A 112,694-nucleotide genomic window follows, 5' to 3' on the forward strand; every position below is an offset into this window, starting at 1 on the left:
TCATCGTCTCGACGCTGCTCTTCCTCGTCGTGCTGACGGTCCAGCCGCTCCTCAACCTGCTCGCCATATCGTTCTCCGATCCGGGCAAGGTCGCGGGCATGAGCGGCCTGACGGTTGTCCCCAACGGGTTCTCGACCGAGGTCTGGAACCTGCTGGTCAACAATTCCGCCGTTCAGCGTGGCCTTTTCAACTCGATCTTCATCACGCTCGTCAGCACCGCTCTTGGCGTAGTTCTCACGGCGCTGATGGCCTGGGCGCTTTCGCGTCCGGGTCTGCCCGGGCGACGCATCATCTTCGTCTTCGTGCTGGTCACCATCGTCTTCGAACCCGGCATCATCCCGGACTACTTCATCAACAAGCGTCTCGGCCTGCTCGACAGCTACTGGTCGCTGATCCTCTTCAAGGTCGTCAACGCCTGGTACCTGATCATTCTCGTGCGCTTCTTCGAGGAAGTGCCGAAGGAACTGATCGAAGCCTCCGAACTCGATGGGGCCAATCCTTTCCAGATCTTCTGGTACGTGGCGCTGCCGCTCGCCAAATCGGCGCTCGCAACCATCGCGCTCTTCTATTTCGTCTTCCATTGGAACGAGTTTTTCCGGGCGATGATCTACCTCAACGATCAGTCGAAATGGCCGCTGCAGGTCGTGCTGCGCCAGTTCGTGGTCGAGGGCGACAAGCTCGCCATGGTCGGGGTGGTCGATAGCAACAACTACACGGGCGCGAGCCAGATCAATATTCGCGCGCTGAAGGCCGGCATGATCCTGCTCACCATCGCGCCGATCCTCGCGATCTATCCACTGATCCTGAAGTTCTTCACCAAGGGCACCATGAGCGGTGCGCTGAAGGGCTGACGATGCAGAACCGAAACATGAATGCCAAAGCATATTGGGAGGAACAAACATGCTTGGAAAACTGATCCTTGGCGCAACGACCGCCGTGGCGCTGATGGCGAGCGTGGCGATGCCCGCTTTCGCCGACCCGGTGACGATCCGTGTCGTCTCGAAAGACCTGGTGACCAGCAATCCTGACGATGTGAAGCTGATGAAGGCCTACGAGGAGGCGCTGAAGGCCAAGGGAACCGACATCCACATTCAGATCGTCGACCTGCCGTCTTCGGGCTATGCCGACAAGCTCAGCGCCATGCTGCTGTCCGGCGACATTCCGGATCTCATCTATTTCCAGGGCGGCGACGCCAAGATGGCGGAACAGGGCGTGTTGGAAGACTGGAACAACTGGCTGCCGAAGACGACCTATCTCAAGGAAGCGCTCTTCCCGCACAATGTCGAGCGGCTGAAGAACTATCCCTATCTGCTCTATGTCTACCCGCCGCGCATGCCGCAGCCGGTCATCCGCACAGACTGGCTCGAGAAATCGGGCGTTGCGGCGCCCAAGACGACCGACGACTACGTCGCCCTCTTCAAGGCGATCAAGGATGGCGACCTCGACGGCAACGGCAAGGCTGACAGCTACGGCGTCACCACCGCCGATAATACGCAGGAGCTCGACGCGATCTTCAACCAGGCCTTCGGCGTAACCGGCACCTGGATGAAGAACGATGCCGGCGAATGGATCCATGCGCGCGTTTCGGCAGCGGAAAAGGCGAAGATTGCCTTCTATGCCTCGCTTCGGGAGCAGGGACTCTATGATCCGGAGTTCATCACCACCAAGTGGGACGTGAAGGAAGACAAGTTCTATTCCGGCCGCGCCGGCGTGATCTTCGGCTCGTCCGCAGAGGTCATCGACATCTACGGCGGCAAGATGCGCCAGGCTCACCCTGATGTGACACTGAGCCTGCTTTCGCCGCCCAAGGGGCCGGCCGGCCAGGGCCTGATGGCTCTCGACGTCTCCAAGGAGGCCCGCGGCCTCGCGATCGCGACAACTTCGGAACACAAGGAAGAGGTGGTCAAGCTGCTTGATTTCATCGCCAGCCCCGAGGGCCAGGCGATCGAACGGCTCGGCTTCGAGGGCGAGCAGTACACCAAGGACGGCGAGACCATCAAGCCGACCGACAAGCTCGCCACCTGGTATGCCCGCTTCCTCGTCGCCGCAAACTGGCAGCCGCCGGTGCAATGGCTGAGCGAGGCCGCACAGCAATCGCTGAAGACGATCTCAGCCGACTTCAAGCCGGACAACGCCTTCGTCTGGCCTGCCGAATACGCCACCGACATCGATGCTACGGAAAACGTCTACCGGGCCTGGGTGTACAAGTTCGTTTCCGCCGAAGCCAAGATGGACCAGTGGGACCAATTCGTTTCCGAATGGAACGCTGCCGGCGGCGAGAAAATGACCGAATATGCAAGGACGGTTTTCAATGACAAATGATGCAGCTGGGCTCTCCTTCAAGGGACGGGTTCGGGCGCTTCTCTTTGGCGTCGCCTACGGCGACGCCATCGGGGCGCCGGTGGAAAAACTCTCCGCCGCGGAAATTCGCGAGCGTTATGGCCGGGTGACGTCACTCGATACCGAATGGCACCGCATGAAGCAGAGCGAAGCAGCCCGCAACGGCCGCGTGCGCGGTGGCGGTATCGTCACCGACGATACGCTGATGACACTCTGCGTCATGTCGATCTACAACGACGTCAAGCGTCACCTCGATGCCTGGGACATGGCCTCCGGCATGGTGCGCGAGATCGCGTGGACGCCGCGTTGGGTGCCGGAATTGCAGCGCGAAACGATGCTGATCGAGCGCCTGTTCTATCCGGAAAAGTGGATCTTCCAGCGCCACCAGCTTTCCGGCTGCGACCCGCGCCAGGGCGGCGTCGGTAACATGGTGAATTGCGGCGCAGCCATGTACATCGCGCCGATCGGCGTCGCCAATGCCTGCGATCCGAAGGCAGCCTATGACGAGGCGATCGCCTTTGCCTCCGGCCACCAGCAGAGTTTCGGCCTCGAGGCTGCTGGCGTGCTTGCCGCAGCCGTTGCCGCCGCCTTCGTTCCGGGGACCACGCTAGACACCGTCATCGACGAAGCGCTTGCCGTCGCCAAGGACGGTACGCGCGATGCGATCGCCGATATCGTGGGCGCCGCGCGCTCGTTGAGGGGCGAGGACCATCAGACGGTCGTCGCCGAGTTTCACCACATCATCGCCCGCTATTCGCCGATGGGCGACAACGTCCAGCACACGCCGCAGAAGGCGGGCCTTGCCACGGACGCCTACCAGCCGTCGCGCCTTCACGCGATCGAGGAGTTGCCGCTGGCGCTCGGCTTCGCCGTCGTCAATGACGGGGATTTCTACAAGACGATCGTCGACGGCATCAATTCAGGCCGCGACACGGATTCGATCGGCGTTATGGCCGGCGCGATTCTCGGCGCCATGCATGGCGAAAGCATCATCGACCGGGCGATGGCCTCCCAGCTCGACCGCGTCAACAAGCTCGATCTCTTCGGCTCTGCCGATGCCTTCACCGAAACGATGACAAAAATCCAGGCGGCGGACCGCCGGCGAGAAACGGCGCGAGCGCAGGCGCGCGCGGGGCTCTTTGCCGCCCCCCAACTCACCCAGGTTTCCAGTCTCTAGAATTCGAAAGTATCCGATGCTCAGCACCACAGAAATCTTCGAGCGTATCTATTCCGGCTTCATCGGCAAGGCGATCGGCGTCCGTCTTGGCGCGCCCGTCGAACCGACGATCTGGAGCTACGAACGCATCCGGGACACCTATGGCGAGGTGACGGAATATCTGCGCGATTTCAAGAATTTCGCGGCGGATGACGACACCAACGGTCCGGTCTATTTCATCCGGGCGCTGCGCGATTACGGTCTTGGTGCGACCGCCGAGGAGGTGGGCAAGACCTGGCTGAACTACGCGGCCGAGGAACACGGCATGTATTGGTGGGGCGGCTTCGGCAATTCGACCGAGCATACTGCCTATCAGAACCTTCGCGCCGGGATCCCGGCGCCGCAGTCCGGCTCGATCGCACAGAACGGCACCACCGTTGCCGAGCAGATCGGCGGCCAGATCTTCATCGACAGCTGGGGCTGGGTGCATCCGGCCGATCCGAAGACAGCGGCTGAAGCGTCGGCGCGCGCTGCGAGCGTGGCGCATGACGGAGAGGGGCTCAACGGAGCGCGTTTCTGCGCCGCGGCGATCGCGCAGGCCTTTGTCGCCAAGGGTATCGAGGAAGTCATCGAGGCGGGCCTGGCAACCATCCCGGCCGACTCGCTCTACGCCAAGGTTTCTCGCGCGGTGCTGCGTTTCCACGATGGAAACCGGAACGACTGGCGCGCCTGCCGCGACATGCTGACCGCGGAATGGGGTTACGACCGCTATCCGGGCGTCTGCCACATCATTCCAAATGCCGGCGTGCTCGTCATGGCGCTGATCTATGGCCAGGGCGACCTGCCACGTACGGTCGAAATCGCGACGATGGCTGGCTGGGACACGGACTGCAATGCCGGTAATGCCGGTGCGATCGTTGGCACCTTGCAGCAGGTGCAGCCGGGCTGGGATAAATACCGCAAGCCGATCAACGATTTCGTCGTTGCTTCGGGCGTTACCGGAACGATCAACATCGTCGACATTCCCTCCTTCGCCCGTGAGCTGACCGTGCTGGCGCTCCGGCTGCAAGGACGGGAAGCGCCGGCGCTCTGGGTCGAGGACTTCGAGCGCCGCGGTGTGCGCTTCGATTTCGACGCTCCCGGCGCGACCCACGGCTTCCGCACCGAGCCATTCAACCAGATCGCCGTCAAGGCGTCGGCGGAGCGTCATACTGAGAATGCCAAGGGATCGCTGGAAATTCTCCTCGACCGGCTGGAGCGTGGGCAGGGCGGCCGCATCTTCTGGAAGCCCTTCTACCGCCGCTCCGACTTCGATGACGAGCGCTACCGCCCGATGTTCACGCCGCTTGCCGATGACGGCCAGACGGTGAAATTCAAACTCTGGCTCGACCCGTGGAACGGCGACGGCAACCTGCGCGTGGCGTCCTATGTTCGCCGTGCCATGAGCGGTACGATTCAGGAAACGAGTGCCTGGCACGTACCCTCGGCGAGCGGCTGGCAAGATTACGAATTCACCATCCCCGATGGCCATGGCGAGGCGGTCGACGAGATCGGCATCCTGGTCGAATATTTCGGTCGCCTGAAGTTCCTCGGCCGACTGTTCCTTGCGGACTTCTCCGTTTCGGGCAAGGGCCGCGCCGTGATCGACCCGGCAAAGGAAGCGCATGAATGGGGCGGGATCACCCGGTTTACCTGGAACCGCGGCCACTGGAGCCTGCAGCAGGACCGCATCCATGCCCATACGGCCACCGACGCGGATGCCTGGACCGGTAACGCGTATCTGCGCGACGTCAGCGTCACTGCGGAGCTTCGACCGCTCTCCGGTGCTTCACACCTGGTGGTGGCGCGCGCCCAGGGGACCAGCCGTTTCTATGCCGCGGGCTTCGAGAATGGCGAAGCCGTGATCCTTCTGGAAAACCACGGCACCACGATCCTTGCCCGCAAGCCCTTCCGTGTCGAATACGGCCGAAGCTACGCGGTCGCCCTTACGGTCGAAGGCGGCAAACTGACGCTTTCTGTCGATGGCGAACAGGTGCTTCAGGCGGACGATACGTCGCTTGGCTACGGCATGGCAGGCCTGCGCATGGCGTCCGCCGGACGCATGTCGATCGGCCGGCTCGAGGTCGTCGAGCGTTAAACGCGCGACGCGGAAGGAAAGGGAGGAAACATGTCCGAGATAGAGCTCAGAAGCGTCGGCAAGAGCTATGGCAGCGTCGCCGTGCTCAACGATATCTCGCTGGAGATGGGTGACGGCGAATTCGTCGTGCTCGTCGGTCCTTCGGGCTGCGGCAAGTCCACATTGTTGCGCATGATCGCGGGGCTGGAGGATATTTCAGCGGGCGAAATCACCATCGGCGGCAAGGTCGTCAACGACATGCCGGCGAAGGAGCGCGACATCGCCATGGTCTTCCAGTCCTACGCGCTCTATCCGCACATGAAGGTCGCGGAGAACATGAGCTTCGCGCTGAAGCTCGCCGGCGCGCCGAAGACAGAGATCCACAAGCGCGTCGCGGAGGCAGCCGAAATCCTTGGCCTGGAAAAGTTGCTCGACCGCCTACCGCGGGAACTCTCCGGCGGCCAGCGCCAGCGTGTCGCCATGGGGCGGGCGATCGTACGCGACCCGCGCGCCTTCCTCTTCGACGAGCCGCTCTCGAACCTCGATGCCAAGCTACGCGTGAAGATGCGCAGCGAGATCAAGAAGCTGCACCAGCGGCTGCGCCGGACGATGGTCTATGTCACCCACGATCAGACCGAAGCCATGACCATGGCCGACAAGATCGTGGTGATGAACGGCGGGAAGATCGAGCAGGCGGGCGCGCCGCTCGAACTCTACAACGATCCCGCCAATCTCTTCGTTGCCGGCTTCATCGGTTCACCGGAGATCAATCTCATTGAGGCGATCGCAGACGGCGAGATGGCATTGACCCGCGGTGGCGTTTCACTGCCTCTCCGTGAGAAGGTGCAGCCCGGCACGCGTATCGTCTGCGGTATCCGCCCGCAACACATCACGCTCGGAACGACGGGCGTGCCGGGCCGCATCAGCCTGGTCGAGCCGACCGGGGAGGACCAGGAAATCGTTGTCGATATGGGCGGGCAGGATATCTCGGTGGTCGTCCATGGCGGCAAGCTGCTTTCGGCGGGCCAGGGTGTGACGCTCACGATCGATGCCGACAAGGTGCTGCTCTTCGACAAGGAAACCGGGGAGCGCATTCGATGAGCGGATTTGCCAAGCGCCAGTTCGATCCCGCTGCCAAGGGGCCGCTTGCCGGCACCCGGGTCCTGGATCTGTCACGTCTCGTCGCCGGCAACATGCTGTCGCTGCAGCTTGCCGATGCTGGTGCAGACGTCATCAAGATCGAGCCGCCGGCCGGCGATCCACTTCGGGACTGGAAGGACGACGGCCACTCGCTCTACTGGAAGACCTATAGCCGCAACAAGCGCTCCGTCGTATTAAACCTCAGGCAGGAGGCGGCCATGGCGGCGCTCTGGGCGCTGATCGACACGGCCGACATCTTCATCGAGAATTTTCGGCCGGGAACGCTGGAGCGCATGGGGCTTTCGCCGGAATCGCTGCATGCCCGCAACCCCAACCTGATCGTTGTGCGCATCTCCGGTTTCGGTCAGACTGGCCCGTACGCGCAATTTCCCGGTTTCGGCACGATCGTCGAAGGCATGAGCGGCTTTGCCTACCGAACCGGCTTTCCGGACCGCGAACCGGTGCTGCCACCGCTGGCGCTCGCCGATATGATCGCAGGTGTCTACGGCAGTTCGGCCACCGTGACGGCGCTGCTTGCGCGCGATCGCGGTTACGCGAAAGGACAGGTGATCGACCTGTCGCTGCTCGAGCCGATGTTTTCCGTGCTCGGACCGGAAGCCGCGATCTACCAGACGACCGGCAAGATCAAGGAGCGCGTAGGCAGCGCTTCGAACACGGCCGCGCCGCGCAACGTCTACAGATGTCGTGACGGCAAATACGTGGCGCTTTCCGGTTCCACGCCGCAGGTCGCAAGGCGAATTTTCGAGATTATCGGCCGCGCCGACATGAACGAGGATCCACGCTTTGCCAGCAATTCAGAGCGCGTCAAGAATCGTGACCTGGTCGACGAAGCGGTCGGCGGCTGGTTCGCCCGGCACGACCACGACGAAGCGCTGAAGATCATGCGCGACGCCGGCGCGACGGTCGGACCGATCTATAACATCGCCGATGCCATCGCCGACCCGCATTTCGCCGAACGCGAAATCATCGTCGACGTGGAGGACGCGGAGTTCGGCAGCCTGCCGATGCACAACATCGTGCCGCGGCTTTCCAAAACGCCGGGTGTCTGGCGCAGACCCGCGCCAGCGCTTGGAGAGCATACGGCCGAAGTCCTGAGCGAGGCCGGGATGGATACAGATGCCATCAATCTCATTTTGGAAGGCGAGGCGCCATGAGGTTGCGGTCTCTTCTCTACGTCCCCGCCTCGTCCGAGCGCTTCATCGCCAAGGCGCATGAGCGTGGCGCCGATGCGATCATCCTCGATCTCGAGGATTCCGTTGCCCACGGTGAAAAGCAGGCGGCGCGCGCCGGGCTTGTGCAGGCAGTCCCGATGGCGGGACGAAGTGGCGCAAAGGTCTTCGTGCGCGTCAATGCCGAGCCGGAAATGCAGCAGGCGGATGCCGAGGCTGCTTGCCGTGCCGGGGCCTTCGGCCTCTTCATCGCAAAGGCAAAGTCGACGGAGCAGTTGCATAGCCTTGGCGAACGCCTGGCAGTGACCGAGCGAGAACTCGGGCGTGAACCGCTCTGCTTCGTCGCGCTGTTGGAAGACGCCGGCGCTGTGCTGGACGCAAGGCCGATTGCGGCCTGTCAGCGCGTGTTGGGTCTCGTAGCCGGCGGGGAAGATATTGCCACCAGCATGGGAGCCGAACCGGTTCCCGAGGTGTTACGTCTGCCCAAATTGCTGGTGCATCTCGCGGCCAAGGCGGAGGGCAAACTGTCGTTCGGAACTCTGACAACCGTTGCAGACTATCAGCAGCGCGACGCCCTCGAGGCCGCTGCCCGAGAAGCAAGCCGCCATGGCTTCGATGGCGCGACCTGTGTCCATCCCTCGGTAGTGCCGATCATGAATGCTGCATTCTCGCCCAGCGAAGAAAAAATCGCTTGGGCGCGCTCCGTGCTGGACGCTGCGGCAGGTGCCGCGGCTGAAGGCAGAGGCGCCTTTCTGGTCGGCGACAGGATGGTGGATGCGCCGATCATCGAGCGTGCCCGCCACATCTTACAGAAGATCGATTAGTCGAAATCTCTGAGGCGCGCCCTCGACTATCGCCTCAAAATTCCGCCGATGCTGGGCTCCTGGCGGGCCAGGGAATGGGGCATCAAGGTGGATGCCACGAGAAAAAGGGCCGCCGGCTGGGTGCACGCTACGCGGAAAGCGGCAAGGCACCTGGCCGGCAATATTCACGAAGTCACATGGCGTCCTTGCCCTTCATGGCATTCTCCATGTGGGTCTTGCATTTCGCCGTATCTTTCGCCGCCATCGCTTCCTTGGCCATGGCCAGTTCCTTGGTCGCCGCCTCCTTCTTGGTTGCGTCAGTGATGGAGTTCACGTCCGTTTCTAGTTTTGTCATGCCGGCCTCATCGCACGTCATATCGGCCTGGGCCATCGCGCCGCCGGTGAAAGAGACGGCCATGATGGCCGCAATCAGAAGTCTATTGAACATTGCATCAGTCTCCTGGTTTCAGTGGCATTTCGCGCCCCAAACCCGCAGACGAAAACTACGTTCCCCTCCGCGCGACAATTGCCGCCGGTGCTTTTGGATTTCAGGGACCCTCACGGAACCAAACCAGCCTCCTAGCGTTATGCGCTCGCAAGGGGAGGCACAAAATGAAACACACGGATGTTCGAACAGTCGATAACTCCCAGGCCAAACATATCTGGGATGTAGCGGATTATTGCCGGCGTACCGGTATCCACAAGGCCGAGGAGCGGCGTTTGATCAAGGTGCTTGGCAGATACGCGACCAGCCACGAACTTCAGATGAATATCGTGCGCGCCCATACGCGCATCCGCTGAACACCCGACACCGAGGTATGACGGTCCACCGGAGCGGCCCGTTCGCGCGGCGGGCGGCGCATTTTGACTTCAGTCGCCCTTTTCGCGCTTCTTGGCGTCAAACAGGTTTAGTCGACGAACTCGACGATCACGCCAGGTTCAACCATCGCCGCCAGTTCCTCCGCATCCCAATTGGTCAAACGAACGCAGCCGTGTGATCCGGCCTTGTCGATCAGTGATGGTTCCGGCGTACCGTGGATTCCGTAGGTCGGCTTCGAAAGGTCTATCCAGACGCTGCCGACCGGATTGTTTGGACCAGCAGGCAAGGTCAACATCTTCCTGTTGTCGCTCTGCTGGAAGTTGATCTTGGGATTGTAGATATAGGGCGGCATTCGCGCGACCCCTTTGACTTTATGGGTTCCCAAAGGGGACGGCGTCTCCTGGCTGCCGATCGTGGCCGGGTAGGCGGCGATCAGCGTTCCGTCGGCGCCGAAGGCCATGAGTTGGCCGGTGCGTCGGTGCGCTTCGAGGCGTTTGACCATCCCCTGCCTTGGCGCGCCAGGGATCACAACGTTAACGGTCTCGCCGACGGAAAACGTCGAAATCGCATTGAGCGCCTTGAGAAGATCGATATCCATGTGGAAGCGCTCGGCCAGCCTCTCAGCGACGCTAGTGTATCCGAGCTGATCCATTTTTGCCTGTTCGGAAAAGTCTTTGGGTATCTTGGCGACCAGCCCTTTGGCGTCGTCCTCGGAGACGACATAGGGCTGCACCACCAGCGTCTGCCTTGAAAGCCGTTCGAGGAGGTCGGGGTCCAATCTGCCCTCTGCGGGAAGATCCTGCATGGTCTGGAAGGCGGCGACCGCTTTGGCGACGTTCTCGCCGCCGTAGCCGTCGATCACCCCGGGTGATGCGCCCGCCCGGTCGAGAAGAACTTGAAGGCGAACGATAGCCGGGTCCGGCCTGTGCGAGATGGCGGCTATCCGCTCCAATAAACGGGGCGTGATCGACGCGCTGTTGATCACATCTGGCTGAAGCGTCTGGGCCGTGGCCAAACCGGCGGGCAAAAGCAACAATAGCGCAGTGGACAGGGTCACGGTCTTCATGACCGCGAAATCGCCCGCGCGCTTGATTTGTTCCCACCTTGCATCGGGATGTTGAGATGGCCGCACGAAAATACCTGCAGAGAGCCGAGGCGGCTTAGATCGCCGTGACAGCCACCTCACGCACCGGCTGGTAGACAGGGCGCGGACCGCTTCGCGCTCGCCTGGAATGATCCTGCAGGCTACACGGATTTATCTACTAACAGAACTAGTTGAGCACCCGCATGGGAGAGCCGCGTCGGGGAAAGGACGTCGCCTCCGAACGCGAGCGCTCCAGCAACATGGCGTTTTCAAACAAGGTACCTTCGTCGCGAATGCCGCCGCGAAGCTGATCTGTCAGGTACCGAACCAGACGCCCTGCGCGCTGACTGTTCGGGGGGATGTTCTGCCACAGGCAGACCCGGTCGAATGTCCGCTGGAGCATTTCAAGCTCGGCTGCATTCCATTGGCCATTGAGATCATTGACTGCCCGCTGCATTGAAACCTCCCTGGCGGCCACGATTGCGGCCCTTCCTCCAGTTGACGCTCTCAGTTTCGCGCGGGGTGTCGCTGAATTGGCTTCGACCCGCGGACCTCTTTGGTTGAGACAGGCTCTAGCCGCCCGTTCTCCCATGCAGTCATTCGCGGCCGTCAGCTCTGGGTCGACGACCGGCCGGTCAATCTATACCTCTTCATGGAATTAGGCCAGTGACGATGGGTTGCCGTGTTCGGTAGAGCCTGGCGGTCCGTATCAGTCGTCATCGATTTCGCGGCGGGCGCGGTTTGCTCGATCCCGTAAAGCTCAAATTCGGCCTTCGCTGGCGATCTGGTCGAGATCGCCGGCGATGAACCTGTTCCACTGCGTCTCGACGTCGCCGACTGTTTCCTATGCCTCGACCAGGATCACGATTGATTCCGGCACCACGCCATCAAAGGCCATGGCATCGGCAGCGGCTTGGCTTTGCATTGCTTTTGACAGCGCGTCCAGATCGGGGACATCCATGAGAATTGCCACTTGGGTCTGGTCCCGGGGATCGACGAAGGTACGAATGCTCGTCACCCCCAGCGCGCCGAAAACCTCTTTACGCTTCGGCGATTTCAGCCAATGTTCCGCACTTTTCGTGATCTTGTGGTGGGCGATGATGGTCGGCATTGCATCCTCCCTGTCGTGGCACGGGCGTTGGTTTCGTCGCAACTTTCCCCGTGCATCCGCGTTGCCTTACGGAAGGCCTCGTCGGCCAGACTGTCAATTAGCCCGTCGGAAGTAGAATGCCGTCACCAGGAGGATGAGGTTCATGCCGAAATTCGTGACGATTGGATATGGAGACCGTGCAGGCTACGACCGCACGGCGGCAGCGGTCCGCGAGGCGGCGCACGCGCATGATGCGGAACTTCGCGCAAGAGGGGCATTGATGGGGATCGCCGGAGCGCCCGTCCAGGTGCGCAATGCCAATGCTGCGCATCTCGAGAAGCGAGACGGTCCGTTCATGTCGTCGTCGCTTCCTGTGGCCGGCTTTGCGGTGATCGAGGCCGCTGACCTGGCCGAAGCGGTCGAAATGGTATCGCTAACGCCCTGTGCCGTTGCACATGGCGTGGTCGAGGTCTGGCCATTGGAGACCCCTTGAGCCCGACGGCCAAGTGTCGTTCTTCAGGAAGCCTGGGCAACCAATGTTGGCTCCTGCATCTCGATAGGGCTGCTCTCGCTTTTCGCCTCCGCGGCTACAGCCTGTTGCTCTCCGTCCCTGAAGAGTTTCCATTTGGTCGGGCGGAAGGCGATGCGGCTGTGGTCGCCGGCGGCGGCGCGTTCGGGGGAGAGTTCGATCTCGACATGCGGGTGGTTGCGGCCGAGGTCGAGTTCGAGGTGGCGGGTGCCGGCGACGCGGCGGCTGGCGGTGACGAGGCCGGCGAGACAGCCGCCGCAGCCGTCGATCAGCTCGATGTCGTGCGGGCGGAAATGCAGGTTGGCCGGGCCGTCCGGCTCGGCCGGGGCGCGCAAGCCGATCGGCCGGTCCTCGAACCAGATCTCGCCGTTCGATAGCGTCACCGCGAGGCAGTTCGACTGGCCGATGAAGCCATAGACGAAGGGCGAGACCGGATGGTCGTAGATCTCGTCCGGGGTGCCGACCTGCTCGATCGCCCCCTTGCGCATCACCACCACCCGGTCGGCCAGTTCCAGCGCCTCCTCCTGGTCGTGGGTGACGAAGATCGTCGTGTGGCCGGTGCGGTCATGGATCTCCCTCAGCCACTTGCGCAGTTCCTTGCGGACCTGGGCGTCGAGCGCGCCGAACGGCTCGTCGAGCAACAGCACGTTCGGTTCGACCGCCATGGCGCGGGCGAGCGCGACGCGCTGGCGCTGGCCGCCGGAGAGCTGCGCCGGATAGCGCTTGTCGAGGCCGGAGAGCTGCACCAGGTCAAGGAGGTCGAGCGCCCGCTGGCGGATCTCGGCCGCCGGCGGCCTCCGGTTGGCGGGCCGCACCTTGAGGCCGAAGGCGACGTTGTCGAGCACCGTCATGTGGCGGAACAGGGCATAGTGCTGGAAGACGAAGCCGATGTTGCGCTGCTGCACCGTCTTTTGCGAGGCATCCTCGTCGCCGAAGAAGATCGTGCCGCCGGTCGGGCTTTCGAGCCCGGCGACGAGGCGCAACAGCGTCGTCTTGCCGGAGCCGGAGGGGCCTAAGAGCGCGATCAGCTCCCCGGAGCGGATGTCGAGCGAGACGTCGTCGAGCGCCGGGAAGCGGCCGAATTCCTTGCGGATGTTGTGAACGCGCACGTCCATGGCGATACCTTTCGAATGCGGGCTTTCCCGGTCAGTGCCTGCGGCTGGCGGCGATCTCGGCGCTGTAGCGGATCTCCAGCGCCGTCTTCAAAATCAGGGTGATCAGCGCCAGCAGCGCCAGCAACGCCGCCACCGCGAAGGCGGCGACGAAGTTGTATTCATTATAGAGGATTTCCACCTGCAACGGCATGGTGTTGGTCTCGCCGCGGATGTGGCCGGAGACGACCGAGACGGCGCCGAACTCGCCCATGGCGCGGGCGTTGCAGAGCAGCACGCCGTAGAGCAGCCCCCATTTGATGTTCGGCAGCGTCACGTGCCAGAAGGTCTGCCAGCCCGACGCGCCCAGGGACAGGGCCGCCTCCTCGTCGCTACTGCCCTGTTCCTGCATCAGCGGGATCAGTTCGCGGGCGACGAAGGGGAAGGTGACGAAGACGGTGGCGAGCACCAGGCCGGGCACGGCAAACAGGATCTGGATGCCGTGGCTCTGCAGCCACGGGCCGATCAGGCTGTGCGAGCCGAACAACAGCACGAAGACGAGGCCGGAGATCACCGGCGAGACCGAAAACGGCAGGTCGATCAGCGTCGTCAGGAAGGCCTTGCCCTTGAACTCGAACTTGGCGATCGCCCAGGCGGCGGCGACGCCGAAGACGAGGTTGAGCGGCACGGCGATGGCGGCGACGGTCAGCGTCAGGCGGATCGCCGCGAAGGTCTCGGCGTCGCCGAGCGCCATGACGAACTCGGCCGGTCCCTTGCGCAGCGCCTCGGTGAAGACGGCGGCGAGCGGCAACAGCAAAAACAGCGCGACGAAGGCAAGGGCGGTGATCGTCAGCGTCAGCCGGGCAAAGCGGCTTTCCGAGGTGGCGGCGGCAAGCGCCGGCAGCGCCGGCTGCGGGCCGGGGCTTGCCACAGCGCTGGCGGTCAGGTCATGCGACATAGACATATCTCCGCCGGCTCCAGGCCTGGATCGAGTTGATGAACAGCAGCATCGCAAACGAGATCGCCAGCATCACCGCGGCAATCGCCGTGGCGGCGGCGTAGTTGAACTCCTCGAGCCGGATGACGATCAACAGCGGCGCGATCTCGGAGACATAGGGCAGGTTGCCGGCGATGAAGATCACCGAGCCGTATTCGCCGACGCCGCGGGCAAAGGCCAGCGCAAAGCCGGTGAGGCCGGCCGGCATCAGCCCCGGTAAAAGCACCCGGCTGATCGTCTGGAAGCGGCTGGCGCCAAGCGTGGCGGCGGCCTCCTCGACCTCCTTGTCGATCTCCTCCATGATCGGCTGCACGGTGCGCACGACAAAGGGCAGGCCGACGAAGATCAGCGCGACGACGATGCCGGCGGGGGTGAAGGCGACCTTGAGGCCGAGCGGCTCGATGACCTGGCCGATCCAGCCATTGGGCGCATAGAGCGTCGTCAGGGCAATGCCGGCGACCGCGGTCGGCAGTGCGAACGGCAGGTCGACCATGGCGTCGATCACCCGCTTGCCGGGGAACCGATAGCGCACCAGCACCCAGGCGAGGATGACGCCGAAGATCAGGTTGATCACCGCGGCGAGGAATGCCGTGCCGAAGGAGATCTTCAGCGCATTGAGGGTGCGCGGATCGAGCGTCAGCGCCACGAACTCCGACCAGCCGAGCCCGCTGGCGCGAAACACCAGGCCCGACAGCGGGATCAACACGATCAGCACCAGCCAGCTCAGCGTGATCCCGAGCGACAGCCCAAACCCAGGCAAGACACTCGGCTGGCGAAACTGCCAGCGGCTCCCATTGCGTCGCTCCGTCAACTTCCGGTCACCTTTTCAGCCCTGCAACCGCAAAGGGTTGCGCCATCCCCTATCCAAACCGATCATCACATCGCCGGTTGGCCGGCTTGTCAGAGCGCCGGTGTATTTCGGCGCCAAACTAACAATTTCACGGGCTCCAACAACGCAAATTTTTGACGCTGGGACGGGTCACAAGGAAACTGATTTCGCTTTTGAGCCGCGTCGAAGGAAACACTCTACTGCGGATATTGTTCCATGCCCGATTGTCGATCGCGGGGGGCGTGATCTTCAGGTCAGAAAATAAATACTATAGAAAATATAGATATTAGGCGTTCCTTGCTTCTCCGCCGTCTGTCGCTTGCGCATAGTCGATCCAGAACTGGATCTGTTTGCAACGGATCGTTGCAGGTCCTGGATCACCTTCGCAAGAGATCGGTGTCATGGCAAAAACGCTCATCATTCCGGGATTGTTCGGGTCCGACGAGGGACACTGGCAACGCCACTGGCTGAGGGATCATCCGGATGCGGTTCTGGTCGAACAGAACGATTGGAACCGGCCAAGGCTTGAGGATTGGCGCGATGCTCTCGAACGCCAAATCCTCCGGCACGGGATCGTCGACCTGGTGGCTCACAGTCTCGGCTCGCTTCTTGTTGCCGGTCTGGCGCGGCGTCCCCTGGCAGGGCATGTGCGCAGCGCGCTGCTCGTCGCGCCCTGCGACCTTGGCCCAACCGATCGCCTGCATCCCGGTGCCATCGATTTCGGCCCGATGCCCGATCTGCCATTGCCTTTTTCCAGCCTCGTCGTCGGCAGCCTCAACGACCCCTACATGCCTTTCGATCGCCTGCGGTACGTTTCGACGCGATGGGGCAGCCGTCTCGTCGATCTCGGCTATGCCGGCCATATCAATATCGCCAGTGGCTTCGGCCGCTGGTCGCATGGCTATGACCTGTTGCGAGTTCTGAACGGCATCGCGCGGCGGGAGCCATTGCGGGCGCAACCCACCGAGCTTGAAGTCATGGAACGGTCACCGATGCCGAGCAGCCCGGCCTGAGGTCCCGTAACGGCTGGATCGACATACTCTTCCATGCAGCACTTGATGTTGGGATCGTTTCGCGCTCTAATAGATCACTAACTTTATAGAGTATGCCGTCTAGGGATGACCATGTGCCAGAGTGCCAGGCCAGCCAGAACAACGGATACGGGCTCGACCGCTGCCGCGGTGGGCGCTATGTTTCCCCGACCCCGCGACTATCCCATATATCGACACCTGGGTCGGCATTTTGTGACAATTCGGTCGGTGTCCGCGTTCCGGACCGAAACAGCCATGCATTTCAGACTTTGCCGGGCAGAACCGGCCATGGGAGAGTGTACATGACTGTCCATGGATTGTTTGCGAAGGTCGCTCCCGAGGGAGCCGCCGCCAGAGCCAAGCCGCATATCGCCATCATTGGTCGCGGATTTTCCGGCGTGATGATGGCCATTGCGCTGATGAAGTCGGTGCGAACCGCGTTTCACGTCCACCTTTTCGATCCGCAACCGACGATCAGTGGCGGACAGGTGTTGGCCGCCGCCCAAAGTGGCGAGATCCTCAACAGCCGGGTGCGCGACCTCTCGGTCGCCGCTGGCCAGCCGGAGGACTTCAACGATTGGCTCCTGGCGAATGCGGAGTTCCGCGCGGCGGTTTCCGCCGCGATACCCGGCTTTCAGCAGATCTTCGTGCCGAAGAGCATCTTCAGCGACTACGTCTATCAACGTTTTTCCGAAGCGCTGACGCGCCGGCCCGATATATCGATACAGCTCTCCTGTCAGGCGGTGTTGGGCCTGCGCAAGCAAGCCAATGGCCGCTTCCTGGTTATGCAGGAGGAAGCAACGGTGGAGTGCGATGCCGTTGTGCTGGCCACCGGCTTTGGCCTGCGCCAAGGCGAGATGGAGATTGCCGAAGAGGAGAGGCCGCTGGTGCGCGCCCGCCGTCTGGTCGTTCCGCGCCACACGGTCCTGCTCGGCAGCGGCGTCCGGATGGTCGACCGGCTGCTGCAACTGCGCGACAATGGTTTTTCCGGCGAGATCACCATTCTCTCCCGGCACGGCTTTCTGCCGCAGCCGCATACGCGCCTCGCGGCGGCGCCAACTTTTCCGGTCGGACCGATGCCGACCCGGCTCGGCGAGATCGTCCACTTCGTGCGGCAGGCCTGCGCGGACGCGGAGGCCGCCGGCCTTGGTTGGCAGGCGGCCATGAACGGGCTGCGCCGGCGCGCGCGTTCGCTTTGGCAATCGTTGCCTGAGGAGGAAAAGCACCGGTTCAACCGGCACCTGCGCTCGATCTATGACAGTCACCGCAACCGCCTGCCGGCGCCTTTGCACTTGCGACTCCGGCAGGAACTCGCCGGCGGGCAAACCACCATTCGGAAGGGCTGGGCGGGCAAGCGCCGCCCAGATGGATTGATGGTGCGCTGGGCCGGCGAAAGCGAGGAGACGCTGCTTTCGGCCGATCAGGTGATCGACTGTCGCTGTTCGGCGCCGGACCTTCGGGCGCCGCTGATGCAGAGCCTTTTTGCCGGCGGATTGGCAGAGCCGGACGAGCTCAGTCTCGGGATTGCCGTCAGCCCGGCCGGCGAAGTTCTGGCTGACGGACAGCCGACGCGCAATCTCTACGCGATCGGACCGCTCGGCGTCGGCAGTCTGCCGGACATCGACCTGGTGCCTGAGATCGTCACGCAGACCTATGCGGCGGCGCGGTTGATCGCAACGCGGCATCGCGTGACGCTGAAGACCGGGTGACGGTGACGCCCGATCTCCCAAAGCGTCACCGTCGCGTCGCCCATGGTACCAGCCATCGCTCAAGCTGCCGCGCCGTCATCTCGAAGACGAAGGCGACGGCCGCGATGACGACGATGCCGGCGATCACCACATCGGTCACCAGAAATTGAGCTGCGGACTGGATCATGAAGCCGAGGCCGCGTGTTGCCGCGACCAGTTCGGCGGCCACCAGCGTCGACCAACCCGCACCGAGCGCGATCCGGGTTCCGGTCAGGACCGAAGGCAGGGCGCTTGGCAGGATGACATGGCGTAGAACCTGCAGACGCGACGCGCCAAAGGCGCGGGCCGCGTTGATGTGATCGGTTGAGGTGGATTTGACGCCGGTCGCCGCCGACAGAATGATCGGCGGCAGCATTGCGAGCGCGATGACCGCGATCTTGGAGGCCTCGCCGATCCCCAGCCAGATGATCACCAAAGGGAGATAGGCAAGCGGGGGCAAGGGGCGCACGAACTCCACGATCGGATCGAGGATACCTTTGCCGAGCCGACTGGTGCCGATGGCAATACCGGCCGGCACGCCGAGGAGGATTGCCAATGCAAGCGCGCTGAAAATCCGCAGAAGGCTGGCGCCCACATGCTGGGCGAGTGTCGCGTCGACGAAGCCAGTAACGGCAAGGCCTTGCAGAGCCTGATAGACGGCGAGCGGCGAGGGCAGGAACAGCGGCGAAACGAGGCCGTAGCTTGAGGCAAGGCTCCAGAGAGCGAGCAACGCGGCGATCGTCGTCAAGGATATCCAGGCGAGTGGTACCGGTGATCGTGCCGTGCCCAGTTCCGGTTGCTCGACAATACCCTGGGGCTGATGCGTCGTCGACGGCGCACTTTCGATCGAGAGGCTCATGCGGCGATCCCTTCGTCTTCGGCATGGATGAGGGCGGTCAGTTCGTCATGCAGGCGCCGGAACACCGGAGAACTACGGATCTCGGAGAGCGGTACGCCGGCAAGAAGATCATGACCGAATGTGGTTGCGATCTCGCTGGCGATGCGCCCTGGATTGGGGGCGAGCACAATGATCCGGGTCGCGAGCAGAAGCGCTTCCTCGATACTATGGGTGATCAGGAGCGCGCCGACGCCGCTCTTCTGCCAGACATCAAGAAGAAATCCCTGCATGCGGCTGCGCGTGAGTGCGTCGAGCGCGCCAAGCGGTTCGTCCATCAGCAGAAACTTCGGATCGGAAGCGAGCGCTCTGGCGATGCCGACACGCTGGCGCATGCCGCCGGAAAGCTCCCAGACGTGTCGGCTCGCCGCACCAGGCAGACCGACCCGATCAAGGAGGTTCCTCGCCTTTTCCAGGCGCTCGGACCTGGAAATGCCGCGCAGGTGAAGTGGAAAGGCGACATTGTCGAGAGCGGTCAGCCACGGATAGAGCGCATCGTCCTGGAAAACCACGGCCCGATCTGCACCCGGACCCGTAACCGGTCGACCGTCGATGCAGACATGACCGCTGCTTGCCGCCACGAAGCCAGCCGCCAGATTGAGAAGACTGGTCTTGCCGGAACCGGAGCGGCCGATGACGACGACGAATTCGTCACGGGCGATCTTCAGGTTGATGGAAGCGAGAACCGGGGCGGTTCTGCTGTCGGAGGCTGCATATCGCAGCGTGACATTTTCGAGGGAAAGAACGGACATCCTGTGTTCCCAATTCGGCTGGCACGTCGGCATGCTCGCCCGGTTGTCTGTGCCGGGCGAGCATGGGAGCAGCTCTGGTCTCAGAAGGAGAGCTTCGCCGCCTCCTGCACCCAGCGGGCGGAGACGTAGGGCGTGTAGTCCGGAAGCACCGCGGGGATCTTGCCCTGATCAAGTAGGAAGGCCGAGGTCTCGGAGATTGCCTTGGCCGTAGCACCGCCGAGAAGATCGGCGCCTGCCTGTTCTTCAAGCGAAGGGAAGTAATAGCCCTTGAGCAGGTTCGGAACGTCCTCGGGCTTTGCGCCGGTCAGGCGGGCGATCTTTTCCGCCTCAGGCGAAGCGGCGTTCCAGCTCTCCGGCTTTGCGCGATAATCCGCATAGGCGTCGCCAGTCACCTTGACGAAGCCTGTCACGACATCCGGATGCGCCTCGGCAAACTTCTTGTTGACGATCCAGGCATCGAAGGTAGGACCACCCCATTTCGCCACATCACTAGAGGTCGCAAGCACTGTCGCGGTCTTCTTGATTTCGGAGAGCACCGGGTCCCAGACATAGGCGCCGTCGATATCGCCGCGCTGCCAGGCAGCCGCAATTTCCGGAGGCCGGAGGTTGAGGATTTCGACCGCCTTCGGATCGACATTCCAGTGTTTCAGGGCCGTGAGCAGGCTGTAGTGTGCTGTCGAAACGAAGGGGGTCGCGATCTTCTTGCCGGCAAGCTGCTCCGGCTTGTCGATGCCCTTGACGGCGAGGGCCTCGGCTTCGCTGATCAGTCCGACGACGAAGATCGTTTCGAGGGGCAGTTGCCGGCTGGCGGCAGCGGCGAGCGGCGACGAGCCGACATAGCCGATATCGATCGACCCGGAGGCGAGGGCGGCGATCACGTCGGCGCCGCCGTCGAACTTTTGCCAGGTGATCTTGGCGCCGGTGACTTCCTCATAGGTTCCGTCTGCCTGCGGAACGCGCGACGGCTCGACGATCGGTTGGTAACCGATGGTCAGCGTCGTTTCGGCGGCGAGAGCGGGGAACGGGGCCTGGTTGGCCAGAAGCAAGGCCGCGCCTGCGGCAAGAAAGGTGCGTCTGTGGATCGTCATTGTGTGCTCCTCAATGGTTGGGTCCTGGCCCCGCTGTGGAGCCTCATCACAATGCTGATCAAAAAGATGGATTTTATATAGATAATTTATTCCGCATTTCACTGACCCGCAGCGGGTCCATTCCAAAATTGAGGCGTTTCGGCGCAGCTTCGTGCGCCTACCGGCTTCGCGCGAGGCTAGAGATCCAGACCGCTGTAGCGGCCGTTGTGGTAGAGGATCGGCTCGCCTGAACCCGTGGCGATGGCCACGACCCGGCCGAGAATGATGGCGTGGCTGTGGCGCTCGATGATTTCCTCGACTTCGCAGTCGATCGCGGCCAATGCCCCGCTCAATGCTGACGCGCCGCTCGCCAGCCGAACCCAGTCGGCTCCCTCATAGCGGGCCGGACCCTTGGCGCCGTCCAGGCCGGAGAAGCGTTCCGCCACCCTCTGTTGCTCTCGCGAGAGGATGTTGACGCAGAAATGCCGATAGCGCTGGATGACAGGCCAGGTTGAAGAGGTCCGATTGATATTGACGATCATGGTCGGCGGATCCACCGACAGCGCCGTCGCCGAAGTGACGGTAGCCCCGGTCCGCTCGTCGCCGATGCCTGCGGTAATCACGGAGACGCCGCCTGACAGATTGCGCATGGCGGCCTTGAGAGCCGGCGCCGTGATCGGCTCATAGCCATTGCTGGTTGGAACACTTGCGTCGAATGCGGGAGATGCGGCGAGCGCGATCGTCATGGCCAGTCCCTCGAAATTTTCGCCTAATTCCCGGGCGAGAACCGCCGATACGGGAAAAATTTTTCCTCGCGCCAAAGATGGTCGCCTGATTTTTGATTGTCAATAAAATTTATAGAGTTTATGTTTTGCAATCGGCAAGACGTTCATGGCTGCCGAAGACCAGCTCGCGAGGAGGCATTTGCCGATGGACACTGCGTCCGTGAAAATTCCCGAAAAGATCAATGTTCTCTGGTTCCTGCCGACCCACGGCGACAGTCGTTATCTCGGCACCACGCGTGGTGGCCGCAACGTCGATATCAACTATCTGAAGCAGATGGCTCAGGCGGCCGACTCGCTCGGCTATTACGGCGTTCTCATTCCGACGGGCCGCAGCTGCGAAGACAGCTGGGTGGTCGCCTCGGCGCTGGCGCCGCTCACGGAGAAACTGCGCTTCCTGATCGCCGTGCGGCCTGGCCTCTTGTCGCCAACGCTGGCGGCGCGCATGACGGCGACGCTTGACAGACTTTCGAATGGACGGTTGCTGATCAACGTGGTCACCGGCGGCGACCCGATTGAAAACAAGGGTGATGGCATCCACCTCTCGCACAGCGAGCGTTACGAGGTGACCGAGGAATTCCTCAATATCTACAAGGCCGTGCTTCGTGGCGAAGAGGTCGACTTCAAGGGAAACCACTTCGATATCGAAGGTGGCAAGCTCCTGTTCCAGCCTGTGCAGAAGCCGCATCCGCCGCTCTATTTCGGCGGTTCCTCGGGAAAGGGCCAGGAGGTGGCAGCACGTACGATCGACAAATACCTGACCTGGGGAGAGCCCGTCGAAGACGTTGCCCGAAAGATTGCAGACGTTCGTGCGCTCGCCAATGCCGAGGGCAGGGAGGTAACCTTCGGCATCCGCCTCCACGTGATCGTGCGAGAAACGGCCAAGGAGGCATGGCGGGCCGCTGACGAACTGATACAATATGTCGATGACGACACGATTGCCGCTGCACAGAAGGTGTTCGAGCGTATGGATTCGGTTGGTCAGAGCCGCATGAGCCGCTTGCATGGCGGCCGACGCGACAAGCTTGAAGTCGCTCCGAACCTCTGGGCCGGGGTCGGGCTTGTGCGCGGCGGCGCGGGTACGGCGCTCGTCGGCGACCCCGAACAGGTCAAGGCGCGTATCGAGGAATACCGGCAGGCAGGTATCGATAGTTTCATCCTGTCCGGCTATCCGCACCTGGAAGAGGCTTATCGTTTCGGGGAACTGGTGCTGCCGAACCTGCCGCTTGCCCATGCCATTCCGGACCGCGAGGCGTCGATCAACACCGGGCCGTTCGGCGAGACGATTGCCGGCGATCATCGCCCGAAACTGAAGGTCTCCCAGTCGTGACAGGAACAACGCGCCGACCCGTGATCGCCATCGTCGGCGGCGGCTTCACAGGGGCGGCGGTCGCCGCAAACCTCGCGCGGAACGCGGCAAGCGACGGCGCGGCCATTATCGTCTTCGAGCCGAGGGCGCGCCTTGGCGCAGGTCTCGCCTATGATACGGATAATCCTGCGCACCGCATCAACGTGCCGGCCGCGCGCATGAGCCTGATCCCGGACGATCCCGAAGATTTCCTCAACTGGATGGCGGCAAAAGGTGAACCGCGCGGCGATCCCGACGCTCTGGCGGTCGACGGCAATCTCTATCCGCGCCGAGCGGTGTTCGGCCGCTATGTCTGCGAGTTCGTCGCTCCGCTCCTGAAAAGTGGAAAGGTCGAGCATCGGCGCGAACGCGTCGAGCATATCGAGCGCCGCGGGAATCGTTGGCGACTGATCAGCTCCGCCGGCACGGAACTGCTGGCCGATATCGTCGTTATCGCCACGACGCATCCGGCGCCCTGCGCCCCACGCGGCGTGGATCAGGCGCTTCACGGCCACCCGCGCTATGTGCCCGATTCCACCGTTGCTGGTGCCCTGGACTGCATCCGCGCCGATGACCACGTCCTCGTCGTCGGAAACGGGCTGACGGCAGCCGACGTGATTGCTTCGCTGGCGCTCGCCGATCACCGCGGCCCGGTGGTCGCATTGTCGCGCCGAGGCCTGCGATCACGCGGTCACCCGGAAGAGCCCCAGGAACCGTTCGGCGATTTCTCCAGCGACCCGGCGCGAACCGCGCTCGAATTGCTGCAGCGGGTCCGGCGCGCCCTGCGCCACGCCGCCGAATTCGGTACCAGCTGGCATGGGGTTTTTGACGCGCTCCGCGGCCAGGGTGGCCAGGTCTGGAGGGCCCTGCCAGTGGCGGAGCGCCGCCGCCTCGTGCGCCATCTGCGTCCGTTCTGGGATGTCCACCGCTTCCGCGTGGCGCCGCAGATCGATGGAGCGATCCTGCATGGGCTGGAGCAAGGGCGGTTGCGAATTCTCGGAGCTGCCATCGAGCGGGTCGAGAGACGCGGCCATGTCATCGCGGTCGATATCCGTCACCGACATGCCGGCCGCCGGGAGCGCCTGCTGTTCGATGCCTGTGTGGTGACCACCGGTCCGGCTCATACCGGCATCCTCTCGAGCCAGGGTTGGCTTGCAGGCCTCGCTTCACAGGGATGGTTGCGTTTGGATGACGTGGGCCTGGGCCTTGCCTGTGACGAGGCAAGCCGCGCGGTTGGCGCGAACGGCACAGCGGAGCGATCACTGATCGTTGCCGGGCCGCTGGCGCGTGGCACCTTCGGCGAACTCATGGGCCTGCCGCAGGTCAACGACCATGCAATTTTCGTCGCCGAAGAGATTGCCGACATGTTGGAAAGACCAGCGCGAAACGGCCAGCGCGTCGCGTCCGTCACAACAATCTAGCAACAGCCGTCACCGCGCGTGGTGCGACTGGAACGTATCCGTGTGCAGCGGTTCTGCGATAGGGCGCGATTCTGAGAGACCGCGATGCACTTTAGCCGCTGACCGGCGCGGTTTCACCATCGAGACGTCGCGACCAGTCCTCGACCCTGCGCGTCTGCAGGCGCTTCGCCGCGTAATCCCGCCAGCTCGACGGGAGAATGGCTAGGTTTGAGATCTCTTCAAGAGCCTCCCTGTTGAGGGTATCGACGTAGAGAAAATACCAGAGCCGGGCGATGGTCCATTCCGGGTGACGGCGCTCGACGAGATGCATTCGGTCGCCGGCCGAAACCGGTCCGCCCTCGATCACGCGATAATACCAGCCGGTGCGGCCGGATTGCTGAAGACGCCGGGCCATATCGGGCAGATCGAAGCGGCGGTTCAGTTTCCAGCAGGGCTGTCTTCCCTGGCTTACCTCCAGCAGAGCGCCGCCCAGGCGGAACCGGTCGCCAACCGCGACGTCGCTCTCCGTCAGCCCCAGGGTCGAAAGATTTTCGCCAAAGGCGCCCGGCTGTTGCAATAGCGGTATGGAACCGATCTCATCCATCCAGGCTCGATAATGATCCCGAGGGTAATGATGCACGGCCTTGTCGACGCCGCCATGCCTTTTGAGGTCCCCCTGGTGATCGCCGGAAAAACCGGTGGCGCTGAGCAGCACGGCGCCACCGATTGGATGTTTGACGATGCCGCTCAGGGTTCCCCGATCGTCGATCGGCGAGAGGCTGCCCAAGAGCAAGGCGTCGAGTGCAGTCGGCTGCCGGTCAATCATCGATATGCTCCACCCAGTCGCTAATCATCGCTGCTGCGGCTTGCTTCAGGCTGGGGCCGGAGCGCAGGGCATCGGCACGAAGATCCGGCACGCTCAACCCAACAGCCGCCAGCTCGCAGGCATGGCCGACCAGCCAGCGCTCGAAGGCAGCACCCGTTTCAGCCTCTGGGTGAAACTGCAAGCCGAGCACCTTCCGCCCATGCATGAAAGCCTGCCGTGCGATATCCGGCGTCGAGGCGAGCAGCTCGGCACCGCGCGGCAGATCAAACGTATCTCCATGCCAATGCAACACGGAAACGTCGGCGAGATGCCGGAGAGGTGAAGCAAGGCCGGCGGCAGAGAGGCTGAGCGGCGAAAAGCCGATCTCCCTGATACCGGATGAATAGACGCGAGCCCCGAGCGCCCGGGCGATCAGTTGCGCGCCCAGGCAAATGCCGAGCGTCGGTCGATCGGCGGCAAGTCGTGCTTGCAGCATTGCGATCTCGTCTGCGACGAAGGGATAAGCCGTATCCTCGTAGACGCCGATCGGGCCGCCGAGCACGACGAGAAGATCCGGCTCGGTCGGATCGAATAAAAGATAGTCGGCATTGCCAACGTCCCGATACTCGATGGTGAACCCCGCCGCACGCAGCGGATCCGCAAAGGTGCCAAGATCCTCGAAATGCACGTGCCGCACGGCCACGGCTCTCTTTGAAGTCATCAGCCGTCTCCTCTAGCGGCGTTCATCATGAGTATTGGGAATCGTACAGCCGTCGTCCGTGCACCCGCGCGTTTCCGGACTTTCGGCAGCAATATCCGGGATCGGCGCCGCGAGCAGCGCGGCAAGGCGGGCGCCGATAACCATGTCGTCTTCAATGCCGAAGCGGTGATATTCAACGTGACCGTCGCGGCCGATAATGATTGCGGTGGGCGTGCCGCGCATGCCGTAGCGTTCCATCGTCTTCGGTATCGGCCCGTCATCGGCTGGTTGATCGACGGCGATCGGGAAGGTCAGACGGTATTCGTGAATGAAGGCCTTGAGCGCGTCGGGCGTCATGACCGCGTGATGCTCGAACACCGAATGCAGGCCAATGACCTGGAGTTCAGTCTCGCGGAAGACGGTCTGCACGCGCTGGGTCTGGGGCAGGCCGTGCGAGACGCAGGCCGGGCAGAGCATCTGAAAGGCATGAAGGAAAACGACCCGTCCGCGAAGCCGTTCGAGGCTAAGGGGCGTCGGGGAATTGAACCAGGTTGAGACGGCGAGTTCAGGCGCCGCGGTCCGATAGCTGCTGTTCATTGTCTTCTCCGGAGAAGGCCGGACGGGTGCTGCCGTCCGGCCGCCTTGTCAGGCCGCTTCGCGAACGAGCTTCACGCCAGGGAAATCCACCGGTACGGCGAGCGCGACATTGATGTAATTGGTGAAGAGGTTGAGCGCGACATGGGCAATGATCTCGACGATGTCCTGATCGTCGTAACCGGCACCGCGCAGCGCCCGCATGTCGGTGTCGGTGACCTGACCACGCGTCTCGACGAGTTTCTGCGCGAAGGTCAACGCGACAGTCGTCTTCGGGTCGGACGACTTGCCCCGTTGCGCGCTTGCCATTTCCTCGGCGGTCGCTCCGGCCTTGCGGCCAAGTGCGGTATGGGCGGCGAGGCAATAGTGGCAATCATTACGGTCGGCGACGGCAACGGCGATCAGCTCGCCGAGCTTGGCGCAGAGGCGGCCGTTTCCGAGCGCGCCGAAAGAGCCCCACATGCTGGCAAGTGCGGCCGGAGAATTGGCGACCGCCCGGAACATGTTGGGGGCGATCCCGAAGGCCGAGCGGATCTCGCCAAGCAGTTCACCGCTGGCGCCGGTTGCCGAATTGGGGTCAACTAGATTAATTCTGCTCATGGTTTTCTCTTTCTATTTGCGTGGAGGGAGAAAATTGCCGGTCCGCCGATGGCAGTCGTCGGACCGGCGCCAACATCATCGGTGCCCGCCCGCGGTACTCGGAGCGGTGCTTGCGGGATCCGATGTTGAAGCTCTTTGCGAAAGCAAGGTGGTGTCTTCGGTCTTGCCCCGGGGCCTGGTTACCGGCGCTGGTGGATCCTTTCATTTTCATTTCAGGCCGCACCGCGGTTGAAGACGCGCCAAGCAGCGTCCCGCTCAGCGGCGTCGGCGCCTTCAAATTCACCGCAGTCAACGCGCAATTCCGCTGGCCCGAAGGCGGCATCGACGAAGGCGCAATGGTGCGGGGCCTTCGCATCGTCGTAGACATTGGGCCGGAAGTAGCGACAGTTGACGCACATGCGCTGCTCAGGGATGGCTCCGACCGTCTGCAGGCGGCGGATGATCTTGACGAGGTGCGTCAGCAGGTCCTGCTGCTCGAGCTTGGAGAGCGCCGCGATGGCATCCTCGGTCGCCGATGCGAGTTGACCGGCCCGACGGACGGCGGTTTCGCCCTGCGGCGTTGCCGCGACGGAAAGTGCGCGCGCATCGCTGGGGTCGGCCTGCTTCTCGACAAGGCCCTTGCGCAGGAGCGCGTTGACCGAATCCGTCGTCGTGGGCTGGCTGACGCCGAGATAGGCGGCGATCTGCTTTACGCGCATGCCGCTCCGGCCGCGGGCGACGAGAAAGGTGAGGATCTGCAATTGCGTCGGATTGAGGCCGATGGCCTCGGCCGCCGTCCAGGCCTCGCTGCGCATGGCCGTCGCCACGCGGGATAGCCCGTCACCAATTCGGTCGACCAAAGAGGGTGTGCTGCCAGGTTCGTTGCTCATGGCGATTATTAATATAGGACTCCTATGTAGTGTCAATGACGTTTGAAAAGCGCTGCGAATTTGACGCGCATCAAAGTAGAGGGGGCATCGCGGGCCTATTTCTCTGTTCGAACAACCCGAGCACGGGCTGGTCGCTCAAATGGAGAAGACGATGTTGAATGCAATCAAGAGCGGATTGGGTATCGCCATCGCGGCAATGTTTGTCGCAGCGCCTGCAGCCGCCGCAGACTTTGAAGTGCACATGCTGAACAAGGGCAAGGACGGCGCGATGGTGTTCGAGCCGGCGTCGCTGAAGGTTGCGCCCGGCGACACGGTTACCTTCATACCGACCGACAAGGGGCACAATGTCGAAACCATCAAGGGCATGATCCCGGATGGCGCCGAGGCCTTCAAGAGCAAGGTCAATGAAAACTACAAGGTGACCTTCACCGCTCCCGGCGTCTACGGCGTCAAGTGCACGCCGCACTACGGCATGGGCATGGTCGGCGTCGTCCAGGTCGGAGACGCCCCAGCCAATCTTGATGCCGTGAAGGCCGCGAAGAACCCGAAGAAGGCGCAGGAGCGCCTAGATGCCGCCCTGGCGGCGCTCGGAAACTAAGCGCCGACTTCGCTTCGGAGCGGGGTGGGGACAGGCCGCTCCTGGCGACCGCGCACTGGGTGAGGCGCGGCGCCAACATGCGGAACCAATGTGAAGACTTCGCGTTGGTTCCGCATGGATCAGATCGCCGCCGAATTGTTCCCGCCGTCACAGATTCCTTATCCCATCATATTTGCGCGCATCCTCGGCGCACTGTTCCTGGGTGCCGTCATCGGCTTCGAGCGCGAGACAAAGGCGCGACCGGCGGGCCTCAAGACCCATATGCTCGTCTGCCTTGCTGCCTGCACTTTCGGTGTCATTTCGCTTGAGAGCGTCCGGCTCGGTGGCTTCTTCGACGATCGCGTCCGTCTCGATCCACTGCGCGTGGTGGAAGCGGTGACCGCGGGCGTTGCCTTTCTCGCCGCCGGCACCATCGTACTTTCCAGGGGCGAGGTTCAGGGAATAACGACCGGCGCCAGCCTCTGGCTCGCAGGGGCCATCGGCCTTGCGGTGGGCTTCGGCCAATGGGGCGTCGCCGGTCTTGCGGCGGCATCCGCCTTTTCCGTCCTCTTTGTCATCGGCTCTATCGAGGCGCGGGCCATGCGGCACAAACAGCCAGACGTGGAGCCTAAGGACGAGGCGAAAGACATCCACGCCAAGCGCTAGGCTTGACTGCCGGCTAGCCGGATAGAACGGAACTGGCTTGTGCCCACGTTATCAAGTCGCATGATGCAGCGGCGCTAGTGATTTGATTTTCATTGAGATTGTGGTTGCTTGAGTAGGTTGGCCCCGCCAGCCAACCCTCGTCCGGTTCCGGCCCGGTGGAGCCGCGGCGAGGGCTCCTGTGGGTTTGGCTCTCTTCGCCTGCGTCGCAAACCGTGAGCGGGACGAGGCGGCTTGGCGAAGTGGTGCGATTGTCACGCCCTTCCGGAAGAGTGGGCACTGCTTGCCGGGCGTTCGACAACCTCGCCCACTACAGAGCATGGCCACACCAAATCTGTTCGGCAATTCCCGTGGGAACCGTTAAGGTTGACAGTCGCTGCACCAAGGAAGGTTAGATGGACTCCACCGGTTCCCTTGCCGCCAAATTGCTATCGGCGACACTGATGTTCGACCAGACGTCTTTGGCCGCACTGGAGGCTCTGGCCGCCAACTCCGATCGCCGGATTTTGCGACGCGGCGAGGTTCTCGTTCGTGAGGGAGACCGGTCGGACCGCTTCTTCGTCGTTCTGTCGGGACGTTTCACGGTGCACCGGGAGGGCGTCGGCGAGACTGTTGCGGAGATCGGCCAGGGCGAGCTTGTCGGCGAAATTGGCTTTTTCGCCGCGCTGCCGCGCATTGCCACCGTCGTTGCGGCGCGTGATTCAATCGTACTCGAAATTCGCGACGACCAGTTCGAGAGGGCCGCCAAGGCGTTGCCCAGCCTGCGCCAGTCGGTGACGACGTTTCTCGCGCGCCGGTTCGCGATGCAGTCCCCGGCGCCCAGGCAGAACAAGCAGCCCTGCAAACTCCGGACACTGGCGATCGTGCCTGCGGGCCGCAGTCGGATTTCACCCGACTTCATCTCGCAGCTCCGTGCCGCATTTTCCGCGGACAAGCGGGCCGTGTTCCTGACCCGGCGAGAACTCGAAGACCGGTTCGCCGGCCTGCCGATCGACGATCAGCCCGTGCTTGACTGGCTGAACCATCTCGAAGGCAAGGCCGATATCATCGTTTATATCGCCGATGACGACCCAAGCGAGTGGACGCGCGTCTGTATCCGTCAGGCCGACAACGTGCTGCTGTTCGCCGATGCATCCGATCCGGCCGACCTCAGCTCCTGTGAGGCGCTTGCGCTTGCGATCCATGCGCCGTCGAACCTTCGGCTTGTGCTCGTTCACCCGAAGCGCACCTCAACGGTTTCCGGAACGGCCGCTTGGCTCGACGCGCGACCCGGGGTCCGCCAGCATCACCACGTTTCGCTGGAAGACGGACTGGACGTCGAGCGCCTGGTCCGTTTCATCGCAGGTGAGGCGAGGGGATTTGTCGCAGCCGGCGGAGGCTCTCTCGGTTGCGCACATATCGGCGTCTACAGAGCTTTCGTCGAGGCGGGAGCCTCCTTCGACTATCTCGGCGGCACCAGCTCCGGCGCTGCGATGATGGCAGGCTTCGCCAGGGGACTGGACGCTGACGCAATCGACCGGGGAACGCATCTCATCTTCGTCCAGAGCCGCGCGTTTCGTCGTCTCACCTTGCCGCAATATGCGCTGCTCGATCACAAGGTGCTCGACCGCACGCTGCAGGCGGAATATGGCGACGTTCTCATCGAAGACCTCTGGCTTCCGTTCTTCGCTCTGTCGACCAATCTCAGCACTCGGCGGGCGCATGTTCACCGGCGGGGAAAGCTCTGGCAGGCCGTCAGGGCGTCAGGCTCGATCCCGGGTGTCCTGCCGCCATTCTTCACGGTCGAAGGCGACATGCTGGTCGATGGCGCCATCATGAACAATCTACCGCTGGAGCAGATGAAAGAACTCAAGACCGGGCCTAATGTCGTCGCGAGCTTGGGCTCCCACGGACCAAGGAAACATCATATCGACTATGACAGCATACCGGGGGCATCCGAACTGGCGGTGCGGATGCTCACACCGTTCGGTCGTGCCAGCCTGCCGAAGGTCCCGAGCATGATTCAGGTGATAACCGCGAGCGTGCTGGCGCACAGGCCCGAGGAAGTCATGCTCGATGAGCGGGATATTCTCGTCTCCCCGGCGATTTCGAGCGCGATCGGGTTCATGGACTGGAGCCAGCATTCTGAACTCTATGTCGAAGCCTATGAGTGGACGAAACGATGGATCATGGAGCGTCTTCGCGATAACGATTCGAGGCTCCTGCGAATACTTGGCATTCCGGCAGCGCCCGGTGTGAAGCAGGCGGCGGCAAGTGACTTGGACCGGTCCGCCCTGTGACGGGGTCGTGTTCGGTAGGGCGGGCATGCGTCGGATGAACGACGTTCGCTTCCGAGTTCTGAGCCGCTTTCATCGCTCTTGCCGAATTGTCACCGTCCTCTTGCGGTTGTAGTATTTTAGGATAGCCTTGCGGGGGATTAGCCCGCATCGGCTATTCCGCTTGAAAGTGAGAAAAATCAGCAAATAGAGAGCCCTCGGACGAGAAACGGCTCAAATACGAAAATGCTTCGTCCCCGAATTGGTATGCCGATCGGGTTCCCTTGGATGTACTTGCGGGACGTCTTTGGTGTGCGGCGCACGGCAGGCGTGTAGTCCGATGCCACAGTGGTCCCATTGCTTGAAGTGGATCGACGTGATGGCTGAGAATAAGAATGCGGGCGCACCTCCGAGTGCACAGGACCTCCGAATGCAGATCCTCCAGCGGGAAATGGAGGAGATGGACAAGGAGCGGCGATTAAAGGCGATCGAGGAACAGAAACACGCCGATTTTGCCGCAGATTTTCTTGAGAAACAGGTGACGGAAGAGGAGATCGCCATCGTCCGCCGGCTTGTGGCGAACGCCGTCAAGGCCGGCAAGTTCGAGGCGATGGTTTACAGCTTCCCCTCCGAGCTTTGCAGCGACAGCGGTCGTGCAATCAACAGTGGCGACCGCGACTGGCCGCAGACCCTGCAGGGCAAGGCGAAGGAATTTTTCGATCGCTACCAGACCTATGGCAAGCCGCAGGGCTACAAGCTGAAGGCGATGATCATCAACTTTCCGGGCGGCGTGCCCGGCGATGTCGGGTTCTTCCTGAACTGGGCTCCGGACAAGGCTTGAACGCGACTGTTCTCCGTGCCGGCGGTCGCGCCGGCACCGGTGCTTCAGCACTGCTGCTATCAAGGAACATTGAGCCTTTGGAAGCCCGCGCCCGAGGGCCCGGGCTTACCAGTCCTAGAAAACGTCAGGTACCGTCCTGCGAACGTGATCATCGTCCGCGAAGTCGTTCGGCCGCTTCTGGCGCTTGCCGAGGTCCGGCTCTGTGAACTTCACGCGTTCGTAGGGGATCGAGGCGAGAATGTGCGAGATGCAATTGATGCGCGCCCGCTTCTTGTCGTCTGACGGTACGATCCACCAGGGGGCATACTCCGTGTCCGTCATGCGGATCATCTCGTTATAGGCTCGGGTATAGTCCCACCAGCGCTGATAGGACTCGACGTCCATGGGGCTGAGCTTCCATTGGCGCAACGGGTCGGCGATGCGCTGGCGGAACCGGCGCTCCTGTTCCTTCTCGCTGACATCGAGGAAGTATTTGAGCAGGACGATGCCGCTTTCGACCATTGCCGCTTCGAAGCGCGGTGCGAGTTCGAGGAAACGTCGGGCGCTGTCTTCCGAGCAGAAACCCATGACGCGCTCCACGCCCGGGCGGTTGTACCAGGAGCGATCGAAGATCACGACCTCGCCGGCGGCCGGCAAATGCTGGATGTAGCGCTGCATGTAGATCTGAGATTTTTCCCGTTCGGTGGGCGCGGGCAGGGCCGTGACCCTGAAGACGCGGGGGCTGACGCGTTCGGTCAGCCGCCTGATCACGCCGCCCTTGCCAGCGGCATCGCGTCCCTCGAAGACGATGACGATGCGCGCGCCGGTCTTTTTCACCCAGGCCTGCAGGTGCGCGATCTCTTCCTGCAGTCGGGCAAGCTCCTTGGCGTAGCCGCCGGACGACCGCTCCTCTGGCGCTGCTGCTTCGGCAACCTTGTCGGCGTCGTTCTTGTCCTTGTTCTTTTTCTTGCCTTTATCTTTTCCCATCTTTCTCTCCCGTTTCGAAGCTTTGTGCGGTTCCCATGGCGTTGGAGTTCGCAGCGATTTCTCCTTCCGGCCCCTGGCTTTCGCCATACCGGGCCTCGTAAGCGTCGAGTGCATCCTCTATGCCCTCGAAGATCATGTTTGGCCCGATTCTTTCGATGATGCCGGCCCGGTCGAGCAAGGCGCGCGCATCCGTGTGCAGCTCCGCCAGACCGAGAGCGATGCCCCCCGCCTTCAACTCGTCAGCGAGTTCCCCGAGCATCTCGGCGGCGGTGCTGTCGATCTGGGGGATCGCGCTGGCATCGATCACGAGCCAATGGGCGGGCGGCGGTAGTTCTTCGGCAATGGCCGTGAGGCGCGCTCGCACATAGTCCGCGTTGTAGAAAAGCAGGCTGTCCTGGATCATGCAGGCACCGAAGCCCGGCACCGGCCGTGCATCCGGCGCGCGATGCAGCTTGTAGAAGCCGTCCCGACCCGGAATCCTGCCGAGCAGGGCGTCGTGCGGATACATGGTCTGCAGCAAGAGATAGATCAGTGTTGCGGCTATGGCGATGACCACGCCATTCAACACGCCGAGGCCGATCGGCCCCCACAAGGCGATCAGGGCAAAAACGAACTCGATCCGGTTGATGCGCCATATCCGTCTGAGGCCCTCGATATCGATCAGGCTGAGGGCCGTTGCCGCAAGTATCGCACCTAGAGCGGCGATCGGCAGGATGCGCAGAACGTTGCCCAGGAACAGGAGCACCGCCATGAGGGTTGCGGCCGCGACGAGGCTGGCGATTTGCGAACGACCGCCGACGGCGAAGTTCACGGCGGTGCGCGAATCCGAGGCCGTCACCGGAAACGTTCCGAACAGCCCGGCGGCGAAGTTTGCCGCGCCGAAACCCGTCAGTTCGCGGTTCGGGTCGACACGGTAGCCGCCGAGCGTTGCGAAGCTGCGGGCGGCGATGACACCGGAGCCGAAACTGACAAGAAAAATCGCCGCCCCGCCGGTAAGCAAGGCGTCGATCGGCAGGTTGCCGATGCGCGGCAGCACGAGCGATGGCAACCCCTGCGGTATGTCGCCGACGATCGCCATGCCGCGCCCTTCGAAATCGAAGAGAAAGGAAAGCAGCACGGCCACGAAAACGACGATTACGGGGCCCGGTATGGGTGAGCGATAGATGCGGGCCACTTGCAGCAGGGCAAAACAGGCCAGGGCGAAGGCCAAGGTCGGCCAATGGATCGAACCGACTTGTCGCAGGAGTTCTAGCACGGGGGATATAAGTCCTTCGGACTCGATATCGACGCCGGTAAAGCGCTTGATCTGCCCAACCAGGATCGACAGTGAGATGCCGGCGAAGAAGCCGGTCAGGATTGGGCGTGACAGAAAGGTTGCGAGCACCCCGAGCCGTACCAGGCGCGCAAGCAGACACAGGATGCCGACGACCAGCGCCAGCAGCGCGGCCGCCGTCACACGGTCGACCGTCGCGCCGGGCGTCGCGAATACTGTTGTCAGAACCGCCGCCAGCACCGTCATCGTCGCAGCATCCGGTCCAACGATGAGCTGGCGCGATGGGCCGAAGAGCGCGTAGGCGATGAGCGGCGTTATGCTGGCATAGAGACCTGTTTCGGCGGGCAGTCCGGCTATAGCGGGATAGGCGATGGCGCTTGGAAGGCCGACGGCGGCAATTGCAAGTCCGGCCGAAATATCGCTGCGTAGCCAACCCACCCGATAACCATCCAGGTTCGCGAGTAACGGCAGGCGAGGCAGGTGAAACGGCATGCTTGTGCCCCCCGGATTGTGCCTCCTCCAACCGGCAACGGATTCGTGCCCAACGGGGAGGGTCAAACGGATGGACGATAGCACTGGGAATATTAGAGATGCAAAACTTTTCGTTTTGGCTGATCCTGCGTAATCCGCGAAAGTTGCATCGGTCGCCTCATGCAGGTTCCTGCAACGTGTGCCATTCCTGAAGGCCGCGCCAGAATGCCGGACGCGAGAAGTCCCGTGGCGGCAAGCCATCACTGTGCAGCGTGTTTACTGCGGATGGCGATCCAAGCGCGTCCGTCACTGCCTCGCAGCTTGTCGCCCTGTCAGATGGCGACCTCGAAGTCGGATATCGCGACGATCCAACGGAAGGTCCCGCCTTGGTCGGCGCGCCGCGGGAGAGGCTGTTGGTCCGGAGCGAAGCGCTCCGCAACGGCGCTTGTTGCCGGATGGCGATGCGGCATCGAATCCAGTGGCGGTCCGCGCGAGCGCAGGTGAACGACGGTCTCTCGGCGTGAGACGGAGCACCGCGCTGCAGAGCCCGGTCCACTGACATGGCCGGGCGGGGCGCCTTATTACACCTTGGGCATGACACCCTTGGTGGCGAGCCAGGTCTCGAAGGTGCCCGGGCATCCTTCGCTGAGCCATCTTCCCCGATAGGAAAAACCGGGGGTGACACGCCCGGCGCCGACGAGTCCATCGTCATAGCGGCCGACGATCCCAACTGCCTTGTGCATCTTTCCGGGATGTTTTTTCTTGGTCTTTGAGAGCTTCATTGGATGCCCCTACGCACTACAACCTTAAAGCAATAGCGTCTCACAATGCACGCATCAGTCAAGGATTAGACGGGTGCGCAAAAGGGGTTAGGAGTCGAGCGAAAGGTGATGCGCCGATCGATGGGGCGCAGGCCAAAGCCTGCCGCGCGAGCAGGTTTCAACGATGTCGGCATTCCAGGAACAGACCCGGTTCTGTCGGTCGGCAGCCGCAGACTTCATCATGACGCAACCGCAAGGTTTGCCGACCGTAAGTTTCAGTCGAGAGCTATAGCGCCTGGCTGATTGCGCGGCGCCGGTGGGTGGCAAACTGAGACCACCGCCGACCCTCTATCGACACCCTCGCTCGGGCCACCCGGAGCAATACTATTATTGCAGAACGACGACGGCTTCGACCTCGAACAGCATGGGGTCGATTGCGAGCTTCGGAACGGGAATCAACGTTTGTGCCGGCAGCGCGGTCCCAAACATTTCCTTGACGTTCTCGGTCAACACCCCAAGCTTGGACATATCGTGGTCGACCACGAAGATTGTGAGCTTGGCAACCTGTTCGGGCCGGGCGCCGAGTGCGTCGAGGGCAGCGCGCAAATTCGCATAAGCCTGCTTAACCTGAACGGCGAATTCGGGCGACAAGGCTCCCGTACTGTCTTGTCCCCCCTGTCCGGAGATGTATGCCACCCGTGAACCAGGGGGCGTGACCACCGCGGTGCTGTAACCATTCGGCGTCGGATCGTAGAGGGTCTTGGGATTGACAATGGCCAACTTGAGATTGCCCTCATTCGCTGTTGCCGCACTGGGAACTCCAATGTTCATGATGACTAGCCCTCCGATAAGCACATGCTTGACTGTGCGTGACATGATTTTTCTCGTTCCGAACGCCATGAGCACGGGTCTCGCGCCGGCATAATTTGAACCTTGAACCCAATCATTGACGATTGACTCGTACAGTGTACGAGTTTCTTTGCATCGTACGCTGTACGAGTCAATGGGCAAGGGTCGACATCCACTGTGTTTCCGGCCAAATTCGCGGAAGCGAAGGAAGAGGAAGACGGAATGGCGGCCAAAAGCAGCGGCGCCCGGACGAAACGATCACAACGGGAAAGTGGGAGTCGCCAATCCGGCCAGGAACCACGCGGCGACGGTTCGCTCTCCCTCGAACGCATCGTAGCGACCGCTATCGAACTGCTGGACGCTCAAGGTGTTGACGGGTTGACGATGCGACGGCTGGCTGATCGTCTCGGCTCAGGGGTGATGAGCCTCTATTGGCACATCGACACCAAAGAAGATGTTTTTGATCTCGCGCTCGACGCGGTGCTCGAATACCGCGGCTTTTCGCAAACGGGTGAACCCGGGGAATGGCGCGCAGAAGTCGTCCATATGCTCGAAGACTGGCGCGCCTGCATGCTGCGTCATCCTTGGTCGGCTTCGCTGCTGCCGAGCCGGGCGCTCGGCGCCAACATGCTGCATCGCTTGGAACTGCTCGGCAGCACCTTGTCCCGAGCCGGTGTCGCCGACGCGGATCTCAACGTTGCGATCTGGTCGCTTTGGAATCATGTCCTGGGTGCCACCGTCACGCGGGCAAGCTTCGACCTATCGGATGAGGACAAGGAAGCAGCGCAGCAGCGCCTTGCGCAGCTGAGTGAACGCTACCCGACAATTGAACGCTCCCGTCTCTTGTTGGAAAACGACTGGGACGGCACCTTCAGGAAGGGCCTCGATTTCCTGCTGGATGGTCTGACCCCGAAACTGTGAGCAGGTTCGCGTCGAGGCAATGTTGTCCACGTGCAAGGGCGCTCCAATCTTCCTGTTTGCGGACAATACCGAGGGCTGCGCGATGAACGTAGTCGCAAAGACGCATTTGTCCCTTTGTGTCGCCTCAGGCTTGGGAAAATTCGGGCAAGCTGTCGGCTTGCCCGAATTCACGCCGACATCGGAGGCGGATTATTCAGCGGCTGAGCGCTGCGGCAGAACCCAGTTCTGGCGCGGGAAGTGGCAGGTGTAGCCGTTGGGATAGCGCTCCAGGTAATCCTGGTGCTCCGGCTCGGCCTCCCAGAAATCTCCCACGGGCTCCACTTCGGTCACGACCTTGCCCGGCCACAGGCCTGAAGCGTTGACGTCAGCAATGGTGTCCTCGGCTACCCGCTTCTGCTCGTCGTCGACGTAGTAGATTGCCGAGCGATAGGACATGCCGATGTCGTTGCCTTGCCGGTTCTTGGTGGTCGGATCGTGGATCTGGAAGAAGACCTCCAGAATCCGCCTGTAGCTGATCGTCCCCGGATCGAAAACGATCTCGATACCCTCGGCATGGGTGCCGTGGTTGCGGTAGGTGGCATTGGGCACATCGCCGCCGGTATAGCCCACCCGCGTCGCGATAACCCCGGGAAGCTTGCGGATCAAATCCTGCATCCCCCAGAAGCAGCCACCGGCCAAAACAGCTCTTTCAGCTCTATCGGTCATTCAGATATCCTCCACCTGGTTGATGAACGCGCCGTAACCCTCCGCCTCCATCTCTTCGCGGGGAATGAAGCGCAGAGCGGCGGAATTGATGCAGTAACGCAAGCCGCCTCGATCCCGAGGTCCGTCGGGAAAAACATGGCCAAGGTGGCTGTCACCATGTTTCGAGCGCACCTCGGTGCGGATCATACCATGGGAACGGTCCTGTAGTTCCTCGACATTGGCAGGCACGATCGGCTTGGTAAAGCTCGGCCAGCCACAACCGGAATCGAACTTGTCGGCCGAGGCGAACAGCGGCTCGCCGGAAACGATATCGACATAGATCCCCGGCCTCTTGTTGTCGTTGTACTCGCCCGTGAAGGGACGCTCGGTCCCGCTCTGCTGCGTTACGCGAAACTGCTCGGGCGTCAATTTTTGGATCGCTTCGTTTGTCTTTCTGTAAGTCATTCCTTGTCTCCAATCGGGGTGTGCTGCTTGGAACCAGCGGTGAAGCTGCGACGCGGGTGCTCGGCACCGCCTTGCCTTGCGGGGACAGTCCCCCTGACCAAGATTCCGGCCCTGGGCACCTTTCGCGCCTGGCGTCGTCACTGCTTGAACTGTTGGCGAGCGATACCGTCGATTTCGAAGCGGTAGATGCCGATATCGTCCAGCTGGTGGTCGCTGTATCGCCCGAGTTCCAGAGCGGTCTGGCGGTAGCGCTGATGCGCGCGGATCCTCGAGATAAGATAGTGCATGATCATGAGGCGTTCCTCTTGTTCAGCCGGCGGATCGCCGGAGATGGTGTAGTCGCAAATTGCGCTGGATGAGGGCGCACCCTTGGGGCCGCCCTTTTCGTCAATCAGGCCCGTGTCGCACGGAGCGCCGCAAACGAGTCGATGGCGATCCAGAGAGAGAGGGCGAAGAGCCCGGCGTCCTTGAGCAGAAACTGCCCGGGTGCAACCGAGATCGCCGGAAAGCCGAGCTCAGGCACAAACACCCCGGGGGTCGTTGCCATGAAGCTAAGGGTCGTTGAGAAAAGCCCGGCCGAAAGCAATCCGCCGACAAGCGAGTAGATCGGCTTTATCAGCCGGGCCACGATGAGGACGGCGATGCTGAGTTCGAGGATGCCGAGAAGGTTCGAGAAACTTTCCACGCTGAAGAGCGAATAGATCCAACTCAGCAAGGGATTGTTGCTGACCAGGCCAACCAGGCCCTCCGCTTCATAACGGGTAAACTTCATCCCGCCGAACCAGCCGTAGATCACGGCGAGGGAACCATAGAGGCCAGCGGCAGTGACGGCTTGACCGTGGCTGTCGATCAGGTCGAGCGCGAAGGCGGGGGAACGAGCGTGGACACGCTGACGCGCCGCGCCGTGGTGTGCGAGATCACGAGGCATTGTCTTCTCCTGGTTGGTGGCGTCGGGCAATTCTCCCGATTGGCCCCGGCAAACGATACAGACGTGTATCGGTTAGTGCTTAAATATACCGATCTGTATCGTTTGGCAATCCGAGCTCTGGAATTTTGTTGTCGCCGTTGTTGAATGGGAATTGGATGTGGGGCGCGAGCGCATCGCCTTTTTTTTGGGAGCACAGGTCTCGCTTGCATTTCCCGGGCAGCGCGATAAATTGATACAACTCTGTTTTGTTTTGGAGAATAACATGCGCCGTTCAGAGATCCGCGGCCATCTGCTCGATACCGCCTTGCGCCTGTTCAACCTGCACGGCTACCAAGCGACCGGCATCGATCTCCTCATCGCCGAGGCTGGGGTGGCCAAGACGACGCTGTATCGTCACTTTGAAACCAAAGAGGAGCTTATCCGCGCTGCTCTTGAGCGGCGCGATGAAGAATCCCGCGCGGAAATGCGGATCTTTGTCGAGCGGCGTGCGGACGATCCCTATGAGCGTCTTCTTGCGACCTTCGATTTTCTGGAGGCCTCGGTGCGGGACAAGCAGTTCCGCGGCTGCATTTTCATGAGCGCTGCCGGGGAACACAAGGAAGCTGTCGATCCGGTGTTCCGCGCTGCTTTGATGCACAAGCGGCTCGTTCTCGCCTATTTCGAGGAACTCGCGCATGCCGCCCGTTTCGCAGAACCGAAACGCGTCGCAGACGCGATCAACCTCCTGCACGAGGGGGCGACCGCGGTTGCGCAAATGACGCGGACGGGCGAGCCGGTCCGGCAGAGCAAGCGCATGGCGGAGAACCTGCTTGCGCAGGAGGTGCGCGCTCCTTCGGAACCGCCGGGCAGGAGCGCGGGTACGGTACCGCATGCGAAGCCTTCGAACGCGGGCACAGCATAGGATCATAATGTCGTAAGCAACGTCGGAAGCGCCGGGGGATGCGATGGACCGTCTCGAAGCAATGAAGATGCTGCTGGCAGTCGTCGACGCCGGCAGCATCTCGGCAGGGAGCAGGAAGCTGAATGCGCCACTGCCCAGCGTCAGCCGCAAGGTGGCCGAACTCGAACGGCATCTGGGCGCGAGCCTGATCGTCCGCACCAGCCGCAACCTTCAGCTCACCGATGCGGGCAGGGAATATGTCGAGGCAGCCCGAAAGATCATCACGGACCTCGAGGAGGCGGAACGTCGGGCGTCTGGCGAGTACCAGACACCTCGCGGCACCCTGACGATCACCATGCCGGTCGAGTTCGGCGCACGCTATGTGATGCCGATCGCGCTTAGCTACATGGAGAAATATCCGGAGGTGTCGCTCAATCTGCTCTCGCTCGACCGGACAGTGCATCTCGTGGAGGAGCAGGTCGATATCGCCATCCGGTTGGGCGACCTCGCCGACAGCTCTCTTTACGCGGTCAAGGCCGGGGAGTTTCGCCTGCTGACCTGCGCCAGCCCGGCATATTTGCAATGCCGGGGCGTGCCGAAGTATCCGAGCGATCTCGCAGAACACGAGGGAGTACTCTTCAACAAGAGGACGTTCTTCTGGACATTCGATGTCGATGGTCACGAGGTGGAGGCGGTTCCACGCAACCGTCTCGAGGTCAACACTGCAGCCAATTGCGTGGTTGCGGCGGTTGGCGGAGCCGGCATCGCCCGCTTGTTCGATTATCAAATCCCGGACGAGCTCGCTTCAGGCGCGCTCGTGCCAGTTTTGGAGGCTTTCGACCAGGCGCCCCGGCCGATCCACATTGTCTATTCTGGACAAGGTCAGTTGGCGCTGAAGGTGCGGTCCTTCGTCGACTGGGCGCTGCCTCGCCTTCGCACTGCCTGCAGAAGAGGCGAGGCGCCGCAGGCCTAATTGGCAAAGGCAGCGCTGACCTTTTCGACAGTGGTGGCTGGATCCTGCAGGTGCGGGAAATGGCCTATACCTTTCACTATGTCGAACTCCGAATTGGTACGCTCGGCGAACTCCTTGCCCATCTCCGGCTTGATGTAGATGTCCTTTTCGCCCCAGATCACTTTGATCCGAGTAACGAGCCTGCCGAGATTGGCTTCGAGATAGTCCTCGTCGCGGGTGAAATGGGAATAGTAAAAGGCGAAGGCGTCGGCGCTCGTTATGCCATCGCGCAGCCAGGAATTCTTCATATCCGCTTGTACCTCGGGCGGCAGTTCGTACTGGGCGTCGGGTGTAAGGCCGCGGCGATGGACGTTTGCTAAGATTTCGTCGCTGGTCTTGTTCATGTAGGCACGCGTCGGCGTCGCCGTCGGCTCTGCCTTGAGATTTTGCAGGCTCTCATACATGTATTGCGGCCGGTTGAACGGCGCGAAGTCGCCGGCGATGATCGTCCTTGCCACGGTTAGCTCGTCGAGTGCCAACAGCAGTGCGGGCAGGCCGCCGATATCCGAGGCGTAGATGACCAGATTCGATCGGTCGATGCCCGTCTTCTCAATATAGGCTTTGAGTATCTTGGCGTAGTCCCTCGGCGAGTAGGAGAACTGTAACGGCGAGGGGCGTGACGACTGGCCATATCCGGGCCAGTCGAAAGCGTGGACCTCGTAGTCCGTGCCGAGTGTCGTCGCGATCCCCTTCCAGACGGCGAGCGTTTCGGGGAAGCCGTGCAGGAAGAGAATCGTGCCCTTGGGGGAGGCCGGACGGGTAACCATGCGCCGCAGCGTAATGGTCTCGTCGATCTTGATGAAGTCGATCTTCGGCTCAATCACAGGGATGGCTGCGCCAGCCTGTGCTGACGCTGCCGATGCCACTACCACGGAAGCGGCGGCCACGAAGTTCTTCAGCGATAAGATAACCATGTCAGGCGTCCTTCTGATCAAATCCAAATCTGATGAGAAGATCCGATATCCAACGGGTCGCTGGCAGACGGTATTTTTGAGAGGAACCCTCTTGAATTGAACAAATGCCCCGCGACCGCACGCCGCCATACGAGAGGTCTCCATCAAACGCAGACGAGGGATCTCGTCTCGGCGTTGGCCCTTCTTGCGATCCAGCGTCCGGCCCTTCGCTACAGCCTTCCTGATCGAACCAGGTGTCCGCGTGAGAGGATGGCTCTCAATTCCGCTGGGTGCCGGCCGCCCGGGCTCGTTCTTAGATTTCCGTTCATTCGCGGATCGTCCGTTTTCGGCGCGATCCCAAGCGAAACCGCCGAAAAGAAAAATCGCTCGCTTCAAAAAAGGAAGATCAGAATGAACGATATGACGTTCTCCTCGCAAAAAACGATTCCGGAAAAAACCAGGGCGCTCCCCGGCCACTCGACCGTCGGCACGAACGATCTCGATGCCGCTGCCGCCTACTACGACAAGCTGCTCGCCGTCTTCGGTATCGGTCGTGTGCTCGTTCAGCCGGGACGTGCCGTCTACTACGGGCATCGTACCCTCGAGTTCGGCGTGCTCAAGCCGTTCAATGGCGAGACGGCCATTGCCGGCAATGGTACGATGACCGCCTTCGAGGCCCGCTCGCGAGCGCAGGTGGATCTCGCCCATGCGACGGCCCTGGAAGCGGGCGGTTCGGACGAAGGAGCCCCCGGTCCGAGAGGCCGTGATGGCGGTGACCCTTACTGCGCCTATTTTCGCGATCCGGAAGGAAACAAGTTCCTCATCTACCGCACAGGTCCCGACGAGGTCTGACATCAGCGTAGCACGGGATCTTGCCGCCATCGGCGATGGCTCCGGCATCGCGTCCAACCTATTCATAAAGGAAACTCTCAAATGGGCCTGGAGAACAAGGATTGGAAGAGCCAAGTCACGCGGCGCTCGTTTCTGCTTTCGGGTGCCGCGATCGGTGTCGCGGCAGCAATGCTGCCTGCGTCCGGCGCGACCGCCAACATGAATACGTCGATCAAAAGCGACGATATCCATCCGTTCAGGGCTGCCATTCCCGAGACGGCTCTCGAGGATCTCAGGCGTCGTCTCTCGGCAACGCGCTGGCCGGACAGTGCGACCGTCAACGACCGCTCCCAGGGCGTCGAGCAGCAGACGCTTCAGGAACTCGTGGTCTACTGGCAGTCCGCCTATGATTGGCGCGGGGCGGAACGAAAGCTCAACGCGTTTCCGCAATTCCTGACGAACATCGATGGGCTCGACATTCATTTCATCCACGTGCGCTCACGCCATGAGAGCGCACTTCCATTGATCATGACTCACGGCTGGCCCGGCTCGATCTTTGAGCTGCTGGACGTGATCGCCCCACTGACCGACCCCACCGCCCATGGCGGCAAGGTCGAAGATGCTTTCCATCTTGTCATCCCTTCGATCCCGGGCTTCGGCTTTTCGCAGAAACCAACCTCTACGGGCTGGGACGCGCAGCGGATTGCCATGGCCTGGGACCGGCTGATGAAACGGCTGGGCTACAACCGCTATGTCTCGCAAGGGGGCGACTGGGGCGCCATCATCAGCGACGCCCTCGCGCGTCAGGCGCCGGAAGGGCTGCTCGGTATCCACGTCAACAGGATTGAGCGCGCGACGACGTTTCCAGCCGACGCCGCGCAAGCGCTGAAGAGTGGAGGGCCGGCTCCCGACAGCTTGTCAGCCGACGAGAGGAAGGTTTTCGATGAGGCGCGTGACTTCCTCAACAACGGTTTTGGCTACGCTTCGATCCTCAGTACGCGTCCGGAGACGGTCGGGTACGGGCTTGCGGATTCTCCGGTGGGGCTGGCGGCCTGGCTCTACGACAAGATCGCGGATTGGGTGTTCACACGCGGCAATCCGGAACAGGCTTTGAGCCGAGACGATATTCTCGATAACATCACTTTGTACTGGCTGACGAATACTGGCCCCTCGAGCGGACGCATCTACTGGGAAAACCTGAAGGCAGGAGCCAAGCTTACCGCCGCCAAAGTTCCCGTCGCCGTGACCGTATTTCCGGGGGAGGTCTATCGGCCGCCGCGAAATTGGCTATCAAAAGCCTATCCGCAGCTCGTGTACTATAACCGCGCGCCGAAAGGTGGGCACTTTGCTGCCTGGGAGGAACCGGAACTCTTCGCCGAAGAGGTCAGAGCAGGTTTCACGGCCATGCGTGTTCGGAACTAAACTTCGAACCCGTCGTGTACGAGGGAGGCCAGCCTAGAATTGCAGGCGGTACTCTGGTTGCGGATAGCTCGACTGGATCTTGTTCCTCGCCGCGCCGGCGCGAGTTCTCAAATCCCTGACCCGTCGAGTTCCTGGTCGTCGTCGCCTTCCCAAGGGGAGGGCATCGCGCTGCGAGTGAGGTTGGCTGATGGCATCGGCATCCAGCACTTCAATTCCGGCTCGGCGTATTCGACGATGCGGCCGGGCGAGGAATCCGAGGCGCGCCAGCCTTCTGCGCCGAACTGATCGCCATTCGACCAATATGCGAGGTCAACCTCTGCCGCCCCCTGTTCGGACGGACGGATCGTGACGAGAATCCGACTGCCATTCTTCGGCGCGCTTGAGATGTGGCGCCATTGGTCTGGCTCGGCCATGATTTTTCCTCCTGCCTTGCTGCAGGTCGCAAGTGTGGCCTCGCCACCGAAAACGGTCAACCCACACTGTGCGCCCAGCGATAGGGAGACATTCCTATATTGTGGAAACAGGACATTCTAACTTTGCGGCTACATACAATGTCAAAGCTGAATAGGGCTGCGACGTCGCCAGCCATTTAGAAATGCGATACTGCCCGCCGGCTTGCTCTGGCAGTCAGCCCCCGATCCGACCGGCTGGTCCGGGTTGAAAGGGCGGAGCGGGGGCGGGTGATGACACTCCCCTTCGGCTTTAGCTTTCTCAGTAGCAATTGTTTTGTCGCCGGTTGATACTCGCTTGCACCTGCATAGGGCGAAGTAGGGATCACAGCCGCACGATGCTTCCGGAAATCAAGCTGCAAGGTGACGTCGATGTCGCCGCGCTGTCACCCCTGCTTCGCGGCATGCTTCTTTCGGTTGCCTATGCTGGCGGTGAGGGCGGGATAGGATTGACGGCGACCGGCGCCATGAACCGCAAGTTCGTGCATTGGGCCGCTGTGCACTTCCTCTGGCCAGGCTTCACAGCCGAAGACCTCTACAGCATGAACAAGGTGCTCAATGAGGGCGACGTGCCGCCGCTTTGGGTCGTGCGCGACATGACCCGTCACCTGAAGCTTCTTCGCCGGAAAAAAGATGTGCTGCTGCCAACCAGACGCGGCCGGGAGTTTTTGGCAAAACCGCAAGCCTTCTTCGATCTGATCGCCACGGATTATCTCTATTCCTATGTCCATACCACCGAGCGGGAAGAGGAGGTCCGAGCGCGGTTACGCTGGTGGCGCATGTTGCTCAATCTTCTCAATATCAAGGCCAGGGAAGGGTGCACGCCAATAGACGTTGTGAAGATCCTCTATCCAGACCTGGCGCCTCTGTCGGACACCGAAATGACCATAGAAGCCTGGACGTTGAAATCCGATCTCCAATATGGCGTCTTTCGACGCTTGTGCTGGCTCGGCTTGCTCTATGAGGCACGAGAGGGGCTCACGCTCCTCCAGGATGGAGCCTTCCACAAGACGCCACTTTGGCCAGCTTGCCTGCAGTTGGAATCGGATACGCAGAGCGACATCGGCGTGCATTGACGCTCTTTATTCCGCCGCTGGCTGCCTCATCAACGCTTTCTCTCGTCGCGCAATCACCGCCGGATCGTTCATGAAATCCGTCCGCCGGCCAGGCTTGGGACCACGCTTCTGGTAGCCGTTGGCTGTGCTACCGTCTCGAATGCCGAACATATGATCCGTTTGGCCCGTTCGGCTCGGACCACTCTTGCTGCGCTGCTGTTGGCGTGCGGCCTGCATCTCGGCGACAATTGACAGCATGTCGTCCAGCCGCTTGTTCTCAACCACCTCGGACGATGCACCGGGCGCAACGTATCGAAGGTCCTGTAGGGCAGGGCAAAGCTCTCGTGCATGATCTCAAGCCGACCATCCGGATAATCGCAGACAATCACCTTCTGGCCCGCCAATGGCCTAGAAATCTCGGTCGGATCGAGAATGAACAGCACCTTGTCGTAACGCAGCGTCAGGGATTGCGACAGCGTGCGCACTTCCTTGCGGCACATGGCACCATCGAGGTTCTCATGGTCGGCCAGCGGCCGGTGCATGTCCTTCGGATTGCGTGCTTGCTTGCCGAAACGAGTGTTGAAATCTGCAATGAACTCAGGCGCATAGAGGGCATAGCGCTGGTTTCCCGCTAAACAACGCTAACGTAGAACGAAGCCTGAACGCTGTCACGCCGCACGCTGTTTTCCAGATAGGTTGAGCGGTTTCCGGTCGGTTGTCTTCGCGGCACGATCCCAGAGGAAATCGCCGGAGAAGGCGATGTGCTCCCATCCGACCGGTGAGGTATGGGCCAAGAGATCGTCCGGGACTATTTCGTCTTGTGCCCGCAAGTGCGCCACGGCGTCGGCCACATAGATCGAGTTCCAATAGACGATCGCCGCGGTGACGAGGTTCAAGCCCGACGCCCGGTATTGCTGGGCCTCATGGCTGCGGTCGATGACGCGCCCCTGTCGGAACGTGTAGATGGCCTGCGCCAGGGCATGGCGCTGCTCACCTTTGTTGAGGCCGGCGTGGCATCGGCGGCGCAGTGCCAGATTCTCCAGCCAGTCGAGCATGAACAGGGTCCGCTCGATCTTGCCGATTTCCTGGAGGGCGATATCCACCTGGTTCTGGCGCTCATAGGCGGCGAGCTTCCGCAACATCACCGAGGGCGCGACATGGCCGACCTTGAGCGAGGCGACGAGCCGCATGACGTCATCCCAATGCTCGCGGATGATGTCGGCGCGGATGCGTTTTCCGAGAAGCGGCGCGATCGTCGGGTAGCTCGCAGGGTGGTCGATCGGGATCAGCCGCCGGTCCGGAAAGTCGCGCAGTCGCGGGCAAAAGCGGAAGCCGAGCATGGCGCAGAGCGCAAACACGTGATCGGTGGCGCCGCCAGTGTCGGTGTAATGCTCCATGATTGAGAGATTGCTCCCGTGGTGAAGCAGGCCGTCGAGGACATAAGGCGCCTCGTGCGTCGCCGCCGAAATCACCTTGACGTGATAAGGGCCGTGCTGGTCGGAGACGTGGGTGTAGAAGCTGAAACCGGGGTCAACGCCGTAGCGGGCGTTGATGTCGCCGCCTGAGGCGCCGCGCTTTCCGCCGCGGAAGAACTGCCCGTCCGAGCTTGACGTCGCGCCATCGCCCCAGATTCGTGCGATCGGCAGGCTATGTTGAGCGTTGATGATGGTGGCGAGCGCTGCCCGATAGGTATCCTCGCGGACATAGGCATCCTGCGTCCAGATGAGCTGGTCGCGGGTCACGCCTTGGCTGGCGGCTGCCATCCGGGAGAGCCCAAGATTGGTGGCATCGGCCAGAATGGCGGCGAGAAGAGCGCTCTCGTTGGGGCAGCCTCCGCCGGTGCGCAGGTTTGTGAAGGCCGCCATGAAGCCGGTTTCGCGAGCGACTTCGTGCAGGAGTTCAGTGATGCGAATACGCGGCATCATCGCATCGAGCCGATCGGCGAGCGTTTCCGCTTCGGCGGGGACCGCGGTCTTGACCGGCGAGATCTGCAGCCGATCCTCGACAAAGCGCACGCCTTCGAGCTGGTCCCGTTTGAGCCGCTGCGCAAACTTCTTCAGTCGCCAGTCGAGCTCGCGGCCACGCTGTTGCAGCCATTCGTCGGCGGCCGTTGGCAGCCCGAGTTCGGCGACGACCGGCGCGGCGGCTCGCTCCGGGAGGAGGTAGCTGTCGAAACGCCGATAGGCGGAAGATCGCTCAACCCAGACGTCGCCGGAACGCAGCTTGTTGCGCAGGTGAGCCAGCATCGCGGTCTCGTAGAGCCGGCGATTGATCCTGCCATCCGGCCCGATCACTAGTTTGCGCCACTCCTTCTTGAAAGGCATGGGCGCATCGGGCGGCACATCTCGTTTGCCCGATCTGTTGAGATCGCGAAGCAGATGAATACCGGCGATCGTCCGGTCGCTTCCTCGTCCGGCCTTGAAGTCGAGCGCTTCGATCAGCGCCGGGGCGAACTTTCTCAGTGTCGCATACCGGTCCACCGCTACCATGAGGGGATCCACGTCCGCCGTTTGGGCGAGTACTGCGACTTCGGGTCTTGCCTTGAGCAAGTTTGCCCAGCCGACGGTCTCGTCGATCGCCCCGATCGGGTCGGTGTCGTTGTTGAGAGCGGTGGAAAGTGCCTCGATCGTCCCGTGAAACAAACGCATCAGTCGGCCAACATCCTTGGCGGTGGCAGCGTAGCGCCGGTCTTGTTTGTTCTGGGCGCGACTAAAGGCACTACCGATCAGCTTGTCGGCCAAGCCGATGGCGGCGTCCGCCAGACGCTCTTCCAGATCGATCAGGCAAGCGACCAGTGTCGCGCGCCGGCGTGATGTCGTGTAGCGTTCGAGCAGATAGGCTGGAGACGCACGCCCCTCGCGCACGAACTGTCGATATCGGTCGGGATGCACAGCGGCTGGCAGTTTCGCCGGAATCTCGATTTCCCTCACCATTTGCAGGCGCTCGAGGATTTCGCGGACGTGATCGGGCTTCGCAGTCGCCGGGATTGCCTTGAGCCACGTGAGCGGCATGGCACCCTTGCTCGCATCGGGGATCAGAAGGGCATCGAGAGCGTCCAGTTGCTCCCGCCGAAGACCGGACAGGAGCGCATGAGCCGCCTGTTTCCTGGCGCGCGCCCGGCCGGCAATGCCGGCGCGCTCGATGGTCGAAACGGCAGGGAGGAGAATTCTGGCCTGACGCAGCGCGTCAATGATGCCGGCGGCGATCACGATACCCTTGTCCGTTCCCCAGGCAGCCTTGGCGGCCGCCTCGATCATGAAGGGGATATCCGTTCTGGCCGCCCCGCGAAGCCCATACGCTGCCGCGAGCTCACGGGCGTGATCCGTCATCGTCTGTTCCCGACCCGCATAATCTGCGTGGGCAATCGCCGGTATTCCGAGCTGCTCGGCGACGAAGGATACCAGTCCCTCGGGAAGCCCAGCGGAGCTCTGAAGAATCTGAGCGAGGGTCATGCCGGGGTGGCGAAACAACGCAAGCTGAAGGGCCACGCCGAGGCGATTGCGGTCTTCCCGCCGCAGCCGGACCTGGTCGATGTCGTTCGGTTCAAGCGTGTAGAGCCGGGCCAGGTCATCACGGTCGATCGGGATCCCCAGCAGCTGTTCCCGCTCGGCTTCGCTCAGCAGTGCGTGCTTGCGCATTGGCGGTCCTCCCGGCGTCCATAAAAGGCTTCACAAGTTCATGGACAGACTGGAATAAAGAGACATATTCTGTGGACGGAATCGAAGCCGTTCAATGCACTCAAGCGTGGTTGTCCACAGAACGGCCGTTTCGGAGACAGGAAAAATGGGGGATATTCTGGGTTACGCGCGTGTGTCTACCGGCGATCAGGACGTCGCCGGTCAGAGCATGCGGCTTGAACAGGCCGGCGCCATCAAGGTCTTCACCGACGTCAAATCCGGGAAAAGCATGGACCGGCCTGGCCTGGCCGAATTGCTTGCCTATGCCCGCATGGGCGACACTCTAGCGGTCGTGCGGCTCGATCGCCTCGGGCGATCGCTGGCAGAGTTACTCGAAACGGTAAAGATGCTACGCGAGCGGAAAATCGACCTTCTTAGCCTCGAAGAGAAGATCGATACGTCATCGGCAGCCGGGGAACTCGTATTCCACGTATTCGGCGCCATAGCACATTTTGAGGGGCGGCTGATCTCGGAGCGGACCAAAGACGGTGTGGCTGCCGCAAGGGCAAAGGGAAAGCGACCCGGACGCCAACCGCTGGACATAGAGAAAGTCGAGGCAGCCATGAAGCTGATCGAGGCGAAAACACCACCGGCGGAAGCCGCCAAGCAGCTTGGCCTTGGCCGTTCCACGGTCTATCGCGAAATGCGCCGACTGGGTGTCAGCCGAACTGCTTAGCGCAACTTCACTTTCCGAGCGTGTCCGGGCGCATATCGATCCTCTCGGGATCGTCGACCACCGGACGATCTGGAGTTGCCTCTCGATTGTTAAGAGGGAGGAAATCGGAAAGGAGGCGGATGTGCTCAAGCGTCTCGACGTCATTCTCGCATGCGCGGTCGGCGACGGAGGACTTTGGTAGTGTGCGTTCTTGCACCGCCGAGCTCTTCGACAGTCACTACCTCGTTTGTGACCGTCTTTACCAAGTCCGGCCCGGTTACGAACATCTAGGAGCTGTCGCGAACCATAAAGATGAAGACAGTCATAGCGGGCGCGTATACCGCGCCCACCGCGCAGGCTCCATGGCTGAAATCTGCGGGACAACACTGGACGCTTCGACGTTGCGCTTGAAGACGTCTGCGTAGCCAGCGAGCGAGGCCATGCCTTTCCGGATGCGATGGATGCGGGCGCCACGGGAGTCGTTCAATCCGATGACCGGAGCCCCGTTCTCCATAAACTTGCAGATCTTCTGAGCGTGGGTCTCAGGCAATGACCCGCCCAAAACAGTAAAGTCCTGCGAGACGATATAGGCCTGCCGAGCGTTGACGGTCCCCATCCCGTTACACGTACATTCAAACTCTTCGAACGATCCCTCGTTCAAGACCGCGAGGACAGAACGTGGTAAACTTTTTTGTGACAGGAGCTTGCCGTAGGCGAGCGAGATCTACGAAGCGACGTCATCATCCGGCAAAAGGCGCTGCTGAAAGGGATGCTTTGTTGCCGAGCAATGACGGGACAATCGAAAGTGCCACACAGCGGCGAGGCCTGGCAGAAGGCGCTTGCCCGTTTCCTTGCCAGAAATACCTGACCTGACAATGGCGACGAATGCTGGCTTCCGCATTCAAAGCGCTCCAAAAGTGGGAGAATAGCGCCATGTCAAATCGTCTTGTTTTCTCTCTATTACTCGTCGCGATGAGCATCGTGCTGGTTTGGGCGTTTCGCCCAGCGCCTGTGATGTTCACCGGTTACGAAGTCGCCCCGACAGCTCAGCAACGGTCCCAGCCCGAAAATCCAACCGAATAATGCCTAGGGGGCATCATTCGAACCGATGTCGGTGGATATCCAAGGAGCTGTGCCGGAGCAATCGTGTCGAGGGCCACCACCCTCTCGCTACGATCTTAGGTCCTCCCTAGCCCGTAAGCCGTGACCACCCACACCGATGGCGCTGGCATGTTGAATCGAGTCCGGAAACCACCGGTGGTGCGGATGGCTGCACCGCCTGTTCGGCAAGATGGGATCGTGTCCCACCGAGTGGTGTAGTTCGGCGGTAGCACAGCCGCTCGCGAGCGCGCCCCCAAATGGCGCTGTAGCGAGTGAGGGGCTGTGCGGGCGGCCATCAGTGTTTTCCGCTAGGGTCGGGTTGTTCAAGACACAACCTGACGGAAAGATCACTGATGACCACTGACATGATGAACGTGCGCTCGCTCGTTGAGAAGAGCGCTGATGCCGATTTGTTGCGCGAGATGATCGGCTTTGCCGCTGAACGGCTGATGGAGCTGGAGGTCGGCTCAGTTACGGGTGCAGGGTTCGGGGAGAAGAACCCGATGCGGCTTGCACAGCGCAACGGCTACCGTGACCGCGATTGGGAGACGCGAGCTGGCACGGTCGAGCTTCGCATTCCGAAGCTGCGCAAGGGCAGCTACTTTCCGACCTTCCTCGAACCGCGCCGCATGGCAGAGAAGGCTCTGACGGCTGTTATCCAGGAGGCGTATATCCAAGGAATATCGACGCGGTCGGTCGATGATCTGGTCAAAGCGATGGGGATGAGCGGCATCTCCAAAAGCCAGGTGTCGCGGCTGTGCGAGGAGATCGACGTCAAGGTGAAGGCGTTCCTTGACCGCCCCATTGAAGGCGAATGGCCCTATGTTTGGGTCGATGCGACCTACCTCAAGGTCCGGCGTGGCGGCCGGATCGTCTCGGTCGCCGTCATCATTGCGGTCGGGGTCAACAGCGACGGTCGGCGCGAAGTCCTGGGTATGGAAGTCGGCACATCGGAAGCTGAGCCAATCTGGACGGAGTTTTTGCGTCGGCTGACACGGCGAGGTCTACGCGGGGTGAAGCTGGTTGTCTCCGATGCGCATGAGGGCATCAAAGCTGCCGTTTCCAAGGTTCTCAACGCCACATGGCAGCGGTGCCGCGTTCACTTCATGAGGAATGCGCTGGCACATGCCGGAAAGAGCGGGAGGCGAGTTGTTTCCGCCTTCATCGCTACAGCCTTTGCCCAGGAGACGCCGGAGGCGGCCAGCGCTCAATGGCGCAGCGTCGCCGACCAGATCAGACCAAAAGTGCCGAAGCTCGCCATGATCATGGATGACGCTGAAGACGATGTGCTCGCCTACATGACCTTTCCGAAAGAGCACCGGGCGAAGTTGCACTCGACGAATCCGATTGAGCGTCTCAACGGCGAAATCAAACGCCGCACCGAGGTCGTCGGCATCTTTCCCAACGATGAAGCCATAGTCCGTCTCGTCGGCGCATTGCTCATGGAGGCGAACGATGAGTGGACCGTCCAGCGAGGCAGATACCTGACCCTTGAGACCATGGCTCAAATGAGCGATGATCCCCAAATCAGCTTGCCCGCTGTGGCCCGCTGATAATCGCTCCGACCTGGGGCGGAAAGCACGGCAATCAGCCGCCAGCTACACCACCTACGTGGACACGATCCAAGATGGTGTTCCGGGGAAGCGCTGTTCTCCGCGGGCCAATGCAAAGATTGCGGCCAGAAAACTCAATTGTTCCGGCACATCTTGAATAGACCGCAATTGCCGCGCATGCTTCCGAGGTCGATTTAGGCCAGCTTGGCTTCTCGCGGCGTCAGAGACCCGACCCGCCATTTTCCCCTGTTCGATTGTCGTGATGGTGTGTCCTGCCGCGTGAAAGCGGCGGGTTCTGACGCATCCACTTTCGACATAACCGAGTTCGCGTGCCAGCGACGCCGGCAGTGCCTGTGTCGAAAGGAGATGACATGTTCAACCGAACGAAACACCGGACAATCCACTTCGACCGGCCTTTTACACTGCCGGGCGTCGATGAGACGATTGCCGCTGGTGATTACGAAATCGATGACGACGAGGAGATGATCGAGGGGCTTTCCTGGACTGCCTATCGCCGCGTCGCCACCTTCATCAAGCTGCCCGCGACCGGCGAGAACCGCTTCCGCATGCGGTTGATCCAGATCCAACCCGACGAACTGGCGCGCCTGGTCGCGCTTGGCGGCGCCGAGATTTCGAACTTGCCCAAACCATGAGAGCTGACCATGTCACAGCATCGCTACCCCGTGGGACTGTCCGTTCGCCTTAGGGACCCAGTCATCTATCGCCGCGCGCGGCGGAGACTTACCGCATCACGGCAAGGATGCCCCTGCGAGACGACGCCCCTCAATATCGAATTCGCAACGACGAACTCGGACAGGACCGCGCTAGCAGTGAGGATAACCTTGAACCGATCGACTGGGGCATGACCCGTAGGCACCGAGGGGATTGCCATGACCTATGTCGAAAAACTGGAGCAGCTGTTCAAAGGTATGCGTGAACCCGTCACCATAATTTTCCGTAGGCCCACGATTAGCAGGCCGGAAGCCAACCACAGCGATGAACAAGAGCGCGACGACAGTTCTGGGACATTGAGGCGTAACCGGGAAATGCTGGAACGGCATCGGCTGCTGTAGCGCGACCTTTAAGGATTGAACCGCTATGGAAGCGCTCTACGAAACCACGCACGTAGCACCGAACGTTGGCAGCGAAATGGTGGCGCATGCGACAGCACTGCTGCCTTTATCAATACGGACCGACGTTATGGAATGCGACGGTTCCTAAGTGACCTCCCCACCGGAACACCGGCGTGGAGTTCTGGACAATGATGAACCCGCAACCGATGGTCAGCTGCTTCCGATCCTCATTGCTCCGTAGAATTACAACGAGGAGACGTAAATGTCCGCATTCAGCGAAAATGGACTCGTGGCGATGACCGTCGCAGAGGTCGACATGCTGCGGCGTGTATTCGAGGCGATTTGCGCCGAGTATCAGGTACCGCGAGAAGGAATTCGCGCAGAACACCTCGCTCGATTTCTGATGGGCAAGTTTCGTGTGTCCGTTTCAACGGAAAGATCTCTTCTGGCAGCCACCCGTAAAACCTATCCCAAGCAGGGAACGCGCCGTCCGCGAGCGAAGGGAGGGTGATGTGAGGTTTCGTCTTCCTCACCAACTCTATGCCCATGACTACCGCCGCTCGCTCGGCTGGGCCACCGTTGCGCTCGCGATCGGTTTCATAGCCTGCTTGGTTCTGCTCAGCGATATCTGAGCGCGACACGAGGTTGATCATGGCCCTTTCCTTTCCCAATCGCAGCCGAAGTTTCAACGAGGCTAGGAAAGCTGTCCGGTTCTTGGCTCATGACGGCATGTTCGAGATTCCGTTCTTCGTCGAATCCGGGGCGCTGTTGAAATCCGCCGCTCCGCACGCGACCGAAGCCGAGTGTCTTTTGGCTTTCGATGCGGCGCGGGGCCTGATCGAAGATGTCGCACAGTCCGTTTACTCCAGTGGGCACAGGTCGTTGTACATTCTCACAAGAAACGACTTTCTATGACGGGTAGCGACAGGGTTTGCGCGCGCCGCCCTATCTGTCGGAAAGCTGCTTCACTCGCTCGCGATGTCCGACCGCGCGGCACCAAAAGTCTCGCACACCGCCGTCATCCCAACCAATCGCTGGTCGCTTGCAGCCCTGCTCGTTGCGAGAGGCGAGTCGAGCGATGCAATCTGGTCGCCGCCTGTTTCCAATGCCCCCAAAATGTTACTGGACCGGCCCAGCCTGGCGGAGGATGATCCTTATTTGAGGTGCCCCTATTACGAGATTGAGAATATTAGTTTCGCCCAATTAATCTTCGTGACAAAGCCCGCGGTTGGCGGGCTTTGCTTTATGCGAAATGGCGGAAGTAGATTTATATTATTTTTCGCTCCGGTACCTACCAAACGACGTCGTAGAACGTAAAACAAGCGACCGCCCCGAGCGCCAATACAAGCGACGAGCGGATCAGGAACTCAACCGGTCTGAAACAGTATCCAAAACTCCCAACATGCGATTTCACTGACTTTCTCCCGTGTCGGGGTCGGTTCCGGTAGGGGGCGAACATGGCAGTGCGCCGGGAGACCGGCAAGGAGTAGATGGTGCAAGTCCGTCACGATGAAGGAGTAGCAACCCACATCGGCCCCGAGCCGGAACCGACCCCGTGTCGTTTTGTTGTTTGATTATTTTGATGTTTCTCGCAGCAGGTCCTGTAGATGTGGGCCATCCTCCTAGCGTGACCTCACCTGCGCACCTGTCTGCTAGCCGTGACCTGGTTCTTGGCGGCAGCAGAACGCCCGCGCGGCAGCGAGAAACATGTCTTCGTCTCGTGGATGACGCCGAAACTCGTCCATCAGAAAGTTTGCAACTCCTTGGATGCGCTTCCCTCTGCGCGGAATTTTGAATTCGATACAAACTGCCTCGAATACGCGCCGCAGGGTGCGCACCTCGGTCTCGCTCAGGGCTGCGACGATATCGTCTGGGTAGCCGCGCATCGCTTATTCCGGAGCCACTTGTGGGGCATTGAGAACGCGCAGCGCCCGCGCAGCATTCTTGGGGCTGAGCCCCTCCATCGTCCAGGAGCCTATCCTTGCAACCTCGCCCGTAAAGACATGGTAGATCGTATAGGTGCCGTCTCCCTCGAAACGGCGGCCATATTGATAGAGTCGTCCGGATCTGTCGGGCGCACCGCCTTCAGACTCCCATGCGTTGATCGCAAGGGCGTGCTCTTCGTGTTTGCTTTTCATCTTGTGACCCTCCTCGGGGCGAGCCGCCGCTGTACTTCAGCGGAGGGGTGTCATGCTCCATTCGAGCGGCTCCAAATCATCTTCCCCGCTGACGCCCCTTGGCATCTTCGCGGATGCAATACTGAGGCCAATTGCCCTTCAACGGAGCTTGGCGGCGATGCGATCGGCTTCCGCCGCACCGGGGAAGTATTTGTTCGAACTCTGAGGCGCACCGACGGCCGATAAGCCGGATCGATGATCGGTGAGTTTGGTGGGTCTAGAGCCTCTGAAAAGGCCGAACTGGCCTTAGGACGAGGTTCAAGCTATACGAGTTGATTGAGGCTTTACTAAGTGTTTTAAAAACAAATCCACCGCCACATGAAAATGAAGCCGCTTGGTGATGACATTGATAAATTGATACGTAATAATATTCGAACACGAATGATGTGTCCTCAAAGTTATTCGTGACTTTTAATTTTGGTATATTTTCCAAGAAACATTGTTGACGTCTATTTACATTATTTAAGTTAGAGCGCAGGGTGAAGAATCTGGATTGCCATTGGCTCCTGGTCGGAGCGCGGGCCCGCAACGATCCCGATAATCACCTGATTAGAGGGAATAAAATCATGACATTCGAGCAAATCCTTGAACGGACAAAACCCTACGCGATTGGTTTGGTTGTCGGGCTTTTCTTCAGTCCCATCATCGGCTTCAATGCGGGATGGCTCACCACCACGACTGCCAGCACTCTGGCGGCAGAAACGGCTAGAGTGGATGCGTTTGCCGGCATTTGTTCAGGTGCGGCAGGACGAATGGCTGCTGCCGCCAGCACCGATCTCGCAACGCTTAAGGGCTACGACAATCGCGCGAAGCGCGACGAGCTCGTAGCGACCATTATGGCCGATATCCAAGTTCCGGCGGACGTCCTCGGCAAGGTCAGCACGAGTTGCAGTCGCTCGCTATCCTGAAGCGCAGCCGACACCGAGCATAGTTAGGCCAACCAGAACGAAAAAATAGGTGATCGCTATGAAAAACCTCATCCCCGCCCGCTTCCATACCTACGACTTCACGCGCCTGTTCGTATCGCTTGCGTTTACGCTGGCGATTGCTGTGATTGTCTATTCGGTTCTGTTCGGAAGCATCCTCTAGTCGTCTGATCAAGCGTGCTTCCGCTCTACGGAGCTGGAAAAACACCCTGGACGGACGTTCGGGGTGCCGCGCGGTTGAAAGAAGCTGGTAAGTTATCCCGACATTAGCTCTTTCATGCGCGTAAAATGGACCTGGCATTGCGAAGAGTGGTCGGGACTTTATCGATGACACAGGCTCAGGCTATCGCCTTCGCCATTCTGATCGGCCTGATGGTCGCTTTCATATGGGGACGGCTCCGCTACGACCTCATTGCGGTTCTCGCGTTGCTTGCCGCGGTTTTCACCGGCATCGTGCCGCACAAGGCAGCGTTCTCCGGCTTCGGCGACGACATTGTCATCATTGTAGCCAGCGCGCTGGTCGTCAGCGCCGCGATTGAGCGCAGTGGTGTGATAGGGGCATTCCTCCATCGGGTGGCGCCCAGCGTGATCTCTGTGCAGGCTCAGGTTGTTATTCTCGTAACGACCGTCTCGGTTCTCTCCGTGTTCATCAAGAACATCGGCGCGTTGGCGATGATGATCCCGGTCGCATTCCAGATGGCGCGCCGGTCGAAAGCTTCCCCTTCGTCCTTTCTCATGCCGATGGCGTTCGGTTCCCTGCTTGGTGGGCTCATGACCCTCATTGGCACATCGCCGAATATTGTCGTTTCCCGGATGCGCGAGGAACTGACGGGCCGACCTTTCAACATGTTCGATTTCACTCCTGTCGGCTTAGGGCTTGTCGCAGCGGGGGTAGTCTTTCTGGCGTTTGGCTACCGACTGCTTCCCCGGGGACGCGAGGCGGTCGCGACAATGGAGAAGGCGCTGAACATCAAGGACTACATGACAGAGGCCCGCATTACTGCGAGTTCGACCGTTCTCGGCAAGTCGATCGGTCATTTGTCGACCTTGTTGGACGAGGAGGTCCTTGTCACCGGCCTTGTCCGCAACCGGGTCGAGCGCCTGATGGCACGGCCGGACGTCGTCCTTCGTCAGGGCGATATCGTTCTGTTGGAAGGTGACCCTCAAGCGTTGGAGCGAGGCATCAGTCGCGCGCGTCTGGAACTGGAGGGGCACGACCGCCCCACGGAAGCAAAAGGAGTTGACGAGGAGATTGCCGGGATTGAGGTGGTGATCGGCCCGAAATCAGTCTTGATCGGGCAAACCGCCAAGCGCTTGGCGCTACATGACCGTTTCAATATCAATCTTCTCGCGGTGAGCCGGAGCAGCAAGCGCTTCACCGAGCGTTTGCGCGACATCGCGTTAAGACCAGGGGACGTTCTCGTTTTGAAGGGCGATCTCGTGCTTCTCCCAACCAGGTTGATGGAACTCGGTCTTCTTCCGTTAGCCGGGCGCGAAATCCGCTTGGGGAACCCCCGAAAAGGTCTGGTTCCGGTGGTGGTCCTGACTGGTGCCATGATGCTAACTGCATTAGGCCTGCTGCCCGTTGCCACGGCTTTCTTTACGGCTGCTGTCCTGACGGTACTGCTCGGTTCACTTTCGCTTCGGGAAGCTTACGAGGCTGTGGACTGGCCCATCCTGATAATGCTCGGCGCTCTCATTCCGGTCAGCGAGTCGATCCGTGCGACCGGTGGTGCCGACCTTATCGCCGGCGGCCTCGCTCAGCTCTCCAACACCTTGCCCCCCTACGGCGCCCTTGCAATGATCATGGTAGCAGCAATGGCGGCGACGCCGTTTCTGAACAATGCAGCCACCGTTCTCGTGATTGCCCCGATCGCGGTAACGCTTGCTCAGCGCCTTGGCTACAATCCGGATTCGTTTCTGATGGCAGTCGCTGTGGGGGCGGCCTGCGATTTTCTCACGCCTGTTGGACATCAGTGCAACACTTTGGTGCTGGGTCCCGGCGGTTATCGCTTCGGTGACTATTGGAAGTTGGGGCTGCCGCTCTCGTTCATCGTGGTCGTGCTGGGCGTGCCTCTGATCCTGTGGTTTTGGCCGCCAGTTTAGCGCGGTGGCGTCGTTTCAATTTCGCCGATTTCCGGTTTACCGGGTTCACGGTGGCGTCAGCCTAAAGTCTGCCCGTAAGGACCAGAATGAGCTGAACGATCGCCACGACGCCTCATCAATCTGCCCGTGCTGCTCGGTCTGTTCGGGCTCGTTGGCGGTGTCCTGGCCTTTGGATTAATCGGGCTTCTTCTCGGGCCGACCCTGCTGGCGGTGGCCTACAACCTCCTTCTCGAGTGGGTCGCAACGGAACTCGAAGAGCGAACGCTATCGGCGTCGCCTTCTGTTGCGGCTGACCACACTTGGAAGCCGATCCAAGGGATTGAGTTGACAGATCTCCGTTTCAGAAAAAGGTCCGGCTCGGCTGATCCTCGCAAGCGGTTCCGGCGCCACGCTCCACGCCGCTTCCTCCCGGCGCCGCTTAACAACAGGCTGGCTGCCGACGGGTTGATACAGTCTCTGCTTTTCTCCGGCCAGATTTGGATCCCAACTTAATCAATTGATCAAAATGCGAGCTGGTCGGTGTCTAAACGCCATGCTGCCGCCTTCGTTCTCCCAACGCCTCTCATCCTCTTTTTGAAGCGGATCGGCGATCGAAATAGGCGAAGAAGGCGAGGAGAACACCTTGATCTGGCGCATGAGCGAGGCTGAAAGCGCCGCTTCCGAATGAACGCCATCCTGGAAAGCTGTGATGAGATATCTCGCCGCATCCCGCCTTTTTTCTCGGTGCCAAGCGCTATCGACGTCAAACAGTCCTGTTGTGTCAAGCACACGCTTCAACATCTTGATGTTGAGCGAGGTAAGGTATTGCTGGGTCAAGGTGGAAGACATGCTGTCCTCCTTCAATTGGGGCATCTCGGCGGAACTCCGCGGGACCGTGAGGCGTGCGCTAAAAATTTTGGCCTTGATCACAGCATGGACCCTTCCGAGAGAATTACAATCAATTATCACCTCCGAAGGAAACCGACCCACACGCGCGAATCCGACGTTTTATGGCACCCGCGCATACCGACCCGGTTTCGTGCTACAATAGAGGGTAAGATTGCGGTCATCCGCAAGCATCGAGGACGTCGATCGAACCGAGAGATCTGGACGGAGCAACGCCAATGAGATTGCGCGAGATGCTACCCAGTGAATGCAGCATACTCATCGCCGAGCAGCGCGTAGCCCGGCTTGGATGTTGCCGTGATAATCAACCTTATGTTGTGCCAATATATTATGTCCGAGCAGAGGGCCAAATTTTCAGTTTTTCGATGCCGGGAAGAAAGATTGAATTCATGCGGAGCAATCCGCTTGTATGCGTTGAGATCGAGCATTCCACTGATCAGCACCGATGGAAATGCGTGGTCATTGAGGGCAGGTACCGCGAATTCCACGAAGACGCGGAGAAGAAACACGCGTGGGGGCATACTGAACGTTTACAATGATTGGTGGGAACCAGGTGCCCTTAACTGGGGCGCGGATGAGAAGCCACCGGGATACCTTCCCATTTTTTTCGCCATCAGCATGGACAAAGTGACGGGCCGTGAAGCGCTTGTGGGTTAGTTCGTTGCCAGGCTGCTAGTCAGCGAATGTCTTAAACCGGATCGCCCGGAGACTATCCGAGTGCCATGTGCCAACGAACCTATTTGTTCCGATCGATGAGAAGGCCTGCCACCAGGTCGATTTGTTGCTGCTGCTTTTCAATAAGGGATTTTAGTTCAATGTCACGCATCTGATCCAGCTTGTCATGCAGCGCCATGATCTCAATTTCCGCCTTCAGATTGACCTCATAGTCGTGTGCCGCATCGACCCTGTCTTTGACCGAGTGCCTATTCTGGCTCATCATGATCACGGGTGCCTGAACGGCGGCCAGCATCGATAGAATGAGATTGAGAAAGATGAAGGGATAAGGATCGAAGGCGCGGGCTGTTGCAAGTACATTCGCTCCGACCCACAGCGCGAGTACTAGCGCGAAGGTCATGATGAAGGTCCACGAGCCGCCGAACTCGGCCACTTTGTCCGCCAAACGTTGCCCGTACGTCAGCTTCTCGTCAAAAGAGCGATTCGAGTCCCGCGTTATCGCGCGCCGGTCGAGATGGCGTCGAAAAACCGCGCGTTCCCGATCGGTGAGCAACTCGACCGGCCTTCCCAAATAGCGGCTCGCACTATCGGCAATCTCTTGCCGTTCGTTGATGTTCTCTTCCGTTTCCCTGGACATATCTTCCTCCATCCCGTCGCCTTAGGCGCTCGCCAATTGCAGCCTTCACCCAATCGCCGGTTCTGCAAGGAGCAACAGTCGCATGCAGAACGGTCACTCCAAAGCTTGAACCTTCACTCCGGCAAACCTTTTCCGTCAGGTTGACAATGATCCGCGCAAGCTCAGACCAGCACGGTAAATCCGGACTCCGTCGGGTTTACCCGAATGAGCTGCGCCAATGCGCCCGCGATCGCGGTTTGAACATCGCCAAGATGGGCGGCCACTATGTCGCCGGCGTCTATCGCGAGTTGAGGGCAGTCAATCGCCGATCCAGACTATAGAACGCGGATCGGCATCCTGCTGCGGCGTGCTGGTCCTGATCGTAGCGACCGTGCTGCCGGTCGGAACGAAGATCGGCAAGGGGCCCGCTTTTGCTGTGAACCCGCCGACGGAGCGAGCTGGACTACCGTCTGCCAGGAGACGTCAGCCAGGTCAACGCCAGGAGACCGAGGGCTGCCGAGATGACGGAAGCGCCGAGAACGCCGAGCTTGACGGAGTTCAGAAGCTCTGGCTCGAAAGCAAGCTCGGCAATGAACAGAGCCATGGTGAAGCCGATCCCGGTCAGCAGGCTTCCGGCTGCCAACAGGCTCCACGGGAGCTCGTCTGGACGAGTCCCGAGGCGCAGTGTCACGGCGAGGAAACTGAAGAGCACAATGCCAACGGGTTTGCCGACCACGAAGGCGGCGACAATTGCGGTCGTGAGGGGAACGTCGAAGTTTGCATCCGCTATTGGGACGCCGGCGTTAGAGAGGGCGAAAATTGGCATGATCACGAAGGCGACCCAGGGATGGAGAGCAATCTCGAGGCGCTCGATCGGCGACAGTGCCTCGCGGGTCGCGACGCCTGCCCGACGGAGGTCGCTGCGTGCCGCCGTGTCGCGGCTCCCATGATCGCCGCGCGGATGGGCGCTCACGCGGTCGAGTATCGCATGGAGGCGGGTGTCGCTTACCCAGCTCCGCGCCGGCGTCATTAATCCAAGAACAACGCCGGTGAGCGTCGCGTGGACGCCCGATGCGTCGAATGCCAGCCAGATGCCGCCACCGATCGCGAAATAGACGGGAATGCTGCGGATGCCCAGACGCGCGATACCTGCTACGATGGCTAGTCCGAGGCCGGCGGCTCCGAGTGCGACCCAATTCAAGGATTCGCCATAGCCGATCGCCACGACCAGGATGGCGCCGACATCGTCGAAGATCGCAAGAGAGAGCAGGAACAGCCGTAAGCTCCCTGGTATCCGCGAACCGAGCACGGCAAGGCACCCGATGACGAAGGCCGTATCGGTGGACATCACGGTGGTCCAGCCGCTCGCACCCGGCCCGCCGCCGACAAGCAGCGAGAACAGACCGGCCGGCACCGCCATCCCGCCGAAAGCAGCGGCGACAGGTAAAGCGGCGATACGCGGGTTGCGTAACTCCCCCAGCACCAGCTCGCGCTTCAGCTCAAGGGCGATGACGAAGAAAAAGAGCGTCATCAGACCGTCGTTGATCCAGTGCTTCAGCGAACGGGAGATCTCAATGTCGCCAACTCTGACGCCCGCAGGCATCTCCCACAAGGCGAGAAACGACGACGACCACGCTATGTTTGCGAGGCCCAGCGCCAAGAGTGTGCTGAGCAACATGACAATGCCCGCAGTAGCCTCGATGCGGAGAAATCGCATGAACGGCTTGGTGAGCCGATCTGCGGGTTCCCTGGGAAGCCGTGAGAGGCTGTCGTTCATGCCGTGAATCGCTCCTGCGTTTTGATCGCGACTGGCAAATGTTCCCAGCGGCTATTGCAAGGCCGGCACCTCATAGGTCCACACCCGGAACGACTTCAGGACGTGCGGCCCGAACGAGTTGATGAGGGGGACATCGGCCGCGTCACGCCCGCGTGCAACCACGATCCTGCCGACACGCGGCGTATTGTTGCGCGGATCGAACGTGTGCCATCCATCATCCAGGAAGACCTCCATCCAGGCACTGAAATCCATCGGGTCGACGACCGGCACGCCGATGTCGCCGAGATGACCGTTGATATAGCGTGCGGGAATGTTGAGGCAGCGGCACAGCGTGATGGCAAGATGTGCGAAGTCGCGGCAGACACCGACGCGCTCGTGAAAGACCTCAAAGGCCGTCCGCGTCGACCGGGCCTGCATGTAGTCGAAGCGGATATGGTCGTGGACGAAATCGCAGATCGCCTGCACACGCCCCCAACCGGGCGTGACCGCGCCGAACATGTCCCAAGCGCTCTGGCTGAGACGGTCGGTTTCGCAATAGCGGCTGCCCATGAGGTAGGCGAGGCAATCGTCCGGCAACTCCGGCACTGGGAGTTCCTGGGCGGCTGGCAGCACGTTGTCCGGCTTGCCGTCGTCCTCGATCGTGGCATCGCCCCATATCGTCAGGTCACCCGCCGGTGCGACAAGCCGCCGGCATCGGTTGCCGAAGAGATCGCGATAGGTCGATGTCGGCACGTCGGGCGCGGTGAATGTCGTTTCAGGAACGCGGATATCGGCCGCGCGATCCTCGTGGACCGACAACAGGCATACCAACGCGGTCGGTTGCTGGCAGTTCAACGTGATCTCATAGCCGTAGCGGATCAGCATCTGGATCCATCCTAGCGGAAATCGGCGGCGGTCAGTGTGTAGGAATCGTGGCGGCCACTGGAATAGGCCTTGCGTGCGACGTCGTAGATGGACGGACGCAACGCGTCGAAAGCGGAAAGGAGCTTCGATTCCGAGATTTCCGACCTGTCCAATTCGGCATCCGCTCTCATCAGCGCCCCGGCCTCGACGAAGAACCGCACCTCGAACATACCGTCATGGCCGATGAAACGGATGGCGTTTCGCTTTTCATCGAAGCTGCGGCTCGCATTCGGAAATAACAGCGTCATCCTCAGCGAGCCTCCGTTTCGCGCGACACGGGCCGTGCTGGCGCCGATAAGCTGATCCGCTTTATCCGCCGCTCTATAAAGCGAAGGTTATCGTCGACACGCGCCGGTGCACCTATGGACACGTGGTAGATCCGCCAGGGGCGATCCGTTTCAATGTGGCGGCCGTGTTGATGATCCATTGGCTCGGGGGCTGACGTCGCACCTTCATTTTCCCAGATGCTGATCGCAAGTGCATGTCGCCGGGCTTCAATTTCATTGCAGTGGGCGTTCATGGTGGTGGCCTTTCATCAAGATTTTCGATGATGTCGAGCCTGCTTGGATGGATCGTGCTCCCATCAGCGTCGGTGATGGTCATGGCGTCCGGACGCCACGGCATGTCGAGCGTCCTCAAAAGCTCCAGCGCAATCTCTATCGCCTCGTCGAGATCGGCAGCTTCCGCGGGTTCGCGGCCGACGATCGCATGCGCGTCGTCCGCATCCCGAATACGGTAGAAGGCACTCGCGATCTTCATCGCCATCCTCTCCGTTGGACAGAAGGGTCGTAACTGTCAGTTCTTGCCCTTGTCGAGCGAGGCGCTGCCGTTCGCAGCCGGCTTGATCTGGTTGCCAAACGTCCTTTCGATGAGAGTGGCGCCTTCATCGGCGGACGACATGCGCACCGGTTCGAGCCCGTCCTGCGTCGTCACCCGCTCATGACGTGCGTTTTCGTTTCGAATGCGGTATTGCGGCGAGCCGCCGCTCGGCGGGAGCGTGCCCGTGATGTGATAGATGTCCGCCGGCAAAGCCGATCCACGATACCCGCGCTTCAGCCGAACAGCCTGACCGACGGTAAAGAGATGTGGGACGGCGTCGCGGCGGACCGGACGGCCATTGCGTTGCAGAATGTTTGTAGTGGTCATAATTGCTTGTAATCCTTTTTGGAGTGCGGCTTTGAGATCAGCCGGATTGGTCGGCATCATGTATTGCGTCGACCTTGGATGCGCCGCGGGCATATGGATGAAGGCACCGAGACGTTGCCCGACACATGGGAGGCGTCTGCGTAGTGCGACTGGTTCATGACGGCGCTCCGCGCAGAAGCACACGAGGCGGCCTCGCATCCTCTGCCCAACCGAAACGATCCGTGATCCGCGCTCGAGTGTCCGTGCCAGGTTCGAACGAAGCGACACTGCGCGTCCTATCGGCTGCATCAAAGTTCGTGGTGAATGGCGGGTCCTCTGACGCCGCGAAGCCAAATTGGCTAGTGCAGCCAAATCAACGCGTTTCTTATATGTGGGCCTCAAATCCCTTTCAAACAAGGTTATCCGTGCACCAACGCCGTTCGGGCACAGTTCTCAGTATCCCATCCCGCCCATGCCGCCGTTACCGGCCGGCCGTGCAGATTCTTTTGAGGGAATGTCGGCGATCATCGCTTCGGCAGTGATCAGAAGTGCCGCGATTGAGCCGGCGTCCTGCAAAGCGGTGCGCACGACTTTCGCCGGGTCGACGATGCCGGCTTTGATCATATCGACATAGGTCTCCGTCTGCGCGTCAAAGCCCTGGTTGTAATCGCTGCTGTCGGTGAGTTTTCCCACGACGATCGAGCCTTCGACACCGGCGTTCTCGGCGATCTGCCGGATCGGGGTTTCAAGCGCCCTGAGCACGATCGAGATGCCGGCCGTGACGTCCGCATTCGCTCCGGTCAGTCCGACCAGGACCGACCTGGCGCGCAACAGGGCAACACCACCGCCAGGAACAATGCCTTCCTCAGCCGCGGCGCGCGTGGCGTTCAGCGCATCGTCGATGCGATCCTTCTTTTCTTTGACCTCGGTTTCGGTCGCGCCGCCGACGCGGATTACCGCGACGCCGCCGGCGAGTTTCGCCAGCCGTTCCTGCAGTTTTTCCTTGTCATAGTCGGAGCTCGTCTCCTCGATCTGTGCCTTGATCTGCTGGATGCGCGCCTGGATGGTCGCTTTATCGCCGGAGCCGTCGATGATCGTGGTGGTGTCCTTCTCGATCAGCACGCGCTTGGAGCGGCCGAGCATGTCGAGCGTGACGTTCTCGAGCTTGATGCCGAGATCCTCGGAGATCATCTGGCCGGCCGTGAGGACGGCAATGTCTTCCAGTATGGCCCTGCGGCGGTCGCCGAAGCCCGGCGCCTTGACGGCAGCGACCTTCAGGCCACCGCGCAACTTGTTTACGACCAGCGTCGCCAGAACCTCGCCCTCGACGTCCTCGGAGAGGATCAGCAACGGTTTGCCGCTCTGCACGACCGCCTCGAGTATCGGCAGCATCGCTTGCAAATTGCCAAGCTTCTTGTCGTGGATGAGGATGTAGGGGTCTTCCAGCTCCACGCGCATCTTCTCGGCATTGGTGACGAAATAGGGCGAGAGATAGCCGCGGTCGAATTGCATGCCCTCGACAACGTCGAGTTCGGTCTCGGCCGTCTTGGCTTCCTCGACAGTGATGGCGCCTTCATTGCCGACCTTGTCCATCGCCTTGGCGATCATCTCGCCGACCGTCGCGTCGCCATTGGCGGCGATGGTGCCGACTTGGGCAATCTCGCCCGCGGACTCGACCTTCTTGGCGCGCGCCTGGATTTCCTTGACGACAGCAGCGACACCAAGGTCGATGCCACGCTTGAGATCCATCGGGTTCATGCCGGCGGCGACGAGCTTGGCGCCTTCGCGCAGGAGGGAGGCAGCGAGCACAGTCGCCGTCGTGGTGCCATCACCGGCGAGGTCGTTGGTCCTAGAGGCCACCTCGCGCACCATCTGCGCGCCCATGTTCTCGAACTTGTCGGCCAGCTCGATTTCCTTGGCAACGGCGACGCCGTCCTTGGTGATGCGCGGCGCGCCATAGGCTTTGTCGATGACGACATTGCGGCCCTTGGGACCCAGCGTCACCTTGACGGCGTTGTTGAGCAGCTCCACACCGCGCAGCATGCGATCGCGCGCATCAGTGGAGAATTTGATTTCCTTGGCAGACATTATGTTCGTCCAGTTCGGTCTTGAGATTGCGGGGTCGGAAATCGACCGTCAGGCAGCTTTCTTGGTCGCAACGGTCTTTTCGACGATGCCCATGAGGTCGGCCTCGTTCACGATCAGTTCCTCGCCGTCGATCTTCACTCGGGGCCGGACCATTGCCGAACAGGATCGTATCACCGGCCTTAAGGTCGAGCGGAATCAGCTTACTGCCTTCATCACGCGTGCCTGGACCAACGGCGATCACTTCGCCTCCCCGCGACTTTTCCTTGGCAATGTCGGAAATGATGATCCCGCCCTTGGATTTGAGATCGCCTTCCGCGCGCCGGATGACGACGCGGTCATGGAGTGGGCGCAATTTCATCGAGATACTTTCTGTCCGACGCATGGGGCGACTGCAATCCTTACATAGCACCTTTGGCACTGAATTGATAGGAGTGCGAAGAAATATTATTTATACAAGGAAAAATGCTGGGAAATATAAGCCAACAATTATTAGCAGTTCCGCCGTGAGTTCCAATAAATATACAGAGATTATACGTCACTCAATACATTGTTATTTTCTTAATCTAAGAATTTGTTAATGTGACGTCGTGGGAAAACCTTGATCACGCCTTGATGGGAACCCAATCGAGGCGTGGAGGTCGGAAAGCCGAAGCAGGAAAAGGCTCCACCGAAAGCTGAGAGCATATTAGGCAGTGCTGGATCTTTATTGGTGTGGTTAAGGCAAGAGGCAATATGCTCCCCCCGACCGGCGAAGTATGGACCGGCAGGTCGTCCGGGGCGGTTTCGCCGGCCGATCGGAGAAGCGCAACGGCGGCGGCCATGTAGGTCGAGTTCCAGCCGACGATCGCGGCATTTCAGATACAGACCTAATGGATGCCATCATCATCGAAGCATCCGGGGCGGGTTTCGACGTAGACATCCCGGATCCTGCTTCCGCGGCGCGGATGAGGGATTCACTTGAAGAATGGGATAATCAAGGCGGCGCAGTCGAAAAACCGCTGCGCAGGGAAACTCAAGGCAGGAGTGGCGATGACGCGGATGGAGGCGGCGGGCAAAAGCGACCAAGGACCGGAATAGCGACCAAGGACCGGAATGAACTGCTCCAGCGAGGGTCAAGCGAGCCGGTCAGCAGTTCGACAACGAGCCTTTTGCGAATTTCAAGTCCGCCTGGCGCGCAGGTATGTTGACGACTTCGTCCAATCCGCACCGGAAGGGCGGGAAAAGCGGGCTGAGAGCACTCCCGGCCGGCGGCGTCGGCTGGATCGAGTAGTGGCAAGCCTTACTCAAAATACGTTTAGTGATCTGAGCAACGAGACGATACCGACGATTACAACGACGATCTGAGCCATCTGCTTCATCGTCGAATCAATCGGAAGTTTTTGCACGAGGTACAGCACCAAGGCGATGACAAGGACCGTGATCAGGATGCTGATTGTGATGGACATGCCCCACGCCCCTTGAAAGGAACCGCATTCCGGCAGTGAAGGTGTAAATATGGCTGAGTTCTATAAAGGGAAGGGCGGCGAGGGCGCGACACAGAACGCTAGCGCCGGTCCCACCTGCGCGGGATAGGCATCCCGGCCGCCGTTTACCGTACCGTGTGGACTTGGCGACTCTCTTTGGGTCGACCCGCAAACGTGACTGGCAGAAAGCCGCTGATCCTGTCGATGAAGCGGCGGGCAACGTGACGGGGTTAGGGCTTCGTTCCCCCTTAGCGTTGTTGGCCTTTATCAACCAAAGACAGCAAGAAGCTTGATGTTCAAGGGCTACGATGCGATTCTTCGGGCATGATCCGAAGGAGATGAGAATGTCGGAGATGCTTGCAGCGCTTACCAACATTCGGACCGCGGAAGATATGGTCGTGGCCTTTCGCGATGAGGAGCAGTGTCGGCGATTGCTGGAAAGCATGGTTTGGCCGGCCGGGAGAGTTTGCCCTGCCTGTGGTTACAAGCGCTCGATCGCAATCGCCGGGCGCGATATGGGCAAGCGGCGTGCGCGTCCGGGTCTCTATCAATGCTCCAGCGGCGATTGTCGGTTCCAGTTCACGGTGACGACACACACGCCGCTGCACTCCACAAAGCTTCCTCTGAGTGTCTGGCTGAAGGGCATGTGGCTCATGCTGCAGTCGGATAAAGGTTTGTCCTCGGTGCGCCTGGCCGAGGCTCTGGGGGTGAGCCAGCCGACGGCCTGGCGGATGGGACACGCGCTGCGTCTCATGGCGGCGCGCGAGCACATGCTCGATGGCACGGTGGAGGTCGACCATTTTTATCTCGGTGGGCGCGCAAGAATAAATCCGGAAGATCCGCCGCCTGGACGAGGCCGAAAAGGTCTGCCGAATACCCAGAAGACGCCTGTCATGGTGATCGTGCAGCGACCAGATGACGTAACACCCGGCACTCCGGCCGGTGACGCGCGTGCTGCGGTGGTGACGGGTCTTTCGCTCCGTGCAGCGGCGCGTGCCGCCGAAGCGCAGATTGACCCCGACGCCTATTTGATGAGCGATGAGGCGACAGCGTTCATGGCCCTTGGCGAGAACTATGCCAGGCATGACACTGTGAAGCATTCCAGCCGCGAATACGTTCGTGACGCCGTTCATGTCAATTCGGTCGAAGGTTTCAATGCCCGCGTCCGCCGCACCATTGCCGGTGTCTTTCATCATATCAGCCCGCAGCACGCTGATCTGTATTTCCACGAGATCGGCTTCCGCTGGTCACAGCGCATTGTGACGGGCCAGGCTGTTCGGAAAACCCGAAACGGCAGGGAACGGATGAAAACCCTGTGGTCGCGAGTGCCGCCGGCGCTGCAATTGCTGCGAATCTTTCGCGCCGCGACCGGCCGTCAACTGCGCAGAAGTCGGGATGGTGGCATCATCGTCAAATCAGCAGTCGCTGTCTTTGGTTGATAAGTGCCGCGTTGTTTAGCGGACTTTCAACGCGCTGCGCTCGCATAGACATTAGCAGCTTCGATCGTATCGATGCCGCGAAGTCGCATCTCCTTGACCAGCCGATCCTGCAATGTCTGGTTGGCACGCTCCACTCGACCCTTGGCCTGCGGGGTGTTGGCACAGATGATGTCGATATTGAGTTCATAGAGCGCCCGTCCGAACTGCGTCAGGCCGCTTGTCCGGTCTTTCTTCGACGCATGGAGCGAGCGGAAAACGCCGTGCTTGTCGCTGTAGAAGGCCAGCGGCTTGCCCCATTGCTGCAGATAGGCCTTCGTCGCGTGCAGATAATCGAATGTATTCTCCGATCCAGCAAAGCGAAGATGTAAAAGCTTGCCGGTGGCGTCATCAATATAGACGAGCAGGGCGCATTTGGGGCCGCGGTTCTCGAACCACCAGTGATGCGACCCATCGATCTGCACCAGTTCGCCAAAGCAGTCGCGCCGGCCACGTGGCTGGAAAACCCGTTTCTTGCGTTCCCGACGCGAGATCCAGATGCCAGCCTCGGTCATCCATTGCCGCAGCGTTTCCTTGGCAACTGAAATCCGGTGCAGCTCGATCAGCTTCTCGCGCGCCAGCGTCGGACCGAAATCCAGATAGCGTTCGCGGATCAGATCCAGCGCCGCATTGCGGAAATCCTCGCTGTGGCGCCGATTGCTCGGCCGGGATCGCTTCTTCGAAACAAGACCGGCCGGACCATCTTGATCATAAGCCTGCAGCAGTCTGTGGATCTGACTTCGACTGAGGTTGAGCAGTTCGGCAGCCTGGACAACGCTCAGGCGCTCGTCACGGATCTTCTGGATGACTTCGAGGCGATGCAACTCTTTCTGCGACATGGTGATCAAACAGGACATGACGACTCCGACCGCTCATGGTCTCGACAGGCTGAAGGTCGTCATCCTTGCTCCCAACGTTGGCTTTGACCAGTGCGTCGAGAGGCGAGACTGTCGCATCTCTAACTGGCCCAACTGTCGCATTACTAAATAGCCATGGGGAATCTAATCCAAGTGCAACATTGCCGTGTGAAGGGTAGGGCATCACGCGCAGTCGCGCAAATGCGCCATGAAGACCTCGGCGGGCGTGCGGTAACCCAGGCACTTGCGTGGCAGCGCGTTCAGATGATGGACGAGAGCGACGAGCTGTTGCTGGCTGACAGCGGATAGATCGGTATCGCCGGGCATGAAGCGGCGGATGCGCTTGTTGGCGTTTTCCACCGCACCTTTCTGCCACGGCGCACTGGGGTCGCAGAACCAGCTGCGCGCGCCAACGCCATCTTCCAAAGCCCTAAAAGCGGCGAACTCCGTGCCGCGATCAAAGGTGAAGCTCTGCCGCGCAAAGGCTGGCAAGGGAGAGAACGTTTCGATGATCTTGTCCATGATCGGTCGTGAGTGCCGGCTCTGGTTTTTTATCATCACGGTGTAGCGGCTCTTGCGCTCAACCAAGGACGTGACGTTGGCGTTGCCCAAGTCACGTTGGAAGATCAGCAAGTCGCCCTCCCAATGGCCGAATTGCGAACGATCACCAATGAAATCAGGACGTTGCGATATCCTGCAGGCAGCAGGAAAGCCGCCGTCGCGGGGTTTCCTCGAGCCGCGGGGGCGGCGTTTGCGGCGGCCTTCCGGCAGATGCTGATAGAGCTCCAGCGCCTGATCTTCCTTGCCGTAGATAAAGCGATAGATCGTCTCGGTGCAGACACGCACGGCGCTCACGCCATCGGCGAGCAGACGACCGGCGATCTGTTCCGGGGACCAAAGCGCCTTCAGCTGCTCGATCACCAGTTCGCGCAATTGCGGGTGCCGCACAAGCTTCCTCAAACGCTGCCGCCGCTCTTTGCGGATGTCGTCAGCAACCGTTGGGAAGTAGCCGTTATAATCGGGCAGCTCGCGATCGTGGAAGGTGTTGCGTCTGATCTCACGATAGATCGTCGATCGATGACGACCGAGTTGGCGCGCCATTTCTTTGATCGGCAGTTTGCGTTCGACAAAGTGGAAGAGGCGGCGTCGATCGGCCAGATTCAGCTGCGAATAGCGTCGTGACATTCCAAAATCTCCAAGGGGAAGCCATTGAAATCATTGGCATGTCGCACTTGGAAATAGAATGTACCCGGCTACAATACAATGTGGCGGCCAGGTTGAAATGTCCGCCGCTGAGCAAAGTTAAAATGTCACTTTCGATACGTCTTTAGCCCTTTAGAAATGCCACACCCGACATCTCCACTTGCGCTGCGGCAAGCCCCCGACCGGACCGGCTGGGCCGGGTTGCAAGGGAAGGGAGGGGGCGGGTGAAGGGCACTATTCGGCTTTAGCTTTCTCAGTAGCAATTGTTCCGTCGCCGGTTGATACTCGCTTGCACCTGCATAGGGCGAAGTAGGGATCACAGCCGCACGATGCTTCCGGAAATCAAGCTGCAAGGTGACGTCGATGTCGCCGCGCTGTCACCCCTGCTTCGCGGCATGCTTCTTTCGGTTGCCTATGCTGGCGGTGAGGGCGGGATAGGATTGACGGCGACCGGCGCCATGAACCGCAAGTTCGTGCATTGGGCCGCTGTGCACTTCCTCTGGCCAGGCTTCACAGCCGAAGACCTCTACAGCATGAACAAGGTGCTCAATGAGGGCGACGTGCCGCCGCTTTGGGTCGTGCGCGACATGACCCGTCACCTGAAGCTTCTTCGCCGGAAAAAAGATGTGCTGCTGCCAACCAGACGCGGCCGGGAGTTTTTGGCAAAACCGCAAGCCTTCTTCGATCTGATCGCCACGGATTATCTCTATTCCTATGTCCATACCACCGAGCGGGAAGAGGAGGTCCGAGCGCGGTTACGCTGGTGGCGCATGTTGCTCAATCTTCTCAATATCAAGGCCAGGGAAGGGTGCACGCCAATAGACGTTGTGAAGATCCTCTATCCAGACCTGGCGCCTCTGTCGGACACCGAAATGACCATAGAAGCCTGGACGTTGAAATCCGATCTCCAATATGGCGTCTTTCGACGCTTGTGCTGGCTCGGCTTGCTCTATGAGGCACGAGAGGGGCTCACGCTCCTCCAGAACGGAGCCTTCCACAAGACCCCGCTTTGGCCGGCTTGCCTGCAGCTGGAATCCGATACGCAAAGCGACATCGGCGTGCATTGACCGGATCTGGAAGCGCTCCTTACTCCGCGGCCTGCTGCCTCGACAGCGCTTGTAGTCGCCGCGCAATCACCGCCGGATCATTCTTGATATCCGTCCGCTTGCCCGGCTTGCGTCCGCGCGGCGTGTAGCCGACCTTCTCGCTGTTGGTCTTCACCTTCGGCGTTGGTCGCTGATCCTGACGCTCCTTGATATAGGCCAGGACATCACCAAGCCGCTTGTTCTCGGTGATTGCCGCATGCGTCACCCGCTGGTCCTTGTCGAATATTCTGTAGGGCAGGGAATGGCCTTTCCAGCGCACATCCAAGCGACCATCCGCATAGGCATAGGTCTCGACATAGCGACCAGCCAATCCGCGCGTCACCTCGGTCTCCTCCAGCATGATCCGCTGGCGCTCAAACGAAAACGTCAGCTGCGATCCGACATAACGCTGCTCGCGTTTGCACAGGATCTCGACCAGCCGATCCGGCGCCAGGTTCATCGGCCGGTGCAGGTCCTCGGGTCGGGCAGGGGTAATGGCAAACTGGCGGTTATAGCGCTCCATGAACCGAGGCAGGAAAGCGTTGCCGTCGTCCATGCCGCAGATGCCCTCCAGGCGCAGATCCTTGATCAACCGGTCCTGTAGCGTCCGGTTCATCCGCTCAACGCGGCCTTTGGCCTGGCTCGAGTTTGCGCAAAGAATCTCGATATTTAACTCGCAAAGTGCACGCCCGAACTGGGTCATGCCCTGACCGCCCTTGGCATCCTTCTTCGCCACCCGGAACACCGAATGCTTGTCGGAATAAAAGGCGACGGGAGCCCCATGCGCCTTCAGATAGAGCTCGAGCGCCTCGAAATAGCTGAACGCACTTTCCGATCGTACGAACCGCAACTGCATCAGCTTGCCGGTCGCATCATCGATGAACACCAGCAACGAACAGGGATCACCGCGATCTTCGAACCAGCGATGCTCGGATCCATCGATCTGCACCAGTTCGCCATAGGCCTCGCGCCGCAATCGTGGCTGATGGAACGTCCGTCGCTGCTTGCGCGGCAGCCAGATGCCGGCCTGCGTCATCCATTGGCGCAACGTCTCGCGCGACACCGTTAGCCCATCACGCTCGGCAAGCTTCTCGGCCGCCAAGGTTGGACCGAAATCGGCATAGCGCTCTCGAATGAGAGCCACAGCATAATCGCGAACCCCATCGCCGATCCGGTTGTTTGACGGCCGGCCGATCGCCTTGTGCCGGATCGCCGCCGCACCGCCAGTGCTGATCCGCTCCAGTAGCCGGCGCACCTGGCGCTCGCTTAAGCCCAGAACACGCGCCGCCGAGACCAGTGTCATCCGGCCGGCGGTCACTTTCGACAAAACCTCGATCCGTTGCAGATCACGCTCACTCATCGCAATCAATCCCATCCGCAATCTCCCACGTCATCAAAACGCGGGCAGAGTGACATTCTTACTTTGCAGAAACAGGACACTTTAACTTTGCGGCTACATACAAAGATCACATAACATACATTATGGAACATCTAGGCGGTTTGGCTCGTGTTGCTTTTTGCGCTTAAACCGCTGTTCGAGCCGCCGTGAATTCTTTGATACAGTGCGGTTTCGGCTGCTGCTCCCCATTACCAGTCAATTGACGATTCCCCGGAATGGTCATCGGCGGTTCTTTCGGCGCTCCGCGTTTCGGAGCCACGATCTGGAGCGATGTGCTGAAGCCGTCGCTGGAGTTCTCTGTCAATCTCCACGCCGAACGAGTCGAGCACGTCGGCGATGTGGTTGGCGAATGAAATGGTTGAAGTTCCCGCGAATAGCAGTCCAATTGCCGTGCCTGTTGTCTGCTCAAGGATGAGTGCCCCGGAATCGCCCTGCTCGCTGAACGGAAGGGCATCGATCGATTTAATCGCGATCTGATCGTGGAACAGAATCGTCCCGATGTCGTAGGGTACCTTGAGGTCCGCTGACGCTGTCTACGTAGCCCCTGGTGTAGCCGGTTGTGCGCCCGAATTTCTCGACGATCGTGTTCAGCGCCGCGGACTTGGTGCCGGCAGGCGGGCCGATTGCCAAAATATCGGCGATGGCGAGTTGCGGCTTAAGCAGACGGTCGCCGACGCTAAGCGGCGGCGGTAAAATCAAGTCTTCGCGCCCTGTTAGGGCAACACCCTTGAGAGTCTAGAAAATTTGTAATCTTCGTGCTACATATTCGCTAAATCTGTAGTGCGAAGGTGCCAAATGCCCACTCCCCATAGTCCTCCTGCGGCGGTACGGCGCGCGCTGCGCAAGCTTGGGGCGGACATCCACGATGCCCGTCGACGCCGACGGCTGCCAATGGCAGTCGTAGCTGAGCGCGCCTTTACGTCTCGTTCGACATTGCAAAGAGTTGAAGCCGGCGACACCAACGTCAGCATCGGCATTTATGCTGGCGTCCTGCAGGCGCTCGGCCTGCTCGACGGCCTAAGCCGAGTTGCCGATATCAGCAACGACAGCGTCGGGCAGGCGCTGGCCAGCGCAGATTTGCCCAAGCACATCCACCTCAAGCGGCCGAGCGGATCGTCCCGCGATGGCTGACTTTGAGGTGCATATCGATCTGCACGGCCGTACGCGCCCGATAGGACTGGCGAGGAGAAACCGCGGCCGAGGCGCGGAGACCATCCTGTTCGAGTACGATGGAGCATGGCTTGCGGACCCGGACCGCTTCTCGCTGGAGCCAGCACTTGCACTGACGCGTGGTGCCTTCGCTCCCCCTGCCGGATTGGCGATTTTCGGCTCCATCGGCGACTCGGCGCCGGATACTTGGGGCCGCCGCCTCATGCAGCGCGCTGAGCGCCGCCTCGCCGAACGCGAAGGCCGTGCCGTTCGTACCCTTGCGGAAAGCGACTACCTGCTCGGCGTGGCCGACGAGACCAGGCTTGGCGCGCTCCGCTTCCGCTGGGTCGGCGACGAGGTCTTCCAAGCACCGATCCGTACCGGCGTCCCTGCCCTGATCGAGCTTGGCCGTCTGCTTCAGATCACCGAACGGATCCTGCGGGACGAGGAAACGGAGGAAGACCTTCAACTCATCTTCGCGCCTGGCTCCTCCCTCGGCGGTGCGCGGCCGAAGGCGTCGGTCATCGACCAGCATGGCCATCTCTCCATCGCCAAGTTTCCGAAGGAGACCGACGACTACAGTATCGAAACCTGGGAGGAGATCGCGCTGCGGCTGGCCGGTCAAGCAGGCATCGCCACCCCACAACACGAACTCCTCGAGGTAGGCGGCAAAGCGGTCATGCTGTCGCGACGCTTCGATCGTGATGGCGCAATCCGCATCCCCTTTCTTTCCGCAATGGCCATGATGGGCGCCAAGGACGGCGACCGCGGCAGCTACCCCGAAATCGTCGACGCCCTTGCGCAACATGGCGCACAGGGAAAGACGGACGCCCACGCGCTCTACCGGCGCGTCGTCTTCAACGTGCTCATCTCCAATGTCGACGATCATCTGCGCAACCACGGCTTTCTGTGGCTGGGAAAGGCGGGATGGTCGCTCTCCCCTGCCTACGATCTCAATCCCGTTCCGACCGATCTCAAGGCACGGATTCTGACCACTAACATCGATCTCGATGAAGGCACCTGTTCGCTCGACCTACTCGAAGCCGCGTCTGAATTCTTCGCGCTGACGCTGCCGCAGGCCCGCTCGATCATCAAGGAAGTCGCCACTGTCACCGCAAACTGGCGTGACACTGCGAAGCTGGTCGGTGCACGCAGCGCCGAGATCAACCGCATGGCAAGCGCCTTCGAGCATGACGACCTGAAGCGTGCACTGGCCCTATGACGAGAACCTTCCTTCACAGCCTCGACCCACCATCGGCCGGTCCCTTCACCGGCCCAACCGTCAACCTCGACGTTGCGGACATCGAGAATGCTGGAATCCGGTCCGCCTTCGATGCAGAGCCGCAGGGGTGCGGACGCGGCTATCGGCATCCTAAGACAGACCGCAGCTTCGCGTCAGTTGACCAGTCCTAGCGCCGTCATCCAGCAGAAGCGCACGCTCGGCATGTTGAGTGGACTGGCAGTAAGCTGACAAGTGGGGTGACTACGAGCCAGCGCTATGACCCGCAGTTTGTACTCCATACTACCTACCCAAAAGCCCGCTAAATAAGCGAAATTTCCCTACATGCCCCAATCCGCATAGGTTCAACAGCGTGAAGCAGCGTGAAACAGCGGTATCCTCCCTGCCCCCATCGTGACTGACTGTGCTCCACAATCATCCTACCTGCTGCCGCCGTTCTTCACTCGGGACGCAGTACAACCTAAGACTTAGGTCCGACACGCTCAGGCAAAGGTCGTAGTTGCATTGCCGAATCCGATTTGCCCTGACATTCCTTGGTCGCGCCAACGGCACCGATGGCGCTTGGGATCCCAGAGCGCCCCCAGCCCCAAGCGACCAGATGCTCTGGGATCCACTCTTCTCGCGCCATGCGCGCGGCGCTCCCCAGCCTTGGTGAGTTCCGCATGTCCCAGAACTGGATCGGAGGAACTCGGGCAGGGAACGCAATGTTCGTGCCCCCCAGGCCGATTGTTACCGGCTGCTGCAGGAAGTTCGCGAATACGGCACCTGGGAAAACTTGGCTCGAGTTCTCTCTCGATGGAATCACCGAAATAGCCGAACAAGCATTTGAGACTGCCAATCGGATTGCACGACTGTTCGACGGCGACCGCATCATAAGAGAGTCTGAACGTGTGGAATTGGTCCTACCTGGGCAACCATCGCGACGCTGCTGCAGGCAGCGAAGATGACAATATCAATCCGCTTGCTTCGCTCACCCAGACCCTTGAGCGCATTGCCAACGGCTGGCCGAGCTCAGAAATCGACGCGCTCATGCCGTGGAACTACGCCCGCTGAACGGCCTGGGCTTGCCGTTTACGCGTTGATCGTCGGCATAGTCAGTCCACTTCGCTTCATTGCTGCGGTGGCGGTCAGATAAGGGCTTGTGCACATAGATTCGTGGATCTGGAAAGTGATGGACTATTTTAGCGAAGGAGATGTCTGAGGGCCGAAGGAGCCTACCTGATGGCCGACTGATACAGGCAGTCCTTGATGCCGTTCGATCATAGAAGAGCACCGGACTTCCCGCCGCAGGCTACCTCCTCAGCACTCCATCGTCGCGCGAGCGTGGAATTCTCCGCCAAATAGCGGAGTGAGGGTAGGCTCGGAGAGCAGAAACCCTTGAACATGCGTTGCCCCTGCGGCCTGCGCGGCTCCGAACTGCGCATAGGTTTCAACGCCTTCGATGACCACGATCGGCGCGACGCAGGATGCAAGACCGACCATGTGCGAGAGAAAACGCTCCGCGTCACTACGATTCAGACGCAGGAAAAATCCGTCGATCTTCACGATGTCGACCGGCAGCGACAGGAGCGCCTCAGGCGTCGAGAACCCTGTGCCGAAGTCATCGACGGCAATCCTGTAGCCGAGCGCCTGCAGATTTTGGAGGAACCGGCCAGCCGCCGGAATTCCCGACATGGGCAGGCTTTCCGTCAATTCGAGGACAAGCCGCGGTGCAAACCGCGTGTTTGTAGACAGCAGATCGTAGAGAAGCGTTCTGTTGCGTTCGTCGGAAATGCTCTCGACCGAAATGTTGCAGCCGAGGACACCGTGCGGCTGGCATGCAAGCCAGTCAAAAGCCAGGGCGAGCATATGTCTGTCGAGTGCCGCGATGCGGCCAGCCGCCTCCAGATAGCCGACGAACTCGCTCGCTGCCATGATTTCGCCGTCGGGTTTGACGAGCCTTCCCAGGCATTCTGAATAAAGGACACTGCCGACATCGGCGGCTGAGTTGATGTGTTGAAGTGAAAAGCCAACGCGTCTGTTTCTTACTGCCTCGTCGAAGGCCTCGGCAACACGATCAAACATTCGAACTCCGCCTGGTTGGCAACCGACCCGACAACAGTCGCCGGAGCCGGCTGCCTGTCTTTGTTTTACTGGGCAATTTCCGCGTCCGGATCCGTCTCATCCACTGTCGCTGGCGGCAGAGTTTCGCGGATTTCGTCGATCTTTCCGACCGCAGGGCCAACACCGAGGATCTCCTTGGCCTCATCGACCATGTCGTCGGTCACGACACCGTCCTTGGTGAAGCCGGCGAGCGCATCGCGCAACGCTTCGTCGCTCAAGGCCGGATCCGCGGGGACGGCATCCACGCCATTTTCGGCCTCAAACTCGGCATAGGCCTTCGCGTAGGCCGAGATTCCGGCCATCTTCGGATCGTTCGAATTGAGGTAAGCGTGATAGTTGCGGTTGAGCGAAGCGAAACCCGGTGTTGCTCCCGGCGTCACAGGTTCAACCACCGGCTCAACGACAGGCTCAACAACAGGCTCAATCACCACCGGCGCTGGTTTGACGACCTTTTCGGCCTTCACCGGTTTAGACGCATTTTCTTTGCTCTTCGAAACGTTCGACTTCCGGTGCGACTTCTCGCCGGACTTGCTTCCCTTCGTCTCCTTCGTCTCCTTGGTGCTCTTCGCATCGTCGGATTTACCGTGGCCGGAATTACCGCCACGATCGCCGCCGTGGCCGCCTCCATGATCGCCGCCGTTACCGCCCTTGGCATAGGCGACCCCGCTCAGCGCCAAGCTGCCGCCAGCCACGGGGGCGATTGCCAGCGTCAATGCCATGATGCCTCGTGCGACCAGTTTCGTCGTCGTAGCCATGTGAAACTCCTTATTCCGACTTGCTATTGCTGTCCTCTCGCGGATGCGAGCGAACGATCATTGATGAAAGGACGATATCCGCGCCGCGGAAACGGCGCCACCGACCCCCGACCATTGCCTCCGCGCCCGGGACTTAGGTCTGAGCCTGGGGACATCAAAGGTCCGAACAAAATTGCTGAGATTGCCACGCCATTGACCGCGTCCTGAGAGTGGTTAGGGTGGCGTGGCCTTGCTACAATCGTCACGCCGTACGAACCGGCGGCCCGATCCGAGAGACCTGGTGCGCGTCAATCAACTCATCGCCCGTTGGAATTCGCAATCGCTTGCCACGCAGTTCTTGCTGATCGGAGGTGTCGTTGCCGCATGCGCCATGGTGCTGATCGGAGCCTTCGTTTCGAACAGAATCGAAGACGCCGTCACCCGAAACTCGGCCGCGACGACAGCACTCTACGTCGATAGCGTGATCGCGCCGCTGCTACCCGACATGCAGAAGAATGAAGTCCTGGACGAGACCGTGGCTCGCGCGCTGGACGAGACCCTTGGCCAGGGGGCACTGGGCGATCGACTTCTCTCCTTTCGCCTTTGGCGCGCGGACGGTACTCTCCTCTATGCGAGCGATCGGGCCGCTGTCGGTACGAAGGTCGGGCTCAGCGGTGAACTGCAAACCGCATTCTCCGGCAAGATGGCCGCGCGCTTCGATCCGGAAGGAGAAGCAGCGGCTGACAAAGGTTCGGCCGTGCCGGCGCTCGTTATTTACAATCCCGTGCTGCAGCCCTGGTCCGGACAGGTGGTTGCCGTGTCGGAATTCCACGAAGTTGCCAATGAGTTTCAGCAAAGTCTCAATCAGGCGCGTATGCACACCTGGCTGGCGGTCGCAGCCTTCACGCTTGCCTTCTTTGTTGTGCTGTCGGCAATCGTGCTTCGCGGCAGCAAGACGATCGAGATCCAGCGCCATGCCCTCAAGCAAAGGGTCGATGAGCTCTCGGCATCGCTTGCCCAGAATGAAATCTTGCGGGGTCGCCTCCAGCGCGCGTCGCAGCGCGCCACGGCGTTGAACGAAAGCTATCTGAGGCGCATCGGGGCGGACCTGCACGATGGCCCTGCCCAACTCGTGGCCTATGCGTCGCTCAGGTTGGACAGTGAAGCCTTGAAGCGCAGCAAGATGCCGGTCGCCACGCGTGATCGCGAAATCGCTGCGATAAAGGCGAGCTTGGACGAGGCGATGCAGGAGATCCGTACGATCTGCGGCGGACTGGTCCTGCCGCAGATAGAGACGGCGGGTCTGACTGAAATTCTCGAGCGGTGCGTAAAGGCGCATCAGCAGCGGACGGGGTCGCCGGTCGAACTGCAGTTGACCAAGCCTCCCGAACGCCTCTCGCACGCCGCGAAGATATGCATCTACCGGTTCGTGCAGGAAACCCTCAACAATGGCTTTCGTCACGGCGGCGGCATTGGGCAACGGGTGTTCCAGCGGACGGATGGCGACCGCGTCATGATCGAGGTTGTGGACAATGGGCCCGGTTTTGATCCGGACACAGTTCTGCCCTCAAGTCTTGGTCTTGCCGGCCTCAGAGAACGGATCGAAAGTCTCGGAGGAACATTCGAGGTCGTCACAGCGGCGACCGGGACAACCGTTCGCATGACGACAAGCGTCAAGGAGCTATGACAATTATGGTGTTTCCAATTCGCGTTGCCGTCGTGGACGATCACCCCTTGTTTCGGGAAGGTGTGACCCGGAGCCTGTCGGAGATCGAGGGCTTCGAGATCGTCGCCGAGGGTAGCTCGAAGGATGATGCCACCCGGATCGCTGGGAGCCTCCGGCCGGATGTCATGCTCATGGACATTTCCATGCCCGGCGGCGGACTGGAGGCGATACCGGCGGTCTTGGGAATCGTCCCCTCGCAGAAGATCATCATGCTCACCGTTTCCGAAGACGGCGATGACGTGACAACTGCACTGGATCGAGGGGCCACCGGCTATGTGCTGAAGGGCGTTGGCGCAAGAGCACTTGCCGACGTCATCCGCACAGTGGCTTCGGGAGACCGCTACGTTGCGCCGACCCTGTCGGCCAAGCTTCTGTCCAGCCGGGCACCGGCGGCCGGTAGCAAGTCTGGCCTGGTCGCCAACCTAACGCCTCGTGAACGGGAGGTTTTGGAATTGGTGGCAGCCGGCATGAGCAACAAGCATGTTGCAATCCAACTGGACCTCCAGGAAAAGACCGTAAAGCATCACATGACGCAGATCATGACGAAGCTGGGGGCGGCCAACCGCACCGAAGCGGCGATGGTGCTGCGCGATGCGCGCGACGTCTGATCCACATCGAACCAGGACCGCATAACCGGCTTTGTGCGACCGCCGCCGGCTAATGCAGGAACGAATCTATTCGTTTTCTATCGCTCGCCGTTGCGCGGCGGTTGATGATGGTGCGTCCGCGGGCATCCTTCATGATGTAGCGGCCATTCGCAATTTCTTCGGTAATGCCGCCTTCGTGGCGAACGCCGACATCCTCTCCCTTGGCCTTTGCGTTGCCACGATTGGAGTTGTTGGAACGGTCGCTGTTGGAGTTGGAGCGATCATCGCCATTTGAACTCCCGCCCCCGTTTCCGCCACCATTTCCTCCACCGTTCCCACCGCCATTGCCGCCCCCGCCTCCACCGCCATTGCCATTGTTGGCAAAGGCTTCGGAATTGACGATCGTAGGCCCGGCGGCCGACATTTCGAGGCTGTAGGGTAAAGAGATGGCGAGGGTGCAGACTGCCGGCCAGAATGCTGTCAGGATCATCCGACGCGTGATCATCATATCTCCAAGGTCTTTTCGTGCGCAAAGCGCACTCAGCGCGGCGGGCAACGGACCGACTTTGCTCCCGACCGAGACGCACAGTCAACTCGCCCCCGCAAAGATCCTGCCTGCACAGGACCTTTCCCCCAGCCCGGCCGGACCTTCGTCCCATCCAAGCCAGACTATGGTCGGAAGACCGGGCGGGGATTCGTGGGTGCGGATCCGGCGGATCAGCTCGGCAGACGCGCCTGAGCCTGTTCTGCTGGCTGTTGTCGGATTGAGCCCGGTGCCCCGGTCTGGCGAAAAAAGACGGCCCCTTGAGGAGTTCTCCCTGTGGAGCCGTTGAGGTAAGCGAAGGGGCCAAGTGTCAGGGTTGCCGATCTGTGCAGGCTCCTGGTTGACCCAGTTGTAGGCATACCGTAGGGCGGTCCTGGAAACTGCCGCTCCGGCGTATGGAGCGTCTCCAAAAGTAGAGTGGCGCCAAAGTGTCCGCCATGGGACTTGAGTCTCATTCGTTGCGGCAAAGGTCTTAGTTCGATTGACGCGCGTTCCGGTCGCTCCGGTCTTCGGCACTTCGATTGCGTGACTGTGCCACAATGGGCTAGTTGCAGCGGGTTGAGGAGTAGATTAGTTGGCGGCTTCGTTGTCGAAGGCTCCGCCATATGGGACCTAAGTCCTATATGAGGCGGCAAAGGTCCTACTCTCCTTGCCGGGTAATTCAATCGCGGAATATCCTGATACAACCTTGGCGTCATCCACCGCCAAGGTCGCAAAAGTGGCTCCAGAGTCGCTTGCGACGCCTTTCCGGGCGACTCTGGGCCATGGCATCAAGCTCCTCGTGGTTGCATTCGCACTGAAAACGACGACGCCTCATGTGCTCCCGTTCCTTTCCGCGACATTTGTGACGGCTCGACTGTCCAGCGGCAACGCTATCAATGCCGATGAGCTGATCCGACTTCGAAGCGTAGCACAACCTTCGGTATATTAGCTAGTCATTACGGATGACTTGAAGGGCCCGAAGAAGGGGCGTAGCGTCCAAGTCTAAATCAATAGCCTCATAGTAGAGCGCATAACAATGCGTGATGATAACACGCGTGAGGGGAATATTTACCAGACAAAATCTGCTTATCGAAGTGGAAGATAGCCCTGTCGCCTAGGTGGCTGGGCTCTCTTTCTTTGGCCAATTCGTTCTATTGGGAGATTGATCGATGGCATTGGATATTCTGACTCAAGACATCATCATCGACGAGAGCACGGGGCTTACGGACGACGATATTGACTCGTCGGCCAGCACCAACACCACGTTGCTGTATCTCCTAAGCCTCGACGATCCGGGCGGGCTGACTTCACCTGAGGTCGCCTATCAAGCCAATTTCGTGCAGGCCTCGGCGAGCGCCGGGGAAACCATCAACTCGGTCATTCTGGCGCAGAATGACTCCGGAACGCCATTTTCCACCACCGTCGGCGTGAACAGCGGCATTCGCACGGTCGATGGCAATTATGTCTGGCTGTTCCAGGATCCGACGCACCCAAACGTCGTGATCGGCGTCATTGGCACTTCCGACCCGGCCGCCGAGCCCGATGAGACCGGACCGCTGGCCTTCGCCTTTGGGCTGGATCCGACAAGCAATAGCAATGCTGATCTTTACCTCGTTCAATACGTGCCGCTGTTCCATCCGGATCCGGACCAAATCGATGAACGGATCGATCTGACTGACAAGGTCTTCGCCTCGGTCTCCGGGACGACTGTGGTTGGTTTCACAGGCCAGAACGCCGCGCCCGGCAATCATGATTTTTACCTGATCAATTCGCCCACCGACGCCTCCAAGCAGTTGCTTGTGACGGGTTTCGTGAATTCAGCAAATGCCACCGCCAACGTGAGTACGCAAGGGTTCGGCGTCAATAACCAAAGCATAAATCCGACCGAAACGCTCCAGGTCGATTTTGTCACCGGCGGCAATCTCGCCGCGGGTAGTGGCTCGCAAATCCAGTACGGCAGCCATCTCGACAACGTCACGCAGGCCGGGTTCACGATCAACCAGATCACGCCCTCAAATCCGAACCTGCGGGTGGACATCACTATCAAGGCCTTTGACAACACCGGCAACGAGCAAGGATCGGACTTCTACGACGGAACAACGACCAATGCCGTTGACATCGTCAGCGTCAAGCTAACGGGCAAATCCGGGTTTGCCACCACCATCACCGCCGATGGCACCTATGCCACGGGCAGCGGCAGCGTTACCATCACTGGCCTTAGCGGCACTGGAAACGCCGTCACCATCACCGGGCTGGACAACGTCACAACCGTCGATATCACGACCGCCAGCCAGATGGACCGCCTGACGGTTACGGGGGTCGACGCGAACGAAGGCTGCGACATCACAGAGTTCCATTTCACGTCGCAAACTCCCAACGCCCACACTGAAGAGGTCGGCTCATTCATCAACTTCGATGACTCCGGGCCGACGCTTTCTATCACGGCAGCACCGGTAGTCGGCGCCGCCGAGGTGGTCGAGGCGAGCGGGGCTGGCGGACAGAACCAGGCAACGATCACCGCCCCGACTTTCAACGCAAGCGCGGTCGACGGCAAGACGACGGATGTGAGCTACGCACTCGCCCTGGCTGGCGGGACGGCGACCGGGCTACAGACCACGGATGGCAACCATGCGATCACGTTGGTGGCCGACTCGGCCAACCAGATCTCGGGCCAGTTCGACAGCGATGGCAACGGATCTCTGGATGCAACGGCGTTCACGGTGACGCTCTCCGGGACGACGGTTACGCTGACGTCGTCGGTCGCCCTTGAGCATTCCAACGCACCGCAAGGCGTGAACGAGGACAACACGCTCGACCTCAACGGCCTGATCAACGTCGTGGCAACGGTAACCGTGACGGATGGCGACGAGGACGTCGTGTCGCAGCAAAGCACCAGTTCGGCGCTGTCGCTGACCATCGGGGACACTGATCCGACGCTTTCGATCACGGCCGCCCCGGTGGTCGGCGCTGCCGAGGTGGGCGAGGCAAGCGGGGCTGGTGGGCAGAACCAGGTGACAATCACGCCCCCGACCTTCAACGCAAGCGCGGTCGACGGCAAGACGACGAATGTCAGCTACGCACTGGCGCTCGCGGGCGCAACGGCGACAGGGCTACAGACTACGGAAGGCAACCATGCGATCACGCTGGTGGCCGACTCGGCCAACCAGATCTCGGGTCAGTACGACAGCGATGGTGACACCGTGCTTGATGCGACGGCGTTCACGGTGACACTGTCCGGCACGACGGTGACACTGACGTCGTCGGTTGCCCTTGAGCACTCGAACGCGCCGCAGGGCGTGGGCGAGGACAACACCCTCGACCTCAGCGGTCTGATCAACGTCGTGGCGACGGTGACGGTGACGGACGGCGACGAAGACGTCGTGTCTGAGCAAAGCGCGAGTTCAGGTCTGTCGCTGACCTTCAACGACACCGATCCGACGATTACGGTACCGTTCGACGGTGACCAGACCGGTGCCCCTGGGTCCCACGAGACGCTGGCCAACACGCTCAACGCGTCGGCCACCGGGGCCTTTGGCTACGACATGACGGACAAGCACACCGCCGCAGAGTATGCGGCGGGCGTCAGCGACTTCGTCGATATCAACGGTGCTTTGACGGGCATCCAGATCGGGCTCACCGGCATTGTCGACAACGCGCAGAATCCGAATATCACCCAGGCGGTCGCAACCCTCACGGCTGAGACCGCGGCATCCGCGTCGTTCAATTTCTCATTCCACTACGACAAGGATCCGATCACGGCCGGTGTGCAGGACGCAACGGCTGGCGGCACGCTTGTCTTCGACAAGGCGGCCCACACCTATACTTTCACCCTGACGGACGTGATCGACGGGTTCAGCTTCGATGTGTTGCACACCAATGAGTTGCTGGCTAAGCAGCCCACGGGCAACAGCGGTCATCCGCTGATCGTGGCGGAACAACTCACGGCCAACAACGATCCTGATCCGTTCTTTGTTCAGTTCACCGGGAACTCGATTACCCGGCAGATCGGGTTCGGGTTCAACTCAACCGGCGACGGAGCACCGAATGGACCGCCTACCGATACGGCATTCACGCAGGGTGCCCATGATATGGTCACCAACGCCAACGAAGACTGGGTTAGTGCAACCCAAGCGACAAACGGCGTTGCCGGCGACACGATCCAGAAGGGTGAACTTCTGACCCTGCGGTTCTTCGAAGAGAACATTCTGTCAGATGTAAACCCGAACGCCCCCGGGGGTGGTACTGAGCGACTTGATCCGACCACGAGCGCCAGCGGCGTCGTCATCAAATTCGATGGCATCGGCAACAGTGAAGACCTGGTGCTGATCCTCGACCTGAAGGATGCCAACGGGAACGAGGTGACGAGAGCGGTCAACGTGGAGAATGCGGATCTGGTCAAGGGGAACGCCAATATCCCCTTCCCGTACAACACCGAGTTCACGCTCGATAACAACGATGCCCTGCTGATCATCGAACAGAACGACTACACGGTCGCCGGCGAGACCTACCAGATACAGGGCATCCAGATCATGCAGAGCGCCAATGGGTTGACGGGTAACGCCATCGATCTCATCGGCGCGACCGGGGACAATGGCGGCAGCCATGCCACCACCAACCTGACCGCTTTCGACCCGACCGATAACGATGTCCTGAAGATCGTCGACATCGGGTTTGTCCAGCAGACCAGCGGGACAATCGACGCCAGTCTCGACTTCGCATTCCAGGTCGTGGACGCGGACGCGGACCAGACAGCGACGCAGCACATACTTGTTGACATCGCCTGACATTTCTCCACGGGGGGCAGCCCGGCCCGTCCCCCGTGATCTGTTGCGCGGGGTGCCATGCCGGGATGGGCTCTGCCGGACGCACATAGTCAGAGATGCAAATGATGAAAACCAGCCAACAGCGCCCTGCCCTGCAAGTTGTGATGAAGGAAGCCAGCCGCGCCATCCGGCCCCTTATCTGCTTCAGTGCTGGCATCAACGTGCTGATGCTGACCGGCGCGATCTACATGCTCCAAGTCTACCATCGCGTGTTGTCCAGCCACAGCCTGGAAACGCTGACGATGCTGTCGCTGATGGCGGCAGGCGCCCTCGCCGCAATGGCCGGGCTGGAGATCGTGCGCGGGCGCCTGCTCGCCATGGTCGGATCCTGGATGAACGCGCGGTTGGCGCCGGTGCTCCTTACAGCAGCGGTAGAATATGCCGCCTCAGCACCCGGTCAGGTCAATGCCCGTCCATTGCGCGACCTGGATCAAGTGCGGAATTTCTTCACCAGCCCGAGCATCTTCCCGATCCTTGACGCGCCCTGGGCGCCGCTGTTCTTCGGCGCCATATTCCTCATGCACCCTTGGCTCGGTTGGTTGGCGCTCGGCGGCGGGATCGTCCTGTTCGCGTTGGCATTGCTCAATGAATACCTCACACGCAAGCCGTTGACCGAGGCGCAAAGCGCCCAGTCGCGCGCCTACGTGCAGGCCGAGGCGACCATCCGCAATGCGGAGGTCGTGCAGGCGATGGGTATGCTAAAGCCGCTGCTGGAGGGGTGGAAGGCACAGCAGGATGAGGCAAACCAGGGACAGGTTCTCGCCGCCAACCGTGGCGGCGTAATCGCGGCCATTGCGCGGTGTCACCGGTTGGCCTTGCAGATGGCGATCCTGGGCCTTGGGGCCTATCTCGTCCTCCGCAACGAGGCCTCGCCGGGCATCATGATCTCCGCCTCGATTCTCATGGGGCGCGCGTTGTCCCCGGTCGAGCAGGCGATCGGCACCTGGAAGGCGACGGTCGGGGCGCGGGCAGCTTACCGCCGTCTCGCCGCAGTTGCCGGTAAGCACCTGGAGGCCACAACGGTTCTGCCGCTCCCGCGGCCGAAGGGTAGATTTGAGGCCGAGAACCTCATGCTCGCCCGGCAAGGCGGCGAACATATCCTGAAAGGGATCAGCTTCCAGCTCAAACCGGGCGAGGTCATGGCGTTGGTCGGCCCAAGTGCAGCCGGCAAGACGAGCTTAGCGCGGATACTGGCCGGTGCCTGGCGCCCATCCGGGGGACGCGCTTTGCTGGATGGCATGGACGTCGCCCAATGGGCGGCGGAGGACCGTGGCCGCTATGTCGGTTACTTGCCGCAGGACATCGAACTCTTCGCCGGCACGGTCGCCGAGAACATCTGCCGCTTCGCGAAGCTCGATGCGGCGGTCTTCAACAATGTGGTCAAAGCCGCGCAGTTGGCGGGCGTTCACGAACTGATCAAGGGCTTGCCGAAAGGCTACTCTACCGAGATCGGCGAGTCCGGCGCTGCACTCTCAGGTGGCCAACGTCAACGCATCGGGTTGGCGAGAGCACTCTACGGCGACCCGGCACTTCTTATCTTGGACGAGCCAAATTCCAACCTCGATCGCGAAGGTGAGGAGGCATTGATCAGAGCCCTCAGCACGATCAAGGCGACAGGCACGACGATCATCCTGATCGCACACCGGCCGAGCGTCATGGAAAAGGTTGACAAGATACTCGTTCTCAACCGGGGCCAGCAAGATCTCTTCGGTCCGCGTGACCATGTCTTCAACGAACTCGCCCGGCGCAGCCGCGAGGTGGTTCAGGTCCCGACCGTAGCGGCGAACCAGGACCGCGCCCCCGGTGCGGCACGTCAATTCGCCGTCCGAAGCCTTGTCGTCGGAGGTGTCTCAGGAACGGATGCAGGCGCTGCACAACCATCGGAGCGGAAACAGATATGACCGTTGTGCCGTTACCCGCCCCGCCGCCTTCGATACCTCAGCCGCTACCCTTGCGTCTCGCGGGCGTGACCTGGGCCGGGTTCACGATCATGCTCCTCTTCTTCGGTGCGGCAGGAGGGTGGGCGGCGTTTGCACCTTTAGACAGCGCGGCAGTGGCACCGGGCGTTGTCAAGGTCGCTGGCGACCGCAAGCTCATCCAGCATCTCGAGGGCGGCATCATCGCGGAGTTGAACGCCGCCAACGGTGACATCGTCAAGGCCGGCAAGGTTCTCGTTCGGCTCGATGACACGCAGGCAAAGGCTCAACTGGACCTAGTTCGGAACCGGATTGCAACGCGTGAGGCCCTCGCCGCCCGACTCAGGGCGGAGCGCGACGGCAAGGCCGAGATCGATTTTGATCCGTCGCTCCTCGACAACACTGCGACTGCCGCTAAGGACGCGGTGGCCACTCAGCGCGACGTGTTCGCGGCCAAGCGCCGCAATTTGCGTGACGAGCGGTTCATTCTCGGACAGCGCCGCCACCAGGCCGAGGAGGAGATAACGGGACTGGAGGCACTCGTTGCGACCGAGGACAGGCAGATCCAGGCGCTCGAAGGAGAAACCAAGGATCTTGAGGCTCTGCTCAGGAAGGCTCTGACGACCCGCGAGCGGAACCTGTTGCTCAGACGGCAACAGCGGGAGATCGAGGGAGAGCGCGCCACCAATATCGCAGCGATCGCTCGTGCCAGAAGCGCCATGGCCGAGATTGACGCGCAGATCCTGAACCTCAACACCGTGCGGCTGAAAGAGGCTGTCGAGGATTTGAGCAAGGTCGAGGCGGAACTGTTCGACCTCAAACAGCAGGAGCGTTCCGCCAACGACGTGCTTGCCCGCACCGATGTCGTCGCGCCGGTCGACGGCATCGTCATGGATCTGAAGGTCCACACCGCCGGCGGCGTCGTGAAACCCGGCGAAACGTTGATGACGGTGGTCCCGCTCGGGCAGCAACTCGTGATCGAGGCCATGGTCAAGCCGGAGGATGTCGAGACGATCGCCCCCGGTCAGCCGGCACGTGTCAGCTTCCCGGCCTTCGCTCGCTACAATCTGCCGCCACTCGACGGCACCGTGGGGATCGTATCGGCGGACCGCATGGTGGAGGAACGCAGCGGGGCGCCATACTTCGCCGCCACCGTGTTGATTGACAAGAGCGAGCTCGCCAAGCTCGAAGGCCGCAAACTGTTGCCCGGCATGACAAGCGAGGCGATGATCCGGACGGGTGCACGCACCGTGCTTGCCTACCTTGCCGAGCCGCTCACGCAGAACTTGCGTCGGGCGCTGCGGGAAAAATAGGCAAGAGTGAATCCCACTGGGCGGAAGAGCATGGCCGGCCGATCGCGCCCTGCTGCCATCAGCGTGAGGCTGGGCATAGCACCGGCAGCGTGCGAGACGTTTCAGGTCTCGCTCATCACGGGCGCGCCCACTGCCCGATATGGCAACGCCTATAGAGCACTCCGGTCTTGTCGATTCTCACTGCCGCGGTCGGCGAGATTCGGCCGAAATATCAAGAGTTTCAGAAGCGGATCGCTCTCACCTGGCCCGCCGTAGCCGCGGCGGGCATTTTGAGAATGCCGCCATTCGCAGCGGTTGGCTTCCAATCCTGTAGCGTGTTCAGCCCGAATATGCGCAGCGAGAAATATTCTCCGGATGCCCGCTTGACTCCCTCCTAGGCGTGCCTCTATCAAGTTGTAGGCCTAACCCTACAAGCGGATGCCATGCACCACTCTCAGTCACCCTCAGCGTCCGCGCTGTCCCTCGCCGACCTTCCTGGTCCAGACGTCGCCATCCGTCGCTTGCGCCACCCGGGACGGTGGATCAGTGGCGGCCTTGTCATCCTGCTGCTTGCCGTGATCGGACGCGCTTTCGCGGTCGGACAGATCCAGTGGACTGTGGTCGGAGAGTTCCTGACGGCGGGCGTCATCGTCACCGGGTTTGGCTGGACACTCCTGATCTCCGCCTGCGCCTTGGTGCTCGGCGTCTTGCTGGGTTTCGCTTTCGGCATCATGCGGCTGTCGGAAAACCCGATCCTGCGCTTTGCCGCATGGCTCTATGTCTGGGTGTTCCGTGGCACGCCGGTGCTGCTGCAGCTTCTCATCTGGTTCAACATCGCGCTGGTCTTTCCGAGGCTCTACATTCCCGGTCTCGTCGATGCCCGTATGGTCGATGTGGTGACGCCCTTCGTCGCCGCCGTCCTCGGCCTCGGCGTCAACGAAGGGTCCTATCTGACGGAGGTCGTTCGCGGGGGCATCGCTTCGGTCGACAGGGGCCAGAAGGAAGCAGCCCATACGCTCGGCATGACACCCGGTCAGACAATGCGGCGTATCATTCTGCCTCAGACCCTGCGGCTTATCCTGCCGGTGCTCGGCAACAGTGCGATCGGCATGCTCAAGTTCTCCTCGCTTGCCGCCACCATCGCCATGGGCGAGATGCTGAACGCGGCGCAGCGCATCTACTTCATCAACGGCGCCGTTATCGAGCTCCTGTTCGTCTGCGCCGTCTGGTACCTGGCCGGCACCACCGTTCTCTCGATAGGCCAATATTATCTTGAGCGTCATTTCGGCCGCGACGCCGCAGCGACCACCAGCGATCGCCGCTGGTTCAAGGGATGGGCGCGGCGTCCCGCCGTGGCGGGTGAAGCATGAGCCTCGCAGTCAAGGCGGTCGGTATCCGCAAGAGTTTTGGCAGCCACGAGGTCCTGAAGGGCCTCGACCTGGACGTTGCCTATGGCGAGGTGCTCTGCATCCTCGGGCCCTCGGGTAGCGGCAAGAGCACGTTCCTGCGCTGTATCAACCACTTGGAGACGCCGGATGGCGGCTATGTCTGGGTGGACGGCGCGATCATGGGTTACGAGCTCAGCCGCGGCGCCCTTCAGGAATTGCCGGTCAAGCGGCTGCGCGCCCAGCAAAGCCAGCTCGGCATGGTGTTTCAGCATTTCAATCTTTTCGCGCACCGCACTGTGCTCGGTAATGTCATCGAAGGGCCGATGGTGGTGCGCGGCCTGAGCCGCAGCGAGGCCGAGACCCGCGCCATGGGCTTGCTGGAGCAGGTCGGCATGGCCGCCAAGGCGTCAAGTTATCCGTCGCAGCTTTCGGGCGGCCAGAAGCAGCGGGTGGCCATCGCCCGCGCGCTCGCCATGGAGCCGCGCGTGATGTTGTTCGACGAGCCGACCAGCGCGCTCGATCCGGAACTTGTCGGCGAGGTGCTGGAGGTAATGCGCAATCTCGCGCGCGGCGGCACGACGATGATCGTCGTCACCCACGAGATCGGTTTTGCCCGCGAGGTCGCCGAGCGCGTCGTCGTGATGATCGACGGCGAAATCCGCGAAAATGGCGCGCCCCAGCAAGTTCTGAGCAACCCCGGCGATCCGCGCGTGCGGAGCTTCCTCAGCCGGGTGCTGGCCTGATGAAAAGAGTTCAATAAAGGGAGAACAGGAATGAAACGAATGCTGCCGATGGTTCTGGGGCTTGCCTCTGCCACGTTCATCAGCCTTGCCGCGGGGAGCTTTGCGCGTGCAGCCGACGAGAAACTGGTCGCCGCACTGCCGGATGCCGTGCGCGATGTCGGCAAGTTGAATGTCACGATCAGCCTCGCCTATCCGCCGATGGAATATAGCGATGCCGGCTCGACGGAGCTGAAAGGCTTCGACATCGATCTTGCGAAGGCAATCGCCGAGCGGCTCGGGCTGACGGCTGAGTTCCAGAACGTCGAGTTCCCGCAACTGATCCCGCAGGTCGTCACCGGTCGTTCGGACCTGATCATGACCGCCTTCTCCGACAAGGTAGAGCGCCAAACGCAGCTCGACTTCATCGACTACTTCAAGACCGGCAACGTCTTTTACTCGACCGCCGATCACCAGGGCGAGATCAAGGCCGAAGCCGATCTCTGCGGCAAGACGGTCGCGGTCGCGACGGGCACGAGCTGGGTCACCTGGGCGGAAGATGTCGGAAAGGCCAATTGCGCGCCGGACAAGTTGATCACCGTCATCCAGATCCCGACCCAGGCCGAGCACATCATGCAGATCCGCCAGGGCCGCGCTCAGGCCTCCGTCATCGGTCTCGAAGGATTGCTCGACCTGATGAAGCAGGAGCCGGACAAGTTCTACCAGATCGGCGACGTCGGCGATGCCAACCACTACGGCATCGCGTTCGCCAAGGCGAACGGGCAACTGCGCGATGCGGTCAAGGGCGCGCTCGACGCGATGAAGGCCGATGGCACTTATGCACAGATCCTCGACCACTATGGCTTGAAACAGGCTGCGGTCGAAGAGTTCAAGATAAACGGAGCCACGAAGTAACGAGAAACGCGCCGGAGCCTGCCTTGACCCATACTTCCATGTCAGACGCCTCAACCGCAGCGGGTGAACGCCCGGACGATCGACTGTCCAGGCTGCGCCTCGATCTCTATTCGAGCGAGCAGCTCTACCGGCAGCTCTATCGGGCGCTGCGCGCTGCGATCCTCAGCGGCGATTTCTCCGAAGGCGAAGCCATTCCCTCGGAGAACCAGTTGCGCGACCAGTTCGGGATTGCCCGAACCACCGTGCGCAACGCGATGGCGCTATTGGTGTCGGAAGGGCTGGTCCAACAGGTTCGCGGCCGCGGCACGATCGTGTCGCACCGGCCGATCAGCCACAACATCTGGAACTTCGGCAGTTTCACGGAGCTTGCCCGCAGACAGGGCCAGCGTCCGGTGACGCGGGTGCTGGAACACCGGGTGGAGAACGGCGAACTCTTGCTGGTGCGCGCCCGCGGGCTTGCCAACGACGACAGCGTGACATGGCTGAACGTCGACACGTCCGAGCTCGACCTCGCCCTCTATCCGGGCATCGAGCGTTACGATTTCGCGGAGCAATCTCTCTACGAGGTTTTGCGCCGCGACTATGACCGCCACCCCTTGCGCTCGGAATTGCTGCTGACCGTCGTGCCTGCCTCCGATCGTCTCAAGGAGGTCTTCGCCCCGGCGCCAGACGTGCCGGGCTACCTTTGCGCCAGCGGGGATGTGCTCGATGCCGACGACCGTTTGGTCGAGCGCACGTCGATCGTCTACTCGCCGGCGGTCCAGATGAAATTCGCAACGCGCTGGGGCCGCGAGACTGCGCCACACAGCGCGCAGGAGAACAAGACATGAGCCGCTTCGGCGACACCTTCACGACCCAAAAGCCCATCCTCGGCATGTTGCACCTTGCTGGCGACGGCCCGGCCGCCAAACTCGCCCAGGCCGAGGAAGAGGCCCGCATCATGGCAGGCGAAGGTGTGGACGGACTGGTCGTCGAGAACTATTTCGGCGATGCCGAGGATGTTGAGCGGGTGCTGGAGCGGCTTTTCGGCCTCGACCTCGGGACCCGCATCGGCGTCAACGTTCTGCGGGACGACGCGCGCGCTTTCGTGCTCGCCAGAAGGTACCCCGTTTCCTTCATCCAGGTAGATTCCGTCGCCGGCCACCTGCCGCCGGATGCGGACGAACCCTTCGCAGCCGCCCTTGCCGCACGACGCGAAGGCGTTTCCGCACTGTTGCTGGGTGGCGTCCGGTTCAAATACCAGCCGGTTCTGTCCGGGCGGCCGGAATCGGAAGACGTGCGCATCGGCGCGGCGCGCTGCGACGGCCTGGTGGTGACCTCCAACGCAACGGGCCAGCCGACTGACATGGAGAAGGTGGAGCGCTTCCGCGCCGCGACCGGCGGAACGACACCGCTCTTGATCGGCGCTGGCCTCACCGAAGCCAATGCCGCGGAGCAACTGGCAAAGGCCGATGGCGCCGTCGTGGGTAGCTGGTTCAAGCACGACCATAAGGACACAGGCCGCGTCGAGGCCGCCCATGTCGCTGGGCTGATGCGTGTCGTGCGCGCGATCAGGAGTGCCGCATGACCGCCGCCGACACGGTCCTGGCCCAGCCAGTCACGGCCGAGAATTTTTCCCGATACGGCAAGGTCTACGACCTGACCGGCGACGCAGACCCCAAGGCGATCTGGACCGCCGGCGACGGCTGGCATGACGGCTTTACGAAGACACCTTTGATCGACGGTCGCGGCCATCTCGGCGTCACCCGCGGCGGCAGCGCGCCGTGGCACTGCCGCGCAATGGAGCGGCATCCACAAACCGAAGAGGCGATCTTCTGCCTCGCCCAAGCGGTAATTCTCGCGGTAGCACCGGCCTCGGATGGCGCCGCGCCGCATCGCGATGACATCGAAGCCTTCGTAGTCATGCCCGGGCAGGTCGTGGTGATGAAACGCAACGTCTGGCACGATGCCTGCCGGGGTGTTTCCGGCGCTGCGCCCTATTACTGGATGGCCGTTTGCGGCCTCGGCGAGAGCCCATGGGTGCCAGTTTCCGGCGGCTCGAAGCTGGTGCAAGCCGTTCCAGGCGAAGGACCAATCGCATGACAAGCTTCTTCATCGGCGACGTGGCCCTCGACGAATACTACACCACCGATCGCTGGCCGGGCCGCGCCGACAAGGGCATGGTCAAGGAGTTACCGGCCGAAGCCGGCGGCTCCATTGCCAATGCCGCCGTCGTACATGCTGGACTTGGCGGCGAGACGCAGTTCATCTCGCTGCTCAACGATAGCTCCCTATCGCAACGACTGATCGCCGATTTGAAGGAGAACGGGGTCGGTGTCGACCACATGCTGATCGATCCGGCCATTCCGGAATCGAGGAACTTCATCTTTCTCGTCGATGGCGAACATGTCGTTCTGACGGTGGAGATGGGCGAGCAGCCGATGTGGCTCGACGCAGCCGCTCTCGGGGCGCTGCGCCAACCAGGCTTTCTCTACACGACACTCTATCGTGTGCGCCGTCTCCATGCGCGGACGGATCAAGGGGTCCTCAAACAAGCCGACCTTCTTGCAGATCTGCGCCAACACGGCCGACGCGTCATCTTCGATCTCGATGTCGGCGGCTGCTTGCCGGAAGATATGCCTTACCTCACCGGTGCCGCGGTCGTCATCTTTAACCAGGTCGGTTTCCGTGCCGCCTTCGGTCACGACGAAATCACTATCATCGGCGACTGGATGCAGGAGCACAATATCGACTGGGCCGTCCGCACCCTCGCCGCGGATGGCGCCGAGGCCAGTAACGGCGACACCGTTCTTCGCCTACCCGGTTTTCCGGTTGACGTTGTTGACGTTACCGGCGCCGGCGACACGTTTGGAGGCGCATTGACCTGGTGCTTGTCGCAAGGTCAGACCATCGAAGAAGCGCTGGACTTCTCCGTCGCCGCCGCCTCTCGCTCCGTCACCATCCACGGCCCGCGGGCCGGCAGGGCAAATTCCGAGGAGATCCGCCGCTGGCTCAAGGAAGAACGGCGGACGAGGATGCGGTGAACCACGGCATCAGATCGGGTCGTCCGTTCGGGATCTAATTGCATCCGGCCCTTTCCGCCTTGTGCACGCAGCCAGCCGGAGCGGCTTTGAGCCGCCCCTGGGCAGGGACGGCCTCAAGCGCAGGACGGAAAAGTACTCTCAAGCGCTGCCACAAGGAAAAGCCTCAGATCCCCAGCATGCGCCGATTCGCCGCCTCGTCGGTGCCGCCGCCGGCGAAATCGTCGAAGGCCTTCTCGGTGACGCGGATGATGTGGTGCCTGACGAAGTCGGCACCCTCGCGCGCGCCATCCTCCGGGTGCTTCAGCGCGCACTCCCATTCGACCACCGCCCAGCCGGCAAAGTCGTTGGCCGCCATCTTCGAGAACACCGCGCCGAAATCCACTTGGCCGTCGCCGAGCGAGCGGAAGCGGCCGGCGCGGTTGACCCAGCCCTGATAGCCGCCATAGACGCCCTGCCGTCCGGTCGGGTTGAACTCCGCATCCTTGACGTGGAACATGCGGATGCGGTCCTTGTAGATGTCGATGTTGTCGAGATAATCGAGGCACTGCAGCACGTAGTGCGACGGGTCGTAGAGCATGCAGGCGCGGGCATGGTTGCCGGTGCGCTGCCAAAACATCTCGTAGGTGATGCCGTCGTGCAGGTCCTCGCCCGGATGGATCTCGTAGCAGATGTCGACGCCGCAGTCCTCAGCATGATCGAGGATCGGCTTCCAGCGCTTCGCCAGCTCGTCGAAGGCGGTCTCGACGAGACCGGCCGGCCGCTGCGGCCAGGGATAGACGAAGGGCCAGGCGAGCGCGCCGGAGAAGCTTGCCATCGCATTCAAGCCCAGGTTCTTCGAGGCCGTCAGCGCCAGCTTCACCTGCTCGACCGCCCATTGCTGCCGTGCCTTGGGATTGCCGCGCACCTCCGTGGCGGCAAAACCGTCGAAGGCCTCGTCATAGGCCGGGTGCACGGCCACGAGCTGGCCTTGCAGATGCGTCGACAGTTCCGTCACCTCGACGCCGTTTTCGCGCGCCGTGCCGGCGAACTCGTCGCAATAGGCCTTCGAGCTCGCCGCCTTCTTCAGGTCGATCAGCCGTCCATCCCAGCTCGGGACCTGCACGCCCTTGTAACCGCAATCGGCCGCCCATTTGGTGATCGCGTCCCAGGAATTGAACGGCGCCGCATCGCCGGCAAATTGCGCAAGAAAGAGCCCTGGCCCCTTGATGGTCTTCATGTCTCGTTCTCCGTTGAAGTTTTGCCGGACGATTGGAAGGCGTCTCCAGAGCCCCCTGGGGCCCAGACGACGGTGTTTTCCAGACGGGCCGGCCAGGTAGCGCAGGTGGCCTGTTGTGCTCATGCGCAGATAGAAGTCGATGCATATTGGTGGCGGCCCGCGCCAATTGCGGGCCGCCCGTTGCTTCAGCTCCGGATCAGAATGGCGAATCCGGGAAGTAGAAGTCCTTCGCATTGTCCTTGGTCACCAGCGTTGCGTCGATCGTGTAGACGCCACGGACCGGAACCTGACCGTAGAAGTTGGCGACGGTCATCTCGAGCGCCGTCCCGACCATCGCCGGCGGATAGAGCACGTCGACCGGGATCATCTTGTCGCCGTCCATGACTTTCTTGATCATCTCCTTCGAGCCGGCGCCGGCGACGACATACTGGATGTCGGTACGCTTTGCCTGCTCGATGGCCTGCAGCACGCCGACGGCCATGTCGTCGTCCTGGCACCAGACGACGTCGATCTTCGGGTACTTGGTCAGATAGTCCTGCATGACCTTGAAGGCATCGTCGCGGTTCCAGTTGCCGTACTGTCGGTCGAGAACCTTGACGTCCGACCCGTCGATGCCCTTGTCGAAGCCGTCCTGGCGCTGCTGGTCAATCGGGATCGGCAGGCCGCGGATGACGACGACTTCAGCATCCGGTGTCGTTGCCTTGATGTATTCGCCCGCGACCTGGCCAAGCGCCGGGTTGTTGCCGGCGACATAGAGATCGCGCACGGAGTTGTCGTTGACACTCGGCGCACGGTCGACGAGCGCGACGAAGGTCCCCTTGCCCTTCACTTCCTTGATGGCATTGACGAGCGGATCCGGATCGGTCGGCAGGATCACGAGAGCGTCGATGCCCTGTGTCTCGAGGTCCTGCACGGCGTTGGCCTGGCTTGCCGGATCGGGTGAAGTCTTGACGATGACGTTGAGCCCCGGATTGCGCTCCATCAGGATCTTGGCGACCCGCTCGGCATGGAAGACCACGCCGGCCGTCCAGCCATGATCGGCTGCCGGGATCGACACACCGATCGTGACCTTCTTTTCCTCCTGCGCGTGCGACACGCCAGCAAGTGCTGTCATGGCCGCGAGGGTCAGGCCGAATAGCTTACTACGCATTAAGTTCCTCCCAAATGTCAGGTCAGCCTGTTGTAGGCCGGGAGACCTGTGGACCCGGCCGTCTCACGATTTCCGCACCAGCGAGCGCTGGACGAGCATCGCAATGATGATGATCGCGCCCTGGATGGCGCCGATCAGGTATTCGCTGATGAAGTTGGAAAGCAGCATGATGTTGCCGACCAGCTCGAGGATGAACGCGCCACAGATCGTGCCCCAGACGCGACCGGCGCCGCCTTTGAGCGCCGTGCCGCCGACGACGACGGCGGTGATCGCCTGCAACTCCCAAAGGATGCCGGTCGTCGCCGACGTCGAGCCGAGTCGCGGCACATAGAGGAGGACGGCGGCTGCCACGCACAGCCCCTGGATCACGAAGGCGACGGTGCGGACGCGGTTGACGGAAATGCCTGAGTAGCGCGCAACGTCGCGATTGGAGCCGACGGCGACGACGTGCCGGCCGTAGCGCGTACGGTAAAGGATGAAGGCCGCTACGGCAGTCACCGCGAGGATGACGACGATCGGAACGGGAACGCCGAAGATGGTGCCGAAGTAGGCGGGCCGATATATCTCCTGGAGTTCCGGTTCCTTGAGAGTGATCGCGCCGCCTTGCGACAGCCAGGTCGTCAGTCCCCGATAGATGCCCATCGTGCCGAGCGTCGCGATGAAGGGCTCGATCTTGCCGACTGTGGTGATCAGACCGTTGGTGAGACCACAAAGCGCGCCGGCGACGATGGTGAACAGGACCGCCGCCAGAAGCATGAGCGCCGGATCGGCAATCACGCCGGAGTTCATGAAGAGGATCATCAGGCTGGCGATGAAGGCGACCATCGCCCCGACCGACAGGTCGAGATCGCCCGACGAAATCACGAAGGTGGCGCCGACCGCGATGATGGCGATGAAGGCGCTGCGGGTGGCGACGTTGGCGAGGTTGTTGATGCTGATGAAATTGGGATTGACCAGCGCCCCCACCAACAGGAGCAGCGCCAACGCGACGAATGGCGCCACAGCCCTGAGATCGATGTCACGCCAGCTGCGGCGGCGAATTACGCCCTGACTGCCTTCCTCGTTTACGCTCATATCCAATTGAACCTCCGTCCCATCTGTCGGGAATCTTATTGTTCTCGGCATCTGCGCGGCATGCGCCGCCGCGACCTCAGGCCGCCGTTTTCTTCTTCAAGCCTGCGGCGTAGCGCATGATCTCCTGCTCGGAGATCTCGTCGCCCTCGAGGATGCCGGCGATGTGGCCCTCGCGCATGACGACCACGCGACTGCAGAGGCCGATGACCTCGGGCATCTCCGACGAAACGACGATGATCGAGCGACCGTCGCGGGCGAGCGCCGAGATGAAGTGATAGATCTGCTGCTTGGTGCCGACATCGATGCCGCGCGTCGGCTCATCGATGATGATGATGCTTGGATCGGTCTCCATGACCTTGGCAAGCAGCAGCTTCTGCTGATTGCCGCCCGACATGCGCCCGGCAATGACGCTGTCATCGCGGACGCGGATGTCGAAACGGCGGCGCGCCTTGACGAGCGCCGCTTCTTCGCTTCCGGGATCAAGGTAGCCGAGCCGGGTGTGCCGGTCGAGCGATTGCAGCGTCAGGTTCGCCATCATGCCGGCATCGAGCAACAGGCCTTTCGCCTTCCGGTCCTTGGTCATGTAGGCGAGACCGGCATTGTTGACCGCGTGCACGTCGCCGGATGAAACCGGCTGGCCACGAACGAAAACCTCGCCGGCCAGACGGGGACGCAATCCGACGATCGCCTCCATCAATTCCGTCCGCCCCGAGCCGATCATGCCGGAAAAACCGAGGATTTCGCCGCGGCGAACCTCGAAGCTCGCATCGCGGACATATCCGGTCGAAAGCCCGTTGACCCGCAGCACGACCTCCTCGTCGATGTCCGGTTCGGTCTTGGCCGGATAGAGGCTCGACAGTTCCCGGCCGACCATCAACTGGGCGATCGCTTCGCCATCGAGGATCGAGGTCGGCGATGTCTTGATCCATTGCCCGTCGCGCAGCACCGTCACCCGATCGGTGAGTTCCATGACCTCGTCAAGCTTGTGCGACACGAAGACGAAGCTCGTTCCCTTGTCACGCAGTTTGCGCACCAGCCGGAACAGGAAGTTAGTCTCCTCCCGAGAAAGCACGGCGGTCGGCTCGTCCATGAAGACGACACGCGCGTCACGGCTGATGGCCTTGGCAATCTCCACCATCTGTTTTTCGGCGATCGACAGCGAGCCGACCATCGCATTCTCGTCGACGTGAGAACCGAGCAGATCGAGAACGCGGCGTGTTTCCGCGCGCATGAACTTGCGGTCGAGCACGCCGAACCTTGTCACCTCGCGGCCGAGAAACAGGCTCTCGGTGACGGTGAGATGTTCGGCAAGATTGAATTCCTGATGGATGATGACGATGCCGAGCGCTTCGGCCGCACCGTTTGCCGGAAGTTTCACCGACTTGCCGTCGAGCAGGATCTCGCCCGAGGTCGGTTGCTCGAAGCCGGACAATATCTTGACGAGCGTGGATTTGCCGGCGCCATTCTCGCCCATCAGCGCGTGGATTTCGCCCTGGCGCAGCTCGAAATCGACGCTGAAAAGCACCTGCACGCCGCTGAAGGATTTGCTGATGCGGCGCGCCGACAGCACGACGGGAGCCCCGTCGACAACCTCCGTGGTCATATTCCCCTCCCCTGCGGCCTCCACCGCCATTTTCCATGATGTAAACCTTTACATCGGCCAGTGTAAAGGTTTACATCATGCTTGTTCGACAATTTTTTCGGCTTGCGCGTTTGACCGCCCGGCAAGTCTGTGTAGTGTCTCGCAACAAAACTCGAGGCCAGCCGCGTGTCCGATTCCACCCCCGCAACCATCGAAGACGTCGCACGGATCGCCGAAGTGTCGATCGCGACGGTGTCGCGGGCCATTCACATGCCGGAGAAGGTTGCCAAGTCCACGCGGCTGAAGGTCAATCAGGCCATCGCGCTGACGGGCTACACCACCAACGCGATGGCGCGCAGCCTGAGGCTCGGCCGGTCGAACATGATATTGGTCGTGGCCCCCGATATCGGCGACCCGAATTTCTCCAGCATTCTCGTCGGCCTCGAAAACGAAGCGCGCGCCCATGGCTACGGCGTGCTGATCGGGCATACCCAGAATGATGCCCAACGTGGATTGGAGTATCTGAAGTTCTTCAATTCGAACCAGGCGGCCGGCTTGATCCTGTTTACCGGCATTCTTCCTTTCGGCCATCAGGAGGTGACGCCGCGCCTGCCGCCGACCGTCGGCGTTTTCGAGCCCGTCTTTAACGGAGGCATTCCCTATGTCGGCGTCGACGACATCGAAGGTGCGCGCAAGGCCGTCGATCTTCTCATTTCCGAGGGGCATCGACGGATCGCATTCATCGGAGACTCCCATACGCGCCTGGCCTATAGCCGTCGTCGGTCAGGGTACGAGGCCGGGCTTGCTGCGGCCGGCATCCCCCCGAACCGCCGCCTTATCCTCGACGGCGACGGAACCGTGGAAAGCGGCAGGCTGGCGCTGGAACGGCTCTTCATGCGCGACGATCTTCCGACCGCCTTCATGTGCGTCAATGATCAGACTGCCCTTGGTGTCGCTCTCGGCCTCAAGGCGCGCGGCTACGACATACCGGATCACTTTTCGGTCACCGGCTTCGATGACGTCCCGCAAGCCAGTTTCATGACCCCTTCCCTGAGCACGATCCGCCAGCCACGCACCGCCATCGGCAAGCACGCGATGGCACTGCTTCTCGAAATGCTTTCGGACCGTACCCCCTCCGAAACGGAGATCCTGCTGAGGCCCGACCTGGTGGTCCGCAACTCTGTTGGGCCGCCGCCGACACGGCGATAAAGGATTTGGGCACGAGTGCCAGGCTAATCGGAGAGCGGCGACCTCCTGATCCGGAAATCTAGGTGGCGATCCTGTTGCGCGCCTGCATGATGATTTCACGCAGCCACCGATGCATCGGCGAATGATGCGAGCGGTCGTGCCATAGCATGTGGAAGACCATCTGCGGGAACTCGATCGGCGGCTGGCGGACGACAAGCGGCAGAAGACCCGCAAAGTAGTTGGCGAAATGGCGGCTGGTCGAGAAGATCAGGTCCGACTGCAGCAAGAGGTACGGTGCGGTCGTGAAATAGGAGAGCGCGACGGTGCGCGCGCGGCTGACGCGCAGGCTCGACAGATGGGTTTCGACAACGCCGCGATGGGCCATCGAATAGGCAACCGGTACGATATGGGCCGCTGCCAGATAGTCGGCTTCGCTGAACGTCCCCTGCGCCAACGGATGGGTCTCCCGCATCAGGCAAACGATGTCGTCCTGCAGGAGGATGGAGCGCTTGAGATAGGCCGGGGGAGACGGCCAGTTGCCGATGACGACATCGACATCGCCCCGGGCAAGCGCTCCCTCAAAGTCGAAATCGGGACCGAGCGCCCGTATCACGAGGCTCGCACTCGGCGCCTTGCGCCTGATCTGGTCGACGATCTCCGAGAGGAAGACCGGCGCCATGTAATCTGGCGAGGCGATCGTGAAGCTGTGATTACTTGACGAAGCGTCAAATGGCGCCGTCGCGTCGACCAAGCCTGTGAGATCGGCCAACAGGGCCTGAGCGCGCGGCAAGATCGCCAGCGCGCGCTCCGTCGGCACCATTCCGTCGCGGCCGCGCACAAGCAATTGGTCGGAAAAGATTTCGCGCAGCTTTCCGAGCGCCAGACTGACCGCCGGCTGGGATTGCTCGAGCTTGACGGCCGCGCGCGTCACACTGCCCTCGGCCATGAGCGCGCAGAATACCCTTAGGAGATGTGCGTCAACGGTATCTTCTTTCGACATCTGCTTTTCAGGATAGCCAACAAAATTCGACAGGGCGAGCCGGCCAAGAGGTCAACACCAGCTTTTATTCGTCTGGCTAATAGTGGGTATTTGCCCGCCCGCGTTGACCAAATCGGGCCGGCCGAGCACGGTTTGCACAGAAAGCGCCGCGATGCGGTGGCTGAATTTCAGGGCAAGTCATGCTTGATATCGATGCGATCAACCACATGGACTGCGACGAGTTCGTCGCATACCTCGGTCCTGTTTTCGAGAATTCGCCTTGGGTGGCGCAGTGCAGCTGGCAGAAGCGGCCATTCGCCGACATCGAGGCTTTGCATACCGTGATGTTCAGCCAGATCCTGGCGCGAGACACGGCGTCCAAGGTCGAATTCCTGGGCGCACATCCGGATCTTGCCGGCAAGGAGGCCAAGCAGGGCCGGATGACCGCGGCATCGACCATCGAACAGGGAACGGCCGGGCTCGACAACCTGGTTAGCCACGAGATGGCGCTGATCGACGATCTGAACCGGCGCTATCGCGCCCGGCACGGCTTTCCGTTCATCGTCTGCGTTCGCCACTACACCAAGGCGGGCATCTTCGCCGAATTCAAGCATCGCATCGGACGGGAGACCGATGCCGAGCTTGCGGAAGCACTGCGGCAGATCGCCAACATCAGCCGCTATCGACTGGGCGCCCTCGTCAAGGAGGAGGCGCGGGAGGTTATCACGCCGGCCGCATAGCGGCCGGTATCCTGAAATGGACTTATACGGGAGGTAGTCCACAATGGCATCGGCAGCACCTGCGGGGCACAGAGGCGGCTCACCAGCCGCGAACCCCGAAAAACTGGAGTCCGTCTACCGCAAGGTGACATGGCGGCTCCTTCCCTTCCTGATGTTCCTGTGGATCCTGGCATGGATCGACCGGGTCAATGTTGGTTTTGCGAAGCTCACCATGCTGCAGGACCTGCAGTTCAGCGAAACCGTTTACGGCCTCGGTGCCGGCATCTTCTTTCTCGGCTATTTCTTCTTCGAAGTGCCGAGCAACATGTGGCTCGAACGGATCGGTGCCCGCGCCACGATCGCCCGCATCACCATCGGCTGGGGCATCATCTGCGTGCTGATGATGTTCGTCACCCAACCCTGGCAGTTCTACACGCTGCGCTTCCTGCTTGGCGTGTTCGAGGCCGGCTTCTACCCCGGCATCATCCTCTACCTCACCTATTGGTATCCGTCGCTGCGTCGCGCCAGGGCCTTCGGCCTGTTCATGTCCGCCTCGGCACTTGCTGGCGTCATTGGCGGGCCGCTGGCAGGCACGATCATGACCCAGCTCGGCGGCGCCAACGGCTGGGCCGGCTGGCAGTGGGTGTTCTTGCTCGAAGGCGTCCCGTCGATCCTCGCCGGTATTGCCACCATCTTTTACCTGACCGACAAGCCTGAGAAGGCGCATTGGCTGACCTCGGAGGAAAAGGCCCTGCTCATTCAGGACATCGAGCAGGACAAGAAGGCGCTCGGCCATCGTGAGCACAGCGTGCTCAAGGCGCTGAAGAACCCGACCGTATGGAAGTTCATCGCCATTTATTTCTGTATCATCATGGCGAATTCGACTCTGACCTTCTTCGGCCCCTCCGTGGTGCGTGAAGTCGGTTTCTCAAGCCCGGCCACGGTCGGCTGGATCATGGCTGCCATCTATCTCGGCGGTGCTGCCGGCATGATCCTGAATGGCATGCATTCCGATCGTACGTCGGAGGTGCGCTACCACTGCGCCTTCGCGGCACTTGCGGGTGCCACCGGCCTCATGGTCCTGGGCTTTGTCCTTCCGGTCAGCCCTGCCCTATCGCTCGCTGCTCTGGGGCTGGCGATCGTCGGCACCATGTCCGCAATCCCAGTCTTTTGGCAGATGCCGAACCATTGTCTGGCGGGTTCCGCGGCAGCAGTCGGCATCGCGCTGATCAACTCTGTCGCGAACCTCGCCGGCTTCGGCGCCCCCTATCTCATGGGCTACCTGAAGGACACGACCGGCGTCATGACCCACGGCCTGTGGCTGGTGGCGGCCGTCGAGGCGCTGACCTTCGTGCTGATCGTCGGCTTCGTCAGCAAGGTCAGCCGGCAGACGCAGCAGCCTGCATAGAACGGGCCCGAGAATACCCCGCGTTGCGGGCTCTGACAGGACGAGAATAGTATCGGACCATCGCGCCTCTGCACGGTGGTCCGATACTGCATCCGGGCGCGTGGGCACGAAAGAGCCCGACGGGGCAAGGCGTTTCGGGAGGCCCAAGCCACCAGCGCGCGGAGCCAAGCCCTGAAGGCGCCGCTCAGATTTTTTAAGTTTTTTTTCAACGCAATGGATGAGAAGCCGTCGCCACTCCGTATATGCGGGTATGGATTCGAAAAAGGGCGCCTTTGACGTTATTGGGCAGTTGGCTGCGCTGAGGCGCTATGCGCGTTCACTTGCGCGCAATTCGCCGGACGCCGAGGATCTCATTCACGATGCATTGGTGAGAGCCTATGAGCGACGCTCGACGTTCCGCTCTGGGGAAAGCCTTAGAAACTGGCTCTTCGCCATCGTTCGCAACACGCATATCGACCGCGTGCGATCCGCGATCTCTCGCGGCCAGCGTGACGACCAGACGGCGCAGGAAGCTGCATCATCCTACCCGGCCCACCAGGAACATAGCGTACGGCTGGCTCAGGTCCGCGAAGCGTTCATGATGCTTCCCGAAGAGCAGCGCGAAGCGCTGCATCTCGTTGCGGTCGAGGACCTCTCCTATCAAGAGGCTGCCAACATACTCGATATTCCCGTCGGGACTCTGATGTCGCGTGTCTCCCGTGCAAGAGCGAGCCTGAGAGATTTCGAGAGCGGAACGAAAAGGCCCAACCACCTGAGGCTTGTCGGAGGCGATCATGACTGACGTGGACGCGATTATCGATACCGATCTCGATGCCTATGTGGATAACCAGCTCGATGCGGCGGGGCGGCTGCGGGTTGAGACCTGGCTCGCCAGGAATCCGGATGCAGCGGCGCGTGTCATGGCCGACCTCGGCATGCGAACCACGCTCAAGCTGGCGATGACGTCGGATGTCGTTGCCGCACGCCCCGAGACGCGCGAGGCCGCCCGCCGCCTTTCGTCGGGACTGGCGAATGCGCGCGTGTGGAACGCCATGCAAAAGGTCGCCGCAGTCGGGTTGATGGTTTCGGTGGGGTGGATTGCCCATTCGTCCGTCGGCCCGAGCGAAGTCAATGCCTCGGCCCATCCGCCGGCTTTCGTGGAGCATGCGATCCGCGCGCATCAGACCGCGCTGGTCAGAGCGGGAATGCCGTCACAACCGGAAGCGCAGACCTACGACCCGGACGACATTCGTGCGGCGACCGCCATCGTCATGCCGGAGCTTCCGAAGGATTGGAACGTCGTCGATGTCCAGGTCTTCCCCTCGGATTTCGGTCCTAGTGTCGAGACGAGCGTCAAGACCGATGCTGGCGCAGTCATATCACTCTTCGCCGGCAGGCCGGGGTACTTCGCGGTCGAGCCTGTGAAGGACCTCAATCTCTCCAGTGCCGAGGCTGCGTGGTGGCAGGTCGGCGAGGTCGCCTATGCCGTCGTCTCAAGTACGCCTGGCATCGGCCTCAGCGATGAGGCCGAGCTACTCAAAAGCTCACTTTACTGAACTGAGGAAACCTACATGTATTCGAACCAGAACCGCTTCGGCGGCATGAGCCAGGCTTCTGCCGCTGCCCTCGACGAGGGCCTTCGCCAGCATATGCTGCGCGTCTACAACTATATGGGCCTCGGCCTCGTCGTCACGGGCCTTGTGGCCTTCATCGTCGGCACCACGCCGGCGCTCTATGTGCCGATCTTCTCGACCCCGCTGAAGTGGGTGGTGATGCTGGCTCCGCTGGCCTTCGTTTTCTTTTTTTCCTTCAAGATGCATTCGATGTCTGCGTCGTCAGCGCAGATGATCTTCTGGGCTTTCTGCGCCGTCATGGGGCTGTCGCTCGCCTCTGTCTTTCTCGTCTTCACCGGAGCCAGCATCGCCCGCACCTTTTTCATCGCCGCCACCATGTTTGGTGCGACGAGCCTCTACGGCTATGTGACGAAACGAGACCTGGCGAAGTTCGGTTCGTTCCTGATCATGGGCCTGATTGGCGTGATGATCGCCTCGATCGTCAACATCTTCCTCGGCTCGAGCGCTCTTCAGTTTGCCGTTTCGGTGATCGGTATCGTCGTCTTCGTCGGCCTGACCGCCTGGGACACGCAGAACATCAAGGAACAGTACGCCGACAATTTCGACCAGGAATCGCAACAGAAGCTCGCGGTTTTCGGCGCCCTGTCGCTCTATCTGAACTTCGTCAACATCTTCCAGCTGCTGCTGAATTTCACCGGCGAGCGCGAAGGGTGATTGTCGTGGGTATGGGGCCGATCGCCCCACGCCGGCGGGCCCTATTCCTTGGTGACATGGACATCCGCCGAACCAGCGCGAAAGCGTGAGCTTCGGCGGCTGTCCTACGATGTCGTCCCGCTGGACGGCCGCAACACTGGCAAGATCAGGGTCAGGGCGCTGCAAATGGTTGCGTGAGCAGGCCAACGCGACGGCATCGGCGACGATCATTACTCATCGCAGTCCGGGATGACCGCGGAGCGACTGTGGCTTGTCCCTGCTGGCCCGCAACAGTCGCACCGCCATCAGCTACACGCACGCGTCGCCGCCGCACCAACAGCCGATGAGCACAGCTTTGGGGCAGCGCTCGCGCTTCAGAACGAACGTGGCGCTGGATCCAGCAGCTTCACGCTCCCGGAGGTGACCTGGTAGATCGCGCAGGTTCGCTCAACGGAGCCGTTCCCCTCGAAGCGGAAGGCTGCCGCCGCGCCGATGAAGCCATTTGGAGACCGAAGGCTCTCCTGCGTGATGGCGGCTTCGCCCTGGCTGCGCACGAGGCCGGCAGCAAGCGCGATCACATCGAAGCCATAGGCAGCATCGGTGCCGGCGGCCCGCTCGTACCGATCGAGATAGCGCGACGTCATGCGAGAACCGTTTTCCGGTCCGAACAGGCAGAGATGGCTTCCCGAAAGTTCGGGGCGCTTGTAAGCGGCATTCTCCCATCCGGAGCTGCCGACGACCATCGCGTTCGGTTTCAGATAGCCGTTGGCCTTGAGTTGCGACAAAGCGCCGACATCTGGCTCGCCCGAACCGATCAGTAGCACACCATCAGTATCTTTCAGCTTGGCCTTGGAGGCCGCGTCGCCGGTGAATGCCGTGGCGCCCGTCACGGCGACGAGCGCCGGCTTGATGCCATATCCGGCAAGCCCGCGATCAAGCCTTTGTCGCTCGGCGGCGGAAACGTCGCTCGGCAGGAGCACGACGAGCCGCTTGCGGCCGGACGCCACCGCATAGGATGCCCCCTCGACGGCGCTGTCGACGCGGTCGGACACGAAAGCGAATGTTCCCGCTGGCCGCTCGGCGCCGTTGCCGCGCAGGACCAGAAGCGGCGCGCGAGACGCGCCGAGCCCCTGGCGCACGATGCTGACGGGCACGTCGGCGACAGACAGCGCGACGAGCGCGACATTCTGACCGGCAAGCCGCTTTGCCGCCTCCTGGATCTGCTGTGGCGAACCGTCGGTGTTTTCGACCAGCAACGAGAGCTGGCCGCCGCCGACCTCATCGATTGCGAGCGCCGCGCCGTCCCGGATATCACGTTCGCGCACCGTTTCGCCCGACGGCGCCATCAGAGCCGTGATGAGTGCGATGCGTGTCGCCCCGCTGCCGAAGGTCTCCTGTGGTTTCACGGCGTGTTCGGCCGCGCGCCGCGCGTGTCTCGCCTGTGGCGATTCCACGTCGAGAACGTCCTGGGGCGTGGGTGCGCCCTGGCAGCCCGCAAGTGTGCCGAGCGCGAGGACGCCAAGGGCCAGCCACCGCCGACAGGACGACGCCCGCCTCGTCGGTGAAACGACAGGGTGGGACATGACGATCAAACCGCCAGCCTCAATTCATGTAATTCCGCATCTTGGTGTAGAAGCAATCGCACTTGGCGATGTAGTCCTCGTCGCGCCAGTTGGATTGCAGGTAACCATAGGCCTTGCCGCAGGCAACCTTGGTTTCGGACGCCCATACGAAAGCCGGCCGCGTCGATGAGATCCAGTGCGGATCGTCGGCGACAGCGATCGCCTCGTCCATGCGCGAAACGACCTCCTTGGTCAATGTCGCGACATCCTGGTCAACGGTGAGCGAGGATTGGCTGGCTTCGGCGCACTGCCGCGCGGCCGGCGCATAATCGACGATGAGATCGGCCGCGAAACCTGAAACGGGCATAAGAGCGACCATCGCCCCCACCAGCATGCTTCTGATCATGAAAAGATTCCCCCTGGAAATGCGGTTCCCGGATGATTACCGAGAACCGCTGAGCTGTCGAGAGCGACGTGCTGTTAATGAATGTCTTGCTCTGTTTTCGTCCCGCTCGTGTTATTGAACAGGACCTTCACGGCCTCAGTTGCCTGGAAGTGCTCCAGTACGGCGACTGTGTGCCAAGAGTCGCCGTTGCCGTTCGTGTCCACCTGCAGGTTAGCATTTTGGCCATCTTGTACTACCTGGACGTAGTCGCCCTTGAGATCTGTGTCCGCGGGTAGATTGCCGAGCAGTTCGGACAGATCAACAAAGTCGCCGCTTTCATAATCCGTGATGACGTCGGCTATTCCGAGCGAAAGGTCGTTCGGATCGATCACGAATGTGTCGCTGCCGGCGCCGCCGGTCATAGTATCCGAGCCGGTACCGCCATAGAGCGTGTCGTTGCCGAGACCGCCGTAGAGAGAATCAGCCCCTCCCTCGCCATAAAGCGTGTCGCTACCGATACCGCCTGCCAGGTAATTGGCACCCGAATTCCCGTGCAGGAAGTCATTGCCAGAACCCCCGATCAGCCCTTCGATGCCCGTCAGCGTATCGCCAGCGGCATCGCCGCCGCCAATCGACCCCTCTGGCTGGCTGCCAGTGCTCGCAGACGATGAGGCATTGCCACTGTCGTCGAGATTAATGAACACCGCCGACGTACTGCCGGTATAGTCGGCAATGTCGGAACCGTCCGCACCGTTGATGGTGTCTGTGCCGCTACCGCCATGAAAGACTTCATTAGCAGAAGTGCCGGTAAAGGTGTTGTTTGCTGAACTCCCGCCAGCTGACGTCACGACAAAACTGGTGCTTACCTTATCTCCGTCACCATCGACACCAACCGCATTGACCGTGAAGTTCACATCGGTCGCCGGTACGGACTCCTTATATGACAACGTCGTGAAGGAAACCTTTATGTCTTTATTACCAGCTTCGTCGACACCCGTCAGTATAACAGTATCAAAATTGAAAGGAGTTTTCTGATGGGCCAAAAATACACTTGGCGAAATCTCGACGAACGTATCTCCCGCATTAACCTGAACCGGAATGGTTACGGCGTTTAGCCCTCCATTCGATAGAGTGACGTTAATCACTCCATCTTCGTCGACCTGAGCGATATTAAGTTTGAAGTTGGAGACCGGGCTGTCGAACTCCATCTTGAAACTGTCATTAGCGTTAAAGGTGGGATTGCCCAAGCCAAACGCATTGCTAGTCCCAAAAGCATAGGCATTGAAATTGGCGTCGTCGTTCCCACCCGTGTCGTCGGCAAGTGCCGTGAGTTTTACGAAGCCAAAATCATAATTTCCAGTGGGTGAGTTTTTGATATTGTAGGCCAAATCAATCGTTGACGTCGTGCCTGGTCGAACAGCAAACTGCGTCACCTCATAGGTTCCGTCCAGGTTCAGCTTGATAGTGAAGGTGGGCGTCGCTGATCCTGGCGCAAATACGTTGATCGAAGAACTCCCGCCAGCACTGGTCGTCCATCCCTGGGGAAGGCCGGAAATGCTGGAAATCGCCTCTGACGCCAAGCCATCGGCCCCTGCATTAAACGCCAGCAAACCTTGCAGCTTTCCAACTTCATTGGCGAGAATTGCATTGGTGACTGTTCCAACTGCAATTCCGTCGTCCTCGAAGCTGATCAGGCCGCCGCCGAGGTCGACCTTGGCGGTGGCGACGTCCTTGTCGCCGTCCGTCACCGTCAGGACCGCCTGCAGCGCATTGGCGGCCAGCGAGACCGCCTCGTCATAGCTGCCCGTGTTCGTATGGTTCAGCGACTCATACTGCGTCAGCGTCACCGATCCGTCGGCCGCGTTGATCGCGACCGTGAAGGCCACCGTGCTGCCGACGCGGCCCTCGATCACGGAGCCGTTCTGCACCAGCAGGATCTCCGTCGTGCCTCCCGTCAGGTAGAGCCCGGTGTGTCCCCCGTTGACGATCGCCAGCGAATAGGCCGTCGTCGCGCCTTCATTGTCCTGGCCGACCGACGTGCCCGCCGTCGTGAACAGGTCCGAACCGGCAACCGTCACCTGGCCGAGGCCGACAGCGGCCTCGCCGGCGTTCTCGCCCACCGTCTCGTCGACCACGAGCGTCTTCGGCTGCGACACCAGTCCCAGCGCCGCGCTTGGCCCGTCGTCCTCGAAGCTGATCAGGCCGCCGCCGAGGTCGACCTTGGCGGTGGCGACGTCCTTGTCGCCGTCCGTCACCGTCAGGACCGCCTGCAGC

Annotated in this window: 108 protein-coding genes and 9 pseudogenes (2 of these 117 running past the window's edge); 62 read left to right on the plus strand and 55 right to left on the minus strand. The window is 61.1% G+C overall.

Annotation, left to right across the window (positions count from 1 at the left end; genetic code table 11):
• The 7 genes in view from QM996_RS23040 to QM996_RS23070 are tightly spaced (at most 49 nt apart) and all read left to right on the plus strand, a layout consistent with a single transcriptional unit that may run on beyond the window.
• Positions 1–851, plus strand: partial view of a carbohydrate ABC transporter permease gene (locus tag QM996_RS23040; RefSeq protein ID WP_334198358.1) — the 3' portion only. The gene continues 52 nt to the left of window position 1, outside the view; the window shows 851 of its 903 coding nt (coding positions 53–903); its start codon lies off the left edge, out of view; its stop codon occupies positions 849–851.
• A gap of 49 nt (positions 852–900) precedes the next feature.
• Positions 901–2,322 (plus strand): extracellular solute-binding protein, encoded by a 1,422-nt coding sequence (locus QM996_RS23045; protein ID WP_334198359.1) that lies wholly within the window; start codon positions 901–903, stop codon positions 2,320–2,322.
• On the plus strand, positions 2,312–3,517 hold the full coding sequence (locus QM996_RS23050; RefSeq protein WP_334198360.1) for an ADP-ribosylglycohydrolase family protein: 1,206 nt from the start codon (positions 2,312–2,314) through the stop codon (positions 3,515–3,517). The genes QM996_RS23045 and QM996_RS23050 overlap by 11 nt, the downstream gene beginning before the upstream one ends.
• 16 nt (positions 3,518–3,533) lie before the next feature.
• A complete protein-coding gene (locus QM996_RS23055; RefSeq protein WP_334198361.1) occupies positions 3,534–5,633 on the plus strand; it encodes an ADP-ribosylglycohydrolase family protein in 2,100 nt (699 codons plus the stop codon).
• A gap of 30 nt (positions 5,634–5,663) precedes the next feature.
• On the plus strand, positions 5,664–6,713 hold the full coding sequence (locus QM996_RS23060; RefSeq protein WP_334198362.1) for an ABC transporter ATP-binding protein: 1,050 nt from the start codon (positions 5,664–5,666) through the stop codon (positions 6,711–6,713).
• Positions 6,710–7,927, plus strand: coding sequence for a CaiB/BaiF CoA transferase family protein (locus QM996_RS23065; protein WP_334198363.1), 1,218 nt, complete (start codon positions 6,710–6,712; stop codon positions 7,925–7,927). The genes QM996_RS23060 and QM996_RS23065 overlap by 4 nt, the downstream gene beginning before the upstream one ends.
• Positions 7,924–8,766, plus strand: a complete 843-nt coding sequence (locus tag QM996_RS23070; protein ID WP_334198364.1) for an HpcH/HpaI aldolase/citrate lyase family protein — start codon at positions 7,924–7,926, stop codon at positions 8,764–8,766. Before QM996_RS23065 ends, QM996_RS23070 begins: the two co-directional genes overlap by 4 nt.
• A gap of 172 nt (positions 8,767–8,938) precedes the next feature.
• Here QM996_RS23070 and QM996_RS23075 read toward each other — a convergent pair whose 3' ends face one another.
• Positions 8,939–9,193 carry a hypothetical protein gene (locus QM996_RS23075; RefSeq protein WP_334198365.1) on the minus strand — a complete coding sequence of 85 codons (255 nt, stop codon included), beginning with the start codon at positions 9,191–9,193 and terminating at the stop codon, positions 8,939–8,941.
• A gap of 164 nt (positions 9,194–9,357) precedes the next feature.
• Between QM996_RS23075 and QM996_RS23080 the strand changes: the two genes are divergently transcribed.
• Positions 9,358–9,546 carry a hypothetical protein gene (locus tag QM996_RS23080; protein ID WP_334198366.1) on the plus strand — a complete coding sequence of 63 codons (189 nt, stop codon included), beginning with the start codon at positions 9,358–9,360 and terminating at the stop codon, positions 9,544–9,546.
• A 107-nt stretch (positions 9,547–9,653) separates the two neighbouring features.
• Here the strand turns inward: QM996_RS23080 and QM996_RS23085 are convergent, their stop codons facing one another.
• The 3 genes from QM996_RS23085 to QM996_RS23095 all read right to left on the minus strand — a co-directional run bounded on the left by QM996_RS23085 (position 9,654) and on the right by QM996_RS23095 (position 11,760).
• Positions 9,654–10,631, minus strand: coding sequence for a L,D-transpeptidase family protein (locus tag QM996_RS23085; protein ID WP_334198367.1), 978 nt, complete (start codon positions 10,629–10,631; stop codon positions 9,654–9,656).
• Positions 10,632–10,836: 205 nt separating this feature from the next.
• On the minus strand, positions 10,837–11,106 hold the full coding sequence (locus tag QM996_RS23090; protein WP_334198368.1) for a hypothetical protein: 270 nt from the start codon (positions 11,104–11,106) through the stop codon (positions 10,837–10,839).
• 387 nt (positions 11,107–11,493) lie between these two features.
• Positions 11,494–11,760, minus strand: a complete 267-nt coding sequence (locus tag QM996_RS23095; RefSeq protein ID WP_334198369.1) for a YciI family protein — start codon at positions 11,758–11,760, stop codon at positions 11,494–11,496.
• 142 nt (positions 11,761–11,902) lie between these two features.
• Here QM996_RS23095 and QM996_RS23100 point away from each other — a divergent pair, with 142 nt between their 5' ends.
• On the plus strand, positions 11,903–12,232 hold the full coding sequence (locus QM996_RS23100; protein WP_334198370.1) for a YciI family protein: 330 nt from the start codon (positions 11,903–11,905) through the stop codon (positions 12,230–12,232).
• Positions 12,233–12,255: 23 nt separating this feature from the next.
• Here QM996_RS23100 and QM996_RS23105 read toward each other — a convergent pair whose 3' ends face one another.
• Genes QM996_RS23105 through cysT form a run of 3 tightly spaced genes read right to left on the minus strand, consistent with a single transcriptional unit; the run spans position 12,256 to position 15,167 of the window.
• The gene (locus tag QM996_RS23105; RefSeq protein WP_334198371.1) at positions 12,256–13,383 is read right to left on the minus strand and encodes a sulfate/molybdate ABC transporter ATP-binding protein; all 1,128 of its coding nucleotides are present in this window, start codon (positions 13,381–13,383) and stop codon (positions 12,256–12,258) included.
• A 31-nt stretch (positions 13,384–13,414) separates the two neighbouring features.
• Positions 13,415–14,317 (minus strand): sulfate ABC transporter permease subunit CysW, encoded by a 903-nt coding sequence (gene cysW / locus QM996_RS23110; RefSeq protein WP_334197993.1) that lies wholly within the window; start codon positions 14,315–14,317, stop codon positions 13,415–13,417.
• Positions 14,307–15,167 carry a sulfate ABC transporter permease subunit CysT gene (gene cysT / locus QM996_RS23115; protein ID WP_334198372.1) on the minus strand — a complete coding sequence of 287 codons (861 nt, stop codon included), beginning with the start codon at positions 15,165–15,167 and terminating at the stop codon, positions 14,307–14,309. Before cysT ends, cysW begins: the two co-directional genes overlap by 11 nt.
• A 419-nt stretch (positions 15,168–15,586) precedes the next feature.
• On the opposite strand from cysT, the gene QM996_RS23120 reads away from it, so the two are divergent.
• The gene (locus QM996_RS23120; RefSeq protein ID WP_334198373.1) at positions 15,587–16,198 is read left to right on the plus strand and encodes an RBBP9/YdeN family alpha/beta hydrolase; all 612 of its coding nucleotides are present in this window, start codon (positions 15,587–15,589) and stop codon (positions 16,196–16,198) included.
• Positions 16,199–16,518: 320 nt separating this feature from the next.
• A complete protein-coding gene (locus tag QM996_RS23125; protein ID WP_334198374.1) occupies positions 16,519–17,925 on the plus strand; it encodes an FAD/NAD(P)-binding protein in 1,407 nt (468 codons plus the stop codon).
• A 25-nt stretch (positions 17,926–17,950) separates the two neighbouring features.
• Here QM996_RS23125 and QM996_RS23130 read toward each other — a convergent pair whose 3' ends face one another.
• From QM996_RS23130 to QM996_RS23145, 4 genes are all read right to left on the minus strand, one after another.
• Positions 17,951–18,802 carry an ABC transporter permease subunit gene (locus QM996_RS23130; RefSeq protein ID WP_334198375.1) on the minus strand — a complete coding sequence of 284 codons (852 nt, stop codon included), beginning with the start codon at positions 18,800–18,802 and terminating at the stop codon, positions 17,951–17,953.
• The gene (locus QM996_RS23135) at positions 18,799–19,590 is read right to left on the minus strand and encodes a taurine ABC transporter ATP-binding protein (protein WP_334198376.1); all 792 of its coding nucleotides are present in this window, start codon (positions 19,588–19,590) and stop codon (positions 18,799–18,801) included. Before QM996_RS23135 ends, QM996_RS23130 begins: the two co-directional genes overlap by 4 nt.
• Positions 19,591–19,670: 80 nt before the next feature.
• Complete coding sequence (gene tauA / locus QM996_RS23140) at positions 19,671–20,678, minus strand: taurine ABC transporter substrate-binding protein (RefSeq protein ID WP_334198377.1); 1,008 nt, start codon at positions 20,676–20,678, stop codon at positions 19,671–19,673.
• Between the two features lie 176 nt (positions 20,679–20,854).
• Positions 20,855–21,403: a flavin reductase family protein gene (locus QM996_RS23145; protein WP_500270481.1), complete on the minus strand. Its 549-nt coding sequence runs from the start codon at positions 21,401–21,403 to the stop codon at positions 20,855–20,857.
• Between the two features lie 184 nt (positions 21,404–21,587).
• On the opposite strand from QM996_RS23145, the gene ssuD reads away from it, so the two are divergent.
• The gene (gene ssuD, locus QM996_RS23150; protein ID WP_334198378.1) at positions 21,588–22,769 is read left to right on the plus strand and encodes an FMNH2-dependent alkanesulfonate monooxygenase; all 1,182 of its coding nucleotides are present in this window, start codon (positions 21,588–21,590) and stop codon (positions 22,767–22,769) included.
• A complete protein-coding gene (locus QM996_RS23155) occupies positions 22,766–24,208 on the plus strand; it encodes an FAD/NAD(P)-binding protein (protein WP_334198379.1) in 1,443 nt (480 codons plus the stop codon). The genes ssuD and QM996_RS23155 overlap by 4 nt, the downstream gene beginning before the upstream one ends.
• Before the next feature lie 91 nt (positions 24,209–24,299).
• Here QM996_RS23155 and QM996_RS23160 read toward each other — a convergent pair whose 3' ends face one another.
• The 5 genes from QM996_RS23160 to QM996_RS23180 all read right to left on the minus strand — a co-directional run bounded on the left by QM996_RS23160 (position 24,300) and on the right by QM996_RS23180 (position 27,755).
• Positions 24,300–25,013, minus strand: coding sequence for an MOSC domain-containing protein (locus QM996_RS23160; protein ID WP_334198380.1), 714 nt, complete (start codon positions 25,011–25,013; stop codon positions 24,300–24,302).
• Positions 25,006–25,713, minus strand: coding sequence for a glutamine amidotransferase (locus tag QM996_RS23165; RefSeq protein ID WP_334198381.1), 708 nt, complete (start codon positions 25,711–25,713; stop codon positions 25,006–25,008). The genes QM996_RS23160 and QM996_RS23165 overlap by 8 nt, the downstream gene beginning before the upstream one ends.
• A 12-nt stretch (positions 25,714–25,725) precedes the next feature.
• A complete protein-coding gene (locus QM996_RS23170) occupies positions 25,726–26,289 on the minus strand; it encodes a redoxin domain-containing protein (RefSeq protein WP_334198382.1) in 564 nt (187 codons plus the stop codon).
• A 48-nt stretch (positions 26,290–26,337) separates the two neighbouring features.
• Positions 26,338–26,886, minus strand: coding sequence for a carboxymuconolactone decarboxylase family protein (locus tag QM996_RS23175; protein WP_334198383.1), 549 nt, complete (start codon positions 26,884–26,886; stop codon positions 26,338–26,340).
• A gap of 212 nt (positions 26,887–27,098) precedes the next feature.
• On the minus strand, positions 27,099–27,755 hold the full coding sequence (locus QM996_RS23180; RefSeq protein WP_334198384.1) for a MarR family winged helix-turn-helix transcriptional regulator: 657 nt from the start codon (positions 27,753–27,755) through the stop codon (positions 27,099–27,101).
• 151 nt (positions 27,756–27,906) lie between these two features.
• Between QM996_RS23180 and QM996_RS23185 the strand changes: the two genes are divergently transcribed.
• The 4 genes from QM996_RS23185 to QM996_RS23200 all read left to right on the plus strand — a co-directional run bounded on the left by QM996_RS23185 (position 27,907) and on the right by QM996_RS23200 (position 32,091).
• Positions 27,907–28,353 (plus strand): pseudoazurin, encoded by a 447-nt coding sequence (locus tag QM996_RS23185; protein WP_500270482.1) that lies wholly within the window; start codon positions 27,907–27,909, stop codon positions 28,351–28,353.
• Between the two features lie 90 nt (positions 28,354–28,443).
• Positions 28,444–28,998 (plus strand): MgtC/SapB family protein, encoded by a 555-nt coding sequence (locus QM996_RS23190; protein ID WP_334198385.1) that lies wholly within the window; start codon positions 28,444–28,446, stop codon positions 28,996–28,998.
• A gap of 392 nt (positions 28,999–29,390) precedes the next feature.
• The gene (locus tag QM996_RS23195) at positions 29,391–31,274 is read left to right on the plus strand and encodes a patatin-like phospholipase family protein (protein WP_334198386.1); all 1,884 of its coding nucleotides are present in this window, start codon (positions 29,391–29,393) and stop codon (positions 31,272–31,274) included.
• Between the two features lie 355 nt (positions 31,275–31,629).
• Complete coding sequence (locus QM996_RS23200; RefSeq protein WP_334198387.1) at positions 31,630–32,091, plus strand: histidine kinase; 462 nt, start codon at positions 31,630–31,632, stop codon at positions 32,089–32,091.
• Between the two features lie 114 nt (positions 32,092–32,205).
• Here the strand turns inward: QM996_RS23200 and ppk2 are convergent, their stop codons facing one another.
• The 4 genes from ppk2 to QM996_RS23220 form a co-directional block, all read right to left on the minus strand.
• Complete coding sequence (ppk2, locus tag QM996_RS23205) at positions 32,206–33,057, minus strand: polyphosphate kinase 2 (protein WP_334198388.1); 852 nt, start codon at positions 33,055–33,057, stop codon at positions 32,206–32,208.
• Positions 33,044–34,822, minus strand: coding sequence for a SulP family inorganic anion transporter (locus tag QM996_RS23210; RefSeq protein WP_334198389.1), 1,779 nt, complete (start codon positions 34,820–34,822; stop codon positions 33,044–33,046). The genes ppk2 and QM996_RS23210 overlap by 14 nt, the downstream gene beginning before the upstream one ends.
• A gap of 560 nt (positions 34,823–35,382) precedes the next feature.
• Positions 35,383–35,583 (minus strand): hypothetical protein, encoded by a 201-nt coding sequence (locus tag QM996_RS23215; protein WP_334198390.1) that lies wholly within the window; start codon positions 35,581–35,583, stop codon positions 35,383–35,385.
• Between the two features lie 366 nt (positions 35,584–35,949).
• Positions 35,950–36,438, minus strand: a complete 489-nt coding sequence (locus QM996_RS23220; RefSeq protein ID WP_334198391.1) for a RidA family protein — start codon at positions 36,436–36,438, stop codon at positions 35,950–35,952.
• Between the two features lie 195 nt (positions 36,439–36,633).
• Here QM996_RS23220 and QM996_RS23225 point away from each other — a divergent pair, with 195 nt between their 5' ends.
• Entirely contained in the window at positions 36,634–37,332 is a 699-nt protein-coding gene (locus QM996_RS23225) for a TetR/AcrR family transcriptional regulator (RefSeq protein WP_334198392.1), read from the plus strand.
• A gap of 189 nt (positions 37,333–37,521) precedes the next feature.
• Here QM996_RS23225 and msrA read toward each other — a convergent pair whose 3' ends face one another.
• The 4 genes from msrA to QM996_RS23245 form a co-directional block, all read right to left on the minus strand.
• Positions 37,522–38,037 carry a peptide-methionine (S)-S-oxide reductase MsrA gene (gene msrA / locus QM996_RS23230; RefSeq protein ID WP_334198393.1) on the minus strand — a complete coding sequence of 172 codons (516 nt, stop codon included), beginning with the start codon at positions 38,035–38,037 and terminating at the stop codon, positions 37,522–37,524.
• The gene (msrB, locus tag QM996_RS23235) at positions 38,038–38,481 is read right to left on the minus strand and encodes a peptide-methionine (R)-S-oxide reductase MsrB (protein ID WP_334198394.1); all 444 of its coding nucleotides are present in this window, start codon (positions 38,479–38,481) and stop codon (positions 38,038–38,040) included.
• A gap of 137 nt (positions 38,482–38,618) precedes the next feature.
• Complete coding sequence (locus QM996_RS23240; protein WP_500270483.1) at positions 38,619–38,774, minus strand: DUF1127 domain-containing protein; 156 nt, start codon at positions 38,772–38,774, stop codon at positions 38,619–38,621.
• Positions 38,775–38,872: 98 nt separating this feature from the next.
• Positions 38,873–39,409 carry a YkgB family protein gene (locus tag QM996_RS23245; protein WP_334198395.1) on the minus strand — a complete coding sequence of 179 codons (537 nt, stop codon included), beginning with the start codon at positions 39,407–39,409 and terminating at the stop codon, positions 38,873–38,875.
• Between the two features lie 262 nt (positions 39,410–39,671).
• Here QM996_RS23245 and QM996_RS23250 point away from each other — a divergent pair, with 262 nt between their 5' ends.
• Together QM996_RS23250 and QM996_RS23255 are read left to right on the plus strand one after the other, a co-directional pair.
• Positions 39,672–40,310, plus strand: a complete 639-nt coding sequence (locus QM996_RS23250; protein WP_334198775.1) for a TetR/AcrR family transcriptional regulator — start codon at positions 39,672–39,674, stop codon at positions 40,308–40,310.
• A gap of 43 nt (positions 40,311–40,353) precedes the next feature.
• Positions 40,354–41,262 (plus strand): LysR family transcriptional regulator, encoded by a 909-nt coding sequence (locus tag QM996_RS23255; protein WP_334198396.1) that lies wholly within the window; start codon positions 40,354–40,356, stop codon positions 41,260–41,262.
• Here the strand turns inward: QM996_RS23255 and QM996_RS23260 are convergent.
• Positions 41,259–42,215: an alpha/beta fold hydrolase gene (locus QM996_RS23260; protein WP_334198397.1), complete on the minus strand. Its 957-nt coding sequence runs from the start codon at positions 42,213–42,215 to the stop codon at positions 41,259–41,261. The genes QM996_RS23255 and QM996_RS23260 overlap by 4 nt on opposite strands.
• A 390-nt stretch (positions 42,216–42,605) precedes the next feature.
• Between QM996_RS23260 and QM996_RS23265 the strand changes: the two genes are divergently transcribed.
• Entirely contained in the window at positions 42,606–43,046 is a 441-nt protein-coding gene (locus tag QM996_RS23265; protein ID WP_334198398.1) for a VOC family protein, read from the plus strand.
• Between the two features lie 168 nt (positions 43,047–43,214).
• Entirely contained in the window at positions 43,215–44,447 is a 1,233-nt protein-coding gene (locus QM996_RS23270; protein ID WP_500270529.1) for an epoxide hydrolase family protein, read from the plus strand.
• A 107-nt stretch (positions 44,448–44,554) separates the two neighbouring features.
• Here QM996_RS23270 and QM996_RS23275 read toward each other — a convergent pair whose 3' ends face one another.
• On the minus strand, positions 44,555–44,860 hold the full coding sequence (locus tag QM996_RS23275; RefSeq protein ID WP_334198400.1) for a hypothetical protein: 306 nt from the start codon (positions 44,858–44,860) through the stop codon (positions 44,555–44,557).
• A gap of 374 nt (positions 44,861–45,234) precedes the next feature.
• Between QM996_RS23275 and QM996_RS23280 the strand changes: the two genes are divergently transcribed.
• On the plus strand, positions 45,235–45,972 hold the full coding sequence (locus QM996_RS23280) for a hypothetical protein (protein WP_334198401.1): 738 nt from the start codon (positions 45,235–45,237) through the stop codon (positions 45,970–45,972).
• 6 nt (positions 45,973–45,978) lie between these two features.
• Here the strand turns inward: QM996_RS23280 and QM996_RS23285 are convergent.
• Positions 45,979–46,559 (minus strand): annotated as a pseudogene (locus tag QM996_RS23285) (ISNCY family transposase); the annotation flags it as partial.
• A gap of 60 nt (positions 46,560–46,619) precedes the next feature.
• Positions 46,620–49,589: a Tn3 family transposase gene (locus tag QM996_RS23290; RefSeq protein ID WP_334198402.1), complete on the minus strand. Its 2,970-nt coding sequence runs from the start codon at positions 49,587–49,589 to the stop codon at positions 46,620–46,622.
• 145 nt (positions 49,590–49,734) lie between these two features.
• Between QM996_RS23290 and QM996_RS23295 the strand changes: the two genes are divergently transcribed.
• Positions 49,735–50,304 (plus strand): recombinase family protein, encoded by a 570-nt coding sequence (locus tag QM996_RS23295; protein ID WP_334198403.1) that lies wholly within the window; start codon positions 49,735–49,737, stop codon positions 50,302–50,304.
• A gap of 16 nt (positions 50,305–50,320) precedes the next feature.
• On the opposite strand, the pseudogene QM996_RS23300 reads toward QM996_RS23295, so the two are convergent.
• Positions 50,321–50,992 (minus strand): annotated as a pseudogene (locus QM996_RS23300) (carboxyl transferase domain-containing protein); the annotation flags it as partial.
• Between the two features lie 745 nt (positions 50,993–51,737).
• Here QM996_RS23300 and QM996_RS23305 point away from each other — a divergent pair.
• The 6 genes and pseudogenes from QM996_RS23305 (at position 51,738) to QM996_RS23330 (ending at position 54,925) form a co-directional block, all read left to right on the plus strand.
• Positions 51,738–52,937, plus strand: coding sequence for an IS256 family transposase (locus QM996_RS23305; RefSeq protein ID WP_058328756.1), 1,200 nt, complete (start codon positions 51,738–51,740; stop codon positions 52,935–52,937).
• 371 nt (positions 52,938–53,308) lie between these two features.
• A complete protein-coding gene (locus QM996_RS23310) occupies positions 53,309–53,590 on the plus strand; it encodes a hypothetical protein (protein WP_334198404.1) in 282 nt (93 codons plus the stop codon).
• A gap of 9 nt (positions 53,591–53,599) precedes the next feature.
• Positions 53,600–53,814, plus strand: a pseudogene (locus QM996_RS23315) (hypothetical protein); the annotation flags it as partial.
• A gap of 13 nt (positions 53,815–53,827) precedes the next feature.
• Entirely contained in the window at positions 53,828–54,010 is a 183-nt protein-coding gene (locus QM996_RS23320) for a hypothetical protein (protein WP_334198789.1), read from the plus strand.
• A gap of 262 nt (positions 54,011–54,272) precedes the next feature.
• Positions 54,273–54,521, plus strand: a complete 249-nt coding sequence (locus QM996_RS23325; protein WP_334198405.1) for a hypothetical protein — start codon at positions 54,273–54,275, stop codon at positions 54,519–54,521.
• Between the two features lie 140 nt (positions 54,522–54,661).
• The gene (locus QM996_RS23330; protein ID WP_334198406.1) at positions 54,662–54,925 is read left to right on the plus strand and encodes a DUF1488 family protein; all 264 of its coding nucleotides are present in this window, start codon (positions 54,662–54,664) and stop codon (positions 54,923–54,925) included.
• Between the two features lie 737 nt (positions 54,926–55,662).
• Here QM996_RS23330 and QM996_RS23335 read toward each other — a convergent pair.
• Both QM996_RS23335 and QM996_RS23340 read right to left on the minus strand, forming a co-directional pair.
• A complete protein-coding gene (locus tag QM996_RS23335; protein ID WP_500270484.1) occupies positions 55,663–55,896 on the minus strand; it encodes a hypothetical protein in 234 nt (77 codons plus the stop codon).
• Between the two features lie 3 nt (positions 55,897–55,899).
• Positions 55,900–56,148 carry a hypothetical protein gene (locus tag QM996_RS23340; RefSeq protein ID WP_334198407.1) on the minus strand — a complete coding sequence of 83 codons (249 nt, stop codon included), beginning with the start codon at positions 56,146–56,148 and terminating at the stop codon, positions 55,900–55,902.
• Between the two features lie 605 nt (positions 56,149–56,753).
• Between QM996_RS23340 and QM996_RS23345 the strand changes: the two genes are divergently transcribed.
• The 4 genes and pseudogenes from QM996_RS23345 to QM996_RS23360 form a co-directional block, all read left to right on the plus strand.
• Positions 56,754–57,095, plus strand: coding sequence for a hypothetical protein (locus tag QM996_RS23345; protein ID WP_334198776.1), 342 nt, complete (start codon positions 56,754–56,756; stop codon positions 57,093–57,095).
• A gap of 58 nt (positions 57,096–57,153) precedes the next feature.
• Positions 57,154–57,276, plus strand: coding sequence for a hypothetical protein (locus tag QM996_RS23350; RefSeq protein ID WP_097601427.1), 123 nt, complete (start codon positions 57,154–57,156; stop codon positions 57,274–57,276).
• Positions 57,277–57,440: 164 nt separating this feature from the next.
• A complete protein-coding gene (locus tag QM996_RS23355; RefSeq protein ID WP_334198777.1) occupies positions 57,441–59,219 on the plus strand; it encodes an SLC13 family permease in 1,779 nt (592 codons plus the stop codon).
• 108 nt (positions 59,220–59,327) lie between these two features.
• A pseudogene (locus QM996_RS23360) lies at positions 59,328–59,537 on the plus strand (AI-2E family transporter); the annotation flags it as partial.
• A 174-nt stretch (positions 59,538–59,711) separates the two neighbouring features.
• Here the strand turns inward: QM996_RS23360 and QM996_RS23365 are convergent.
• Positions 59,712–60,047, minus strand: a complete 336-nt coding sequence (locus tag QM996_RS23365) for a hypothetical protein (protein ID WP_334198408.1) — start codon at positions 60,045–60,047, stop codon at positions 59,712–59,714.
• Positions 60,048–60,337: 290 nt separating this feature from the next.
• Here QM996_RS23365 and QM996_RS23370 point away from each other — a divergent pair, with 290 nt between their 5' ends.
• Positions 60,338–60,643, plus strand: a complete 306-nt coding sequence (locus tag QM996_RS23370) for a pyridoxamine 5'-phosphate oxidase family protein (RefSeq protein ID WP_500270530.1) — start codon at positions 60,338–60,340, stop codon at positions 60,641–60,643.
• A 197-nt stretch (positions 60,644–60,840) separates the two neighbouring features.
• Here QM996_RS23370 and QM996_RS23375 read toward each other — a convergent pair whose 3' ends face one another.
• From QM996_RS23375 to QM996_RS23410, 8 genes and pseudogenes are all read right to left on the minus strand, one after another.
• Positions 60,841–61,416 (minus strand): DUF1003 domain-containing protein, encoded by a 576-nt coding sequence (locus tag QM996_RS23375; protein WP_334198409.1) that lies wholly within the window; start codon positions 61,414–61,416, stop codon positions 60,841–60,843.
• A 442-nt stretch (positions 61,417–61,858) separates the two neighbouring features.
• Entirely contained in the window at positions 61,859–63,172 is a 1,314-nt protein-coding gene (gene nhaA, locus QM996_RS23380; RefSeq protein WP_334198410.1) for a Na+/H+ antiporter NhaA, read from the minus strand.
• Positions 63,173–63,223: 51 nt separating this feature from the next.
• Positions 63,224–64,036 (minus strand): transglutaminase-like domain-containing protein, encoded by an 813-nt coding sequence (locus tag QM996_RS23385; RefSeq protein ID WP_334198411.1) that lies wholly within the window; start codon positions 64,034–64,036, stop codon positions 63,224–63,226.
• A gap of 11 nt (positions 64,037–64,047) precedes the next feature.
• A complete protein-coding gene (locus QM996_RS23390; RefSeq protein WP_334198412.1) occupies positions 64,048–64,323 on the minus strand; it encodes a DUF1488 family protein in 276 nt (91 codons plus the stop codon).
• Positions 64,324–64,591: 268 nt separating this feature from the next.
• Positions 64,592–64,834 (minus strand): hypothetical protein, encoded by a 243-nt coding sequence (locus tag QM996_RS23395; RefSeq protein ID WP_334198413.1) that lies wholly within the window; start codon positions 64,832–64,834, stop codon positions 64,592–64,594.
• 36 nt (positions 64,835–64,870) lie between these two features.
• A complete protein-coding gene (locus tag QM996_RS23400; protein ID WP_334198414.1) occupies positions 64,871–65,221 on the minus strand; it encodes a hypothetical protein in 351 nt (116 codons plus the stop codon).
• A gap of 432 nt (positions 65,222–65,653) precedes the next feature.
• Positions 65,654–67,288 carry a chaperonin GroEL gene (groL, locus tag QM996_RS23405; protein WP_334198415.1) on the minus strand — a complete coding sequence of 545 codons (1,635 nt, stop codon included), beginning with the start codon at positions 67,286–67,288 and terminating at the stop codon, positions 65,654–65,656.
• A gap of 48 nt (positions 67,289–67,336) precedes the next feature.
• A pseudogene (locus QM996_RS23410) lies at positions 67,337–67,646 on the minus strand (co-chaperone GroES).
• Positions 67,647–68,130: 484 nt separating this feature from the next.
• On the opposite strand from QM996_RS23410, the pseudogene QM996_RS23415 reads away from it, so the two are divergent.
• Positions 68,131–68,391 (plus strand): annotated as a pseudogene (locus QM996_RS23415) (hypothetical protein); the annotation flags it as partial.
• 180 nt (positions 68,392–68,571) lie between these two features.
• Here the strand turns inward: QM996_RS23415 and QM996_RS23420 are convergent.
• Positions 68,572–68,733 carry a Thivi_2564 family membrane protein gene (locus QM996_RS23420; RefSeq protein WP_334198416.1) on the minus strand — a complete coding sequence of 54 codons (162 nt, stop codon included), beginning with the start codon at positions 68,731–68,733 and terminating at the stop codon, positions 68,572–68,574.
• Between the two features lie 362 nt (positions 68,734–69,095).
• On the opposite strand from QM996_RS23420, the gene QM996_RS23425 reads away from it, so the two are divergent.
• A complete protein-coding gene (locus QM996_RS23425; protein ID WP_334198417.1) occupies positions 69,096–70,190 on the plus strand; it encodes an IS1595 family transposase in 1,095 nt (364 codons plus the stop codon).
• Between the two features lie 41 nt (positions 70,191–70,231).
• Here QM996_RS23425 and QM996_RS23430 read toward each other — a convergent pair.
• Both QM996_RS23430 and QM996_RS23435 read right to left on the minus strand, forming a co-directional pair.
• Positions 70,232–71,083 (minus strand): annotated as a pseudogene (locus QM996_RS23430) (ISNCY family transposase); the annotation flags it as partial.
• A 183-nt stretch (positions 71,084–71,266) separates the two neighbouring features.
• Entirely contained in the window at positions 71,267–72,268 is a 1,002-nt protein-coding gene (locus QM996_RS23435; protein ID WP_334198418.1) for an IS30 family transposase, read from the minus strand.
• Between the two features lie 347 nt (positions 72,269–72,615).
• Here QM996_RS23435 and QM996_RS23440 point away from each other — a divergent pair, with 347 nt between their 5' ends.
• Positions 72,616–73,353: a hypothetical protein gene (locus QM996_RS23440; RefSeq protein WP_334198419.1), complete on the plus strand. Its 738-nt coding sequence runs from the start codon at positions 72,616–72,618 to the stop codon at positions 73,351–73,353.
• A gap of 19 nt (positions 73,354–73,372) precedes the next feature.
• On the opposite strand, the gene QM996_RS23445 is transcribed toward QM996_RS23440, so the two are convergent.
• Entirely contained in the window at positions 73,373–74,746 is a 1,374-nt protein-coding gene (locus tag QM996_RS23445) for an ISNCY family transposase (protein WP_334198420.1), read from the minus strand.
• A gap of 239 nt (positions 74,747–74,985) precedes the next feature.
• Between QM996_RS23445 and QM996_RS23450 the strand changes: the two genes are divergently transcribed.
• The 6 genes and pseudogenes from QM996_RS23450 to QM996_RS23475 all read left to right on the plus strand — a co-directional run.
• Positions 74,986–75,123, plus strand: coding sequence for a hypothetical protein (locus QM996_RS23450; protein ID WP_334198421.1), 138 nt, complete (start codon positions 74,986–74,988; stop codon positions 75,121–75,123).
• A gap of 442 nt (positions 75,124–75,565) precedes the next feature.
• Entirely contained in the window at positions 75,566–75,901 is a 336-nt protein-coding gene (locus QM996_RS23455; RefSeq protein ID WP_334198422.1) for a helix-turn-helix domain-containing protein, read from the plus strand.
• Positions 75,894–77,141, plus strand: coding sequence for a type II toxin-antitoxin system HipA family toxin (locus tag QM996_RS23460; protein WP_334198423.1), 1,248 nt, complete (start codon positions 75,894–75,896; stop codon positions 77,139–77,141). Before QM996_RS23455 ends, QM996_RS23460 begins: the two co-directional genes overlap by 8 nt.
• Positions 77,142–77,228: 87 nt before the next feature.
• Positions 77,229–77,390: a hypothetical protein gene (locus QM996_RS23465; RefSeq protein ID WP_334198424.1), complete on the plus strand. Its 162-nt coding sequence runs from the start codon at positions 77,229–77,231 to the stop codon at positions 77,388–77,390.
• A 398-nt stretch (positions 77,391–77,788) separates the two neighbouring features.
• A pseudogene (locus QM996_RS23470) lies at positions 77,789–78,064 on the plus strand (hypothetical protein); the annotation flags it as partial.
• Positions 78,052–78,212, plus strand: a pseudogene (locus QM996_RS23475) (transposase domain-containing protein); the annotation flags it as partial. The pseudogenes QM996_RS23470 and QM996_RS23475, both read left to right, overlap by 13 nt.
• A gap of 246 nt (positions 78,213–78,458) precedes the next feature.
• Here QM996_RS23475 and QM996_RS23480 read toward each other — a convergent pair.
• A complete protein-coding gene (locus QM996_RS23480; protein WP_334198425.1) occupies positions 78,459–79,223 on the minus strand; it encodes an EAL domain-containing protein in 765 nt (254 codons plus the stop codon).
• A 65-nt stretch (positions 79,224–79,288) separates the two neighbouring features.
• Positions 79,289–80,017, minus strand: a complete 729-nt coding sequence (locus QM996_RS23485; RefSeq protein WP_334198426.1) for a hypothetical protein — start codon at positions 80,015–80,017, stop codon at positions 79,289–79,291.
• Positions 80,018–80,297: 280 nt separating this feature from the next.
• On the opposite strand from QM996_RS23485, the gene QM996_RS23490 reads away from it, so the two are divergent.
• Positions 80,298–81,683, plus strand: coding sequence for a sensor histidine kinase (locus QM996_RS23490; protein WP_334198427.1), 1,386 nt, complete (start codon positions 80,298–80,300; stop codon positions 81,681–81,683).
• Positions 81,684–81,688: 5 nt separating this feature from the next.
• On the plus strand, positions 81,689–82,330 hold the full coding sequence (locus QM996_RS23495; RefSeq protein ID WP_334198428.1) for a LuxR C-terminal-related transcriptional regulator: 642 nt from the start codon (positions 81,689–81,691) through the stop codon (positions 82,328–82,330).
• A gap of 49 nt (positions 82,331–82,379) precedes the next feature.
• Here QM996_RS23495 and QM996_RS23500 read toward each other — a convergent pair whose 3' ends face one another.
• Positions 82,380–82,865: a hypothetical protein gene (locus QM996_RS23500; protein ID WP_500270485.1), complete on the minus strand. Its 486-nt coding sequence runs from the start codon at positions 82,863–82,865 to the stop codon at positions 82,380–82,382.
• Between the two features lie 1,139 nt (positions 82,866–84,004).
• Here QM996_RS23500 and QM996_RS23505 point away from each other — a divergent pair.
• The 10 genes from QM996_RS23505 to QM996_RS23550 all read left to right on the plus strand — a co-directional run bounded on the left by QM996_RS23505 (position 84,005) and on the right by QM996_RS23550 (position 96,911).
• Positions 84,005–87,619, plus strand: coding sequence for a beta strand repeat-containing protein (locus tag QM996_RS23505; RefSeq protein ID WP_334198430.1), 3,615 nt, complete (start codon positions 84,005–84,007; stop codon positions 87,617–87,619).
• A gap of 104 nt (positions 87,620–87,723) precedes the next feature.
• On the plus strand, positions 87,724–89,559 hold the full coding sequence (locus QM996_RS23510) for a type I secretion system permease/ATPase (RefSeq protein WP_334198778.1): 1,836 nt from the start codon (positions 87,724–87,726) through the stop codon (positions 89,557–89,559).
• Entirely contained in the window at positions 89,556–90,887 is a 1,332-nt protein-coding gene (locus QM996_RS23515; protein ID WP_334198431.1) for an HlyD family type I secretion periplasmic adaptor subunit, read from the plus strand. The genes QM996_RS23510 and QM996_RS23515 overlap by 4 nt, the downstream gene beginning before the upstream one ends.
• Before the next feature lie 422 nt (positions 90,888–91,309).
• Complete coding sequence (locus tag QM996_RS23520; RefSeq protein ID WP_334198432.1) at positions 91,310–92,236, plus strand: amino acid ABC transporter permease; 927 nt, start codon at positions 91,310–91,312, stop codon at positions 92,234–92,236.
• Positions 92,233–92,997, plus strand: a complete 765-nt coding sequence (locus QM996_RS23525; protein ID WP_334198433.1) for an amino acid ABC transporter ATP-binding protein — start codon at positions 92,233–92,235, stop codon at positions 92,995–92,997. The genes QM996_RS23520 and QM996_RS23525 overlap by 4 nt, the downstream gene beginning before the upstream one ends.
• Before the next feature lie 30 nt (positions 92,998–93,027).
• Positions 93,028–93,888: an ABC transporter substrate-binding protein gene (locus tag QM996_RS23530; protein WP_334198434.1), complete on the plus strand. Its 861-nt coding sequence runs from the start codon at positions 93,028–93,030 to the stop codon at positions 93,886–93,888.
• A gap of 23 nt (positions 93,889–93,911) precedes the next feature.
• Positions 93,912–94,718, plus strand: a complete 807-nt coding sequence (locus QM996_RS23535) for a GntR family transcriptional regulator (RefSeq protein WP_334198435.1) — start codon at positions 93,912–93,914, stop codon at positions 94,716–94,718.
• Complete coding sequence (locus QM996_RS23540; RefSeq protein ID WP_334198436.1) at positions 94,715–95,455, plus strand: BtpA/SgcQ family protein; 741 nt, start codon at positions 94,715–94,717, stop codon at positions 95,453–95,455. Before QM996_RS23535 ends, QM996_RS23540 begins: the two co-directional genes overlap by 4 nt.
• On the plus strand, positions 95,452–95,970 hold the full coding sequence (locus tag QM996_RS23545; protein ID WP_334198437.1) for an ureidoglycolate lyase: 519 nt from the start codon (positions 95,452–95,454) through the stop codon (positions 95,968–95,970). Before QM996_RS23540 ends, QM996_RS23545 begins: the two co-directional genes overlap by 4 nt.
• Positions 95,967–96,911, plus strand: a complete 945-nt coding sequence (locus tag QM996_RS23550) for a carbohydrate kinase family protein (protein WP_334198438.1) — start codon at positions 95,967–95,969, stop codon at positions 96,909–96,911. The genes QM996_RS23545 and QM996_RS23550 overlap by 4 nt, the downstream gene beginning before the upstream one ends.
• A 163-nt stretch (positions 96,912–97,074) precedes the next feature.
• On the opposite strand, the gene QM996_RS23555 is transcribed toward QM996_RS23550, so the two are convergent.
• The 4 genes from QM996_RS23555 to QM996_RS23570 all read right to left on the minus strand — a co-directional run bounded on the left by QM996_RS23555 (position 97,075) and on the right by QM996_RS23570 (position 101,954).
• Positions 97,075–98,127: a sugar phosphate isomerase/epimerase family protein gene (locus QM996_RS23555; RefSeq protein WP_334198439.1), complete on the minus strand. Its 1,053-nt coding sequence runs from the start codon at positions 98,125–98,127 to the stop codon at positions 97,075–97,077.
• A 196-nt stretch (positions 98,128–98,323) separates the two neighbouring features.
• On the minus strand, positions 98,324–99,277 hold the full coding sequence (locus tag QM996_RS23560; protein ID WP_334198440.1) for a substrate-binding domain-containing protein: 954 nt from the start codon (positions 99,275–99,277) through the stop codon (positions 98,324–98,326).
• Between the two features lie 63 nt (positions 99,278–99,340).
• Positions 99,341–100,351 (minus strand): ABC transporter permease, encoded by a 1,011-nt coding sequence (locus QM996_RS23565; protein WP_334198779.1) that lies wholly within the window; start codon positions 100,349–100,351, stop codon positions 99,341–99,343.
• A 76-nt stretch (positions 100,352–100,427) separates the two neighbouring features.
• A complete protein-coding gene (locus QM996_RS23570; RefSeq protein WP_334198441.1) occupies positions 100,428–101,954 on the minus strand; it encodes a sugar ABC transporter ATP-binding protein in 1,527 nt (508 codons plus the stop codon).
• Positions 101,955–102,119: 165 nt separating this feature from the next.
• On the opposite strand from QM996_RS23570, the gene QM996_RS23575 reads away from it, so the two are divergent.
• The gene (locus QM996_RS23575) at positions 102,120–103,142 is read left to right on the plus strand and encodes a LacI family DNA-binding transcriptional regulator (protein WP_334198442.1); all 1,023 of its coding nucleotides are present in this window, start codon (positions 102,120–102,122) and stop codon (positions 103,140–103,142) included.
• A gap of 58 nt (positions 103,143–103,200) precedes the next feature.
• Here the strand turns inward: QM996_RS23575 and QM996_RS23580 are convergent, their stop codons facing one another.
• Positions 103,201–104,121, minus strand: a complete 921-nt coding sequence (locus QM996_RS23580; protein WP_334198443.1) for a LysR family transcriptional regulator — start codon at positions 104,119–104,121, stop codon at positions 103,201–103,203.
• A 179-nt stretch (positions 104,122–104,300) separates the two neighbouring features.
• On the opposite strand from QM996_RS23580, the gene uraD reads away from it, so the two are divergent.
• The 5 genes from uraD (at position 104,301) to QM996_RS23605 (ending at position 108,494) form a co-directional block, all read left to right on the plus strand.
• Positions 104,301–104,840, plus strand: a complete 540-nt coding sequence (uraD, locus tag QM996_RS23585) for a 2-oxo-4-hydroxy-4-carboxy-5-ureidoimidazoline decarboxylase (protein WP_334198444.1) — start codon at positions 104,301–104,303, stop codon at positions 104,838–104,840.
• Positions 104,841–104,883: 43 nt separating this feature from the next.
• Complete coding sequence (locus QM996_RS23590; protein ID WP_334198445.1) at positions 104,884–106,227, plus strand: MFS transporter; 1,344 nt, start codon at positions 104,884–104,886, stop codon at positions 106,225–106,227.
• Positions 106,228–106,477: 250 nt separating this feature from the next.
• Positions 106,478–107,008 carry a sigma-70 family RNA polymerase sigma factor gene (locus tag QM996_RS23595; protein ID WP_334198446.1) on the plus strand — a complete coding sequence of 177 codons (531 nt, stop codon included), beginning with the start codon at positions 106,478–106,480 and terminating at the stop codon, positions 107,006–107,008.
• Positions 107,001–107,762, plus strand: a complete 762-nt coding sequence (locus tag QM996_RS23600) for an anti-sigma factor family protein (protein WP_334198447.1) — start codon at positions 107,001–107,003, stop codon at positions 107,760–107,762. The genes QM996_RS23595 and QM996_RS23600 overlap by 8 nt, the downstream gene beginning before the upstream one ends.
• A 15-nt stretch (positions 107,763–107,777) precedes the next feature.
• A complete protein-coding gene (locus tag QM996_RS23605; RefSeq protein ID WP_334198448.1) occupies positions 107,778–108,494 on the plus strand; it encodes a Bax inhibitor-1/YccA family protein in 717 nt (238 codons plus the stop codon).
• 353 nt (positions 108,495–108,847) lie between these two features.
• On the opposite strand, the gene QM996_RS23610 is transcribed toward QM996_RS23605, so the two are convergent.
• The 3 genes from QM996_RS23610 to QM996_RS23620 all read right to left on the minus strand — a co-directional run.
• The gene (locus QM996_RS23610; protein ID WP_500270486.1) at positions 108,848–109,927 is read right to left on the minus strand and encodes a type 1 periplasmic-binding domain-containing protein; all 1,080 of its coding nucleotides are present in this window, start codon (positions 109,925–109,927) and stop codon (positions 108,848–108,850) included.
• A 148-nt stretch (positions 109,928–110,075) separates the two neighbouring features.
• Positions 110,076–110,441 (minus strand): hypothetical protein, encoded by a 366-nt coding sequence (locus QM996_RS23615; RefSeq protein ID WP_334198450.1) that lies wholly within the window; start codon positions 110,439–110,441, stop codon positions 110,076–110,078.
• A gap of 74 nt (positions 110,442–110,515) precedes the next feature.
• A protein-coding gene (locus QM996_RS23620; protein ID WP_334198451.1) for a DUF5801 repeats-in-toxin domain-containing protein crosses the window boundary here: on the minus strand, positions 110,516–112,694 show its 3' portion. 8,792 nt of this gene lie beyond the right edge of the window; the window shows 2,179 of its 10,971 coding nt (coding positions 8,793–10,971); its start codon lies off the right edge, out of view; the stop codon is at positions 110,516–110,518.

The organism is Sinorhizobium chiapasense (genome assembly GCF_045277575.1).
Classification (GTDB): Bacteria; Pseudomonadota; Alphaproteobacteria; order Rhizobiales; family Rhizobiaceae; genus Ensifer; species Ensifer chiapasense_A.

Excerpts from the sequence above, each read along its gene's own strand:
- QM996_RS23525 (WP_334198433.1), top strand. The coding sequence starts at position 92,233 with ATGAGCCTCGCAGTCAAGGCGGTCGGTATCCGCAAGAGTTTTGGCAGC.
- QM996_RS23370 (WP_500270530.1), top strand. The coding sequence starts at position 60,338 with ATGCTACCCAGTGAATGCAGCATACTCATCGCCGAGCAGCGCGTAGCC.
- QM996_RS23335 (WP_500270484.1), bottom strand. The coding sequence starts at position 55,896 with ATGCGCGGCTACCCAGACGATATCGTCGCAGCCCTGAGCGAGACCGAG.
- QM996_RS23340 (WP_334198407.1), bottom strand. The coding sequence starts at position 56,148 with ATGAAAAGCAAACACGAAGAGCACGCCCTTGCGATCAACGCATGGGAG.
- QM996_RS23540 (WP_334198436.1), top strand. The coding sequence starts at position 94,715 with ATGAGCCGCTTCGGCGACACCTTCACGACCCAAAAGCCCATCCTCGGC.
- ppk2 (WP_334198388.1), bottom strand. The coding sequence starts at position 33,057 with ATGGGAAAAGATAAAGGCAAGAAAAAGAACAAGGACAAGAACGACGCC.
- QM996_RS23210 (WP_334198389.1), bottom strand. The coding sequence starts at position 34,822 with ATGCCGTTTCACCTGCCTCGCCTGCCGTTACTCGCGAACCTGGATGGT.
- QM996_RS23120 (WP_334198373.1), top strand. The coding sequence starts at position 15,587 with ATGGCAAAAACGCTCATCATTCCGGGATTGTTCGGGTCCGACGAGGGA.
- QM996_RS23100 (WP_334198370.1), top strand. The coding sequence starts at position 11,903 with ATGCCGAAATTCGTGACGATTGGATATGGAGACCGTGCAGGCTACGAC.
- QM996_RS23180 (WP_334198384.1), bottom strand. The coding sequence starts at position 27,755 with ATGAGCAACGAACCTGGCAGCACACCCTCTTTGGTCGACCGAATTGGT.
- QM996_RS23065 (WP_334198363.1), top strand. The coding sequence starts at position 6,710 with ATGAGCGGATTTGCCAAGCGCCAGTTCGATCCCGCTGCCAAGGGGCCG.
- QM996_RS23355 (WP_334198777.1), top strand. The coding sequence starts at position 57,441 with ATGACACAGGCTCAGGCTATCGCCTTCGCCATTCTGATCGGCCTGATG.
- QM996_RS23255 (WP_334198396.1), top strand. The coding sequence starts at position 40,354 with ATGGACCGTCTCGAAGCAATGAAGATGCTGCTGGCAGTCGTCGACGCC.
- QM996_RS23550 (WP_334198438.1), top strand. The coding sequence starts at position 95,967 with ATGACAAGCTTCTTCATCGGCGACGTGGCCCTCGACGAATACTACACC.
- QM996_RS23280 (WP_334198401.1), top strand. The coding sequence starts at position 45,235 with ATGCTTCCGGAAATCAAGCTGCAAGGTGACGTCGATGTCGCCGCGCTG.
- QM996_RS23245 (WP_334198395.1), bottom strand. The coding sequence starts at position 39,409 with ATGCCTCGTGATCTCGCACACCACGGCGCGGCGCGTCAGCGTGTCCAC.
- QM996_RS23270 (WP_500270529.1), top strand. The coding sequence starts at position 43,215 with ATGCTGCCTGCGTCCGGCGCGACCGCCAACATGAATACGTCGATCAAA.
- QM996_RS23400 (WP_334198414.1), bottom strand. The coding sequence starts at position 65,221 with ATGACCACTACAAACATTCTGCAACGCAATGGCCGTCCGGTCCGCCGC.
- QM996_RS23600 (WP_334198447.1), top strand. The coding sequence starts at position 107,001 with ATGACTGACGTGGACGCGATTATCGATACCGATCTCGATGCCTATGTG.
- QM996_RS23050 (WP_334198360.1), top strand. The coding sequence starts at position 2,312 with ATGACAAATGATGCAGCTGGGCTCTCCTTCAAGGGACGGGTTCGGGCG.
- uraD (WP_334198444.1), top strand. The coding sequence starts at position 104,301 with ATGCTTGATATCGATGCGATCAACCACATGGACTGCGACGAGTTCGTC.
- QM996_RS23085 (WP_334198367.1), bottom strand. The coding sequence starts at position 10,631 with ATGAAGACCGTGACCCTGTCCACTGCGCTATTGTTGCTTTTGCCCGCC.
- QM996_RS23055 (WP_334198361.1), top strand. The coding sequence starts at position 3,534 with ATGCTCAGCACCACAGAAATCTTCGAGCGTATCTATTCCGGCTTCATC.
- QM996_RS23345 (WP_334198776.1), top strand. The coding sequence starts at position 56,754 with ATGACATTCGAGCAAATCCTTGAACGGACAAAACCCTACGCGATTGGT.
- QM996_RS23080 (WP_334198366.1), top strand. The coding sequence starts at position 9,358 with ATGAAACACACGGATGTTCGAACAGTCGATAACTCCCAGGCCAAACAT.
- QM996_RS23125 (WP_334198374.1), top strand. The coding sequence starts at position 16,519 with ATGACTGTCCATGGATTGTTTGCGAAGGTCGCTCCCGAGGGAGCCGCC.
- QM996_RS23265 (WP_334198398.1), top strand. The coding sequence starts at position 42,606 with ATGAACGATATGACGTTCTCCTCGCAAAAAACGATTCCGGAAAAAACC.
- groL (WP_334198415.1), bottom strand. The coding sequence starts at position 67,288 with ATGTCTGCCAAGGAAATCAAATTCTCCACTGATGCGCGCGATCGCATG.
- tauA (WP_334198377.1), bottom strand. The coding sequence starts at position 20,678 with ATGACGATCCACAGACGCACCTTTCTTGCCGCAGGCGCGGCCTTGCTT.
- QM996_RS23275 (WP_334198400.1), bottom strand. The coding sequence starts at position 44,860 with ATGGCCGAGCCAGACCAATGGCGCCACATCTCAAGCGCGCCGAAGAAT.
- QM996_RS23505 (WP_334198430.1), top strand. The coding sequence starts at position 84,005 with ATGGCATTGGATATTCTGACTCAAGACATCATCATCGACGAGAGCACG.
- QM996_RS23200 (WP_334198387.1), top strand. The coding sequence starts at position 31,630 with ATGGCTGAGAATAAGAATGCGGGCGCACCTCCGAGTGCACAGGACCTC.
- QM996_RS23240 (WP_500270483.1), bottom strand. The coding sequence starts at position 38,774 with ATGATCATGCACTATCTTATCTCGAGGATCCGCGCGCATCAGCGCTAC.
- QM996_RS23520 (WP_334198432.1), top strand. The coding sequence starts at position 91,310 with ATGCACCACTCTCAGTCACCCTCAGCGTCCGCGCTGTCCCTCGCCGAC.
- QM996_RS23515 (WP_334198431.1), top strand. The coding sequence starts at position 89,556 with ATGACCGTTGTGCCGTTACCCGCCCCGCCGCCTTCGATACCTCAGCCG.
- QM996_RS23435 (WP_334198418.1), bottom strand. The coding sequence starts at position 72,268 with ATGTCACGACGCTATTCGCAGCTGAATCTGGCCGATCGACGCCGCCTC.
- QM996_RS23325 (WP_334198405.1), top strand. The coding sequence starts at position 54,273 with ATGTCCGCATTCAGCGAAAATGGACTCGTGGCGATGACCGTCGCAGAG.
- QM996_RS23385 (WP_334198411.1), bottom strand. The coding sequence starts at position 64,036 with ATGCTGATCCGCTACGGCTATGAGATCACGTTGAACTGCCAGCAACCG.
- QM996_RS23445 (WP_334198420.1), bottom strand. The coding sequence starts at position 74,746 with ATGGGATTGATTGCGATGAGTGAGCGTGATCTGCAACGGATCGAGGTT.
- QM996_RS23485 (WP_334198426.1), bottom strand. The coding sequence starts at position 80,017 with ATGGCTACGACGACGAAACTGGTCGCACGAGGCATCATGGCATTGACG.
- QM996_RS23465 (WP_334198424.1), top strand. The coding sequence starts at position 77,229 with ATGCTGGAATCCGGTCCGCCTTCGATGCAGAGCCGCAGGGGTGCGGAC.
- QM996_RS23565 (WP_334198779.1), bottom strand. The coding sequence starts at position 100,351 with ATGAGCGTAAACGAGGAAGGCAGTCAGGGCGTAATTCGCCGCCGCAGC.
- QM996_RS23075 (WP_334198365.1), bottom strand. The coding sequence starts at position 9,193 with ATGTTCAATAGACTTCTGATTGCGGCCATCATGGCCGTCTCTTTCACC.
- QM996_RS23135 (WP_334198376.1), bottom strand. The coding sequence starts at position 19,590 with ATGTCCGTTCTTTCCCTCGAAAATGTCACGCTGCGATATGCAGCCTCC.
- QM996_RS23105 (WP_334198371.1), bottom strand. The coding sequence starts at position 13,383 with ATGGACGTGCGCGTTCACAACATCCGCAAGGAATTCGGCCGCTTCCCG.
- cysW (WP_334197993.1), bottom strand. The coding sequence starts at position 14,317 with ATGTCGCATGACCTGACCGCCAGCGCTGTGGCAAGCCCCGGCCCGCAG.
- QM996_RS23310 (WP_334198404.1), top strand. The coding sequence starts at position 53,309 with ATGTTCAACCGAACGAAACACCGGACAATCCACTTCGACCGGCCTTTT.
- QM996_RS23145 (WP_500270481.1), bottom strand. The coding sequence starts at position 21,403 with ATGACGATCGCGCTCGCCGCATCTCCCGCATTCGACGCAAGTGTTCCA.
- QM996_RS23365 (WP_334198408.1), bottom strand. The coding sequence starts at position 60,047 with ATGTCTTCCACCTTGACCCAGCAATACCTTACCTCGCTCAACATCAAG.
- msrB (WP_334198394.1), bottom strand. The coding sequence starts at position 38,481 with ATGACTTACAGAAAGACAAACGAAGCGATCCAAAAATTGACGCCCGAG.
- QM996_RS23195 (WP_334198386.1), top strand. The coding sequence starts at position 29,391 with ATGGACTCCACCGGTTCCCTTGCCGCCAAATTGCTATCGGCGACACTG.
- QM996_RS23170 (WP_334198382.1), bottom strand. The coding sequence starts at position 26,289 with ATGAACAGCAGCTATCGGACCGCGGCGCCTGAACTCGCCGTCTCAACC.
- QM996_RS23460 (WP_334198423.1), top strand. The coding sequence starts at position 75,894 with ATGGCTGACTTTGAGGTGCATATCGATCTGCACGGCCGTACGCGCCCG.
- QM996_RS23160 (WP_334198380.1), bottom strand. The coding sequence starts at position 25,013 with ATGATTGACCGGCAGCCGACTGCACTCGACGCCTTGCTCTTGGGCAGC.
- QM996_RS23250 (WP_334198775.1), top strand. The coding sequence starts at position 39,672 with ATGCGCCGTTCAGAGATCCGCGGCCATCTGCTCGATACCGCCTTGCGC.
- QM996_RS23330 (WP_334198406.1), top strand. The coding sequence starts at position 54,662 with ATGGCCCTTTCCTTTCCCAATCGCAGCCGAAGTTTCAACGAGGCTAGG.
- QM996_RS23130 (WP_334198375.1), bottom strand. The coding sequence starts at position 18,802 with ATGAGCCTCTCGATCGAAAGTGCGCCGTCGACGACGCATCAGCCCCAG.
- QM996_RS23580 (WP_334198443.1), bottom strand. The coding sequence starts at position 104,121 with ATGTCGAAAGAAGATACCGTTGACGCACATCTCCTAAGGGTATTCTGC.
- QM996_RS23570 (WP_334198441.1), bottom strand. The coding sequence starts at position 101,954 with ATGACCACGGAGGTTGTCGACGGGGCTCCCGTCGTGCTGTCGGCGCGC.
- QM996_RS23185 (WP_500270482.1), top strand. The coding sequence starts at position 27,907 with ATGTTGAATGCAATCAAGAGCGGATTGGGTATCGCCATCGCGGCAATG.
- QM996_RS23060 (WP_334198362.1), top strand. The coding sequence starts at position 5,664 with ATGTCCGAGATAGAGCTCAGAAGCGTCGGCAAGAGCTATGGCAGCGTC.
- QM996_RS23595 (WP_334198446.1), top strand. The coding sequence starts at position 106,478 with ATGGATTCGAAAAAGGGCGCCTTTGACGTTATTGGGCAGTTGGCTGCG.
- QM996_RS23510 (WP_334198778.1), top strand. The coding sequence starts at position 87,724 with ATGAAAACCAGCCAACAGCGCCCTGCCCTGCAAGTTGTGATGAAGGAA.
- msrA (WP_334198393.1), bottom strand. The coding sequence starts at position 38,037 with ATGACCGATAGAGCTGAAAGAGCTGTTTTGGCCGGTGGCTGCTTCTGG.
- QM996_RS23390 (WP_334198412.1), bottom strand. The coding sequence starts at position 64,323 with ATGACGCTGTTATTTCCGAATGCGAGCCGCAGCTTCGATGAAAAGCGA.
- QM996_RS23480 (WP_334198425.1), bottom strand. The coding sequence starts at position 79,223 with ATGTTTGATCGTGTTGCCGAGGCCTTCGACGAGGCAGTAAGAAACAGA.
- QM996_RS23545 (WP_334198437.1), top strand. The coding sequence starts at position 95,452 with ATGACCGCCGCCGACACGGTCCTGGCCCAGCCAGTCACGGCCGAGAAT.
- ssuD (WP_334198378.1), top strand. The coding sequence starts at position 21,588 with ATGGACACTGCGTCCGTGAAAATTCCCGAAAAGATCAATGTTCTCTGG.
- QM996_RS23090 (WP_334198368.1), bottom strand. The coding sequence starts at position 11,106 with ATGCAGCGGGCAGTCAATGATCTCAATGGCCAATGGAATGCAGCCGAG.
- QM996_RS23375 (WP_334198409.1), bottom strand. The coding sequence starts at position 61,416 with ATGTCCAGGGAAACGGAAGAGAACATCAACGAACGGCAAGAGATTGCC.
- QM996_RS23045 (WP_334198359.1), top strand. The coding sequence starts at position 901 with ATGCTTGGAAAACTGATCCTTGGCGCAACGACCGCCGTGGCGCTGATG.
- QM996_RS23215 (WP_334198390.1), bottom strand. The coding sequence starts at position 35,583 with ATGAAGCTCTCAAAGACCAAGAAAAAACATCCCGGAAAGATGCACAAG.
- QM996_RS23395 (WP_334198413.1), bottom strand. The coding sequence starts at position 64,834 with ATGAAGATCGCGAGTGCCTTCTACCGTATTCGGGATGCGGACGACGCG.
- QM996_RS23420 (WP_334198416.1), bottom strand. The coding sequence starts at position 68,733 with ATGTCCATCACAATCAGCATCCTGATCACGGTCCTTGTCATCGCCTTG.
- QM996_RS23290 (WP_334198402.1), bottom strand. The coding sequence starts at position 49,589 with ATGCGCAAGCACGCACTGCTGAGCGAAGCCGAGCGGGAACAGCTGCTG.
- QM996_RS23425 (WP_334198417.1), top strand. The coding sequence starts at position 69,096 with ATGTCGGAGATGCTTGCAGCGCTTACCAACATTCGGACCGCGGAAGAT.
- QM996_RS23350 (WP_097601427.1), top strand. The coding sequence starts at position 57,154 with ATGAAAAACCTCATCCCCGCCCGCTTCCATACCTACGACTTCACGCGC.
- QM996_RS23555 (WP_334198439.1), bottom strand. The coding sequence starts at position 98,127 with ATGAAGACCATCAAGGGGCCAGGGCTCTTTCTTGCGCAATTTGCCGGC.
- QM996_RS23605 (WP_334198448.1), top strand. The coding sequence starts at position 107,778 with ATGTATTCGAACCAGAACCGCTTCGGCGGCATGAGCCAGGCTTCTGCC.
- QM996_RS23530 (WP_334198434.1), top strand. The coding sequence starts at position 93,028 with ATGAAACGAATGCTGCCGATGGTTCTGGGGCTTGCCTCTGCCACGTTC.
- QM996_RS23095 (WP_334198369.1), bottom strand. The coding sequence starts at position 11,760 with ATGCCGACCATCATCGCCCACCACAAGATCACGAAAAGTGCGGAACAT.
- QM996_RS23295 (WP_334198403.1), top strand. The coding sequence starts at position 49,735 with ATGGGGGATATTCTGGGTTACGCGCGTGTGTCTACCGGCGATCAGGAC.
- QM996_RS23560 (WP_334198440.1), bottom strand. The coding sequence starts at position 99,277 with ATGCGTAGTAAGCTATTCGGCCTGACCCTCGCGGCCATGACAGCACTT.
- QM996_RS23305 (WP_058328756.1), top strand. The coding sequence starts at position 51,738 with ATGACCACTGACATGATGAACGTGCGCTCGCTCGTTGAGAAGAGCGCT.
- QM996_RS23070 (WP_334198364.1), top strand. The coding sequence starts at position 7,924 with ATGAGGTTGCGGTCTCTTCTCTACGTCCCCGCCTCGTCCGAGCGCTTC.
- QM996_RS23260 (WP_334198397.1), bottom strand. The coding sequence starts at position 42,215 with ATGGTTATCTTATCGCTGAAGAACTTCGTGGCCGCCGCTTCCGTGGTA.
- QM996_RS23165 (WP_334198381.1), bottom strand. The coding sequence starts at position 25,713 with ATGACTTCAAAGAGAGCCGTGGCCGTGCGGCACGTGCATTTCGAGGAT.
- QM996_RS23495 (WP_334198428.1), top strand. The coding sequence starts at position 81,689 with ATGGTGTTTCCAATTCGCGTTGCCGTCGTGGACGATCACCCCTTGTTT.
- QM996_RS23450 (WP_334198421.1), top strand. The coding sequence starts at position 74,986 with ATGGTCATCGGCGGTTCTTTCGGCGCTCCGCGTTTCGGAGCCACGATC.
- QM996_RS23615 (WP_334198450.1), bottom strand. The coding sequence starts at position 110,441 with ATGATCAGAAGCATGCTGGTGGGGGCGATGGTCGCTCTTATGCCCGTT.
- QM996_RS23590 (WP_334198445.1), top strand. The coding sequence starts at position 104,884 with ATGGCATCGGCAGCACCTGCGGGGCACAGAGGCGGCTCACCAGCCGCG.
- QM996_RS23175 (WP_334198383.1), bottom strand. The coding sequence starts at position 26,886 with ATGAGCAGAATTAATCTAGTTGACCCCAATTCGGCAACCGGCGCCAGC.
- QM996_RS23455 (WP_334198422.1), top strand. The coding sequence starts at position 75,566 with ATGCCCACTCCCCATAGTCCTCCTGCGGCGGTACGGCGCGCGCTGCGC.
- QM996_RS23220 (WP_334198391.1), bottom strand. The coding sequence starts at position 36,438 with ATGTCACGCACAGTCAAGCATGTGCTTATCGGAGGGCTAGTCATCATG.
- QM996_RS23320 (WP_334198789.1), top strand. The coding sequence starts at position 53,828 with ATGACCTATGTCGAAAAACTGGAGCAGCTGTTCAAAGGTATGCGTGAA.
- QM996_RS23225 (WP_334198392.1), top strand. The coding sequence starts at position 36,634 with ATGGCGGCCAAAAGCAGCGGCGCCCGGACGAAACGATCACAACGGGAA.
- nhaA (WP_334198410.1), bottom strand. The coding sequence starts at position 63,172 with ATGAACGACAGCCTCTCACGGCTTCCCAGGGAACCCGCAGATCGGCTC.
- QM996_RS23440 (WP_334198419.1), top strand. The coding sequence starts at position 72,616 with ATGCTTCCGGAAATCAAGCTGCAAGGTGACGTCGATGTCGCCGCGCTG.